General features: G+C 40.5%; 73 protein-coding genes (1 of these 73 only partly in view). 36 read left to right on the top strand and 37 right to left on the bottom strand.

Annotated features, from left to right (window positions below; all coding sequences use genetic code 11):
• Window positions 1-891: DUF5675 family protein (locus ACO1XM_RS08125; protein ID WP_486227704.1), on the top strand; the 891-nt coding region annotated here is incomplete at its 5' end.
• A complete protein-coding gene (locus ACO1XM_RS08120) occupies window positions 888-1598 on the top strand; it encodes a hypothetical protein (protein ID WP_486227702.1) in 711 nt (236 codons plus the stop codon). The genes ACO1XM_RS08125 and ACO1XM_RS08120, both read left to right, overlap by 4 nt.
• A 276-nt stretch (window positions 1599-1874) precedes the next feature.
• Here ACO1XM_RS08120 and ACO1XM_RS08115 read toward each other — a convergent pair whose 3' ends face one another.
• The 3 genes from ACO1XM_RS08115 to folK form a co-directional block, all read right to left on the bottom strand.
• Window positions 1875-2147 (bottom strand): hypothetical protein, encoded by a 273-nt coding sequence (locus ACO1XM_RS08115; protein WP_486227700.1) that lies wholly within the window; start codon window positions 2145-2147, stop codon window positions 1875-1877.
• A 334-nt stretch (window positions 2148-2481) separates the two neighbouring features.
• A complete protein-coding gene (locus tag ACO1XM_RS08110; RefSeq protein ID WP_486227698.1) occupies window positions 2482-3387 on the bottom strand; it encodes a hypothetical protein in 906 nt (301 codons plus the stop codon).
• Between the two features lie 513 nt (window positions 3388-3900).
• On the bottom strand, window positions 3901-4395 hold the full coding sequence (gene folK, locus ACO1XM_RS08105; protein WP_486227696.1) for a 2-amino-4-hydroxy-6-hydroxymethyldihydropteridine diphosphokinase: 495 nt from the start codon (window positions 4393-4395) through the stop codon (window positions 3901-3903).
• 78 nt (window positions 4396-4473) lie between these two features.
• On the opposite strand from folK, the gene sppA reads away from it, so the two are divergent.
• Entirely contained in the window at window positions 4474-6225 is a 1752-nt protein-coding gene (gene sppA, locus ACO1XM_RS08100; RefSeq protein WP_486227694.1) for a signal peptide peptidase SppA, read from the top strand.
• A gap of 10 nt (window positions 6226-6235) precedes the next feature.
• The gene (bioB, locus tag ACO1XM_RS08095) at window positions 6236-7222 is read left to right on the top strand and encodes a biotin synthase BioB (RefSeq protein ID WP_486227692.1); all 987 of its coding nucleotides are present in this window, start codon (window positions 6236-6238) and stop codon (window positions 7220-7222) included.
• A 482-nt stretch (window positions 7223-7704) separates the two neighbouring features.
• On the opposite strand, the gene ACO1XM_RS08090 is transcribed toward bioB, so the two are convergent.
• On the bottom strand, window positions 7705-7854 hold the full coding sequence (locus ACO1XM_RS08090; protein ID WP_486227690.1) for a hypothetical protein: 150 nt from the start codon (window positions 7852-7854) through the stop codon (window positions 7705-7707).
• A 21-nt stretch (window positions 7855-7875) separates the two neighbouring features.
• Window positions 7876-8004 (bottom strand): hypothetical protein, encoded by a 129-nt coding sequence (locus tag ACO1XM_RS08085; RefSeq protein WP_486227688.1) that lies wholly within the window; start codon window positions 8002-8004, stop codon window positions 7876-7878.
• A gap of 112 nt (window positions 8005-8116) precedes the next feature.
• Between ACO1XM_RS08085 and ACO1XM_RS08080 the strand changes: the two genes are divergently transcribed.
• Window positions 8117-10207 (top strand): ATP-binding protein, encoded by a 2091-nt coding sequence (locus ACO1XM_RS08080; RefSeq protein ID WP_486227686.1) that lies wholly within the window; start codon window positions 8117-8119, stop codon window positions 10205-10207.
• A gap of 607 nt (window positions 10208-10814) precedes the next feature.
• Window positions 10815-12914: a methionine--tRNA ligase gene (gene metG / locus ACO1XM_RS08075; RefSeq protein ID WP_486227684.1), complete on the top strand. Its 2100-nt coding sequence runs from the start codon at window positions 10815-10817 to the stop codon at window positions 12912-12914.
• 269 nt (window positions 12915-13183) lie between these two features.
• Here the strand turns inward: metG and ACO1XM_RS08070 are convergent, their stop codons facing one another.
• The 5 genes from ACO1XM_RS08070 to ACO1XM_RS08050 form a co-directional block, all read right to left on the bottom strand.
• Entirely contained in the window at window positions 13184-13573 is a 390-nt protein-coding gene (locus ACO1XM_RS08070; RefSeq protein ID WP_486227682.1) for a DUF1801 domain-containing protein, read from the bottom strand.
• Window positions 13574-13591: 18 nt separating this feature from the next.
• Window positions 13592-14119: a DUF4199 domain-containing protein gene (locus tag ACO1XM_RS08065; RefSeq protein ID WP_486227680.1), complete on the bottom strand. Its 528-nt coding sequence runs from the start codon at window positions 14117-14119 to the stop codon at window positions 13592-13594.
• Window positions 14120-14229: 110 nt separating this feature from the next.
• The gene (locus ACO1XM_RS08060; protein ID WP_486227678.1) at window positions 14230-14739 is read right to left on the bottom strand and encodes a response regulator transcription factor; all 510 of its coding nucleotides are present in this window, start codon (window positions 14737-14739) and stop codon (window positions 14230-14232) included.
• Between the two features lie 123 nt (window positions 14740-14862).
• Complete coding sequence (locus ACO1XM_RS08055; protein WP_486227676.1) at window positions 14863-16857, bottom strand: KUP/HAK/KT family potassium transporter; 1995 nt, start codon at window positions 16855-16857, stop codon at window positions 14863-14865.
• Complete coding sequence (locus tag ACO1XM_RS08050; protein ID WP_486227674.1) at window positions 16858-18174, bottom strand: NAD(P)/FAD-dependent oxidoreductase; 1317 nt, start codon at window positions 18172-18174, stop codon at window positions 16858-16860. It lies immediately after the preceding gene.
• A gap of 197 nt (window positions 18175-18371) precedes the next feature.
• On the opposite strand from ACO1XM_RS08050, the gene ACO1XM_RS08045 reads away from it, so the two are divergent.
• From ACO1XM_RS08045 to ACO1XM_RS08015, 7 genes are all read left to right on the top strand, one after another.
• Window positions 18372-19115, top strand: coding sequence for a hypothetical protein (locus ACO1XM_RS08045; RefSeq protein ID WP_486227672.1), 744 nt, complete (start codon window positions 18372-18374; stop codon window positions 19113-19115).
• A 109-nt stretch (window positions 19116-19224) separates the two neighbouring features.
• Window positions 19225-20514, top strand: a complete 1290-nt coding sequence (locus tag ACO1XM_RS08040; RefSeq protein WP_486227670.1) for a hemolysin family protein — start codon at window positions 19225-19227, stop codon at window positions 20512-20514.
• Between the two features lie 167 nt (window positions 20515-20681).
• Entirely contained in the window at window positions 20682-21950 is a 1269-nt protein-coding gene (locus ACO1XM_RS08035) for a dihydroorotase (RefSeq protein WP_486227668.1), read from the top strand.
• Window positions 21940-22470 (top strand): DUF4199 domain-containing protein, encoded by a 531-nt coding sequence (locus ACO1XM_RS08030; RefSeq protein WP_486227666.1) that lies wholly within the window; start codon window positions 21940-21942, stop codon window positions 22468-22470. The genes ACO1XM_RS08035 and ACO1XM_RS08030 overlap by 11 nt, the downstream gene beginning before the upstream one ends.
• Before the next feature lie 6 nt (window positions 22471-22476).
• On the top strand, window positions 22477-23028 hold the full coding sequence (locus tag ACO1XM_RS08025; protein WP_486227665.1) for a DUF4199 domain-containing protein: 552 nt from the start codon (window positions 22477-22479) through the stop codon (window positions 23026-23028).
• Window positions 23029-24024: a glycosyltransferase family 2 protein gene (locus tag ACO1XM_RS08020; RefSeq protein WP_486227663.1), complete on the top strand. Its 996-nt coding sequence runs from the start codon at window positions 23029-23031 to the stop codon at window positions 24022-24024.
• Window positions 24025-24290: 266 nt separating this feature from the next.
• Window positions 24291-24452 carry a hypothetical protein gene (locus ACO1XM_RS08015; RefSeq protein WP_160118713.1) on the top strand — a complete coding sequence of 54 codons (162 nt, stop codon included), beginning with the start codon at window positions 24291-24293 and terminating at the stop codon, window positions 24450-24452.
• 169 nt (window positions 24453-24621) lie between these two features.
• Here the strand turns inward: ACO1XM_RS08015 and ACO1XM_RS08010 are convergent, their stop codons facing one another.
• From ACO1XM_RS08010 to ACO1XM_RS08000, 3 genes are all read right to left on the bottom strand, one after another.
• Complete coding sequence (locus tag ACO1XM_RS08010) at window positions 24622-25164, bottom strand: NUDIX hydrolase (RefSeq protein ID WP_486227660.1); 543 nt, start codon at window positions 25162-25164, stop codon at window positions 24622-24624.
• The gene (locus ACO1XM_RS08005) at window positions 25165-25497 is read right to left on the bottom strand and encodes a hypothetical protein (RefSeq protein WP_486227658.1); all 333 of its coding nucleotides are present in this window, start codon (window positions 25495-25497) and stop codon (window positions 25165-25167) included.
• A 108-nt stretch (window positions 25498-25605) separates the two neighbouring features.
• Window positions 25606-30813 carry a T9SS type B sorting domain-containing protein gene (locus tag ACO1XM_RS08000; RefSeq protein ID WP_486227656.1) on the bottom strand — a complete coding sequence of 1736 codons (5208 nt, stop codon included), beginning with the start codon at window positions 30811-30813 and terminating at the stop codon, window positions 25606-25608.
• A 173-nt stretch (window positions 30814-30986) separates the two neighbouring features.
• Between ACO1XM_RS08000 and ACO1XM_RS07995 the strand changes: the two genes are divergently transcribed.
• Together ACO1XM_RS07995 and ACO1XM_RS07990 are read left to right on the top strand one after the other, a co-directional pair.
• Entirely contained in the window at window positions 30987-32057 is a 1071-nt protein-coding gene (locus ACO1XM_RS07995; protein WP_486227653.1) for a PorP/SprF family type IX secretion system membrane protein, read from the top strand.
• A gap of 3 nt (window positions 32058-32060) precedes the next feature.
• Window positions 32061-32474, top strand: coding sequence for a hypothetical protein (locus ACO1XM_RS07990; protein ID WP_486227651.1), 414 nt, complete (start codon window positions 32061-32063; stop codon window positions 32472-32474).
• On the opposite strand, the gene ACO1XM_RS07985 is transcribed toward ACO1XM_RS07990, so the two are convergent.
• The 4 genes from ACO1XM_RS07985 to ACO1XM_RS07970 are packed head-to-tail and all read right to left on the bottom strand — an operon-like array spanning window position 32471 to window position 36941.
• Window positions 32471-32875, bottom strand: coding sequence for a DUF2721 domain-containing protein (locus ACO1XM_RS07985; protein ID WP_486227649.1), 405 nt, complete (start codon window positions 32873-32875; stop codon window positions 32471-32473). The genes ACO1XM_RS07990 and ACO1XM_RS07985 overlap by 4 nt on opposite strands.
• A gap of 1 nt (window position 32876) precedes the next feature.
• Entirely contained in the window at window positions 32877-33365 is a 489-nt protein-coding gene (locus ACO1XM_RS07980) for a hypothetical protein (RefSeq protein ID WP_486227647.1), read from the bottom strand.
• Window positions 33362-34498, bottom strand: coding sequence for a galactokinase (gene galK / locus ACO1XM_RS07975; protein WP_486227645.1), 1137 nt, complete (start codon window positions 34496-34498; stop codon window positions 33362-33364). Before galK ends, ACO1XM_RS07980 begins: the two co-directional genes overlap by 4 nt.
• Before the next feature lie 4 nt (window positions 34499-34502).
• A complete protein-coding gene (locus ACO1XM_RS07970; RefSeq protein WP_486227643.1) occupies window positions 34503-36941 on the bottom strand; it encodes a YfhO family protein in 2439 nt (812 codons plus the stop codon).
• A gap of 151 nt (window positions 36942-37092) precedes the next feature.
• On the opposite strand from ACO1XM_RS07970, the gene ACO1XM_RS07965 reads away from it, so the two are divergent.
• The 4 genes from ACO1XM_RS07965 to mreB all read left to right on the top strand — a co-directional run bounded on the left by ACO1XM_RS07965 (window position 37093) and on the right by mreB (window position 42628).
• On the top strand, window positions 37093-38805 hold the full coding sequence (locus tag ACO1XM_RS07965; protein ID WP_486227641.1) for an amidohydrolase family protein: 1713 nt from the start codon (window positions 37093-37095) through the stop codon (window positions 38803-38805).
• An 18-nt stretch (window positions 38806-38823) separates the two neighbouring features.
• Window positions 38824-40197 carry an amidohydrolase gene (locus ACO1XM_RS07960; RefSeq protein ID WP_486227639.1) on the top strand — a complete coding sequence of 458 codons (1374 nt, stop codon included), beginning with the start codon at window positions 38824-38826 and terminating at the stop codon, window positions 40195-40197.
• 7 nt (window positions 40198-40204) lie between these two features.
• Window positions 40205-41509 (top strand): amidohydrolase family protein, encoded by a 1305-nt coding sequence (locus ACO1XM_RS07955; protein ID WP_486227637.1) that lies wholly within the window; start codon window positions 40205-40207, stop codon window positions 41507-41509.
• Window positions 41510-41599: 90 nt separating this feature from the next.
• On the top strand, window positions 41600-42628 hold the full coding sequence (gene mreB, locus ACO1XM_RS07950; protein WP_486227635.1) for a rod shape-determining protein MreB: 1029 nt from the start codon (window positions 41600-41602) through the stop codon (window positions 42626-42628).
• A 314-nt stretch (window positions 42629-42942) separates the two neighbouring features.
• On the opposite strand, the gene ACO1XM_RS07945 is transcribed toward mreB, so the two are convergent.
• The gene (locus ACO1XM_RS07945) at window positions 42943-43227 is read right to left on the bottom strand and encodes a DUF6958 family protein (RefSeq protein ID WP_486227633.1); all 285 of its coding nucleotides are present in this window, start codon (window positions 43225-43227) and stop codon (window positions 42943-42945) included.
• Window positions 43228-43655: 428 nt separating this feature from the next.
• Here ACO1XM_RS07945 and ACO1XM_RS07940 point away from each other — a divergent pair, with 428 nt between their 5' ends.
• From ACO1XM_RS07940 to ACO1XM_RS07925, 4 genes are all read left to right on the top strand, one after another.
• Window positions 43656-44078: an OsmC family protein gene (locus ACO1XM_RS07940; RefSeq protein ID WP_486227631.1), complete on the top strand. Its 423-nt coding sequence runs from the start codon at window positions 43656-43658 to the stop codon at window positions 44076-44078.
• Entirely contained in the window at window positions 44075-45259 is a 1185-nt protein-coding gene (locus ACO1XM_RS07935; protein WP_486227629.1) for a trans-sulfuration enzyme family protein, read from the top strand. Before ACO1XM_RS07940 ends, ACO1XM_RS07935 begins: the two co-directional genes overlap by 4 nt.
• 594 nt (window positions 45260-45853) lie before the next feature.
• Window positions 45854-47245, top strand: a complete 1392-nt coding sequence (locus tag ACO1XM_RS07930; RefSeq protein ID WP_486227627.1) for a peptidase associated/transthyretin-like domain-containing protein — start codon at window positions 45854-45856, stop codon at window positions 47243-47245.
• A 50-nt stretch (window positions 47246-47295) separates the two neighbouring features.
• Entirely contained in the window at window positions 47296-48204 is a 909-nt protein-coding gene (locus tag ACO1XM_RS07925) for a YitT family protein (RefSeq protein WP_486227625.1), read from the top strand.
• A gap of 18 nt (window positions 48205-48222) precedes the next feature.
• On the opposite strand, the gene ACO1XM_RS07920 is transcribed toward ACO1XM_RS07925, so the two are convergent.
• Complete coding sequence (locus ACO1XM_RS07920; RefSeq protein WP_486227624.1) at window positions 48223-48369, bottom strand: hypothetical protein; 147 nt, start codon at window positions 48367-48369, stop codon at window positions 48223-48225.
• 69 nt (window positions 48370-48438) lie between these two features.
• Between ACO1XM_RS07920 and pepE the strand changes: the two genes are divergently transcribed.
• Window positions 48439-49149, top strand: a complete 711-nt coding sequence (pepE, locus tag ACO1XM_RS07915) for a dipeptidase PepE (RefSeq protein ID WP_486227622.1) — start codon at window positions 48439-48441, stop codon at window positions 49147-49149.
• Window positions 49150-49317: 168 nt separating this feature from the next.
• On the opposite strand, the gene ACO1XM_RS07910 is transcribed toward pepE, so the two are convergent.
• Window positions 49318-49857, bottom strand: coding sequence for an HD domain-containing protein (locus ACO1XM_RS07910; RefSeq protein ID WP_486227620.1), 540 nt, complete (start codon window positions 49855-49857; stop codon window positions 49318-49320).
• 80 nt (window positions 49858-49937) lie between these two features.
• Here ACO1XM_RS07910 and ACO1XM_RS07905 point away from each other — a divergent pair, with 80 nt between their 5' ends.
• Window positions 49938-51077: a CaiB/BaiF CoA transferase family protein gene (locus tag ACO1XM_RS07905; protein WP_486227618.1), complete on the top strand. Its 1140-nt coding sequence runs from the start codon at window positions 49938-49940 to the stop codon at window positions 51075-51077.
• Here the strand turns inward: ACO1XM_RS07905 and ACO1XM_RS07900 are convergent.
• Together ACO1XM_RS07900 and ACO1XM_RS07895 are read right to left on the bottom strand one after the other, a co-directional pair.
• A complete protein-coding gene (locus tag ACO1XM_RS07900) occupies window positions 51071-52489 on the bottom strand; it encodes a glycogen-binding domain-containing protein (protein ID WP_486227616.1) in 1419 nt (472 codons plus the stop codon). The two genes, ACO1XM_RS07905 and ACO1XM_RS07900, sit on opposite strands and share 7 nt — an antisense overlap.
• Entirely contained in the window at window positions 52486-53469 is a 984-nt protein-coding gene (locus ACO1XM_RS07895; RefSeq protein ID WP_486227614.1) for an aspartyl protease family protein, read from the bottom strand. The genes ACO1XM_RS07900 and ACO1XM_RS07895 overlap by 4 nt, the downstream gene beginning before the upstream one ends.
• A gap of 188 nt (window positions 53470-53657) precedes the next feature.
• Here ACO1XM_RS07895 and ACO1XM_RS07890 point away from each other — a divergent pair, with 188 nt between their 5' ends.
• The 3 genes from ACO1XM_RS07890 (at window position 53658) to ACO1XM_RS07880 (ending at window position 61274) form a co-directional block, all read left to right on the top strand.
• Window positions 53658-56900: a S41 family peptidase gene (locus ACO1XM_RS07890; protein ID WP_486227612.1), complete on the top strand. Its 3243-nt coding sequence runs from the start codon at window positions 53658-53660 to the stop codon at window positions 56898-56900.
• 403 nt (window positions 56901-57303) lie between these two features.
• Entirely contained in the window at window positions 57304-58506 is a 1203-nt protein-coding gene (locus ACO1XM_RS07885) for a hypothetical protein (protein ID WP_486227610.1), read from the top strand.
• 329 nt (window positions 58507-58835) lie between these two features.
• Entirely contained in the window at window positions 58836-61274 is a 2439-nt protein-coding gene (locus tag ACO1XM_RS07880) for an ABC transporter permease (protein WP_486227608.1), read from the top strand.
• Window positions 61275-61344: 70 nt separating this feature from the next.
• Here ACO1XM_RS07880 and ACO1XM_RS07875 read toward each other — a convergent pair whose 3' ends face one another.
• The 9 genes from ACO1XM_RS07875 to ACO1XM_RS07835 form a co-directional block, all read right to left on the bottom strand.
• On the bottom strand, window positions 61345-61725 hold the full coding sequence (locus tag ACO1XM_RS07875) for a response regulator transcription factor (protein WP_486227606.1): 381 nt from the start codon (window positions 61723-61725) through the stop codon (window positions 61345-61347).
• Window positions 61703-62062, bottom strand: a complete 360-nt coding sequence (locus ACO1XM_RS07870) for a hypothetical protein (RefSeq protein WP_486227604.1) — start codon at window positions 62060-62062, stop codon at window positions 61703-61705. Before ACO1XM_RS07870 ends, ACO1XM_RS07875 begins: the two co-directional genes overlap by 23 nt.
• Entirely contained in the window at window positions 62059-63732 is a 1674-nt protein-coding gene (locus ACO1XM_RS07865; protein WP_486227602.1) for a response regulator, read from the bottom strand. Before ACO1XM_RS07865 ends, ACO1XM_RS07870 begins: the two co-directional genes overlap by 4 nt.
• 4 nt (window positions 63733-63736) lie before the next feature.
• A complete protein-coding gene (locus tag ACO1XM_RS07860) occupies window positions 63737-64303 on the bottom strand; it encodes a hypothetical protein (protein WP_486227600.1) in 567 nt (188 codons plus the stop codon).
• Window positions 64300-64743: a hypothetical protein gene (locus ACO1XM_RS07855; protein WP_486227598.1), complete on the bottom strand. Its 444-nt coding sequence runs from the start codon at window positions 64741-64743 to the stop codon at window positions 64300-64302. Before ACO1XM_RS07855 ends, ACO1XM_RS07860 begins: the two co-directional genes overlap by 4 nt.
• Window positions 64744-64747: 4 nt before the next feature.
• Window positions 64748-65416, bottom strand: a complete 669-nt coding sequence (locus ACO1XM_RS07850) for a sensor histidine kinase (protein ID WP_486227596.1) — start codon at window positions 65414-65416, stop codon at window positions 64748-64750.
• Window positions 65417-65435: 19 nt separating this feature from the next.
• Window positions 65436-66146, bottom strand: coding sequence for a hypothetical protein (locus ACO1XM_RS07845; protein WP_486227594.1), 711 nt, complete (start codon window positions 66144-66146; stop codon window positions 65436-65438).
• Between the two features lie 261 nt (window positions 66147-66407).
• Window positions 66408-67064 (bottom strand): response regulator transcription factor, encoded by a 657-nt coding sequence (locus ACO1XM_RS07840; RefSeq protein ID WP_486227592.1) that lies wholly within the window; start codon window positions 67062-67064, stop codon window positions 66408-66410.
• Window positions 67065-67069: 5 nt separating this feature from the next.
• Entirely contained in the window at window positions 67070-67444 is a 375-nt protein-coding gene (locus ACO1XM_RS07835; RefSeq protein WP_486227590.1) for a response regulator transcription factor, read from the bottom strand.
• Window positions 67445-67645: 201 nt separating this feature from the next.
• Between ACO1XM_RS07835 and ACO1XM_RS07830 the strand changes: the two genes are divergently transcribed.
• From ACO1XM_RS07830 to ACO1XM_RS07820, 3 genes are read left to right on the top strand one after another with little or no spacing between them, the layout of a single operon-like run.
• Window positions 67646-71005, top strand: a complete 3360-nt coding sequence (locus ACO1XM_RS07830; protein WP_486227588.1) for a PAS domain S-box protein — start codon at window positions 67646-67648, stop codon at window positions 71003-71005.
• Between the two features lie 3 nt (window positions 71006-71008).
• Window positions 71009-71500 carry a sensor histidine kinase gene (locus ACO1XM_RS07825; protein ID WP_486227586.1) on the top strand — a complete coding sequence of 164 codons (492 nt, stop codon included), beginning with the start codon at window positions 71009-71011 and terminating at the stop codon, window positions 71498-71500.
• Window positions 71501-71533: 33 nt separating this feature from the next.
• Window positions 71534-71968: a response regulator gene (locus ACO1XM_RS07820; protein ID WP_486227584.1), complete on the top strand. Its 435-nt coding sequence runs from the start codon at window positions 71534-71536 to the stop codon at window positions 71966-71968.
• A gap of 2 nt (window positions 71969-71970) precedes the next feature.
• Here the strand turns inward: ACO1XM_RS07820 and ACO1XM_RS07815 are convergent, their stop codons facing one another.
• From ACO1XM_RS07815 to ACO1XM_RS07790, 6 genes are all read right to left on the bottom strand, one after another.
• On the bottom strand, window positions 71971-72138 hold the full coding sequence (locus tag ACO1XM_RS07815; protein WP_486227582.1) for a hypothetical protein: 168 nt from the start codon (window positions 72136-72138) through the stop codon (window positions 71971-71973).
• Window positions 72139-72237: 99 nt separating this feature from the next.
• Window positions 72238-73422 carry a sensor histidine kinase gene (locus ACO1XM_RS07810; protein ID WP_486227580.1) on the bottom strand — a complete coding sequence of 395 codons (1185 nt, stop codon included), beginning with the start codon at window positions 73420-73422 and terminating at the stop codon, window positions 72238-72240.
• A 12-nt stretch (window positions 73423-73434) separates the two neighbouring features.
• The gene (locus ACO1XM_RS07805; RefSeq protein WP_486227578.1) at window positions 73435-73860 is read right to left on the bottom strand and encodes a response regulator; all 426 of its coding nucleotides are present in this window, start codon (window positions 73858-73860) and stop codon (window positions 73435-73437) included.
• Between the two features lie 140 nt (window positions 73861-74000).
• Entirely contained in the window at window positions 74001-75941 is a 1941-nt protein-coding gene (locus ACO1XM_RS07800; protein ID WP_486227576.1) for a sensor histidine kinase, read from the bottom strand.
• Between the two features lies 1 nt (window position 75942).
• Window positions 75943-77148 carry a sensor histidine kinase gene (locus ACO1XM_RS07795; RefSeq protein ID WP_486227574.1) on the bottom strand — a complete coding sequence of 402 codons (1206 nt, stop codon included), beginning with the start codon at window positions 77146-77148 and terminating at the stop codon, window positions 75943-75945.
• Window positions 77145-80234, bottom strand: a complete 3090-nt coding sequence (locus ACO1XM_RS07790; RefSeq protein ID WP_486227572.1) for a PAS domain S-box protein — start codon at window positions 80232-80234, stop codon at window positions 77145-77147. The genes ACO1XM_RS07795 and ACO1XM_RS07790 overlap by 4 nt, the downstream gene beginning before the upstream one ends.
• Before the next feature lie 293 nt (window positions 80235-80527).
• On the opposite strand from ACO1XM_RS07790, the gene ACO1XM_RS07785 reads away from it, so the two are divergent.
• From ACO1XM_RS07785 to ACO1XM_RS07765, 5 genes are all read left to right on the top strand, one after another.
• Entirely contained in the window at window positions 80528-81187 is a 660-nt protein-coding gene (locus ACO1XM_RS07785) for a hypothetical protein (RefSeq protein WP_486227570.1), read from the top strand.
• Window positions 81188-81557: 370 nt separating this feature from the next.
• Window positions 81558-82142: an RNA polymerase sigma-70 factor gene (locus ACO1XM_RS07780; RefSeq protein WP_486227568.1), complete on the top strand. Its 585-nt coding sequence runs from the start codon at window positions 81558-81560 to the stop codon at window positions 82140-82142.
• A gap of 52 nt (window positions 82143-82194) precedes the next feature.
• Window positions 82195-83274, top strand: a complete 1080-nt coding sequence (locus ACO1XM_RS07775; protein WP_486227566.1) for a FecR family protein — start codon at window positions 82195-82197, stop codon at window positions 83272-83274.
• Between the two features lie 260 nt (window positions 83275-83534).
• Complete coding sequence (locus ACO1XM_RS07770) at window positions 83535-85490, top strand: DUF8202 domain-containing protein (protein ID WP_486227564.1); 1956 nt, start codon at window positions 83535-83537, stop codon at window positions 85488-85490.
• 67 nt (window positions 85491-85557) lie between these two features.
• On the top strand, window positions 85558-88091 hold the beginning of the coding sequence (locus ACO1XM_RS07765; RefSeq protein ID WP_486227562.1) for a SpvB/TcaC N-terminal domain-containing protein. The gene runs 7006 nt beyond the window's last position; only the first 2534 of its 9540 coding nucleotides appear in the window; it begins with the start codon at window positions 85558-85560; its stop codon lies off the right edge, out of view.

Raw genomic sequence — 88091 nt, 5'->3', positions numbered from 1 at the left:
GGAAACATAGATCGATTCGATCAACTGATTGAGAATAGTTTTAACCATGCAATAGATAGCATTAAGCGAAACATTGAAACAGAGAACTTTAATCTGCTGGCCATTGTAAATGCCAAGTACGATACTGCTTTAGCAGACGGATTAAAAACTGTATCTTTTAGAGAGAAATTTTATCCGGTTAGTGGCTTGCAATCAGCGTGTACAAAAGCTGTGAATGATTACCTGCTGAGCAGTACTAAAAAAACATTTGTTAATGGATTAGATGCAGCGCTGAAAGAAAGGGCTGATGTCTTGTACGAAAACCTGAAGAACTGTGAAATTATAGTCCCTGAAGAGATTGTGATACACTATAAGCGTAAAGGACGAAATCAATATCGAACGTGGGGTGAGTTCACAATTGTGGGAACTGATTATAAAGGGTATATTTTGGAGAGGCAAAAGGGGGATAAGCCTACAACATTTCAAACCGACAAACGTGTTCCAGCAGGTACGTACACTTTAAGCTACTCTGAGTATTCTGGTGGAAGTAAGAAATTCGATTATGTTACTTTGTACCTTGTAGATCATAGTGGTTATAAGCTGCACTGTGGTAATCGGGTAGATCAATCTAATGGATGCTTCTTGATTAATTACAATAGTCCACAGTTTGATAAGTACCCTGATGCATATGAAGATGATGATTTACGACCTAACATTAAAAAAGCAACGGTTGCAAATAGGTATCCATGTGATGGACAATGCGAAGAACCACACTCTGATCCATTAAATGCTGCTTTGAAACTACGGAACAAAGTTAAAGAAATGCAAGATCAAATTGAAGCGGCATTTAAAGTATCAACTGTTAGAAAAATCCTAATAATTGATGAGTCAGAAGAAATCGAAGAATTATGAAATACTTATTTACTGTCATTCTTTTTGTTTCATGCATTAATATAAATGCTCAAAAAAAAGAAGATTTTACTGAATACTTTAAAAAAAATTATACTCGTTTAGATTTAGAGTATTTTATCTTTTATGAAACCGAGTTGATAAATTGCATGATCGATACTTCTTTTCAGAAGAGATTTTCTCGTGATATGGAAAACCAAATGAGAAAAGTACAAACATCTTTAAGCTCACAGGCTAATGAAAGAAGGGTTTTTCTTAACATCTTATATGAACGAATTAATAAGACAGTGATTCAAAATAAAGAACAAATGCATGCTAAGGCGTTTCTTTTAAATCAACTTTCAGAATTTAAGAACCTGGATTTTGTCGTTGACTTTGATCTATTGGAAAAAAGACTTGATCCAAAGAAAAGAGGTATGCCTTTTGGAGATGAAGAATGCAGTTATGATTTCAGCTTATTTATTTTTTTTATCTACGATCCTGAATTGTGTGTAAAAGTTACAACTGAAAGCGCTATAGTTAGCTCTATTAGTAAAAAAGTGTTGTTCCCAACAAAATGTTTCTTTGAAGAGCTGAGCCCTCTATCAATGGGAGTTAAGAAAAACACACAACAAGAACTGCTAACTATTTTGAACAAATATAATGGATCAAAATACGATTCAATTCGAAATAGGATTCTCAATGCTGATTTGAATGCAAAGTTTGATTAACTGGTAAATTCTCTCACCTAGTAATTCAACAAATAAATTAAAAAAAATACACCGAATCCATCGCTGGTCGTAGGGGCTCCCCACGGCCTAACAAGAAAAATACAGTTAGTCTTAGCGAGACGTTAAGACCAGTTGGGGAACATCTAGTAGACTAGTCCGTCCCCAATGTTTGAATGGAAAACTCAAAGTTGCCAGCTTTTAATAGACTGCCTATTGCCATAGCTGCATGCATTCTTAGTTCTTTGGTTTGTTTGTGATGTCTGTCAATTTCAATACTCAAAAAGACCTTCCCCTGAATCTAATTATAGCTTTATCAAAAGCTTGATCCCAACTAATTTCCCCATTTAAGAATTCAGTATCAGAAACAACCTCATCGCTCCTAAAGTCGTCATAAAGTCTTATCTCCAAATCTTCATAGGAAATATCAAATCCTTCTCCATAGTTAACACTGTCGATTTCCTTAACGACATTTAGTTTTGGAAGCTTCAATAATGTCGGTAATAATTCTTTAACTCTTATATCTGTTAACACCTTCATTAATATGGCCATACACAAGTAACTAAATTTTTAATTTGTCTCACTATTTGAGATGTTAGCTCAGCTATTCCGAACTACCAATAATACCTAATTTTAAATCATCTCTTCCGAATTTGTAATTCGGAAGCCCTATCAAAGGATTTTAAATCCGGTTTAAGCGAACTTATGCATAGTAGAACACGGCACAAGTCTCGCGCTTGCTTTCGCACAGTTCCGAAGACTTGCGCCAGTTGGGTAGGAGTAATCTAAATGTTTATCCGTTTCTTTAAGTATTCTAAAATACAAGCTAGATGAAATTATTGCAGTTTAAACCAACTCTTTTGATCGCCTATATGAACCAGTAATTCTAGTTATCTCCGGGGTTTGCAAGTCTTTTAATTTTTGATTCTACGCCTATTAGTTTAGTGGTATCTGGAAATAGGTTAGATACATTCTCCGGTGCAACAAGTGCTGGATGTATTTCTGCACCTTTTCCGATCAGGTCTGCAAAAGTTGTAATTGAATTCTTTATTCTCTCAATATTTTCTGGAGTATTTTGTCGAAAGTGTTCAGACGATATATATTCTGCTTCTGCTTGTATCATTAAATCAGTCTCGGCCTTTTGTGCTTTAAGAATGTCCTCTAAGCTGTCGTTTCTAACCTTAAGTCCTCTAACTTGTTCAGCTAATAATTTCCCTTCTAAGATTTTCTTAAAAATTACTGCTGATGCCCAAACTAAACTTGCTATTACAGTTACAGCTGATGCCCCAACAAAAACATTGAACCAAATTGAACCATTTTCAACACTTATAATTTTAGTTTGGCCATTTATATCATCGTTGTAAATTACTTGTGTCAAGCCTAAATGAATCTCTCTAGAAACTTTTGATAATTCGTCAAAATCGTTTACTGGCGGAAGCTTAATATTGATTGAGTTAATATCCTCTTCTGGAACTGTTGTCAGAAGTACATTTAAGAAATTAGTAGTAAGTGTTTTTAGTAAAGTTAAATTTGCAACTATGTCACGTCCTTCTTGAAATTGAATGGTCATTTGGTCGCTTGCAGTAGTATATATAACTGATTTGCTCAATGACTCCACAATACCGTTAAAAAGATTTAAGCTTTTTATATCATTGATAACAGTTCTGATATTGTTAAGACCAGTTAACTTTAAATTAGTTGCTTGACCAGAGGCTACATTTTCCGCACTCCATTCAAGTCGTTTAAGAATGTTTTGAAGTTGTTGCTTAATTAATTTTAAAGACGCGTTCATATATTTATTGTTTCAAATTTTAATATTTAATTTGTAGTCATAGTATTTGCGCTAACTCATTTCTAACCTATTAAAACCTTCACTAATATTACACTTATGCTTATCAAAGGTTACATCCGCTTTCCTAAACTGCATCTAATTTAGTTTCTCGAGCTTTTTTGAATCTATACCTAACTAAGAATTAACTAGATGCATTTAGTATTTTCAATAGCGCACAAAATTTATAGAGATGCACACTTATTCTATCGGAGCCCATTCAACTGCATCGCTTACCCAATATCGCAATATTTTCCCCAACCCTCCAAATACTCATCACGCTATTTTACTAACGTACTGCCTACTCAATTTTACCATTTACTCCTCTGCCGCAGCAGGGATAGCATCGGAAATCCTTTTTGCTGAAGGGCAGGAGCACAGGTCAAAAAGATTGAAGCCACGCGCTTCGTGTGGCCCGCCCGAGGCACGAGGGGCTGCCACGATAAAATTGTTTTAAGAAAACAGTGGTGATAAAATTTACCGCAAGCTTTTCACTCGCTTCACTGGCAGGGCATCGATGCAGCTGCTTAACAAGGCGCGATTACTTTTTAATAACACAGGATGAATAAAGTCCGGGGCTATTTCTGTTAAGGGCTCCAGTACAAAACGCCTTAACTGTATACCAGGATGGGGTACTTGCAAGTGCGGTGTGTTGACGATGCTTTGGTTAACATACAGGATGTCGATATCGATAAGGCGCTCGCCCCACTTTTCTTTGCGCACACGCCCCATGGTTTGCTCGATGGCCAACACCTGTGTTAATAAACTTTCGGCTGTATGCCTTGTTTCAATCTGCAGTACCTGGTTGAGAAAATCGTTTTGGTCTTGTTTACCCCAGGCTGCTGTCTGGTATAGCGAGGAGCGCTGAACAATGGCACCGCAGTGCTGCGCAATAAGTGTTGCGGCTGTGGCGAGATTGGCCTCCAGGTCGCCTAAATTGCTGCCAGTCAATAAAAAAACTCCTTCTATCATGTAATTATAGAGGCTGCAAACATACTTTTTAAAAACATAAGGGCATTCCTTATTTTTGGAACTTAAATAATTGTGAATATGGGTTTTTGGAAGAGTTTTTTCGCGACAATGCTCGCTCTTTTTGTTTTCTCCTTCATTTCTTTCTTTTTAATGATCGGCTTCATTGGCGCCCTTTCTTCTGAGACAGAGGTAGTTGTGGCTGAAAATTCGGTATTGCACCTGAATTTGGACGCACAGATTACGGAACAACAAGTGGATAACCCTTTTGAGGGCCTGCCGGTGTTGGGTGGTGAAGTGGCATCAGTTGGATTAATTGAATTAAAAGAGGCCTTGCGCAAGGCCAAAGACGATACTAAGATTAAAGGCATTTACCTGACGGTGAGCTACCCGATGACGGGCTTTGCCACGCTGGAGGAAATACGTATGTCCTTGCTGGATTTTAAAAGCAGTGGCAAATGGGTGGTGGCCTATGGCGACATGATGTCGGAAGCGGCTTATTACCTGGCTTCTGCGGCTGATAAAGTATACTTGAATCCACAGGGTGATGTGGAGTGGAATGGTTTGGCGATTGAGGTGAGCTTTTTTAAGCGCATGTTCGAAAAGCTGGAGATTAAGCCGGAGGTTTTCAGGGTAGGGGAGTTTAAAAGTGCTGTTGAGCCTTTTATGCTCGATAAGATGAGCAACGAAAACAGACTGCAGCTGACAGAAACGATTAACTCTATCTACGATTATGTGGTAACACAAGTAGCGACAGCGCGTGGTATTGATAAAGCAAAGCTGCGTGAGATGTCGGACAAGATGTTGGTGCGCAATGCCAAGCAGGCAGTTGAATATGGTTTGGTGGATTCGTTGTTATACGATGATCAGCTAACGGCCGAACTGAAGAGCCGCCTGGTGCTTGCGAATGACGATGACATTACGTTTATCAAGTTGAACAGGTATCGTAAGAGCTATTCAACCTATAAATCGTCTAAAAATGAAATAGCAGTAATTGTTGGTGATGGTGAAATTATGCCGGGCAAAGGCAGCGATGGCATTATTGGTGGCGACAAGTTTGCCGAGCAGGTACGCAAGGCACGCGAAAATGATAAGGTGAAAGCGATTGTGATTCGCGTGAACTCACCAGGTGGAAGTTTTCAGGCTTCGGATATCATGTGGCGCGAGATTACCCTGGCAAGGCAGGCAAAACCTGTAATAGCTTCTATGGGCGACTATGCTGCATCGGGTGGTTACTACATGGCCATGGGTTGCGATACCATTGTAGCACAACCACATACCATTACAGGCTCTATCGGTATTTTCAGTGTGTTGTTTGATGCCAGCGATTTAATGTCGAACAAACTTGGCATTACTACTGAGCAAGTGAAGACAGGTGAGTTTGGTGAAATGATTACCATTAGCCGTGCCCTTACTGAAAATGAAAAAGCAGTATGGCAACGCAAAACAGAAGAAGGCTACGAAGTATTTACCAGCAAAGCGGCTGAAGGCAGAAACATGGATGTAGCGGAATTGAAGAAGGTTGCCTCTGGTCGTGTGTGGACGGGTGCACAAGCTCAAGAACGTGGCCTTGTAGATGTGCTGGGCGGCTTTGATGATGCTATTAACCTGGCCGCCACTGCTGCCGGCCTGGGCGATGACTATAAAGTAAAATTCTATCCACAGAAGCAGCCTTTCTTTCAGGAGCTGATGCTGCAGCTGGAAGAAAATTCAAAAGTAAATGCCTTGCAGAAAGAATTGGGTATCTACTATCCGTTCTACTTGCAGATGCAGCGCGTGCAACACTACCATGGTACGCAAGCACGTTTGCCTTTCGAACTTTCTATACACTAAACCCCAAAGCATGACTTCAATACGCAATAACTGGACTAAGCAGGAAATAGAAGCTATTTATAATAAACCCGTGCTGGAGCTGATTTACGATGCAGCCACGGTACACCGTCAATTTCACGAAGCCAGCGAAGTGCAGGTGTGTACACTCTTGTCGGTAAAAACAGGTGGATGCCCTGAGGACTGTGCCTACTGCCCGCAAGCGGCACGCTACCACACCGAGGTGAAAGTGCAGAAGCTGATGGAGGTAGAAGAAGTAATTGGCAAGGCATTAGAAGCGAAGGAAGCAGGCAGCACACGTTTTTGTATGGGCGCTGCTTGGCGCGAAGTGCGCGACAACCGCGACTTTGATAAAGTGTTGGAGATGGTGAAGGGCGTTAGCACCATGGGCATGGAGGTATGCTGTACCCTGGGCATGTTAAGCCCGGAGCAGGCGCAGAAACTGAAAGATGCAGGCTTATATGCTTACAACCACAACCTGGATACAAGCGAAGAATTTTATAACGACATTATCACTACACGCAATTACGGAGATCGTTTAGAGACACTTGAAAATGTACGCTCAGCAAAAATATCAGTTTGCTCAGGTGGTATTATTGGTATGGGCGAGAAGGAGGGAGACCGCATAGGTATGTTGCATACATTGGCTACACTGCCGGAACATCCGGAGTCGGTGCCAGTAAATGCCTTGGTGCCTGTTGAAGGCACACCTTTGGAAGATCAGGAGAAGGTATCGGTGTGGGAGATGGTGCGCATGATTGCCACCGCCAGAATTATTATGCCGAAGGCGATGGTGCGTTTATCGGCCGGCCGTGTGCGCATGACGCTAGAAGAGCAGGCCTTGTGTTTTATGGCGGGTGCGAACAGCATTTTTGCAGGGGATAAACTGTTGACAACACCTAACCCAGGCTATGTGCAAGACAAGGAAATGTTCCAGATTTTACAACTGAGCCCGCGACCTAGCCACAAAGAAAATTTGGCAAAAATACCCGTTTTGTGACGTAACGTACCGTTGCAAATTTTAATGAAATAATCTTAAAGCGCCACTTTCACCAAGCCTCTTACATAGGCTTGGGTGGTGGTTCGAAGAAGTTTAAAGCCTTTCATCAAGAATGTGGAAGGCTTTTTTCATGACTTCCGTTTAAGTGCTGCCTTTAGCTGATGAGTAGAGAGGGACTGCATCAGTTAATCCCTGATTCTTTTCTTTTCTGACTGCTGTGAAATCGCGTAAGAATTAATCAGGCTTCTCCTGATATAGTTGTGATGAGCTCGCTTAACATTTCAGAAAGACAAGAGCAGCTAAAGCAACTATTGTGCATAACAGAAAAGTAATGGAGGTTCTATTGAAAGAATATTTTTCTCGCAACAAATTTTATGCAACTGCGCACTTTAACGTACACGGCTACATAAAATTTGCTTGAGTAAGCAAGGGCTTGGGCTCCCGTACTTAAGTATAAATCTTTGTTTTTCAGAGGGGAAAAATCAGAAAGTGCCTTCTGATACAAACCCACCGATTGGCTCTTGGTTATTCGCAGCCTGCTTGGCAGACTGAGTATTTTGTTTGTTAACAAAAGTGAATGATAAAGTTGCCACAGCAACAATAGCCAATAGGATTAATGTCTTGGTTTTCATACGCTCGTTGATTAAAATTTTTTAGAAACCTTTAACGCTGCCTTGTCCGCCTTCATTACCAGTCGTTGGCTTTACTTCTTCTTCAGTGCAGGCAGAGAAAGTAAGGGCAACAACGAAAACAAGAGCCAGGATTGTAAAGAACTTTTTCATAATAGTTTTGGGGTTAGGTTTTATATTAGGTTTAAATCATTTAAATTGACGATGCAAATATTGGTTGGCTCTCTTAATTTGTATTATCGATCGTAATTCCTATCATACATTCATGCTGAAGATGAGAGCATTTCAGGTTTTTCTTTTCACACTATTGCCTATATTTTGCTTCAGCCAGAATTTAGATTCACTCAAGAATGTAGTCGAGCGCAGTCCGCAGGACCAGCAGTTTGAAGTTATCTTATCTTACATGCGCTCATTACTGGGTGAAAGTGTTGAGCAGTCTTACAACGTATCTGAGTATGCTGTTGAATATGCAGAAAAAAGAGCTGACAGCTTATTAATAACGAGGGCCCTATACGCGCAAAGTTTTTTATTGAGAAGGTTGGCTAAGGAGAATCAGGCGGTAACGAACTTGAAAAGAATTTACGGCATTGCCAAGAGAAACAATTATATCGAGGAATTAAGTAGAATACTTAACCTATTAGCCGTATCGTATACATTCACCGCCAATTATGATGAAGCCTTAAAGGCAAATTTTGAAGCCCTTACGGTAAATGAAAAACGAAATAGCCTGGAAGATATCAGCATATCCTGCAACAACATTGGTCTTGTTTACTTCAAACTGAGTAATTACGATGAGTCTATCAAGTTTTATCAGAGATCATTGATGGCCAAGAGAAAATCCGGATCTACTTTTGATCTTGATCGACTTCACATCAATATGGCTTTGTGTTATAACCAGCTCAAATCCTTTAGTGAAGCTGAGCAGAGTATTCAGGAAGCTTTAAAAGCCTGTGGCAATAATTGTTCGGATGAAATTGTGATGGAAGCGGAATTGGCACTCGGTGTTTCACTACACAATAGCAAAAGATCAGCGGAAGCCATTGAGCATTTTAATAAATCGTTGGCGCTTTCCAGAAAATTAAAAAGCACACGTTTTGAAATGGAAATATTGTCTCTGCTGGCCAGTACTTATCTTGAACAGGGAAATGATGAGAAGGCTTTAGAGATTTTAAGAACTGCTGAAAATATTTCAAACTCCACTGTATACCTTCAGTCCCTGCTCTATCTGTACGAAAAATTCTCCGACTTTTATGCGGAGACAAGCGATTACCAGAACGCTGCTTACTATAGCAGGAAGTATAGTGGTTTAAGAGATAGTGTGTTTAGTGAAAGTCTGATCAAGAACCTGGCAGATGTTCAATCAAAATTTGCGGAACGCGAAAATCTGGCGACTATTTCCATTAAGGACCAAATCATTAAGCAGCAGCGGTACATCAGCTCACTGATTGCACTTACTTTTATTCTTTCTGGTTTGCTCATCCTGTTTATCATGCGCTCTAATAGAATTGCGCGTAAACTCAATTCCAAATTGTCGGAAGAGGTACAGCGCCAAACAGCGGAACTCACGGTAGCGAAATCTAAGCTGGAGAAATCGAATAAATCTTTAATGTATGTGAATGCTGAGTTAGATAACCTCATTTACAAAACATCCCATGACCTGAAAGGCCCGCTCACCACACTAAAAGGCATTTGTAACCTGGCGCTGATGGATGTAAAAGATCCCACCGCCCTCGATTACTTTGCTAAAATTGATCAGACCACGGCCAAACTCAGCAAGGTGCTAGACAGGCTGTCTGTCATCAGTGTAATCATGAGCACGGAGCATCAGGTGATAAATATTGATCTGCCGGGTGTGATTAATGAAATTGTTCAGCACGAAAAACGGATCGCCAAACAGAAGGATATCAAGATTGATTTATTCCTGAAAGATATTCCTGACTTTGCTACGGACCCTAAGTTGCTGCGCTATGCCCTCGAGAGTGTGATCAGCAATGCATTTAAGTACCACAACGACTCACCCCGTGTTGATTCCTACATCAGTATTACTGTTAAGTCAAAAAGGGATAAGGTAATCATCAGCATTATCGACAACGGTATCGGTATGGGTGTTGATGACAAGGCCGATGTTTTCCGTCTCTTTTTCCGTGCTTCTGAGCGCTCAGAGACAGGCGGCACAGGTTTGTTCATTGCCAAACTTGCTACCGAAAAATTAGCGGGCGATATAGAATTCTATAAACTGCCCAATGAAACGGAGTTCCGCATTACCCTGCCCAAGGTTTTTCAAATGACGCAGGAGCTTTATGATGAAATTGAGTTGAACAAGCACGTGATGGCGCCTAAGATTAAAGCACCTTAGCCTCATCCAACTTCTCAGAAGGAGACGAGTTCAAGGAACTTTGTAACCCCAAAGATCGCTGAGCTTCGCAGAGAATCAGCTTTGCACACTTTGCGCCTCTGTGATTAGATTTTTTCACACCGCAAAGATCGCGGAGGTTTGCAGAGAATCAGCTTTGCATACTTTGCGCCTCTGCGGTTAGATTTTTTTACACCGCAAAGATCGTGGAGGTTCGCGGAGAATCAGGTTTAAGCACTTTGTGCCTCTGTGATTAGATTTTTCGCACCGCAAAAATCGCTGAGGTTCTCAGAGAATCAGCTTTGCGCACTTTGCGCCTCTGCGGTTTTTTTTTACCGCAAAGGCCGCGGAGGTTCGCAGAGGATTTTTCCGCTGTTAGCGTAGCGCATCTCGAACTACAAATAATACCGGATTTAAAATCAGGTACATGAAAAATTCCAGATGCCCTTCGGAACTCTGGAATAGCAAGATTCAGCTTCCAGCTTCGAGCCGCTAAGCCCAAAGTTCGAGACATCTCCACAGCACATTTCACACCTCAAAACACCTAGATTACATACCTTATACGTTTTTCTTAGTGCTCCATCTTTAGCATCTTTACGTTTTATTTATCATGAGCAAAAAAGATTTTAAACGATATACCGTTACCGCGGCCTTGCCTTATGCTAACGGCCCCCTTCATATAGGGCATATTGCTGGTGCCTACCTGCCTGCCGATACTTATGTGCGCTATTTGCGCCTTAAAGGCGAGGATGTAGCCTTTGTCTGCGGATCGGATGAGCACGGGGTAGCCATTACCATTGGCGCTAAAAAAGAAGGCATAACACCCAAAGCCTTCGTTGACAAATACCATGAGCTGATGAAAAAGGCTTTTGCCGATTTTGGTATTTCTTTCGATATCTATTCACGCACGTCTAACCAAATCCATTACGAAACAGCACAGGATTTCTTTAAGAAAATCGATGCACAAAACATTTTCCTGGAAGAAACTTCTGATCAATATTACGATGAGCAGGAAGGTATCTTCCTGGCCGACCGTTACATAGCAGGTACGTGCCCTAACTGTGGTCACACAAACGCTTATGGCGATCAGTGCGAAAAGTGCGGTACGAGTTTAAGTCCGAAGCAACTGATCAACCCAAGGTCTACAGTATCGGGTAATACACCCGTGCTGCGTCCGACCAAGCATTGGTATTTTCCTTTGGATAAATATGAGAACTGGTTACGCGAGTGGTTGCTGGACGGCCACAAGAGCGATTGGAAGACCAATGTATACGGTCAGTGTCGCTCCTGGATTGAACAAGGCCTGCAGCCCCGCTCCATCACCCGCGATTTAGACTGGGGCATACCTGTGCCGCGCGAAGATGGCAAGGGCAAAGTTTTATACGTTTGGTTCGATGCACCCATTGGTTATATCTCGGCTACCAAAGAACTGAAAGGCGCTGACTGGGAGAAATACTGGAAGGATAAGAATACCAGACTCATCCATTTCATTGGAAAGGACAACATTGTATTCCATTGCATTATTTTCCCTTCTATGTTAAAGGCGGAAGGCAGCTTTATTGTGCCAGACAATGTGCCTGCTAACGAGTTTTTAAATCTAGAAGGCGATAAGCTTTCAACCTCGCGCAACCATGCCGTGTGGTTGCACGAATACCTGGAAGATTTTCCGGGCAGAAGAGATGAGTTGCGTTATGTGCTCACCTCCATTTCGCCTGAAACAAAAGATGCAGACTTTACCTGGAAAGATTATCAGCAAAAAGTAAACAGTGAGCTGGTAGCCATACTCGGTAATTTTGTAAACCGTGTGATGGTGCTTACCTGGAAATTCTTTGAAGGTAAAGTGCCCTCAGCCCATGAGTTGCCGAACACCAACGAGAAGCGCAAGCGCATTCTTGATTTATACAACCAGGCACATACTGATTTGAATAAATCAGCAGGCGACATGATTACTTCACTGGATGAATTCCGTTTCCGTGAAGCACAATTTCATATGCTGAACATGGCCCGTATTGGTAATAAGTTTTTAGCTGACACAGAGCCCTGGAAGCTTGCCAAGGAAGACATGGAAGCCGTAGGGTGTATTTTAAATTATGCGCTCACAGTAGTAGGTAATATTGCCATTACCTGCGAACCGTTCTTGCCAGACACAGCAAAGAATATTGCTACGCAATTGAATGTTGATCTGAAAGAGGCAGCCAGAAAATTCTGGAAGACAAAAATGTTGGTAGAGCCTGTACCGGCAGGTCATCAGCTGGCACCAGCGGCTTTGTTGTTTAAGAATGTAGAGGACAGCGACATCGAAGTTCAAGTTGAAAAGCTAAGAAAAAACAAACCTACCGTGACACAGGAACCCAGTGCTGAAAAACCATTAACACCTTTAAAGCCCATTATCACTTTTGATGATTTCGCTAAACTGGATATTCGCATAGGTACTGTTACCGGTGCGGAAAAAATGGAGAAGTCAGACAAGCTGTTGAAGTTAACCGTGAACAGTGGTTTGGATGTACGCACAATTTTAAGTGGTATCGCCAAGCATTATAAGGCGGAAGAGATGGTGGGTAAGCAGGTTACTTTCATTGCTAACCTGGCGCCTCGTAAAATGATGGGCATCGAGTCGCAGGGTATGATTTTAATGGCCGAAGACAACGAAGGTAAGTTACGACTGATAGAACCTAACGAAGAAGTTAATCCAGGCTCAACAGTGAGTTGATGTGCTGATTAGGTGATTCGGTGATGTGCTGATGTGCTGATGAGTTGATTTGGTAATATGTTGATGTGCTTATTGCTTTATTGGTAATGTGCTGATTCGTTAATTAAAGAATTAAATAAAATATACGCGTCATTGCGAGGAATTGGGATAGAATGTGTGCTGAGCTGACGTAGCAATTTAAACTGATGTGTTGATGTTGCTAATTCGTTGATTTAGTCAAATTTTCTACGCTTCATCACATTATGCCCAGACAAGGCATTTAAAAGAGACTACTTCAATCGCTCGAGTTTTCCTTTTCGCTTCACAATATTTTTATAATCCCACTGAATGTCGCGCGATTTCTTAACCCAGCGCGCTAAATCTTTTATATTAACCTGATCAAGCGATGTGTATCGCATTTCAGCTGCTTTAAAACTTCCTTCGTTCTGTAATCCATCCTCCTCAAAAGTTTGTCCACTCCAAAATAGCAAACGAACACAATCTTTCAATTTGCTATAACCCGCAACAGGATTACCATCCAAAAACCAGACTGGGTGCCGATGCCAGATCTTACTTTCCGCTTCAGGTAATCCTTTGTCAATTTCCTTCGCTAAAAGATTACAGATAGCTTTGTCGCCAGCGGCTTGTGCATTATTATATGCCTGAATGTCGGTGTTCATAGCAGTTGTAATGAGTGGTCAATCAATTTTATTGATAACAGATTTCTTTTTCAAAACGAGCGAACTGATCAGTGCTACAATGAGTCCTACAGGCAATACTTCTGAATAGGTTATGAGGATAACAAAGAGTGGATTTTTGTACATCTCTTTAAAGTCGGCCATCTCTTTTGTTTTAGCCTGAAGTGCTACGGCATCCTGCGGGTTTACTTCTTTTAAAACATGGGGTATGTAGGCATCAAGAAAATCGGGTACAAACAAGTAGTAGTATACTAACCACACCACTACATAGGTAGTAGCACCTGTCAGGGCAATCAGCGCACCGGTTTTAAAAGCTTTTCCAAATGAAATTATACCGGCAAGTTCTTTATTTCTGTAATTACGTATGCCAAAAAACACCATGGAGAAGATGACCACCATGGCTGCATAACCGATTACATCATTGCCCTTAAAATCCGGATTGGTGTAACACTGCCTTACCATGTAAAACATATTGCCACACAGGATTACACCAAGTACAAGTCCAAAAATCAAAATATTTTTTCTCATAATTAATCTGGTTGATTTGATGCAAACCTATCCAGCACAGAGAAATCCAGTCTCATACTAAAGTACCGATTTTAACCACCTGACACTTTCGTACTAAAGTATGAGTTTGGCTAGGCGATGATTCTCAGTCGCTTAGCTTTATCAATGGCTTGGGTTCTGCTTTTCACATCCAGCTTAACAAAAAGGTTAGAGGCATGTGTTTTAATGGTGCTGAGTGACAGAAAGAGCTTCTCGGCAATTTCTGCATTACTATGCCCCTTGGCCAGCAGATCCAACACCTCATATTCACGATTACTCAGCCCTGCTTTTTTGAGGGCTTCCTCATCTACTGCAAAAGTATTATGCAGATTGACGACCACCTCTTTTTCAACAGTGAGGGTTTGCAATTTTAGCGTGGCCATTTGTGTTGCTACCCACACACCCAACACGGTAAAGAAGATGGCTATCAGCCCTATGTAAATTTCAAGGGAGTTATCTACAATCAGGAATTTCCATTGGAGCCATTTCAGCAGAAAGACTAAAATGGCCATGAGCAAGCCATAAAGCAGAATATGGCGTGTCCTGCTAAAAAGATTTTGTAAGAAAATCATGATGCCTAACTGTGTATATTGTAATGCCACACTGATTTAAATTCATTGAGCACTTGCGCGATGAACTAAATTAATGTATTGTGCCGATTTGGCAAAATAAGTACGGACAGATTTCAAATTTCAAATTTGAAATAGTCGACAACGAACAACTAATTACTTCTTCCCGTGCGCAGCATAGCGCTCTTCTTTTTCGCGCTCTACATCTTCTTTTTCGCGTTTGATCTTCGCTTTCGCCTGCGGACCAACTGAAATAGGTGCACGTTCTGTCTCGATATTGGCAGCCTCCAGACCGTATAATTCTGCGGTACCTAAACTGAACTTCTTAATGAGTCGGTAACCCTGAATAACAATTCTGTCGAAGTTAGAAATCTCACTATCGGACGAAGCCCACGAATTCAGAATAATAAATTTGAAGTCAGCAGTCATGCTGTGCTTGTGCAGCGCAGGGTAGGGGCTTACTAAATCTACCTCACCACACTCAGCCATCTCATGTACAATTTTATTGAACAAGAGATTGATACGATGTGGTGTTTTAAAACCGAGTTTCATGCGCACAAAGAAACACTTGCGCGGAATAATGGTATCGATAGAGTACTTGCTGGTAAAGGGTGAGTCAACCGTATCCACATGCAGGAACCAATAGACGTCAGCGCGTTTCGGTCGTTTCTTGAAAAGAGAATAGATAATATTTGAATCGATATAGCGCTTGCTGTCTGCTACCGCGAGGTACACAAGGTTAGTGGCTTCCTTGGGAATACTCTGATCGTTCTGCACATCCTGCATCAATTCTACATAATGCTTTACGTCTACAAACTCAGTATGCCTGTCGCGAAGCTTGCGCGCGCGTACCAATACAAACATCATGAAGAAGAAGCCCGAAGCAATCAGGAATGTAAACCAACCACCATGACCGAATTTACTCAGATTGGAAACCAGAAAGGCTCCTTCGATAGAGAAGAACAACAGCGCCATCGCCATTGCCCGGATGGTAGATTTTTTTGATAATGAAAAATAATAAACGAGTAGTGAGGTGGTCATCAACATATCAAAGGTGATGGCCAAACCATAGGCACCTTCCATAGAAGACGACTCGCGGAAAATTAATACCACCGCAATACAGCCGATCATCAGAATCCAATTGATGGAAGGAATATAAATCTGTCCCTTCACTTCGCTTGGATAACGCAAGCGGGTTGCTGGCCATAATTTTAGTTTCATGGCCTCATTCACCAAAGTAAAGGTTCCTGAAATCAAAGCCTGGCTGGCAATAACAGCCGCCATGGTAGCGATGATGATACCAAAGATGAGTAAGGGCTCAGGAATGATGGCATAGAAAGGAATGATATCGCCCAATCTGCTGTCCACTTGTGTCATCAGCCAGGCAGCCTGACCGAAGTAGTTGAGTAACAAGGCAACTTTTACAAAGCCCCAGCCCACGCGAATGTTTTTCTTACCGCAATGACCTAAGTCAGAGTACAAGGCTTCAGCTCCTGTTGTACATAAGAAGACAGCACCTAAAATCCAGAAGCCACCCGGGTATTTAATCAACAAGTTGATTGCATACATCGGGTTTAAGGCTTTTAATACTTCTGGATTTTTTACCAACTGAAGCAAGCCCATGGTTCCGATAAAAGTGAACCAGATGAGCATGATAGGCCCAAAAGTTTTGCCCACCACACTGGTACCGAATTGTTGAAAAACAAAAATGGCAATGATGATGGTAATAACGATGGGAACTGTTGGAATATCAGGATTTAAAATACGGAGACCTTCCACGGCAGATGATACAGAGATGGCAGGTGTAATAAAACCATCGGAGATCAAGGTGGCGCAACCAATAATGGCAGGAAAAATTACCCAACCTGCTCTGTACTTTCTTACGAGTGCATACAGGGCAAAAATTCCACCTTCACCTTTGTTGTCTGCGTTCAGCGCCAGGTAAACATATTTGATGGTAGTTACCAGTGTGAGTGTCCAGATCACCAATGACAAACCGCCAAAGACCAGCTCTTCAGTGATATCACGTTGACCAATAATGGCTTTAAATACATAAAGCGGTGATGTACCTATGTCGCCATAGATAATGCCCAACGACACCAGCACACCGGCTGCCGTGAGGGTCTGAATTTTTGAATGACCGTTTTCCATCTATGATACACCGTCTTTAGGACGGGCTATGATAACGCGATTGCTCTTGTCGTAAGAGAAGTAATTAGATAACCAGTTAATTAGTACCAATACCCTGTTACGGGCTCCCACCAACGACATGAGGTGTACAAACATCCAGATAAACCAGGCAATGGTTCCCTGTGTTTTTACTTTGAAAGGTACTTTGAGATCAACCACGGCTCTGTTTCTTCCAACAGTGGCCATGCTGCCTTGATCTTTGTAACGAAAAGGTTTTAATTTTTTCTTGGTGATAATGCGTTTAATGTTTTCGGCTACAAGCCTTCCTTGCTGCATGGCTGGTGGCGCTACTTGCGGATGACCATTGGCAAAATCTTTGTCGACACCTTCCATAATAGCGGCATCGCCAATGGCGAAAATATTTTCAAAACCAAGCACACGGTTAAACTCATCTACTTTAATTCGTCCTGCACGACCAATGGTTTCATCTGGTAAACCTTTAACGGCATTAGCCCTTACACCCGCAGCCCAGATAAGGGTGCGTGTCATCAGTTTATTGCCATTATTAAAATTTACTTCGTGTCCGTCATAAGATTTTACGGCTGTATTCAAGTGTACTTTTACACCCATGTGCTGAAGATACTCCAGGGCTTTTTCACCTGCTTTATCCGACATGCCGTTTAACAATCGTCCGGTTGCTTCGACCAGGTGAATGTCCATGTGGCTCAACTGTAGTTCGGGATAATCGCGGGGAAATACATGCGACTTTAATTCAGCCAGCGCCCCCGCCATTTCCACGCCTGTAGGTCCTCCACCTACAATAACGAAATCCATCAAGCTGTTCATCAACTCTGCATCATCCGTAAGCAATGCAAGCTCAAAATTCTGGATAATGCGATTGCGGAGCTTAATGGAGTCGATAATATTTTTTAGCGGCATGGCATGTTCTTCAACATCCTTCATGCCATAGTAGTTGGTAGACGCACCGTTGGCCAAAACCAAATAATCGTACTTCACACCACCTATTGAAGTTTCTATGTAATTCTCCTCAGGTTTAATGGCTGTAACTTCTCCCAACCTGAAGAAAAAATCTTTTTGCGTGCCAAATCTCCTTCTGAAAGGAAAAACGATAGAGCTGGTATCGAGTCCGGAAGAGGCCACCTGGTATAAAAGTGGCTGAAAGCAATGGTGGTTGTATTTGTCGAATAAAACGGTTTGAGCCTTAAAACCGGCTAAACCCTTGGCAACCTCTAATCCGCCAAAGCCACCTCCGATAACAACTATCCGAGGCTTGCCCAGGTCTGCAATACGCGTACGCGTGGTAATTAATTTGGGCATTTTAGTTGAGAGTTTTTAAAAAAACGTGGCAAAGTTAAGTGCCTTTCAGCAATAGCAAAGCAAAAAGGAGATTATGTTGCTGCCATCGATTTCGGCTTACGGTAATATTTTGAAGCTTATGCTTTTTTGATAATTTTAATCTGCGATCCAAAGCTTAGACAAACCAATTACATTTGTATACCAATTATTAAATCTTTATGAAAAATCTTCTCCTTATCCTTCCCATTGTAGCAATATTGGCTGCTTGTGGAAGTAAAGAATCGGCACAACTCCAATCGCAGGTAGATTCTCTACGTTCTGTACTGGAAACCAATCAACGTGTGGCCCAAACACTACAAGAAGTGGGCGTACTCATGGATTCTATTGATGCCAGCCGACAATTACTGCGCGTAAACATGGTTGAAGGTACAACCTACGATAATTATACTTCTCGTATGGAAGATCTTAACAACTATGTAAAGGATACGGAAGATAAGATTGCAGACCTTGAGAAGGCCTTGAAAAAGTCTAAAGGAACAGCCAATACCTATGCAGCGACTATCAAAAAGCTAAAGGAAGACCTGCAAAATAAGAACAACGAAATTGCCGACTTACAAGCACAGGTAGAGAAGTACAGAAATGAAAATCAGAATTTGATTCAAACAGTGGGTTTGCAGGAGGCAGAAATTGCTGACAAAGATGAGCAACTGGCCGCCAAGCGATCAGAGCTTGCCTTGATCGAAGCCCGCATTCAGGAAATTATGTTGCAGTCTAAAATGAGCGAAGCCGATGCGTATTATGCGAGAGCCGTAGCTGTTGAGGAAGCGGCCAACCGTACCAAGCTGGCTCCCCGCAAGAAAAAAGAAACCTATCAAGAGGCCTTAGAACTTTATAAAAAGGCTCAATCGCTGGGTAGTAAGGATGCGGCAGCCAAAATAGCCGAACTGGAAAAGAAAATATAACTGATTAACAGGCACTTAGAAAGGCTTCAGCTTAAGGTTGAAGCCTTTCTTTTTTGGTGAAAATGAAGTCCCGCGTCATTCTCTTTATTTCTGTATCTTTACGATTCTTATGGCCTTAGAAATTTTTATCACCATATTTTTGGTGTTTTTAAATGGTTTTTTCGTTGCAGCTGAATTCGCCATTGTAAAAGTTCGGTCTTCACAAATCGCATTGCAGGCTGGCACTACTTCCAAGCGTGCAGCTCAAATCATCATTGATAACTTAGATGGCTTTTTAGCCGCTACCCAACTAGGTATTACCCTGGCCAGTCTTGGTTTGGGTTGGATTGGCGAGGATGTGGTTTCGCAACTTATTCTCAACCTTATGCATGCCCTGGGTTTTGAAATGAGTGCTGAACTGGCCCACAGCATAGCCTTACCTATTGCCTTTGCTATTTTAACGATACTGCACATTGTTTTTGGAGAGCTGGCACCCAAGACGGTTGCCATCCGCTACCCGACAGCCACTACCTTATCGATATCGATACCCCTGCGTGTTTTCTATTTCATCTTTAAGCCTTTCATTTCTGTGCTGAACGGATTTGCAGGTTTAATCTTAAAAATGTTTGGTATAAAACCTGTTCACGAAAGTGAAGACATTCACTCTGAGGAAGAACTTAAGTTAATCATTGCTGAAAGTGAAGAAGGTGGAGCTATTGAAAGCAGTGAGCGAGAATTGATTCAGAATGTATTTGATTTTGATAATCGCATTGTGAAGCAAGTGATGGTACCGCGCTTCAAGATCAGTGGCATTCCTGCTACCACCACCATGGAAGAAACCATGCAACTCGTGTTGCGCGAAGGTTATTCGCGTTACCCGGTATATGATAAAAGCCTGGATGAAGTCGTGGGCATTATCCTTACCAAGGATATTGTTAAGCATTACATCGAGAAATCAGGTAAGACGGTTGCGGAGATCATGCACAAAGCTTACTACGTAACCGAGAACAAAGCCATTGATGAATTGCTGCGCGAATTTCAGAAAAAGAAGGCGCAGATGGCCATTGTGGTAAGCGAGTATGGAGGCACCATGGGTATTGTTACCCTGGAAGATATTTTGGAAGAATTGGTAGGGGAGATACAAGATGAGCACGATCAGGAAGTGCAGGTTGTTACCCGTGTTGGCAACACGTATCATGTCATTGCCACATCGCCCCTGCACGACATCAATAAAATTTTGGACGAGCCATTTGAGGAGTCAGATGAGTATGAAACCCTGGCTGGTTTACTGCTGCACCACAAACCTTTTGATTTAAAAGAAGGTGAAGAATTTACCCTGAATCAGTATAAGGTTAAAATAATTAAGATGAGCCGCACCCTGCCTGAGTTGGTAGAGTTGAAGATTATTACACCTCAATAATAATGATCAATGGTCAATTGACCATTGATCATTATTACTCAGTACGCCAGTCATCAGACAAATTACATTTTCATCGCAGCATATCGGGATATTTCTTTTCTTTGTATTGCTTAAGAAATGCCACCAGAGGCATTCAGGCATGTGGCGCCTAAAAACATAATGAACACATGAAGATACTACTCCAATCGCCCCGGATCCTGCAAAAGGGTTCGCCTTTTCATAACAAGGAGAAAAACGTATTAATACAAAACGGGCGCATACAGGAAATAGGAGATAAAAATTACAGTGCTGATCGTGTTATCAAAGCCGAAGGCATGTTGCTTTCTGCGGGTTGGGTTGATTTGGGTACTTTTGTTGGCGATCCTGGGTTGGAGCACAAAGAAGATCTGGAGAGTCTTAACAAAACAGCCATTGCCGGAGGTTTTACTACCCTGGCTCTGCTACCCAACACACAACCGGTAGTACAAAGCAAAAACGAAATCAGTTACATTACACGCAATAACGACAGCCGTCTGGTGCAGTTTCATGCCATGGCAGCTGTTACAAAAAATACGAAAGGCGAAGAGCTTACTGAAATGATAGACCTGCACGAAGCAGGTGCGATTGCATTTACCGATGGTTTAAAACCGATCTGGCATACGGACGTTTTTTATAAGGCACTTCAATATTTACAAAAATTTGACGGACTGTTGGTTGATCATGCCGAAGACCAATGGCTGAACATGTTTGGCCAGATGCATGAAGGTTTGCAAAGTACCTTGCTAGGCATGAAAGGTATGCCGCGCATTGCCGAAGAGATTGCCATCAGCAGAAACCTGGAGTTACTGGCCTATGCAGGCGGCCGCTTACATTTCTCAAAAGTTTCGACAGGTAAATCAATAGACATGCTGCGTAATGCAAAAAAGAAATTGCAACTCTCCTGCGACATTGCTTCCTATCAGGCCCTGTTAACTGACGAACAATTAAAAGGCTTCGATACCCATTACAAAGTAAATCCTCCTTTGCGCGAACGCGCAGATAACGAGGCTTTGCTTAAAGGTTTGAAGGACGGCACCATCGATGTAATTTGTTCAGGCCACCTGCCACAAGATGAAGAAAGCAAACAGCTTGAATTTGATCTGGCAGATTTCGGTATCATCAGCTTGCAAACAACAGGAAGTAACTTAACTACCTTAGCAGAAGAGGTAGCGTGGGAGCATTTGATTGAAAAAATCACAACCACACCACGCAGATTATTGAATTTAGAACAGCCTTTGATTGAACCTGAAGCCAAAGCTAACCTTACCCTATTCGATCCGGAAAGAAGCTGGGTGTTGGATGACAAAACAAATCAATCAAAAGCAAAAAACTCACCTTGGTTTAATTCCAAACTAAAGGGTAAGGCCGTAGCCGTTTTTAATAATAATAAATCCTGGATAGACAAGGATGAAGATTAATACCCCCCTGACAAAGGTTCCATTACGCTATGGAGTAATAGCCTCAATTATTGCTTTTGCGCTTGTCGTAGTATTATTTTATGTGGGCAAGCACCCTTTTTTAATTCCGATGTATGCTGATTTCCGCATCTTCCTTTTTGGATTATTTATCTTTTTCTCATTAAAGGAGTACCGGGATCAATACCAGCAGGGGACCTTGTATTTCTTTCAGGGAATGATTGCCAGTTATGTGTTTTTATTGTCGTTTGCTGTGCTCAGCGCCTTATTTATTTGGCTTTTGGCAACGGCCAAAGGCTCTTTTATTACTGAATTTGTCAGTCTTTTTATCGAGCAAGCCCGCACCATACCGACCGAAGATATAGAACGTGTAGGAAAAGATAATTTTGAACGTAATTTAGAGGAGGTTTCGCATACTAATGCGTTCGGAATGGCCAAGCTATATTTCAGACAGAGTCTGTTGATTGGCTTTTTCATTAGTCTTATCATTACAATTATTTTAAGAAAACAACCTAAACAGTAAACCCCTATGGAAAACGAAAATGCAACCTCATCTTTCATGAATCATGCTGGTAAACATGCAATTATTCTTGGTGTTATCAGTGTGGTGTTAACCCTGGCAGCGTATGCCATTGACTACACTTTGCTGGCTTCTATGTCTTTTGGCTTTTTGTCAATGGCCATTTATCTAGGCTACGGTATTTATGCAGGTATCAACTACCGCAATGAAATTGGTGGCTACCTAAGCTTTGGTAAGGCTTTCCAGCATGGTTTTGTTGTTTTTGCAGTTTCTGCCTTGATTTCTACCATCTTCAACATTCTTTTATATACTGTTATCGATCCTGAATTGCCTGCAAAAATTACAGCAGTAGCTGTTGAGAATGCAGAAAAAATGATGGAAGGATTCGGTATGACTGGAGATCAATTAGACGAAGCCATGGCGAAAACACAGGAAGACACAGCTAAGCGTTATACCGTAGGTGGTTTAGCGATGGGTTATGGTTTTGCTTTAATCGGATGTGCTATCTTTGCATTAATTAGCGGTGCTATCGCGAAGAAAAAGGAGCCCGAAACATTCTAAATGACGAATCTGCAGATATCTGTAATTATTCCGGCAAAAGACGAAGAAGAGTCTATACCCGAATTATGTTCCTGGATAAGCCGTGTGATGCAAACACACGGCTTTTCTTATGAAGTTTTTTTAATTGACGATGGCAGCAGCGATGGTACCTGGGACCAGATTGTGGCGGCCAATAAAATTAACAGCAGCATTAAAGGCATACGCTTTAACAGAAACTTTGGCAAGTCTGCTGCCTTACAAACAGGCTTTAGATTAGCACAAGGTGAGGTGGTGATTACCATGGATGCTGACTTGCAGGACAGCCCGGATGAAATACCGGATTTGTACCGCATGATTAAGGAACAAAAATTTCACCTGGTTTCTGGCTGGAAGAAAAAGCGGAACGATCCCCTTTCTAAAACCATTCCATCAAAGTTCTTTAATGGTGTAACCAGTCGTATATCAGGTATTAAGCTGCACGATTTTAACTGTGGTTTAAAAGCGTATGATAAAACGGTTGTAAAAAATATAAGTGTATACGGTGAAATGCACCGCTACATTCCGGTTATTGCTAAATGGGCTGGCTTTACTCGCATTACTGAAAAAGTAGTAGAGCACAGGGCACGTAAATACGGTTATACTAAATTTGGACTAGAGCGTTTTATCAACGGCTTTCTTGATTTACTCTCCATTACTTTTGTGAGTAAATTCAGGCAGAAGCCCATGCACTTTTTCGGAACCTGGGGAACGGTTTCTTTTCTCATAGGTTTTGTTTTGACCGTTAAAATTTTCTGGGATAAGATGTATTCATTGTACATCGCTAAAATGCCCATGAAGCGTGACATCGCAGATCAACCTATTTTCTATCTGGCCTTAGTGGCAGTGATCATTGGCGTTCAATTATTTGTTACCGGATTTTTGGCAGAAATGTTTACTATGCAATCACAATCCAAACGTGATTATCTGGTGATTGAAAAAGTAGGCATAGAACAAGAAAGAGAGAAGACTGTTGCATGACAAGAGAATGTGAAGGCTTGAAGGTGCGCTTGAGTTAAGAAGCAATCTAAAATTGATGTGCTGATGTGTCGATGTGCTGATTCGTTGATGGGATGATTGATTTGAGAATTTGAAGATTTGAAAATTAAGAAGTTCGTCATGCCAGGGAGGTAGGAGAGAAGCAATCTAAATTTTTGCAGCTTGTTTCTTTTTGTTTGTAACGATCAAATCGTATAAGATTCTAAATTGATATACAGATTTTTTATCTTTACTAAAAGTTTAATACCATGAGTAATAAAACAAGATCTGTACTTAAAGCCATTGCTGTAATATTTGTATTGCTGGCTGTTGTAATGAAGCTGGGTTATGTCAGCATACCTGCACTGAGTGCTTATACTTTCTGGATGGTAGTGATCGCTTTTTCTACTGTGCTGATCGCTTCGAAATAATTTATTCTTCTTTTAGAATTTCAAATTTCAAATTCGAGTTCCATCATTGCGAGGAATTAGGCTTGGGTGTGTTGGCATGACGAAGCAATCTGATTGATTAGCTGATGAGCTGATTCGTTGATGTGCGGATTAATTTGAAATTTTAAATGTGAAATTTGAAATTATTCTATTAGCCATTAAACCTCACCTTCTCGACCATGCGTTGCAGGGAAGCACTGTCGTTATACTTCGACAGGTCTTTTAGCGGCACCCATGCCAAATCATGCGACTCTTCTGTAATAACCAAGACATCCTTCATATCAGCCTCCAATAAAAAACGCACATCGTAATGATCGTGTGCGCCAAAATCTTTTCTGGCAGGAATTGGGTGGATGTCGATATCGAAAATACGGGGCTGCAATAATTTAAAATGCTTTACACCTGTTTCTTCTTCTGCCTCGCGCAAAGCAACATTCAGTACATGCTCATCACCATCCGCATGACCACCCGGTTGCAGCCACTTGTTTAGTTTGGCGTGGTGTGTTAACAACACAAACTCACGGTTGCTGTCCACAATCCAGGCAGAGCCCGTTATGTGCCCAGGTAAGTGGGTGCGCTGATAAGCATCCTCATGTTCGAGTAGAAAAAGAAAGGAAGAGACGAATTCCATCTCTTCCTTATAACTTGTCTGATACTGTTCTAGTGCATGTATCAGCGATTTTCGGTCTGTCATCTATTGGATGATAATATTTACTTTGTTGATTCGGTTGGCAACCAGGGCTCCTGTTTTTTCACCGCCACCAAAATTATTCGCATCTCCTTTCTTGGCGAGTACAAAATATTCCTGGGCATTAAGTTCCTTAAATTTCACAATACCCTTTTCATCGGTAGTACCGCTTTGTACAGGGTTTTGTTCTTTTTCATAATCCACTTCGTTGGCATACAAAGTTACACTAACACCAGCTTCAGTATTACCCAGTTCGTTACGAACGGTAATATGCATTTGTGTTTTTACAATTTGCGAACCACCAAGTAAAAATGCGAGGAGTAGTAAGGTCGTTTTCATAATCTGTCTGTTTATTCTATATTCAATCAGTTTAGCTCTTATATTTTGCTTCTGGTTTCCAGCATCTAACATCTAGCCTCGTGCCTCGAGATTCGAGCATCGAATCTTCTACCGCACCAACACCACACCGCCTCTTTGTTCACGAGTGCCATCTTCCGGTCTGAAACTACTCTTGTATTTTACCACATAGGTATAGGTTCCGGCCGGTAAGGTTGCGCCATTTTTATAACCACCATTCCAGCGGAAATTCAGGTCGGTAGATTGATAGACCATCTCACCCCAACGGTTAAAAATAAATACCTGAAAGCCTTCTTCAGCAATAAAGAATGGGAAGACGTAAAAGTTATTAGTCTGATCATTACTGCTGCCTGGTCTGAAAGCTGTAGGTGCTACAATTCTGGGTTCACATTCAAATACAATGGTGGTTCTGTCTGAGCTTGGGCATCCGAAATTATTGATAAGATCAACAGAATAAATTCCAGGTTCAGTGGCGGTATACGTTGGATCAAAAACATTAAGAGATACGCCATCTTTAAACCATTCTAATGAACTAAACCCATTGCCTGGATTCAATAAAACTGTACTGGTTTCAGGGTCGCCATTAGCCGGGTCGTTGCAAATCAAAGCAAGATCAAGCAAGAGCCCAGCGGTGGTGGGTGCATTCTCAATGGCAATAGATTCTTCAGCGCTACAAACATCACGGTTTACAGTTACTTCGTACAAACCATCGCGTGTGTCTTGCAGGGTTGCATTAGATGCTCCGGTAATGGTACTGCCATTGAATGTCCAGCTGAAACCATCTGCTACTTGTGTAGTTGCTGCAGACAAAGTAAATGGCGTGCCTTCGCAAGGAGGCGTTGATGAAAGCGTAACGCTAAATTCACCCACAACATTGACTTGTAGCGGTGCCGAAGTATTGGTACAACCTGAAATGGTGCTTCTTACGGTTACACCATACGTTGCATTATCATCAGCCGTTGTTAAGGGAAGACTTTGTCCACCCACAGGATCAGGTGCTGGTGTTCGTGTCCATAGGTAAGTAAAATTGCCGACAGGGCTTGCGTTTAGATTTACCTGATTGAGACAAGGATCGGTTTGCGCCAAGGTAGCTGTAAAAGGTGCAACAGCAGTAGCAGTAAAAGGACCACTTACCGGGCACAGCGTTGCATTGTCTACTTCAACCACAAGGTTCCAGGTACCAGGATTGAGCGTTACGCTTGCTGTATTGTTAGCACCATTAATACTTCCTGCATCAGAGGCACTCCAATCAAAAGTGAGCGGTCCGGCATCTGAGGAACTCACCGTTACAATTGTTTGACCGGTTGGTCCACAGCTAGTAGTGAAACCATCAATAGTAACCTGGGGATTTTGATTAACCACGATGGGTGCAGAGGTGCTCACGCAATTATCAATTGTTCTGGTAATTTCAACAACATACGTATCATTGCCTGGAACAGCAGCGCTGGTAAAAGGCGTAGCGCGAATCTGATCTGATCCTGTATCAACATTGGTATTGGCGGCATTAACAATGCGATAGGTAAATGAGGTAACTACGTTATGCGTAATGTCCAGAAAGATATCAGGATCACAAGTACCATTTTGTGTTGCAGTAACCGTGATGGCCGCATTAGCAATGCCGACTATAGTAGTTGCCTGGCAACCAGACAAATCATCTATTACGGTTACACCATAACTACCTGCCGCTATGCCTGTAATGTTTTGATTGATTGGTCCCGGCTGATTTACTGCCTGAAAGGGTGGAGGGCCTGTGAAGAATACTGAGTAGCTGCCACCAGCTGCTGCGAGGCTAATGGCTACTTCACCATCAGCGGTTGCACAGCCTGTAGCATTCGTTGGTGTTGCTGTAAACACAGGTGTTGCATTAATCGTAAAAGTAACACTGTCTTCAACAGTACAAGTGGTAATCGGATCAAGCACCACTACCTTATATTCGAATACACCTGGCGTTGTAGTGTCTACACTCCTTGTTTGAAGGGTGCTTGCGTTGCCATTATTTACTGTCCAATTGTATGATGTGCCAGGATTTTGTGCATCCAGCGGAGCGATGGGTGTGTCTTCACAAATGGTAAGGTCAGGCCCAAGTTCTAACTGTGGCCTGTTGTCGGCTACCAATAGACTACCGTTGGAGGTACAACCGTTAATATCGCTGATGGTGACACCAACAATACTTTGCTGGCTAACGGTAATGGTACGGGTAGTTTCACCGGTTGTCCATAAGAAAGTAAGGTTAGCCAGGTTAGGATTGCTTGCCGGTGTGGCCTCCAGATCAATTGAACCTGTACACAATACAGGTACTTGTCCGGGTTGTAAAAAGCTTGGACTTGCCGGTGGCGCCACAATGGTAATCTGTTCAGTAAGTGTTGAATCCAAACCGCAGCGGTTAGTAATGCGCAATGAAATTAAATAGTCGCCTGCAGTAGTAAAGGTAAAGGATGTACTATCGCCAGTACCCGTACCTACTAAAGTGTTGGAGGGTAATTGTAAGAAGCGCCAGCTGAATTCATCAATATTATCAGTACCAGTACCTAAGAAAACGGTTGGTGCTCCGAGACACACACCTGTCGCTGTAATGCTCGGTTGTTGTGCCGGAGTAGATACATTTTGCGCGAAGTTGGGTAGGCCTAAGCGACTGTTGGTTCCACCCAGCAAGGCAAAACTGTTTAAAACAAAACCAGAAACCTGTGTTGTGTCTTCATTAGGGGAAATGGTGCCTAAAAAGTTTTGGCCTTCCACCGCTACATAAATTTGTCCGTCTGGCCCGGTTTGAATGGCACCCAATCGATTAGGTACAGTTGGAAAAGCATTTTTTAGATATGGATTGCCGAGGGAATCAATCGAAAACTCAAAGAGCTGTGAAGGAACACCACTAAGCGTTGCGTATAATTTGTTACCCCCTGGTGAAAACTCTACACCGTACACCTGGCCAGCCGTGGTATTCAGATTGGCGGTTCTGAAGTTGCTGACAATACCGGTGGCATTATCAAAATCAAATAGCTCCACCACATTAGATACACCCGGTGTAGAAAGTGCAACCGCCAGATGCGCACCCAGTTTCATGTAACCTTCTCCGTTGGCCTGTAGGGTCAGGTTGTGATCGGAACCAATGCTTGAGATTACCGGAGAACCAATGCCTTGCGGGCTGATGTTATAAGCGCGAAAAGAGTTATTACCATATTCATGTGCAATTAACCAGTTGTCGTTACCAGTTATACGCTCGGTACTCTTTGCAAACAATAAAATATTTTGTTGTACTAAATCGCCTGAGCCATTGTTGGCTTTTAAGTCATAAAGAGAATAGCGCAACTCAAAAGTAGAAGTACCAAAAATGTTTTGAGTAGTAAAAATATAATAAAGGGTTTCATCGCCTGCTACAGGCATAATAAAAGCCGATTGCGTAGCGGCCTGATCACCACCGATACCCGTAGCCAGTTCGTTAAAGTCTCGATCCCACACGGAAACACCATCGGTAAAGAAAATGGTCTGACCGTTTTGATCACAAACAATGGCGCAACCCTCTGGTGCATTCATCACGGTGTTGGAGATAGGAACAGCACCATCATTAAAATCAATACCTGCCCGATTTCCGAAGTACCAGATGTTAGCGCGTTGATCTTGTTGCCCATATTCCTTTATGCTTACTCCGGCATGTGCAGCACATCCGCTCGCATCGGTCACTACAACATAATAGTAACCAGCCGAGTCTGGTCGAAGCGTTGAGGTAGTTTGTCCCGTGAGAATTCCCCCCGGACCAAACCATTGCGTTGAGGTTGGCGAACCACCTTGTACCTGCACTTCTACCGAGAAGTCATCACTGGTATCATCAGGGCACGAACCTTCTCCATTGTTAATGGGTAATTCACATTCGCAGGCAGTAGTGTCTTGCACCAGCGTAAGTGTTAAGTCAAACTGTGTAATAGAAATATCTTTTAGGAAGGATGCAGTATCGCCTTTCAAAAAAGCACGTACCCGTACAGGAAAAGTTCCGCCAGCGGTGTAGGTATGAACAGGACTCCATTGATTTGAAAAATTACCATCACCAAAATCCCACACGAGGCTGTCGGCACCGGGTATAACCGTAGGGAAGAAGGTAGTGTTGCTGTTAGAACATAAACCATCCTCGATAAAACTGACTGTTAGTGTAATACGCGCTTTCGGAGCAAAGGCTGGAAATTGTTTTGCAGCAAAATCAATATTGCCAAATGCATTTGGAAGGTAAGTAGTGGCTGTAGCAACGGAGTCGGTATCTGATAAACGTCCCACCAAGAAAGGTCCACCGGCACTGGCCTGATATAAGTGATAGATTGAACTGTCGGGTGCCATTTGTATACCCCAGCTTCTGAATAAACCCGCGGGTAATGTGGTGATGGTATCAACTGTATTAGATGGATTTGTCAGGTCATATTGAAGTAAGTTTGCCTCAATGCCCGTATCACCTGTTCTTGATATGTAGAGAAACTGTCCATTAAAACTAAACTCTGTGTCGTATGCAGCAGCCTCAGTTGTTGCCGCAGCTGAAGTGTTAAACAAAAAACGTTCGAAGGTCAGTGCACCAGTCTCATTGTCAAACAAAAGTGTAATGATATTTAAGGTAGGGTCTTGTGGTGCGACTGCCAATCGGCCACTGGCTGCGTGATAAGAGAAACTGGCGGGGTTGCTATCAAAACCTAAACCACCGAAAGTGGTATTGGTAATAACACCTGTACTGTTAATCTCGCTTACCGTATAGTTTGAAGTTGCCGCCTCATGTGTAATTAACCAATAGGCAGTATCGAGGGGGCTTGAGACCAACAACATCGCTTCAGAACGATTGGCTAACCCAGTGCCTACGGGTTGATTGCGTGTCACCACATCGCCAGTCGCTGGAGCAGGAAACAGTGAGTTGCCAAACTGAGTCATGTCCACTGTACTCATGGTCACAGTGCCGCCACCATCTCGGGTAAAAACAAAAAACTGATTTGCCTGACCGGGTACCGGGCATAAAGCTACGGGCTGGTTGGTAACGGAGGCTCCTCCAAGGCTTGCACCATTGGGCATAACCTCACCCTTGGCATCATAAATATTGGCACCATCTGTATAAAACAAGAGGTTGCGATTAGTGTGATCTGTAGCCACACCCGCACCACCAATACCGAATGGCTGATTTAGATTTTTATTAATCAGCTCGGCAGCATTGCTTGATCTGTCGAAACGGATGGCGCGCGTACTATTACCAAAATACCAGTTATGCCGGGACAACTCCTGAGCATAGGTAAAAGAGGTTAAAAGCAGAAAAAAAGCAAAAAGTAGTTTACGCATACAGTCAAATCTTACCCAACTTAGGGGAGTAGCACTAAATCATCAACACTAAAACGCCCGAAGCCAACGAAAGTATACAATTTGACCAAAAATTGCGTTAAGTGAGGGACAAAAGAGTTGTTTTAACTCGCCCACAGTTTTTTAAACCGTGTTAATCCTTTTACTTTGCTTCAATGAGCTGGATTCAAATCATCCAAAAGCCGATAGCTAAGGCAATTTTAGTGTCAGTCTATATGCTGATTACTAGCCTGCAAGTAACTGCGCAAGATCCGCAGTTCTCGCAATTTTATGCGGCACCATTATACCTGAACCCTGCCCTGGCCGGTGCAACCGGACAAGCACGTGTAGGACTTAATTATCGAAATCAATGGCCATCGCTTGAAGCGAATTTTACCACCATGTCTGTGTATGGTGACTATTTTATCGAAGACAAGAAAAGCGGTGTTGGGTTTCTGATTTCGCGTGATGTGGAGGGTTTGGCGGGACTTCGCTCCCTACAAGTTGCTGCACAATATTCTTACGAAATGAAGATCAGTAAAAACCTGGGCTTTCGTCCTGGTTTTCAGGTAGCGATGTTTCAGCGTGATATCAATTTTGACAAGCTGACTTTCGGTGATCAGTTCGATCCGACAACCGGAGCCATCATCAGCCCGACAACAGCGGAACAGTTTAATACGAACTTTAGTAAATTTTTTGTTGACCTGGGTGCTGGCGGTGTATTTTTTACAAGAAAAGCATGGCTTGGTGTTGCCGCACATCATTTAAATAGACCCAATCAGTCTATCATAGATGAAGAAAGCAAGCTTCCTATTAAATATTCAGTACATGGTGGTTTAAAATTTAAGTTAAAGTCGGGAGTGCAAGGCAGTGGCGTATACATGCGCAATACTGAGCGAAGTATCTCACCGGCAGTTCAATACCGTCATCAGGGACAATTCGATCAACTTGACTTGGGATTATATTTTACCTTAGAGCCTTTAGTGCTTGGTACCTGGTACAGGGGTATACCTTTTAAAGCAGTAAATGGTTTTGTGAATAATGAATCTATTGTATTGCTATTAGGATTTACGCAGTTGGGCGCCAAGGATGCGATTAACATTGGTTACAGCTTTGACTATACCATTTCCCGGTTGGGTATAGGCAGTGGCGGTGCGCATGAATTTAGTTTAGTGTATACGTTCCCCCTCCGCAATCCACGCAAACCACCGGCCGATAAACTGGTTATTCCTTGTCCTGATTTTTAAGACATGAAGAATTTATTGCTTTGGACAGCGATGGCTGTTCTCTTTTCATCATTCGAATGCATGGAGCGTTGTCATGAAAATGCACCACCTCCTTTTGTGGAAAGTCATTTTATTTTTGAAGATGCTGATAATGTTAACCTGCTGACTTCAAATCAACTGACACTCGCATCAATAGAAATAAGAAATGCTGAATCAGGCGAGTTATTGTCTTTTGGAGAATACAATGGTGGTATTCTTGTAAACTTTATGGAAGGCGAACATGATTTTACTTTAACAACCCCGTTGAAAGAATTTGAATTTTCAGTTGATGTAGATAGTTTTCAGGGTGAGTGTAACAGGGCTTATAAGATATCCTCATTTACTATCGATGGTCGCAGCATCACTTTTACGCAGCCTGTATTCACGTTCAGGTTTTAGGATTTTTCCTCCTCCATATTTTTCAACTCAATTTCTAAAGCACGCGTACTGATAGAAATTTCGCGCAGTGATAAAGCAAGAGAAAGTAATAAGGAAAATAAGCTGCCGCCAAAAGTAAACACTGCCCAATTGCTATGCTGGAAGTAAATAAACAACATACTTAGTACGCATAACAGAAAGCTAAAGATACTTGAGCTTTGCATATAGCGTATCAGGTTCAGTCTTTCCTTTAGATTTTTAATTTGCTCTCGAATAATATCGCGCTCTTCCTGTATTTGTTTGTATTTGGTGTGCAGGTTTCTGATTAAAGTAGCCAGCGCCAAAAAGCGATTGGTGTAGGCCAGCATCAATAAAGTAATGGCAGGAAAAAGTAGGGCAGGTGTATTGAGCGAGATTTCCATGTTACTTTTTAAAGTCTTTATTCCAGGTTAGCGTGTCCTCAACTTGTGCAATCCGATAAACAGGACCTATTAACACTATCTTATCTTCTTCTATTTTCATTTCTATACGTTCGGCATTAAGCCAATACGAGAATAGCTTTTTAAATCTTGATGTTGGATAGAAAACTAAGCTACCATCCGCTAAAGTTTGATGACTCACTTTGAATTTATCAATGCGCGCCAATAGCTTTGTGTTGAAGTCAGTAATATCTTGAAATGCTGTGATTGTTAATTTAGATTGACCAAAGTTGTTAATCATTAATGACGAGAGCAATGCAGGGTATAAGAAAACCCAATACACCCTGTTCCAGTACCAAACAACATCTTTTGGTTTTTCAGGATTAAAATAAGAAAGCGTTCCATATATGGAGCCGAATAGGAATACACTAATCCCCATAATAAGCAGAAATGCTTTCCAGTTAAATGCTCCTCTTTCTGATTTTATACTCATGGATTTACTATTTCATGAACACCATCCTTAATGGAAACCTGGTAAAAGGCAGGCGTAACTTTGAATGCATCTTGATAAATCTCTTGCACAGCTTTTTTAAAGGCTTCTACTTTATTTATCTCGATTAAATTGATGGTGCAACCACCAAAGCCTCCTCCCATCATGCGGGCGCCCGTCACCTCCTGTTGTTTGGCAATGCCAACCAACAGATCCAACTCAGCACAACTTACTTCATATACTTTACTGAGCCCTTCGTGCGTTTGATACATGCAGGCACCAAAGGCTTTTAAGTTATTTTGTTGTAGAAGAGCGGCTGCGCTTTGAGTTCGTTCAATTTCACCGACTATAAAGGAACTTCTTTGATATGATTCAACTGGAATTTTTTGCTGATAACTTTTCAGTAATTCCTGATCTACATAACGAAGACTCTTGACTTCTGGATGGTCTTGTTGCATGATATGAACAGCCTCTTCACAAGAGGCACGTCTTTTATTGTAAGCCGAAGATGCTAGCGAATGTTTCACTTTACTATCGACCAAGAGCAGGGTATGATCTTTTAGTGTAAGCGGAAAATACTGATGTGTTAACGAACGACAATCCAACAGTATTACTGATGCATTTTTGCCAAACAAACTGGCATATTGATCCATGATGCCACATTTTACGCCTGCAAAATTATGTTCAGCCTGTTGTGCAATTTTTGCGAGTTGTAACTTATCTAAGTCAAAATTAAAAAGTTTATTAATCGCGAAAGCAAAACCACTGCTCAGTGCAGCAGAAGAGGATAAGCCTGCCCCAATGGGTATGTCGCTACTGAAAATTGCATCGAAACCTTGTGGCTTACAATTCAGTTGCTGGAATCCATCAATGACACCTTTAATATAAGTAGACCAATCATTGCTGGGTTTCAGCTCTTGTACCGAAAATGATATCTCTATGGACTGATCATGGGCGATAATGTTACAGGTATTAGTAGCATTAGGAGCAATGAAGAGCGTAACAGCCTTATCAATAGCGGCAGGTAAAACAAAGCCATCATTATAATCAGTATGCTCACCAATTAAATTGATTCTACCAGGTGCTTGAAAAGCACGGGGTGCCTTCTGGAAACGTTCTTCGAATACTTTCTTCAAAGCATTAATCATTTTTACGAAGACTCATACCAATAGTGCCCAGCAAAATCAAAATAGTAAGCCATGAAGATGCTGTAGTAATTTTGTTACCTGTGTAGTAGGCCGCAGGCTTAAATTCAAACTTAATCACATGCTTTCCTGCAGGAATAGCCAATGCACGCAGTACATAATTAACGCGCAGTATCTTCACCTCCTGATTATCGATGTAAGCCTTCCAGCCCTTTGCATAATAGATTTCAGAAAATACAGCTAATCCATTTACCGTATTATTGCTTTCGTAAATCAGTTCGTTAGGCTTGTAACTCGTCATGCTTATGCTTGCCATTGAATCAGCCGCAATAGCTGGTGCTTTAAATTTGGAAATATCCAGTACCGCTTCATTTTTTGTGTTAGTATTTTTAAGTGCAGCCAATTCTTCTGTGGGTGAATTAACTTGTTTTATAGCTTGCACAAACCAGGCCGGGCCGTTGGCTGCAGGGTTTGGTATAATATTGTTGCGCTGATCACCATACGTAACATACTTCACATTGAGCATATTCATCACCTGATAGTTTTCGTATCGCGGATTACCACTCTGCAAATCATTAATGAAAACATTGGTTTCATCAAACAATGCAGAGTCGTATAAATCCTGATAGCGTCTCATCTTAGCACCATGGTAGCCCCCAATCGACTGGTGGAAATAAGAAGTACGGGCTTCGCTAAAGGTACCTTGTAAATTATAAACCCTGTAGTTGGATTTGTCTTTCAGGATTTCACTATCTGCTTCAGTGGGTGCAAAGAAAGAGTTGTCTCTTTTTCTAACATACTTTTCCTTTGATAGATAACGTGCATCTACACCAACCATATCAATCATTACAAGTAAGACTAGGCCAACCGGCAGGAAATAAGGCTTAATGTATTTGTTTAAAGTTGCCCATACGAGTGCACTAAAAATAGCGATAAACCAGAATGAACGCATGGCATCTCCTCTGAGTAATGAAGTTCTGTCATCCTGCAAAGCCTTGATAAACCAGGCGGGCAATTGACTTTCGCCTTCAGCCAGAAATGATCCGAAGCCGCCTGTAATACCCAGCAGTAAACAGATACCAGCAACAATACCTACAGGCCAGAGTATTTTCTTTTGGGCTTCTTTCCAGGTAAGTGTTAATAATTTTTCCAGCCCGAGTAAACCTAATAATGGCATAGCGAATAATATCAGCAGTAAGGCAAAAGTTACTGAACGGAATTTATTATAAGCTGGCAGGTAATCAAAAATGAAATAGTTAAAGCTTTCAACACTACTTCCCCAGCTGAGCATAACACCCAATATGCTGATGGGGACTAACCAGGCAACGTAGTGTCTATCCGCAAATGCAATACCGATGGCAAAAAGTAGGCAGATAATAGCACCAGCATAATAAGGAGCTGTATTGGGTTGTGGCCCCCAATAGGCGCGCGAATAGGAGGCGAGTTGGTTAGCCATTTGTTCATTACCAGAACTCATCAAGGCCTTATAGGTTTTGCTCTCAGGGTCTTGTACCAGAAAATCGGCTGTGCCACCACCGTAAAAATTGGGAATAAGCAGGGTAAAAGGTTCCAGAATACCGTTGCTGTATTGAAAGGCATAGGCCTTATCCAATCCATCGGTGTTGCCAGCCTTCTGTTGTTTACTCACAAGTTCAGATTTGCCCCGAATGGAGTAAGCAGAATATTCCTGCACAGCCCAGAGTGGCCCGAAATATGTGCCAAGAGCAATAAGAGCAGTAGGAATAAGTATGGCAACATTCGTAAAAAGTGCAGGCACTTTTTTGTCGCGGATAGCAATGATCAATTGCATGATACCGTAGCCCAATACAATCAGGAGCAGGTAATAAGTTATCTGAACGTGATTTTCACGCAAGTGCAAAGCCATGCCAGCAGTGGTTAAGCCAAAACCGAGCATTCGCCTGTTGGTGAAAACTAAATGTATACCTGCCATGACTAAAGGCATAAAGGCAATAGCACCGATGCGCGCATTGTGCCCTGCACCAAGACCAATAATCATATAAGAGGAGAGGCCGAAAGCTAAGGCACCGGCTATGGCCAGATAAGGCCTTACCCTGAAGGCCAACAATAAAATATAGTAGCTGATGAAGGCTGCGAATATATTATTGACTGCATGCGGTAAACTTAAAGTAACAATTCTTTTCAGATAGGCGATTGCTTCAGTACCCCACTGAACAGAAACAAGGTAAGCAGGCATGCCACTAAACATGCGGTTGGTCCATAAGGCTTCCTCGCCAGTACGGGCTCTGTATTCAATTATTTCCTGAGCACTTCCCTTAAATTGCTGAATATCATCCTGCTGCAGGGTTTTGCCATCAAAAAAGATGGGATTAAAGAAAAAGATGCTGACCACAAGAAAAGTAAGTATGGCCAAGCCGTGCGGGAGTACGTGTTCCGCGAATCTAATTTTTTTCATGGATGCAAAATAGATAAAAACTGAGCTTGTATTGTAACCTTTTCTTTAACCTTTCCTAGCCATTAAGCACCGCTCCTGTACTGAGTTTGCAATAAAAACTTCTTTCCCCCATATTTCCTTTTTACCTGATGTTTTACCTTAACCTTTACTCATGAAACAATCCAATTTTTCGTGTTTTGGAAGGCTGTTTTTGTTTTTCGCACTTGCCCTACCGCTTTGGGTATTTGCACAAGACGATCAACCGCTGGCCCCTGTATCGCGAACCTATGCCATCACTAACGTAAATATTATTCAGGCGCCTGGTCGTAAAATTGATATGGGCACCATATTAGTGAAAGACGGAATCATAAAAGCCGTTGGCAAAACTGTTTCAGTTCCGCCGGAAGCCATTGTCATTAAAGCAGACAGCATGTATGTGTATGCAGGCTTTATCGATGGTCTCTCAAGGGTTGGTGTAATTAAACCGAAAGAAGAAACAAACCGTGAAAGACCCAAAGATCCAGGTAATCCTACGAACGAACGTGCCGGTATCACACCTCAAAACGATGTGCGCAATGAGCTTAATCCTACCGATAAATCAATAGAGGAATTAAGAAGTGTCGGTTTCACTACGGCACATGTAGTTCCATACGGAGGCATGCTACCAGGTAATGGTTCTATTATTTTACTAGGCGGATCTTCTGCAGATAATATGGTAGTAGCAAGCAAAACTGCTTTTTATTCAGAACTCACTTCTGCGCAGCGTGTGTATCCATCTACCGTTATTGGTGTAATGGCTAAATGGCGTGAGTTATACAGACAAGCCAGTTTGAGCAAAAATTATGAAAGCTTGTACGCATCAAACCGTGCTGGTTTAGAAAGACCTACAACGGATCGTGTACTGGAAGCTTTTTACCCTGTAATTGATAAAAGACAACCCGTATTGTTTAAATCTGAAAAAGTATTGGATATACAACGCGTATTGACCTTACAAGGCGACTTTGGTTTTTCATTAATGTTAGCCGATGTAAAAGAAGGCTGGGATGTAATCAATAAAATTAAAGCGTCTAATGCTAAAACCTTCTTAAGTCTTGATCTTCCAGAAGCTAAGAAAGAAGTAAAAGAGGGCGACAAGAAAGAAGCTGAGAAAAAAGACGATAAGAAAGCCAAGTCCCTGGTAGATCTTGAAAAAGAAGCGCTGGAAAAACGCAAGGAAGAATTTACAGTCAAGTACACAGCACAACCAGCGGTATTTCAGAAAGCAGGTATTGCTTTTGGTTTTTCCAGCCTAAGCGCTAAACCTAAAGATATTCCTGCCAACCTTAGAAGGATGATCGAGGCAGGTCTTACTGAAGACCAGGCCTTGGCAGCATTGACAACAACACCTGCACAATTGTTGGGATTAAGCGACCGTATGGGTTCAGTTGACAATGGTAAAATGGCGAACCTCGTTATCAGCGACAAACCATACTTTAATGAGAAAGCTAAAGTGCGCTATGTATTTGTTGACGGACAGCCTTATAAACTTGAAGTAAAAGAAGAGAAAAAAGGCGACAAGAACGGAGCTAAGGCAAGCGTACAAGGCAATTGGTCTTACTCTACTGAAACACCGCAAGGCACTAACACGGGTAAAATAAAGTTGAAGAGTACCGATGGTACTTATTCTGGCAGCATCACCAGCAACATGTCTGATAAAGAAACTGAAATCAAGAATGTTACTGTAGATGGAAACAAATTGTCTTTCACTTTTGATTTCCAAATGGGCAGCAACACCATGGCCATAGAAGTGAATCTTACAATAGATGGAACTTCTTTTGATGGTTCAATGAATGTCGGTTCTTACGGAAGCTTCCCGATGAAAGGCACAAAAGATCCAGGTCTTTAATTTTAAATGAGATTGACGATGAAAAAGATATTGAGTTTATTTTTTGCCTGCGCTTTACTCACCACGGCTACGGCACAGGTGCAGCGCGGCAACATGTTGATTAAGAACGGCACCGTTCTCACCATTACCAAAGGGAATCTGGAAAATACAGATGTACTGATTAAAGATGGTAAGATCAGTCAGATTGGTAAAAACCTGGTGGCTCCGGCAGGTTATCAGACAATAGATGCCACCGGTATGCACGTAATGCCAGGTATTATTGATGCGCACTCCCACATTGCCTTAACAGCTATTAACGAAGCAACGCAGCCCAATACAGCACAAGTCTGGACAGGCGATGCGGTTGATCCTTTTGATGTTTCTATCTACCGCGCCCTGGCAGGAGGTTGTACTACCTCACATGCCATGCATGGTTCTGCCAATGCCATTGGTGGTCAGTGTGAAACGATCAAACACCGCTATGGTACAACAGATCCGGAAGTGTTGAAGATGGAGGGGGCACCGCGCACCATTAAGTTTGCCCTGGGTGAAAACCCAACACGTGTACACGGTGAAGGCAATGGCATTGTGCCACGCTCTCGCATGGGTGTGGAGTTTGTTATACGCGAAGCTTTCAGTGAAGCCAAAGAATACATGGCTGCGTGGGATGCTTACAATGCAGCCAAGAATCAGAAAGGTTTCAGAGGAACACCTCCGGCTTACGACTTGAAGAAAGAAACGATTGCCGATATTTTAAAAGGCAACATTATCATCCATTGCCACTCCTACAGAGCAGATGAAATTTACATGTTGCTACGTGTATGCAAAGATTTTGGTATTAAGAAGCTTGTATTCCAGCACGTGAACGAAGGCTTCAAAGTAGCGCCTGAGTTAGCGGAGTACGGTGCGATGGCGTCTGTATTTGCAGACTGGTGGGCTTATAAATTCGAAGTATATTATTCAACCGCGTATAACGCAGCCATCTTAACTAAAAATGGAGTGACAACTTCCATCAATTCAGATTCAGAAGAATTAATTCGTCACCTCTATCATGAAGCTGCCAAAACACAAAAGTATGGCGGACTTACTGATGAAGAAGCATTGGCTTTAATTACGATCAATCCAGCCAAGCAATTAGGTATTGAAACAAGAGTAGGTTCACTGGAGGTTGGTAAAGAAGCAGACATCGCCATTTTCAAAGGTCATCCGCTCTCATCGTACGCTGTGCCTATGGTTACGGTAGTAGATGGCGTGGTGCGTTTTGATCGTGAGAAAGATGCAGACGACCAGCGAATTTATGTAGATCCCAAGGCTGTTGTTGATAATGCAACATTCCATAACTACAGTCATAACCATGACAACTGTTTGGAAGGTGCCGAATTAAACATGGTAAAATTGTTTGGCCTTAACTAATACAGCGATGAAGAAGATCAATTATATAATAAGCTTGTTATTGGTTTGTGTTGTATTGACAATACAGGCGCAGAGCCCAAAGGGTAAAACAGGAACTTTCGCATTAACCAATGCCACCATTCAAACAGTTACGAAGGGTGTTATTCAAAATGGCACTGTTGTTATCAGCAATGGTAAGATTGAAGCAGTGGGTGCTAATGTTACCGTACCACAGGGTGCAGAAGTAATTGACTGCAAAGGTCAGTGGATTTATCCGGGAATGATTGATGCGGGAACTAGCCTTGGTCTTATCGAGATTAGTGCTGTACCCAGAACGGTTGATAACTCAGAAGTGGGCGATGTTGTACCCCAGATGAAAGCCTTGACAGCAGTGAATCCTAACTCTGCACTGATTCCGGTAACCCGTGTGAGTGGTGTTACAACGGTAATTGCTGCACCAGATGGTGGTTTAATACCAGGTACTGCTGCCCTTATTAATCTGCATGGCTACACGCCTGATCAGATGTATGCCGGTTTTGAAGGCATCGTCATTAACTTCCCAAGCACTGGTCGCAGAGGTTTCTTCGACAGAAGATCTGACGAGGATATTAAGAAAGCCAACGAAAAGGCTATTGGTAAAATCAACGAAGCCTGGGATAAGGCTATCCAATACCATAAGATAGATTCTGCAACTAAGGGTAAGGGAGTAGGCTATTATCCTGAATTAGCTGCCCTTATGCCAGTAGTACGTGGCGAACAAATGCTGATGATTGAAGTAAATGCTTCAAAAGATATCCAGGCTGCATTGAAGTGGATTAAGGAAAAGAAAGTGAAGAAAGTAGTGCTGACGGGTGTTCAAGAAGGCTGGCGTGTAGCAGATGAAATTGCTAAAGCCGGTATTCCAGTAATTACAGGACCCGTTCAGGCTGTGCCTTCCCGTGAATATGATCGCTATGACCGTGCTTATGCCAACCCAGGTTTGATGAAAAAAGCAGGTGTAACCGTGGCCATCAGAACTAACAATGCTGAAAACGTGCGCAACCTGCCTTACCATGCGGCCTATGCAGCTGCTTATGGTATGGGTAAGGAAGAGGCATTGAGAGCAGTAACAATTGTACCTGCACAGATATTGGGTGTGGCAGACAAATTAGGCTCTATTGAAGTTGGTAAAAGTGCCAATTTGTTTATCTGTGATGGCGATCCCTTTGAAACCAAGACAAATATCATACAGGTTTTTATTGATGGCTGGCAGATACCAATGGTAAGCCGTCATACACAATTGTATGATGAGTTCCTCAAGCGCGATCCGGGCGTGAGCAAGACACATAAGTAAAAACCTGTCAAGCGACATAAAATCCGCCCGCATCCCATGGTGATCGCGGGCGGATTTTTTTTTAATGCATTCATTTTACACCTTTGTTATATGCTCCCATTTGGTCTACATAGCGCTAAGAGTTTTGCCATTGATTTGGGAAACACCAATACTTTACTGACAGATAAGGACAAGATTCTGTTGTCGGAACCATCTTATATAGTTTTTAACGAAAACCATTCGATAAAAGCAGTAGGAGAGGAGGCGTATTGCATTTTTGAGAAGAGCCATCAAGCTTTGCATCCAGTTAAGCCTTTACGAGGCGGTGTTATTGCCGATTACCAGTCAGTCGGTAAGATGATACGTACCCTTGTAGACAAAGTATATGGTAAGAATTTTTTAAGCAGAGGTTTTGATACCATTATAACAGGTGTTCCTTTTCACACTACCATGGTGGAGCGCAGGGCTTTTAAAGATGCGCTTGATCAATTCAATCCGAGAAAGACGAATTTACTGTTTGAACCTTTGGCTGCGGCTATTGGTATGGACATGAATATTCGCGAGCCGGAAGGTAAGTTCATTGTTGATATCGGTGGAGGTATTACAGAGATGGTGGTGATATCCTTATCAGGTGTTGCTGCATTTCAATCCATTAAAATAGCGGGTGATACTTTTGATGAAGCCATTCGTGATTATTTCAGAAAAGAATATAACCTATTAATTGGTATACGCACTGCTGAATTAGTGAAAAAAAGTATAGGAGGTGTTTACGCAGATGTTGGCATGGTGCCACCTTCAATTTTGGTAAAAGGAAAATCATTGGCCGAAGGTATACCGATGAGTGTTGAGGTGACATACCATGAATTGGTACGTGTACTCGATAAGCCATTTGCTGAAATAGAAAATGGTATCATTCATACACTACAACATTGTCCACCTGAATTAGCGTCTGATATTTATGAGACCGGCATTCACGTTACCGGTGGCTCTGCATTATTGAAAGGCTTGAAGCAGCGCTTGGAGAAAAACATTTCACTTCCCGTGCATATAGATGTCAATCCGCTAACGTCAGTAAGTATAGGTATTTCAAAAGCCTTGCGTAACCCCAAGCAATATCAAAGCGTGTTGATAGAAGCTTAAGTTGATTCGTTGATGTGTTGATGAGGTAATTCGTTGATTTGAAAATTTGATAATTTAATGATGAAGTGCCGTCATTGCTATGAACGAAAGACGGAATGTGTGTCGGGGTGAGGAGGCAATTTGATCCCTACTCCCTGGTCTGTATCCCCGCAGACCAGCATTAAAACTGTATCATATCAATACTCCCGCTCAGAGTTTCCCGAAGGAAACCCTGAGGCTACTTTACATGGTTTAATCTTAGTTCTAAGCGTCCTTACGTTCATGCCTACCCACTTCCCAAGAGATTCTGAGGAGGAATAATTTTGTATAAACTTTTATTTTTTCAGTCTTAGTCTGTGTGGACTGGTTTTGGGGACTCGCTCGATAAGACCCCGTGCTTCAAGATCTAACTTAACAGTTACAAGATACCACAATACCTTACCATCAAAAGTTTCACTAAGATCATCTACAGCCAGATCACAAAGCTCATCAAAACTTACCTCCTTCCTTTTTTTAATAATATCAAGGATATACTTTTTTAAAGGGTCGTACCTTCGTTTAAGGATATTAACACCCCGTTTCCCTTGTGGATGAAGTGTCAGGATTTTTTCTTCTTTCATACAAATAGTGCCAAGTATGTTGTAGTGATGAACTTGAACAGAGTCTTTTCCTCATTTTACGCATCGTCTCCTTAGGGACGAGCCGTACCATTACCTATTTAATTTCTGTCAAAGGCCTGACTTTTCAAAATCCATCCCTATACATTAATTGTATGGGTCTTTTTTTTAACTCTACTGGTCATCTCCACTCCCTGGACTGTGTCCCCACAGACCAGTATCAAAACTGTATAAATCAATTAAGAATCTTATTCATTGCCTTGTTTCCGAAGCTACGGTGAGCTATTACAATTTTTAATCATTTTATTTCGGTCTGTGGGGACACAGACCGAGGAAGAGGGAGGAGAAAATGTTGAAGATGATTAAGTTCCCATTTTAGCTGTTTTATTATTCCTCATCCTTCACCACCTTTGTTTTTTTAACGAAGAGTTATGGTTAAAATAGAACTTGAACGCCTGGACAATGATTTTCTTATGCAGGCAAAAAATGATCGGGGTAATCTTGTTCAGTTAGATGCCTCGCCACAAGATGGCGGGCAAGGCAAGGGTTTTGGCCCTATGCAGGTTTTATTGGCGGGCATGGGTGGTTGCAGTGCTATAGATGTGGTGAAGATTTTGCGTAAACAGCGCGAACCACTAGACGATATAAAAATTACTATTGAAGGTGAGCGCGAACCTGGGGCAGTGCCATCTCTTTACCAGACGGTACACGCACATTTCAAATTGTACGGAAACTTAAATGCTGATAAAGTGCAGAAAGCCGTGGCGCTTTCTGTTGAAAAGTATTGTTCAGTAGCCAAAACATTAGAGAAGTCAGCGAAGATTACTTACAGCTTTGAAATTATCATACCATGAGCGAGCAAAAAGAAAATTTTGAAACCAAAGCCATCAGAACACAAACGGAACGAAGTCAGCATCATGAGCACTCTGTTCCGCTCTACCTTACCTCGAGTTTTGTATTTGATGATGCTGAACATGCGCGTGCACTTTTCGCTGATGAAGTAAGTGGCAATATTTATACACGTTATTCAAATCCGAATAACAACGAATTTATTGAGAAGCTTTGCTTATTAGAAGGTGCTGAAGATGGTATAGCCACCGCCTCGGGTATGGCAGCTATGTTTTGCAGTATGGCAGCATTGTTAAAAGCAGGAGACCATGTGTTGGCTTCTCGATCCGTGTTTGGGTCAACGCATCAGATACTCAATACGCTGTTCCCACGCTTTGGTATAGAACACACCTATGCAGACATAGACGACACCGCTTCATGGGAATCGAAAATAAAGCCTAACACAAAAATGATTTTTGTGGAGACACCTTCCAATCCGGCCCTTGATCTGCTAGACTTGCAATGGTTGGGTGACCTGGCCAGAAAGCATAACCTGATTTTAAATGTCGACAATTGTTTTGCCACACCCTATTTGCAAAACCCGATAAAGTGGGGGGCACACATAGTGACACACTCAGCCACCAAGTATATTGATGGGCAAGGACGCGTGATTGCCGGTGCCATTGTAGGGAAGAAAGAATTGATTAAAGAGATTCGTTTTTTTGCAAGACACACTGGACCTTCGTTGTCACCTTTTAATGGCTGGATCTTGTCGAAGAGTTTGGAAACCTTGGCGGTACGCATGGACAGGCATTGCCATAATGCTTTGCAACTGGCGACTTTTCTGGAAACACAAAAACAGGTGTTAAAAGTAAAGTATCCTTTTTTGCCTAGTCATCCGCAGCATGCGTTGGCTAAAAAGCAAATGCGCTTAGGTGGTGGGATCGTTACCTTTGAAATTGCAGGGGGTATAGACAAAGGGAGAAGGTTTTTGAATGCTTTAAAAATGATATCACATTCTGCTAACCTCGGTGATACTCGTAGTATAGCTACACATCCCGCTTCAACAACACACTCTAAACTGAGTGATGCAGAAAGACTCGCAGTAGGTATCAGTCCAGGTTTAATCAGGATTTCGGTTGGGCTTGAAAATATTGAAGATATCATTGCAGACGTTAAGCAGGCAATTGAAGCAAGCATGGATTAGCAAGAATTTTTTTTATTGGTTAGGCAACATGAATCTACTCGTGATTTAGTTCACTTGTCTTAATAAAACTTTTCTTGAGTTAATTATTTAGCTAATAACTTTTCTCGAGAAGTGTATTTTCCTCACCTTAATTTTAAGGTTTTAATTGTTTGCTTTTGGATTTAATTTCTGAGAATCAAAAAATATCTTCACCTTATTTTTAAGGTAGTATCATACTACCATTTGCTAAGAGCAATTATGAGCTTTATATTCAATTAAGGTTTTCTGCGCAGAAGCTGAGTTCATACATAAACCTAAAATTTTATCTTTATGACAGTTTACGATTTAGTTATGTTCTTCTGGGATATGACCCCGGAAGGTGGTGCCTCTTACTGGGTTAACCTTGGTGATGGTTGGTGGGGTGGTATCATCTATCAGCTTTAGAATAATTTTAAAAGGTCACCTGATTATATGGTGACCTTTTATTTATGTTTTATTAAGTATTATCACACTTTTAATTCTCTGCTAAAATGGCTAATCTGGTAGTCATTAATATGGTAATTGTATGTCGTATAATTTTCAGATAATTCCATAGTGGTAAACTTAATTTGACTCATGTTCAGAATATTTTTTTTCTTAATAGTTCTTTTAATTTCACATACGATTTACAGCCAACCGTTAAAGAGTATTTCAGCACAATTATTAGATGCTGAAAGTAAGACGCCTGTAGCATTTGCTCATATTCAAGTATCGGGTAAGGTGGTTGTTACAAATCAGTCTGGTAAATTTGTCATTAATTACAATGAAAACACACTTGATGCTAAAGTTGAAATCAGCTGTGTTGGCTACCGTAACATATTAACCTCAATTGGTGCCATTGCTTCAGAAAATATTTTACTAATTAACCCTGATGATAAAGTATTGCCAGAATTAGTAGTTGCTGAATTGAGTGCAAAAAAAATATTTAAAAAGGTAGAAAATAAAGGTTTTAAAAATTATAGAACGAGGCCTTATCTTGCTAAGTACGCAACTGAGCAGTTGGTTTATTATGACAATGACACATCTATACTAGCAGTTGCACGCGATTCAGGTGAATTTATTAATCAAGGTCTTGATACGCTTGGTGTATTTCCAAAGTATCATATCCTTTCAAGAACTTTTAGCAATGACTTTTTATTATACGATACCTTGCCAACTATACTTTCGGGTATCTCAAATAAGCGTAATCATATTTCTTTCGAAACACTTTACTCATTTGATCCTATCAATATTGGCTTGCTGAAAAAAAACCATGCATTGCCAACCATGTTTTCAGAAGGATTTTATAATAATACAGATCAAAGAATTATTGCTATTGTACCCATAACCGGTGTTGATCACTATTTGATAGCAGTTTATCCTAAGGTATTGAAAGGATCCGATAATCTGAAGTTGAAAAACGAGATCGATACCCAAACACTAAGAATGCACCGTGAAAAATTGAAGGAACTATCGAAGATGACTGGTAAGAACTTTACGGATCATGCCATAGACAGTATGATTACCAATAACTTAATAAAAAATAAATCTGTTTCTGCCGTGTTAGGTTTTTTCTTGATTAACGCAGAAGATTTCTCGATAAGTCATGCTGTAATAAAGGTTAATACCTTCGATGCCGCAGGTAAGCCTTACAGTAAACTTCACGTGTCAGCATCATATGAATGCATTAATAAAAAGTATTATTTAAAAAACTTGGATGTGATTGTTAAGAGAACATCCCCGGCATCACTTTCAGGCGAAAGACTGCTCTATTATTATTTTTCACTGATGGTTTCTGATATTGACATGGTGAAGGGTAAGCCTGTATTACCTTCTGAGATAGATGCTAATAGAATGAATAACAGTAGATTAGCGGATGATGAGTGGCACCTTCCGCAATTGATCAGAAACAACTACTTTTTACAGCCCATTATGAATTGTGGTACATGCCCCATTAATCCTATTACTTATTTGAACGGAACTTTTTAGTTGCCTGATTCCTCATTCTAAAAGCGGTTCTTTATTGTTATCTTGGTAGCATGTCATCTTCCCAACGGCTTCAGGAACTCAAACAGACAAGAAATCGCAAAATTGAATTTCAACGTGCGGTTAAAGATGTGCTATTTATTACAACCGGTATTTTTTCAGCGGCTTTGGGCTTAAAGGGTTTTTTGTTACCCAACAATTTTTTGGATGGTGGTGTAATGGGTATCTCCTTACTAATCCAATTATTAACAGGCATTAATCTATCGGTACTGGTGGTGATTATTAACCTCCCTTTTATCATCATTGCATACACACAGGTTTCGAAAAAATTTGCATTAAAAACATTGGTGGCCATTGCAGGCTTGGCACTTGTCATCGCAGTGATTGAATTCCCTATTATCACTTCTGATAAATTACTAATAGCAATATTTGGTGGGTTCTTTTTGGGCGCAGGTATTGGTTTATCTATTCGTGGTGGTAGTGTTATTGATGGAACAGAAGTGCTGGCCATTTATTCTAGTAAGAAAACTACACTTTCTGTAGGCGACATTATTCTCATGCTGAACATCATCATTTTTTCAGTAGCTGCATACCTGATTAACATAGAGACAGCACTGTATGCTATTCTTACTTATCTGGTTGCCTCTAAAACGGTGGATTTTGTCGTGCACGGTATTGAAGAGTATATCAGTGTGATGATTGTTTCCCACAAAAGCAGGGAAATTCAGGAGGCCATCATAAACAATATGGGCAGAGGGGTAACCGTGGTAAAGGGTAAAGGCGGCTATGGCAAACGCGGACATCAGCAGGAATATGATGTAACCTATACCTTTATAACGAGATTGGAGTTACAAAAACTGAAAACGGAAATCGCCAAGATTGATGATGACGCCTTTGTAGTAGAGCACAGCGTAGGCGATATTAAGGGCGGAATGATTAAGAAGCGTGCCTTGGGTGACTAGTGGCAGAAGAAAAAGATTTTAGTCCTTTTTCTCCTGCTTTTTAGTCTTTAAGAAATCGATATAACCAATAGCAGTAGCAAATCCTACCAACACGGCTACAATCGCAATAAAGATACTCACTCCGTCACCTGTGTATTGTGTAAACATGGCTTTTTGTTTGATCATACAAATTTAGACTTTTGCAGCGAAACCCTACGATGATTTTTCTGTTAAAATTTCTTAAATTCTCTCATCATGTCTAAGCTCTTGTTACTCAGCAACTCCACCATGCCTGGCACACCCTTTTTTACCTGGCCTAAACCACACGTTTCCAGGTTTTTGGCTGGAATTGATGGAAAAGGTCTGTTTATTCCTTATGCTGCCGTTACTTTTTCCTTTGATGAATACGAGCAACTCGTGAAGGATGCCTTTGCCGGAATGGGCTTTGAATTGAGTAGTTTCCACCAGTTGAAAGACAAGCAAAAGGCTGTTGAGGAGGCAAGCTTTATTGCTGTGGGTGGTGGCAATTCTTTTGCTTTGCTGTCGCGGATGTATGAGTTTGACCTACTGGAACTGGTAAGACAAAAAGTTGAAAGAGGCACACCCTATCTGGGCTGGAGTGCCGGGGCGAACTTATCCTGCCCAACCATCAAGACGACCAACGATATGCCTATTGTACAGCCAAGGTCTTTGAATGCATTGAACCTGGTGCCCTTCCAGATTAATCCACATTACCATGAACTGAAGTTTGAAGGCCAGGGTGGAGAAACCCGCAGAGACAGGTTAGAAGAGTTTTTAGTGTTAAATGCTGACAAGCGAGTAGTGGGGCTGCCGGAAGGTATGCTCTTAGAACGCCAGGACAATAAGCTGACTTTAAAGGGAAGTGGAGAAGCTAAAATTTATGAAGCGAACAAGACAATACAGGCTATTAAAGCTGAAGCCGATGTTTCTTTTTTATTAGCTTAAGGTAGATTATTGTGTTAACACAAAGTTTTAGATCCGCTAATCCCTTTGTACACCTCAAGTTTTAAAGGCAATAAAAATTTCACAAAAGAGACCATCCGTCAGACCGCTGAAAGCGGAAGTAAACAGCGGTCAGATGGATTTTGAGTAAAGACAGGACTAGCAGTTTTTTTAGATACCCAGGGCTATTCTTTCTTTCTTTAACACTTCAATAATAAAGCCTATGTGTTCGTTCAAGTCAACGCCAAACAATGTCGCCCCTGTGTAAACTTCATCTCTTTCGACTTTAGCGGCAAAACTTTTGTCTTTCAACTTCTTTACTACTGATTTAACTTCCAATGTGGCAATGCCTTCAGGTCTTACTTGCGCACAAGCCACAATAAAACCTGTTAATTCATCGCAGGCTAAGAGAGCTTTATCTAATAACGAATTATAGGGTATATTCCATTTTGTATAATGCGCTGAGATAGCATGTGCAATACTCTCTTCACCTGCTTCACGTAATTTGGCTACTATAATATTCGGATGTTGTTCCGGCCAGGCTTCATAATCAGCGTCATGCAATAATCCGGCTATGGCCCACTCTTCTTTATCTTCACCTAATTTTTCAGCATAGGCCTCCATTACCAGTTCAATGGTACGCATATGTCTTAAAAGACTGGCATTTTTGGTCATGGAGCTGAGTAGTTCGCGAGCTTCAGTACGGTTCATAGCATCCAAAATAACAAACCTGCCCTCAGAAGACAAATGCAAAATTGTAATTCGTCAATCGTAATTCGTAATTTTTCGACATGTTTCAAGAGATTAAGGTGTTAGAATTGGCTTCAGTACTTGCCGGCCCCAGTGTCGGACAGTTTTTTGCAGAGTTGGGGGCTACTGTTATTAAAGTAGAAAATAGTAAAACGGGTGGTGATGTTACCAGAAGCTGGAAAAGTGCAGGCGAACAGACCGATGATCGCTCTGCTTATTTTTGTTCGGTGAATTGGGGAAAAAAATCAATTGCACTCGACTTAACTTCTACAGAAGGAAAGAAAATTGTTCAGCAGCTGGCGGCAAAATCAGATGTAGTAATTGCCAGTTATAAACCAGGCGATGCAGAGAAACTAGGTGTAGCCTATGAACAACTAATAACTAACAACAAAAAACTAATTTACGGACAAATAACCGGTTATGGTTCCCATGATGCGCGCGTGGGATATGATGCGGTAATACAAGCAGAGTCAGGTTTTATGTTTATGAATGGTGAACCCAAGGGCGCATCTTTAAAAATGCCCGTAGCACTTATCGACATCCTGGCTGGGCATCAGTTAAAGGAAGCTTTATTAATAGCTTTGCTAAGACGAGAGAAAACAGGAGAGGGCTGTCTGGCAGAAGTTTCATTGATACAAACAGCCATAGCCTCTTTGGCAAATCAGGCAACTAATTTTTTAGTGGCCGGCAAGGTTCCGCAAAAGCAGGGTTCAATACATCCGAACATTGCGCCTTATGGTGAAGTCTTTAAAACCAGCGATGGCAAAGAATTATTGCTGGCCGTTGGTAATGATAAGCAGTTTAGAGATTTATGTTTGGTGTTGGGTAAACCCTTATTAGCAGAAGATATTTTGTACGCATCCAATTATACAAGAGTACTCAATCGCCTTTCATTGGATAAAGAACTTAAAGTATTAATCGGTGAGCAGGCATCAACGCATTTACTACCTCAGCTTCAGCAACTCAAAATCCCTGCTGGTATTATACAAGATGTAGCACAGGCATTAACTATGAAGCAGGCGGAAGAATTAATGATATTTGAAAATGGTTTGACAGGAATCAGAACTTTTGTTGGTAATTTGACAAATGATAATAAAGTAAAGTCAACAGATAAATTATTAGCACCGCCCCACCTTGGCGAGCATACAGATCAAATACTTAGCCAGATAGAAACTTATTGATTTGAACTTACCCAGAGCACTGAATTTCCGTTATGAAATTCGTTATCCTCCCACTGATCGTTGCCAGGATCCAGAATCCAATTACCATCAACAACAAATTTATACAGGCACTTACCAGGTGGCACGTAGACATCCAACTTCCAGCGATCATTTACCTTTGTCATAGTGATACTGTTCCAGCCATTAAAATTGCCAGCCACTTTTACCTCTGCAAATTTTTTGTCTATTGCCTTAAATGTAAAAGTGTGGTTGGCATTAAAAGCTAGAAATGAATTGCCACTTTCAGTATTCATATTTGGATTGCCCGGGTCGGCAATCCACTTTCCATCGACAATACACTTATACTCATAATTGCCTGAGGCGAGTGTAATGGGTAATTCCCAACCGGTAGCAGTTTGCTTCATTCTTAATTCTTTATCCCGCCAATCGTTAAAGCTTCCTGCAATGAAAACATTTTTAGCAGTCGAAAAACCTTTTAAGGAAATGGTGTAGGTTTCTCCTAATTCTATTACTGAATTTATATTTCCAAAACCATCATCGCGTTGTTTAAGATTAGCAGGATCCGTTATCCATTGGCCATCAACAATGAATTTATAGTAGTGCGAACCCTCTTTTAAAAACATGGGGAGCGACCAGCCATCGCGGGTTCTTGTCATTTTTAATTTTTTCTCATTCCACTCATTAAAGCTGCCGGCAACAATTACTTCCTTGGCTTGTAGATATCCTTTCAGTACAAAGGTATGGTTGTAGGTAAAGTAGATGGAATTATAACCGTGGTAGCCATCATCCTCTTGCTGTTTGTTCTGGCTATCATGAAACCAGTAACCATCGGCAATGAATTTATAACAATGCTTACCAGGATTTAAGGCAACATCCGCAATCCAACCGCTATCCACCCGTGTCATAGGTGTGAGCATTGTACTCCATTCGTTAAAAGTTCCTGATAAATAGATGCTGCGCGCCTCTTGTTTTCCATCTACATAGAAACGCGTTTTACCATTGGGCAAAGTTTTGATTACTTGTTTTTTGAAGTTATTGGTTCCGAAAGTAGCTCTTGTTTGCTCAGCGATCAGGTTCGTCATTTCGTTGGGCATATAAGCCCCAACACCCTTCAGCACTTTTCCAGACAACTCACTTACAGGTTTACATATAGAAATATTGCCCTTGCTATTCTGTTGAATTTTCCAGCCTTCGGCAGACCATTTACCCAGACTTCCGAATCGCCAGAGCGAATCGATCGATAAACCAGTTAAGCCAAAGTTGTTAATAATCGCCTCCTGCTCTTGTAAGGGCAGCTTTGCACTAAGAGTAAGCACGATTGTATTGCCGACAATACGGATACCCACAGGCTGCGCAAACGCTGTTTGCCATGCAATGATGATAACAGATAATATTGTAGCGTACCTAATCATTCATTCAAGTTCTCAAAAGCATAAACAGTTAATTCTTTCTTTTTGAAGTTTATGCAAATTATACCCTTATTCAAGAATTCAAACCCGACCATACCATCAATTTGCTGTTCTGAAGCTTCACCAAATTCCTCCAGATTACTGATAACAGTTGGGAGATTACTCAGGTTCATGCTACCAATGGAAAAATCATCCAATCGGCCCACTAACACTTCTACTTTTGCCCCACCCGTACCGAGTAACACCGATCTTCGTGCCAAAGTAAATTTTTTAAGCACTTTATCTGATACTTTACCGTTAATCACATTGGTTTCTGCGCCACTGTCTAAGCAGAGATTTAGTTTTTTTCCAGCTACCACACCCTGTAACATAATGGTACTATTCACGATTTTAATAGGGATTTTCATCATTTTAGCCGTAAACGGATTCTCCTGATTACTGAGCTCGTTTCCTTTTTTGTCGAGTTTTTTTAGTACGAGAATATTTTTTTGAAGATCAATGGTCATTGAAAACTCCTTAAAAATGTCAACCCCCAACAAACCGAGAATTTTTACACTGCTTCGGTTTTCAATATGACTTAGTTCTGTAAGCTTTGCCTTAATCCGCTCAAAGCGCAGTTCTCTGATTTCAAGCTGATCGATCCAGGTATTTCTAGCGGGGCCGGAGGGAATACCACCAACATTGCTGGCGATGGCATCTGAACTTACCCAGTATTTTCTGAAGTAGGTATGATTGAGAATAAGATCGGGTGCCCCAGTATCAATAATAAAATTACCCTGCATGGTATCAATACGTGCTTCAATCAAAAGAAGCCTGTCTATTCGTTTTATGGGGATAATCAGTGTTTCAAAATTTCCTTTTGGCTTAACACCAATTAAATGGAGGTCTAAAATGAGTGAGTTGCCTGAAATGGGATTTTTAGTATTTGCTTTGCCTGTAAAGCATAATAGTAGTGAGAGTAATATGCAGGCAATGAGTTTCAAAGAGGTGGACTTGAAATGATAAATACGATAGCTTATAAAAATAGTTTTTGTTTTATGCTTAAACAATTTTTTTCAGTCAAGACTTACACGATAGGCCACATTTGGGCGCTAAAACTCCAGTAATTTATTTTTTCGGTAGTTATAATTGAAAACGGGGGCTTATCTTCCAATATTAAATTCCTTCTATTATGAAAAAACCTTATAAAGTAACACTGACCTTAGCCTTAGCCATCTTGGCCTGCTTTAGTGCAATGGCGCAGGGCACCATGTTATTACGGCAACCCACCATCAGTAACGACAACATTGTTTTTGTTTATGCCAACGACCTCTGGATTGTTGGAAAAGATGGAGGTGATGCGAAAAGATTAACCAGTAACGAAGGGCAGGAGAGTCAGCCACACTTTTCGCCTGACGGTAAATTAATTGCCTTTACAGCTCAATACGATGGTAATACCGATGTATACCTGATTCCGGTAGAAGGTGGGCAACCACAACGTCTTACCTGGCACCCCGGTGTTGATAATGTAACCGGATGGACACCTGACGGAACATCCATTTTATTTGCTTCAGCACGAGAATCAGTACCAACAAAAGAATCAAAAATTTTTAAGATTAATAAAAATGGTGGTATGGAGGAGGCCTTACCCATTCCAAGAGCAGTAGCGGGAGAAATATCGGAGGATGGCAAATACATGGCCTATCAGCAAATTGGATTTTGGGATCCGGAATGGCGCAACTACAGAGGAGGACAGGCAAAACCAATCTGGATTGCGGACATGAAAACATTTGAATTGATGCAAACCCCACAAACTGATAATGAACGCCACACAGATCCTGTTTGGTTAAATAATATTGTTTACTTTTTAAGTGAGCGCGATTATGCAAACAACGTGTGGTCATTTAATCCGGCCACAAAAGAATTAAAGCAGTTAACGTTTCATGCTGATTTTGATGTAAAAAGTTTAGATGCGAATAGCGGTAACGTTGTCTATGAGCAGGGCGGATATTTACACGTATTAAATGTAGCCAATGCTACCAGTAAGAAATTAACCATTCAGGTGAAGGGCGATTTTCACTGGGCACGCGAACGTTGGGAAGATGTTGCGGCAGCGACTTTACAAAATGCATCCTTATCTCCAACCGGGCAGCGTGCTTTGTTTGAATACCGGGGAGAAATTTTTACAGCACCCAAAGAAAAAGGTGATTGGAGAAACATCACCAACAATTCCGCTTCAGCAGATCGCTTTCCGGTTTGGTCGCCCGATGGAAAGAAGATTGCTTGGTTTAGTGATGCCAGCGGTGAGTATCAACTCATGATTGGTGATCAGGAAGGTCTGGAAAAGCCAAAAGCGATTTCAATTCCTAACCCAACATTTTTCTTCAGGCCTGCATGGTCACCAGACGGAAAGTACTTATCGTTTACAGATACTGATTATAATTTATGGAGTGTGGAGGTAAACACTGCCGCTATTAAAAAAGTAGATACGGAAAGATATGCCCATCCAAACCGTTCATTAAATCCTGTGTGGTCGCCCGATAGTAAATGGATTGCTTATGCACGTTTGCTAGACAATCATTTTAAAGTAATTAAGGTATACAATGTTGAGACAAATCAAAGCTTACAGTTAACAGATGGTTTAGCTGATGCAATCTCTCCAGTGTGGGATGCTACGGGCAAGTATTTGTATTTTCTGGCCAGCACCAATTATGGTTTGAATACTGGTTGGCTCGACATGAGTTCGTATGAGAGACCGATAACGAGGGCACTCTACCTGATTGTATTAAATAAAGATGACGCCTCGCCTTTAGCACCGCGCAGCGATGAAGAAAAGGCTAAAGAAGAGAAGAAGGATGCAGCTGCAACGCCCCTTGTTAAAATTGATATGAATGGTTTAAGTAATCGCATATTGGCAGTGAATGTTCCTATGCGCAATTACACAGCTTTATTACCTGGGCCTGACGGTTATGTATTTTATGCAGAAGCAGTGCCGAACCAACAAGGTGTTACTTTGCATCGTTATAACTTTAAAGATTTAAAATCAGAAACTTTCTTATCAGGATTAAATGATATGTCGGTTTCTAATGATCGAAAATCTATTTTGTACAGAAGTAATAGTGTTTGGGGGATTTTAGGAACCAGTGATTCAAATAAAAAAACAGGTGATGGCAAGTTAGAATCCATCGCTTCAATGAAAGTGAAAGTAAATCCTTTAGATGAATGGAAACAGATTTTTCGTGAAGGCTGGAGATACCAAAGAGATTTCTTGTACGTAAACAATACACATGGAGCACCTTGGAATGATGTATACAAATGGTATAGCCCCTGGGTAGAACATGTGAGACATCGCACTGATTTAAATTATATTGTTGATATACTGGGCGGAGAAATAGCGGTGGGTCACTCGTATACCAGTGGTGGAGATTTTCCTGATGTTAAAACAGTTCCAGTAGGCTTATTAGGTGCCGATTATGAAGTTGACAACAAATACTATCGTTTTAGGAAAACTTATTTAGGTGAAAACTGGAATCCTGATTTAAAAGCACCACTGAGAGAACCAGGCGTAAACATTAATCCTGGAGATTATTTATTAGAGGTAAATGGTCAGACTATTTCAACATCAGATAATTTATATAAATATTTTGAAGCAACAGCTAATCGTCAAATCAAAATCCGTGTAAACAGCAAGCCCTCAATGGAAGGTTCCAGGGTTGTAACCGTTGTGCCTGTCGAAAATGAGAATCAGTTGAGAAATGTAGAGTGGGTTGAGAGTAATAGAAGAAAGGTTGATGAGTTGTCGAAAGGACAATTGGCCTATGTGTACGTGCCTAATACAGGCAATCCAGGGTACACTTCTTTTAACCGATACTATTTTGCACAACAGGATAAGAAGGGTGCCATTATTGATGAACGTAATAATGGAGGAGGTTCTGCTGCTGATTATATGGTTGATATTATGGCCAGACAATTACATGGTTATTTCAACAGCAAGGCGAGTGATCATCGTCCTTTTTTAACACCCAATGCGGGGATATTTGGTCCGAAAGTGATGTTGATTAATGAACGCGCAGGTTCTGGCGGTGATTTACTTCCATACCTTTTTAATAAAATGAAAATTGGTCCATTGGTAGGAACAAAAACCTGGGGCGGTTTAGTAGGCACCTGGGATACTCCCTTATTTGTAGATGGTGGACGTATGGTGGCACCACGGGGAGGTTTCTATGATGCTAATGGCGAGTGGGCAGTAGAGGGTGTTGGTATATCGCCAGATATTGAAGTACAACAAAGTCCTGCTGATGTAATTAAAGGTCGCGATCCTCAATTAGAACGTGCTGTAGAAGAGGCTTTGAAATTGATGAAGACTCAGGCAGTTGAAATTAAACCAGAGCCAGCACCACCAGTGAAGTATAAGAGACCTGTAAAGAAGAATTGATACGAGTAGAAAATTTATTTTGGAGACTGTCTCAGGTTTTGAGACAGTCTTTTTTTTCTTTAATACGAACGCAAAACTATCCAATGCTAGTTTTAGCGCCTACAGTGCATGAGAATTCTTATAATGGGCGTAAGATACATCTACCAGATAGAAGAATAGACTGAACTTAAGTACTATAGATTATAGCGTGCCCAATAAGTTACTTGCAACTGTAAAAAATATTATACAGATGACTATTCGATTGTTAAGTATCTTATCATGTATCTTCTTAATGCTCTCCTGTGATGATGAGCAAAGTGAGATTAAAAAATTCGGGAAAGCAAAGCTATCCATCAACACCATGGGCAATGCAAACACAGGCCGAACTAATTCAAACAATCTCGATAAAATAAAGAATATTGTAGTGAGTATAGAAACAGCAGGAGGTACATCCGTGCATGACATGCAAACATTTGAGTTGATTCGTTTCAATGATAGTTTTGTAAGTCAGGAGCTTGAACTAGAGGCAGGGGCTTATAATGTTACCAAATTTTTTGTTACAGATGCTGATCAAAATGTGTTATATGCCACACCTTTGGAAAATTCTCCTCTAGCATCATTAGTAACGAATCCCCTCCCTGTATCGTTTGTAGTTAATGCCGATGGCGCCACTACAGAAGTGTTTATGGAAGCTGTAAATGTGGCCGAGACCTCACCTGAAGATTTTGGTTATGCTACCTTTTTACTGGGACTTATTGATTACAAGTCATTTGAGGTAAATGCGACAGTGGCCGATGAAGATTATACAGGCTCAGTGAACGGTCTCTTTGAAGCCTTTGCAAAAAATGCTCAAGGGCAGATTGTTTGGAGTAAATCTTGGAACATAGCGGAGAAGATAGACATAGCAGTTCCAATTGCTGAACGTTATAGTTTCAAATTAACCAAGGCGGGGCACATTCCACACGAGCAACATTATAAATTTGAAATGCTTAAACAAGCGACCAAGTTAAGTTTTGAATTAATTCCTGAGGATAGTGATGACTTTATTGTCAAGCAGTTTCCTGGAAAAGCAACAGTTTATTTCCCAGCTGATAAAGGAAAATTGTATACGCGAATTGACTTATTAGAAGATTATGCTCTGAAAGTTGATGTTATAGATTTGGATCGTCATGTCAATAATTTGACGGGGGAACATCCTGCTGGATATTTTTACGCATTAGTAACATTTGTTAACAATCCATTAGAAGGAGAAAATAATTCAAGCTTGTTCGTGGATCGTGCAGTAAACTTACTCGGTAATAAGCCCTTTGTTGATGCATATGACCTTCGTAACATTCCTCTCTCATCTAGTGAATCCTATTTCTTTGAAGAATTTGACAGGGATGCCAAAGTAGATAGTGTAATTATGATGTACGAACTTACTAACAATAAGAATGAAGGTCATTATCAGGTTTGGCCATTTAAGCCTGATTTTTTATCGTATTGGTGCTCAAAAGTATCATCCAATCAATGCGCTAGTTTGACAAACAAAGTTAATCAATTCAATTTCTATTATAATAATCAAGAAACATTAGCTGATCAAAACAGCCGTAGAATAGGCACACAACATCATCGTGTGGCATATTAACTTAAAATAGGTTGTAAACATGGACGATGGGTTAGTGAAATGGATTCACTAACCCATCTTTTTTTATTGAGTGCCACTGGCGTTTGAAGTTTTATCTTCTCATAAAATGACCTGTTCTTGTTGTTTTAGATTAGGACGCTTATTGTACGATTTTGAACAATAGCTATGATTACTTTTCTTAAAGGTATGTAACAGCGTAAGAAAAAATACGCCATTTTGGGTTACCCAAATTGAGGTTTCGAGGTCTAATCGGTACAAATACTTTTTACGCATGATTTTTGTAACCAACACGTTTTTGCAGAGTTCTTAATCACATAGACCCACCACGTATGTTGACAAACTACATCAAAGTAGCCCTCCGCTCTATCTTCCGAAATAAACTGACAGCCTTTATTAACATTGCCGGTTTAGCATTAGCTCTCCTTTGCGCCTTGATGATATACGTATATGTAGATGATGAATTACAGTATGATCGATACAATACGAAGGCAGACAGAATCTATAGGATGACGCGCAACTTCCTGTCACCGGATGGATCTGTCAATCTTCATCTGGGTCATGTGGCACCGCCTTTCGGGCCTTTATTAAAGAATGATTTCGGTGATTTTGAAGAAGTGGTAAGAACACTGCAAACACGTGCACTATTAGCGTATCGGACGGAAGGTGAAGAAGTAAAATCGTTTAATGAAGAGAGGCTTTTTTATGTAGAGCCTGAATTATTTAAGGTATTCGACATACAAGTAAGTGATGGTAATCCTGATAAATTATTACACGATCCCTTCACCGCGATGCTTTCGAAAGCAACAGCAAAAAAATATTTTGGTGAAGAACCTGCAGTAGGCAAGACTTTACGATTGAGTAATAATTATGATCTAGCGATAACGGGTGTATTCGATGATCTACCGCGACAGGCACATTGGCATCCTGAAATTTTAATTTCTTTCTCCACATTAAATGATAGCACAATTTATGGAAGAAGGAGATTGGAGACCAATTGGGGTAATAATTCTTTTGGTACTTATGTTTTGGTAAAAGAGGGATTCGATCAGAAAGTGACAGAGGCGCAGTTCCCAGATTTTTTGGATAAACACATGGGGCCGCTGTTAGCTGCCAATAACGGACCGCTTCCTTCTACATTCACTAAGATTTTCATGCAAAAAGTTACCGATATTCATTTGCACTCACATCTGGATTCGGAAATTGAAACAAACGGTAACATCACCAATGTTTATATGATGTCGGTGATTGGAATTTTCATCATACTCATTGCCTGTTTTAACTTCGTTAATTTATCCACAGCGAGAGCAACCAAACGCGCCAAGGAAGTGGGTATGCGTAAAGTATCCGGAGCGTTAAAGCAACAATTGATTACACAATACCTGAGTGAATCTGTACTGATAGCCTTGTTTGCATTAATTATCGCTCTTGGCTTTTCCTGGTTCGCCATGCAATGGTTAAATGATTTCACAGGAAAGTCCATTACGCTGAATTTTCTAACTGATCTACCACTGACAGGAAGTGTATTTTTATTTACAATAGTGATCGGCATCATTGCCGGTATTTATCCTGCTTTTATTATTTCGGGTTTTCAACCTGTGCAGATATTAAAAGGGCAGAAGGGATCAGCAGCAGGAAAAGGAGGTATTCGCAAAACACTTGTGGTGGTTCAGTTTACAATATCTATCGTGCTGATGATTGCTACTGCCATTACTTTTCAACAACTTAATTACCTGAATAACAGAGATCTTGGGTATGCCAAAGATCAGGTACTGACTTTGCGATACTTTACAGATTTATCAGATAACTATGATGCTTTTTATAATGAGGTATTGAAGCACTCTTCTATAAAAAATGTTTCCCGATCTAGCAGAATACCGACTGGACGTCTACTTGACTCACAAGGGGCAGCACAAATACAGCAAGGTGATTCCATGAGCACAGCGAATGTAATTTTAAAGAACATTCGGATAGACCATGAGTTTTTTGATACATATAAAATACCTATTGTGGCAGGCAGGAATTTTTCAAGAGAAATACTCACTGACGATTCCCTCGGTTTCATATTAAATGAATCGGCTGTAAAAATGCTTGGCCTCAGCAGCAATGATATACTAACTCGTGATTTTCAGTACGGAGGAGTAAGGGGTCGTGTAATTGGCGTAGTGCGTGATTTTCATTTTGAATCATTGCATGAAGAAATTATTCCTATGGTCTTTCAGGCGTCTTCGTTTTACAACAGAATTTCAGTGAAGATTTCCGGTAACGATATGCAGACTGCAATTGCTCACTTGGAAAGTGTTTGGAAAAGTTTTATTCCTCATCGCCCTTTTGAATATGACTTTCTAAGTATGCAATACAGACAACTGTATGAGGCAGAACAGAAACAAGGCCAATTGTTCACAACCTTCTCTATACTGGCTATTGTTATTGCCTGTCTGGGTTTGTTTGGTCTGGCCACTTTTAATACCATGCAGCGCGTGAAGGAGATTGGTATTCGCAAGGTACTGGGTGCCTCTACGGCTCATATCGTTGGTATTCTTTCTAAAGAGATTATTATGCTGGTTATTATAGCCAATTTAATATCATGGCCGCTGGCCTGGTATTTTATGGACAAATGGCTGGACGGTTTTGCTTACAAAGTGAGTTTAAACCTTGGCATTTTTGCTTTGGCTACTTTTGCAGCATTGTTGGTAGCTTTATTAACAGTGAGCTCTCAAACTATAAAAGCTGCGCTGACTAATCCAAGTAAGACGCTCCGTTATGAGTGATTAGTTTTGAACAGCGGCTGATTATTAATTGTCCATTGCCTATTGTCAACTTTTGATATCCCATTGTCTATTACTTACTCCCTCCTGACTCCCTCCCCAACAGTCGCTTGACCCGCACAGTCAACTCTGGCAAGCTAAAGGGTTTTACCATGTAATCGTCAGCACCGAGTTCAAAAGCCTTTAGTACATTATCTTCCAGTCCTTCGGCAGAGAGTACCAGGATTGGGGTTTTAAAGCGTTGATCTTTTCGTACAAACGAGATAATCTCTAACCCAGAATGAAAGGGCATCTGAATATCAGTAATGATTAGCTTAATATTGTTGAGTTTTATATGCGCTAGGGCTTCTCGTCCATCAACAGCCACGATAACTTCTCCGAGCCCTTCTCGCTGCAGTTTAAATCGTATGATATTGATTACGACAGGATCATCATCGCACACTAAGATCTTCATAGGCAGTAGTATAGTGTATTAGTTGTTTTTGTAATTCATATATAGAGCTAGTGCACAAGCGACATAAATGATTTTGGAGTCGTATGTCCACCGCAGCAATACCTTCCCTTTTAATTAATTCAGCTATCAGCTCACACTGCTCCTTAAGTTTTGCATTGCCCGCATACCCCAGGGTTGTTTTTATTTTATGATAGGCTTCCTTGTATTGCTTTTCTTCCTGTGCTTTTACTGCAAGCAGAAAATCTTGTCTGAAGCTTGCTAGGTTTTCTATGAAGGAGCCTAATAAGGCCTGCGCAAATGCTGAATCGCTTTCCAGGTAGCTTGATAATTCTCTCATTTGTTTATTTTGTTTGGTAAGTGTCTTTTTAATTTGGTATAAAGCTCAGCGGGGTTGAAAGGTTTTGTAATAAAGTCATTCATACCCACGTCCAATGCCTGATTTTTTTCTGAGAGCATGGCAGATGCTGTGAGTGCAATGATGGGAACTTCATCTATCTCATAACCAATTTCTCTTATTTTTTTCGTGGCTTCATACCCGTCCATGATGGGCATTTGTAAGTCCATTAAAATAATATCTATACTTTGCCTCTGTAATAAAGCAATCGCCTCCAATCCGTTTTGCGCATGATGCACAATCACGCCCCAGTTTTTCATGATCTTTTTAGCGATCAGTATGTTTACCTGGTTGTCTTCTGCTATTAAAATGGAGATTCCTTGTAAGGCTTGAAAGTTTTCAATAGGAATATCACTTTTCAACCGTGATTCATTGTTTAATTCTTGTTCACACTTTACAAAGCCAAGTATGAAACTAAATTCTGAACCGACATTAACTTCACTGTTAACATGAATTGCACTGTTTTGCAATTCAAGTAAACGTTTGGTAATGGCTAGCCCTAAACCAGTGCCGCCAAACCTTCGGGTAATGGTTGCATCTACCTGACTGAATTCTTTGAAGAGATGATTTTGCTTTTCAAGCGGAATACCGATGCCAGTATCTTTTACCAGGAATTTTATATAAACCTCTTTATCCAGAATACTTTCCACCTGTACATCGATGGTAACTTCACCACTATGCGTGAACTTAATGGCATTGCTTACAAGATTATTAAGAATTTGCGCTAATCGTACCGGATCACCATTAACCATTTCGGGCATATCGTCATCCCGTTTCAGTTTTAATTTTATTTGCTTATCCTGAGCTTTCAGGTAGTTGGCGTTTTTTATTTCTGAGAGTAGGGTAATCAGGTTGAAGGGTACTTGTTCGATGGTTATTTTACCTGCTTCAATTTTACTGAAGTCCAGGATATCATTTACAATGGACATTAGATTACTTGCGCTAAATTTTAAAGTTTTAATATATTCTATCTGATGGGGTGCAGGATCCTCTTCCATAAGTAAATGAGCGATTCCTGCTATACCATTTAAAGGTGTTCTTATTTCGTGGCTCATGGTTGACAAAAAATCAGCTTTTGCTTTACTGGCTTCTTCAGCTTTTTGTTTCTCAGCAAGCAGTAATTTTTGTTGTTTTCTATTTTCTATTAAGCTGATAACGGAATGACTTAAAGTAGTCAGTGCTTCGCGTTGCGCTGCGGTGAGTAAGCCAGGCTTCTGGTCGATAACACATAGCGAACCTATCTCATATCCTTCTGCTGTAATTAAAGGCGCTCCCGCGTAAAACCGAATATGAGGGTCGCCAAGCACAAAAGGATTGTTGCAGAACTCAGGATCAAGACTGGCATCTGTTATTTCTAAAATCTTTTTGCTTTGTATTGTTCTGTTACAAAAAGCAGTATCTCTATCAGTGCATGAAATTTCTAAGCCAATACTTGATTTTATCCATTGTTTATCCGCGTCAATAAAAGTGATATTGGCAATCGGTTTGTCGCAAATGATGGCAGCTAAGCGAGTAAGTTCGTCAAATTCTTTTTCAGGAAGCTGATATTTGATAGCAAAGCTTTTCAGTGCTGCTAATCTTTCTTTTTCGAATTGAGAGTCGGTTATCAGCATGGTATTAGTAGATCATTTTAATGGATAAATGCATGTCGTGAGGAGCAGGCAATGTTCCGCCAAAGTATGGCCATAACATGTAATACACGCCTTTATTGCAATCGGCACTTCGTGCGATGCTTACTGATTCCTGATTGTTCAGCTTGAAGAGATAGGCATCCGGGGTTAACGCTATTTCGTATCGGTTTTCTTTTTCAAGTTCCACCACACCTATAAATTTTTCAACACGTTCACCATTTACATAACAGTAGGCATATATCTCCATTTGATTGTTAAACCATTGCCAGGTAAATCGGGCACTATTTTCATGATGCATGCAGTTGCAGTCAGAAAATCCCAGAAGCTTATTCTTTGAATCCTGGTAGCCACTTTCTTCAAAGATGTATCGGCACGAATTATCGAACTTTGCGTAAAAGGCAAGTCTTGAACTTTGCAAGCTCTCTACCAGCCTTGGTGTTGCATAGTGTTCACCTTCTTTCAAATGAAAATTCCGATAAAGGTCTGCTTCTGGTTCGCATGCTATAAATAATAAGCCTGCCAATAGGAATAATGTGATGATGCATGTCTTCATAAAGTTGTCTGGTTAAAAAGACTGATTTGTGTTTTAATTGAAAAGGCAGGATAACCTTGTCTGTAGCTGCTAGCTACACCCACAGCTAACCACTTGGATACTTTAATTTTTGTTTCAAGCGAAGGCACGATGACCACAAATTGTTCATCCATTAAACCAGCTCTCAGCATGGCATAAAAACATATTTTTTCAGATTTAGCGATTGATAGGGTTGTAAATGCACCGTACCAATATGACTGCTCACGATTATTTTCATTGATAAACTTATTGAGACTGTTTTGGTAAAAGGGACCAATAGCCCATTGTTTTTTACTTTGGTAGCCCATCATAAATTGTGATTCAGTATCAGCCACTGTTTTCTCTATACCGGTGCTTAACACAAGTGTCTGCGCCTGAACAGCAGTGGAAGCAAAGAGTAAAATGATGAGTAGTGTTTTCATAAAATTAAGCTGGAATAGCTATGCTAAATGTTGAACCTTCGTTTTCTTTAGAAATCAAAAAAAGCTGACTATCTGATTTTTCTACCAGGCGACTGAGTTGAAAAAGACCCATACCTAAACCAGTTGAATGTTCGCTGCCTCTATAAAATGGTTTGAATATGTTCGGTTGGATGGTAGCAGGTATTCCTATGCCGTTATCACTTACCTGGAGTAGCATAAAATGATCCTGAACGTCTATGTTTAGTTTTATTTGTTTCTTTTTCTTGCGTTTATCCTGAAACATCACTGCGTTGTTAAGCAAGTGTGTAAGCATTAATGGGAATGTATAGGGGTCTATATTTTGTTCTGTTGCTTTTATGTTTTTTTTCAATGTTATGGATTTCTGATCGAGCATTCCTTCAAAACTTTTCAGCACATGATTGGTCATCTCTTCGCAGTCGCCAGCTACTTTTTCAGTAATGTGATGGTTGGTTATTAAGAACTCTTCTAACGACTTTAAAAGCTTTTCCATTTTATCTGTTGTGCTGTTGATACGTTCAAGGCACTCATGTATTTCTGCTGTATGCGGTTGTAGTTCAGCCACCTGTACAAGCCCCTTAATCGATGTAATGGGTGATCGCAGATCATGTGCGCAGCTTGTAATAAAACGATCGATCAATTGATTAGCATCCATAACTATAGACGTTTTGATATTAATAGCCTTTTAAGCGATTTGCGCCAAAACTTACACCCAGGTTAAAACTCCATTGACCTGAAGTTTGTGTTTGCCTGAAATCGTTAGAGGCGATTGTACTGAAAGGTTTATTGTACTGCGTAGCGGCAAAGAGCTTTACGAAATCATAGTTGTTCATTATGTTGATAGCAATGCCGGCACCTACTGAGGCATTGTATACATCAAGCTTGCCGAGGTAGGGCTCTCTGGAAACACTGTAGTTTACCTGTGCATTTTCTTCTTTTGTATAGTAACCATAAAGTTTGTAGTAATTTTTAGTTACGCCTGCTGAGAAATATGGATTAATTCTTGAATCTCCCTTTGTAATGGCACGAAGCGGGTAGAATTGAGAACTCGCTTCCATCTCAATCAAATCGATGGTATGTTTTACACGCGCAGCTGAGTAATAGTAACCAATAACAAGTTTTGTTTCGAATGCACGGCTGCCCCATACTAAACCCGCTGAACCACCCTCTTCTAAAGCCTGCATACCATCAATAGCAGTATAGTTACTGGATAATGTGGATGAGCGTACCCCGAAGGATACCGTGAATCCAAGGTGATCTTTTTTAACAGATGCTACATCGCGATTATTACTGCGTAATAATTGACCCTGCGCTATTGAGGCTATAAATAAGGAGCTAAGAACTACTATCCCTTTTAATGCTGAAAGACTTGCCGTTGTTTTCATATGTCTTACCATTTATTCGTTTTGGTAAGACAAAGGTGCAGGCTTGCTAAAGCTGATCCGACAGGGGATTCCTGATTTGCAAGAAATCAGGAATCCCAGCAAAAAGCCTTAAAACAATGGGATTCTTGTGTTTGCCTTGCCTAAAGTGCTTTGTAGATCATAAAAACAACGATGTGTCTAGGGGAATCCCTGATCAACATCTGTCAGGAATAATGAATTGACTTCAGTAAAGCTTAGATTATTATTGTGCTGGAAAGATGATTAATCAATAGAGATGATATTATTTTTGATTGCATACTTAATCAACTCTGTATTGTTTTTGAGTCCGAGTTTGTCGAGTATATGCGTTTTGTGGGTCTCCACAGTTTTTACACTAATAAATAGGCGCTCTCCAATTTCTTTATTTCCAATACCCTCAGCCACGAGTTGTAATATTTCACTTTCGCGCTTGGTCAAGCCCTCAGTAATTTTCCTTTCGCGCTTCTTGCCACTCTTCTCATGTTCGTAAAAATCTTCAAAGATGAGTTTGGTAATGGCTTCTGTAAAATAACGTTCACCTGCCTGAACAGTTCGAATAGCCAGCAGCAGAATATCTTCTGATGCATCTTTAGGTATATAGCCGTCAATACCTGATTTAATACCGGCAGCTACAAATTCTTTTTTTACTTCTGTTGAAAGTAAAATTACTTTTATTTTATTGTCTTGTTCTTTAATCCATCGTGTTGCTTCTATACCAGTCATACCTTTCATCACGATATCCATTAGGATAATATCAGGTGATAGTGTTCGTGCCAATCCAATGGCTTCCTCACCGGTTGAGCAGAAACCACAAACTGCAATATCATCCACATTACTTAAGAGCGATCGTATGCCTTCTCTCACTAAAGTATGATCGTCTACTATTAAAATATTTATCATAATTTTTACTTCTCCCGATTAAGTAACAGATGAACCGTTTCAGTCAGTTCCGTGCTTCTGCAAGGTTTCTTCAAGTATGCGCTTGCTCCGGCATCCATTCCTTTTTGATGATCTTCGGGCGTAGCCTTTGCTGAAAGTATAATAATAGGAAGATTTTCGCCACCGGCCGTATTCCTGATCTTGCTGATTAAGTCCAGCCCGTTCAGATGTGGCATAACAATATCGCTGATAATCAGATCTGGTCTTTGTTGTTTAAAAGCACCCAAACCGGCCAGGCCATCACGCTCCCACTGTACATTATAACCCTCCATGATGAGAATATCCCTGATGTTCTCTCCCAGGTCTTCAGTATCTTCAACAAGTAGGATGTGCTGGGGCATGGGTCGACTATATCAGCTTAAATGATTTTTTGCATAAGCAAATTACACAATTTGTTAACAAAGCCCCATGTTAGGAAGTGAATTTTCTACGCATACGTTGTTTAATTGTTTTAGTCAATTTTTTTCACGACCTTTTATAGGTTAGACTATCTTTTTTGTCTTTACGTATTGATAAAATACACTTTGCTTCCCCCAATGCACATGAAAGATAACAGCTATTTTTTGGCGGCATTCAAAAACAACCCTATCCCTACAATAATCATTGAGTTTTACCAATCAGTTTTTAGTGTTGTCTCTGCTAATGAGGCATATTGTTTATTAGCAGATTTAGGAGAGGATCAAATTGTAAATGCTAATCCATTTGACTTACTGAAGCTGAGCCGATTTGAATTTTCAGCTACAGACTACTTGCTTATCGAGGAATCTATCCTGAATTCACTCAAGAGTAAAAAGACAGATAAGCTTATACTACAAGTCAAAACGAAGCAAGGCACTGCTGCCCAGCTTGAAATCTTGAATAATGCTATTGAATCCAGTGGCAGTACGCATCAACTAATTGTACAGACATTACGCGCAGATTATTCTTCAACAAGAACGGAGTACGATGCTTACAGTTTAACTAAGTACAAAGTCATCATTGATAATTCGCCCAGTGCCATTTTTTTATCAAAGCCGGATGGTACCATACTTGAGGCGAATAAGGCAGCGTGCGAATTGTTTGGCTATACAGAGCAAGAACTTAGGCAAATTGGCCGATTGGGTATCATTGACCATAGCGATCATATTGCACAAGAAAAATTAAAAGAACGAAAAGAGAAGGGTAGAGCCAGGGGAGAGGTTATTGGAATAAAAAAGGATGGATCACGCTTCCCGGTGGAGTTCTCATCAGTCATTTTTACGGATGATGATGGTGAACAGATAGCCTCTACCACCATGCAAGAAATAAGCGAACGAAAAAATATTGAAGAACAATTAAAAAAGAGCGAGCAACGTTTTAAGAGCCTTGTTCAGGATGGATCAGACCTGATAGGTATCCTGGATTTATCCGGAAATTATTCCTATGTAAGTCCAACCTCATTATCTGTGTTGGGTATGATGCCTGAAGAGTTTGTTGGTAAGAATGTATTCACATTTATTCATGAAGCTGATTTACCATCTATACTATCAAACTTTAACAGAGTAAGTAGTGAAAAGCGTATTACGATCGGCCCCTTTCGCTTTAAGCATAAAGATGGTACGTGGCGATGGATAGAGACTACCTTGGTTAATTTGTCAGATGATCCGGCAGTAAATGGATTGGTTGCTAATTCACGGGACGTAACAGAAAAAATTGAAGCTTTTAAATCGCTTCATGAAAGTAACGAGCGGTATCGTTTTGTGACCAAGGCAACCTTAGACGCCATCTGGGACTGGGATCTGGTAACGGATACAATTTTCTGGGGTGAAGGATTTCAAACCATGTTTGGTTTTAATCTGAAGAAACTGGGAAGTGATAGTACCACCTGGACAGACCACATTCATCCAGAAGATTTCAAACGTGTTGTAGGAAGTATTAACACACTGATACAGGGGAAGAGTAGTAAATGGAGTGCTGAATACCGTTACAGAAATGCCAAGGGTGCATATGTTTTTGTTTTTGATCGTGGCACTGTGCTACGCGATGGAGATGGTAAAGCCATACGCATGGTCGGATCGATGCGCGATATTTCTCAGCACAAAAGTGAAGATATTCAAAAGGCACTGTTGGCAGAAATAGGTCATTTATTTGGTAACCAGGAGAACGATCTTTATCACATCTGTAAGCAGGTGGCAGAGACCATCAGAAAATTCACCAATGATCAGCTTGTTGAGATTTGGCTCCTTAGTCCTGACAAAAAGAAAATTTCATTATTTGCCATGGTAAGTGATGATCCGACATTACAACAATTTTATGATGAGACCCGCAATATTAAAACCTTTGTGAAAGGCGAAGGCTTACCAGGTGTAGTTTGGGAAAAAGGTATCGTTCAAAAGTGGGAGAGTGGTCCTAAACATGAAAAATTTGTTCGTGGCCATGCAGCACAACTTGTCGGACTTAAAGAAGTGGTAGGGGTACCGTTAATTTATGGTACTGAATTTATTGGTGTTTTAGTTTTGGGTTCAATTAAAAGTGTGGTTGAAGAAAGAATTGTTCAACCTGTTTTTTACGGATTTGCTGACCGCCTGGGTGCTGAAATAAGAAGAAAGCAATTAGAAAATGAGTTGAGTCAGATTTTTAATACTTGTCCGGATATCATGTGCATTACCGGACCGGATGGTTATTTTACTAAAGTTAATCCCGCTTTTTGTAAGCTGCTGGACTATACCGCTGAGGAACTCATATCGAGACCTTTTTCTGAATTTATTTACGAAGAAGATTTAGTTCAGACAACAACTGAGTACACCGAAACAATTGATGGTTCGCGAAACGCAAATAATTTTATTAACAGGTATGTCAGTAAATCCGGAAAACTGAAATGGATTTCATGGAGTTCTTCCCCTTTTCTAGGTGAAGGTCATTACCTATTTGGATACGGCAGAGATGTTACTGCTACCAAAGAGCTTCAGGATTTATTAGATGAGGCAAACAGATTAGCCAGGATTGGTGGGTGGGAAGCAAATCTTGAAACAAATACTGTTGTGTTTTCAGATATGACCAGAGAGATACATGAAGTTGGAAAAGACCATGTACCCACACTTGAAAACGGCATTCAGTTTTACAGGGAAGATGTAAGACACCTTGTTGAAAGCTATGTAGATGTAGCTATAAAAAAAGGAGAACCCTGGAATTTTGAACTTCCTATTATTACTGCCAAAGGCAACGAACGCTGGATCAGAAGTATAGGCAAAGCGGAGTATAAGGATGGGAAATGTATTAGGTTGTATGGAAGTTTTCAGGACATACACGCGCAGAAATCAGCAGAAGAGAATTCTTTGAAAGCCCTCAGAGAAAAAAATGCTATCCTCGAAAGTATTAGTGATGCTTTTATTGCGGTAGATAATCATTGGGTTATTACTTATTGGAATAAGGAAGCGGAGGTAATTTTAGGTATGACCAAGTCCGCAGTACTGGGTAAAAATTTATGGGATGTATTTGCCGATGCTATTGACAGTATCTTTTATCATCAGTACCACACAGCCATGAAAGAAGGTGTTGCTGTACATTTCGAAGCCAGGTATGAAACACTTGATATGTGGGTGGAGATCAGTGCATATCCTTCAGCCAATGGATTGTCTGTGTATTTTAAAAACGTAACAGACAGAAAAAAAACAGAGCAGCAGGTGCAAAAGATGTATAATGAACTGACTGCACAGGCCAAGCAGTTGGCCCTATCTAATGCAGAGTTAGAACAGTTTGCCTATGTAGCATCCCATGATCTGCAAGAACCCTTGCGCATGGTCAGTAGTTTTCTTACACAATTAGAAAAGAACTACAAAGAGCAATTGGATGACCGTGCTAAGCAATACATCCATTTTGCCGTTGACGGAGCACAAAGGATGAGACAGATTATCCTGGACTTATTGGAATACTCACGAATATGAAGATTGAAGCAAAACAAAGAAAGCATAGACCTCAATGACATTGTAAAAGAGTTACTCTCTTTATATAGAACACAGATCAACGAGATCCCGGCAGAAGTAGTTGTGCAAAATTTACCACAACTTTATGCGAGTAAAGCACCTATACGACAGGTATTTCATAATATTTTCAGCAATGCGCTTAAATACCACAATAAGGCAGTAAAAACAATTATTAAAATTGAAGTAAAAGAAATGGAAAAAGAGTGGCTTTTCTCTATTTCAGATAACGGTATAGGCATTAAAGAAGATTACTATGATAAGATATTTGTCATTTTCCAACGACTTCATACCAGAAACGAATACCCAGGAACGGGTATGGGCTTAACAATTTGTAAGAAAATAATTGAAAACATGGGTGGAAAAATTTGGGTTAAGTCTGAAGAGGGGCAAGGAAGCACCTTTTATTTCACCCTTCATAAGAATACAGATAATGAACGCTTACTATCAGGATTTTAGTTACTTTTGGTTATTAAGTTGGCGCGGCAATCTATGGCTACAGATAAGCATATTTTAATGATCGAAGATAATGAAGGAGATGTGTTGCTTACCAAAGAAGCATTGAACAACAGCAAAACTTCTATCAGAATCAGTGTAGCCAGAGATGGTGCAGCAGGTATTGATTTTCTGGAAAATCAAATGCGTAATCCACGCCCGGAATTGCCTGACCTTATTTTATTGGATATTAATCTTCCCAAGAAAAGTGGTCATGAAGTACTGGAATTTATTAAAACACATGCTTCATTCAAGCAGATACCCGTTGTGATGCTGAGTACTTCATCCTTACCCGATGATATTGCCAGTTCTTATGCGAACCATGCCAATTCATTTGTTACAAAACCAATCGATTTAGATAGCTTCCTGCACGTAATTGCACAAGTAGAATACTATTGGCTAAGTGTAGCCAGGCTGCCGGGCAACTTATAGAACTAAGCCAGCAGGAAGTAGAGGGAAACGCCTATTGTCAGGATTACACCAATGCCCATCGAGATAACGCATTTACCCATACTGGCTAAATCTTCCTCACAGGCTTCTGTTTCGTCCTCCCATTCTAAATGCTCCTGACCAGACCTATCGATTAATTCAGCGGATTTCATACCATTTTTTATATAACAAAATTGGGGATTGCTATACTAAAAAACATCAGAGATGCTATGATTTATGGTATCAGGGATTCCCTGATTTTTACTGAAGACTTAATTTTCTATCGGTAAAAGCACGCGTATAGAAGTGCCCTCATTAATTTTAGAGTGAATAGTGATCTCTCCCTGTAAAAGGTCAACAGCTTTTTTTACAATGGATAAACCGAGTCCAGTTCCTGATATACTTGTGGTGTTGCTACCCCTGTGAAAGGCCTCATAAAGTTTGGGCATGTCTTCCTCGCTAATGCCGATTCCCCTGTCACTTACCTCAATCATCAGGTTGTTACCTTCACTGACAAGCTTGAAACCTACACTCTCTTTTCCGGGCGAAAATTTTATGGCATTGGTTAAGAGGTTGATCAGGATATTACGTAAAAGTTTTTCATCCGTCTGAATTGCCTCTTTTTCACAGGCATATATTAATTCGATTCTATGCGAGTTTTTGGTAGAGTATTGTACTTCCTCCTGTATCTTATCAATTAACGATTTGAGCTTAATAGTAGATTTCACTACCGGAATTTTGTTCAATTCCGTTCTCCCCGCCATGATTACATCTTCCAACAGTGCCGCCATGTGCACAACCTGCTTTTCTATTTTCTTGAGTTTACTCTTGATTTCATCTTTATCTAATCTCTCCAGGTAGTCATGCAGATAATCAGCAGCAAAGCGAATGGTTGAAAGAGGGGTTCTGAATTCGTGAGAAGCGATCGCCACAAATTGATTTTTTAGATCCACTAATTGTTTCTCTTTCTTGATGGCTTCTTCCAGTTCTTTTGTTCTTTCCTTTACAAGTGCTTCCAGCTTATTTCTGGTTATTTCTTCTGCTTTAATAATCAGTTCCTGATTGTGCTTTCGCTCAATGGCATAGCGAATGGTTTTTTCTAGTAGTTTTTCATCATACTCGCCTTTTACCAGGTAGTCTTGTGCGCCCTGTTGAAGCGTGTTTGCGGTAACTTCTTCATTGACTAAACCCGTGAGTACGATAACAGGTGTATGCGCTGATAGCGGAAATATTTTCTTAAATGTATTTATGCCCTCACTATCAGGAAGGAATAAGTCCATCAATATAAGTTTGAAGTCCTGCTCCTTAAGCAGCACCTCTGCATCTGATATTTTTTCCGCATGAAAAATTTGATAGCGAGGCAGGGCCGTCCGTTTCAGAAATTCCTTGATCAGAAAAAAATCACCAGGATTGTCTTCAATGATTAATATTTTTTGTTCATCAAGGTTCTGTGACATGCAGTGGGTAAGTCAGTGTTTAGGTAATCTTACAATACTGATCCAATAGTCTTGATTGGCACTCACAATATGTAAGAACTTATCCAGATCAACTGGTTTAGTAATATAGCAATTTGCGTGGTTTTTATAAGCGGCATCAATATCTTTTTCTGACGATGAGGTGGTGAGCATCACTACAGGTATGGATTTAAGATCAGGATCAGCCTTAATTTCAGTGAGCACCTCGATACCATCAATCTTTGGCAGGTTTATATCTAGAAGGATGAGGTCGGGTTTTTGGGCATTCGTAAATTTTCCTTCTTTCCGAAGGAAGTGGATCGCCTCTTCTCCATCTCTGACTACTGATATATGATTCTTGATTTTTCCAGTAGTTAGTGCCTCACGGGTGAGTACAATGTCGCCTTCGTTATCTTCTACTAACAGTATATGAATTTCCATATTTTGCACATGAGATGCTGAACCAATTAAGTAATTTTAGTGGGGAAAATGTATTTAGACTTAATATGCTTGAATTGCTGCTTTCCCTATTGTTAACTAAAGCTAACATTCTTAGGTCAGTTTTCAAATTTGGAGTTGAATCAGGCAATAGAATGATCGGTAATGTTCTTTTTAAGGGTAAAATGGAAGTTGCTGCCCTCTCCAGGAATTGACTCCACCCAGATATTACCACCATGCATTTCAACAATCTTCTGGCAAACGGCTAAACCAATACCGCTTCCGTTGTAATTTTTTGATGTATGTAGTCTTTTAAATATTTTAAAAATATCCCGATAATGCTCTGAAGCAATGCCAATGCCATTGTCTTTCACCGAAAAGTAAATATGATCATTAAACTCCTTTGCGGTTATCTCAATTTCCGGTATTGCGCTACTTCTATATTTTATTGCGTTAGCAATCAGGTTTTGAAACAAGCGTATAAGTTGAGACGCGCTACCAAGTAACTGCGGCATATTTTCGCCAATATGGATAATGGTATCTGTTTCTTTAATGAGTGGGTGCAAGTTAGTCATGGCCTCTTTCAAGATGGTTTTGAGATCACAAAATGAAAAATACTCACCCACACTTCCCGTTCTTGAAAATTCTAAAAGGTCTTTAATCATGATATTCATACGCTGAGCACCCCCACTTGCATAGTCCATGTATTGCTTTGTCTCATCATCTAATTTATCCTCAATGCGCATACGGGTGAGTTGTAAGAAACTGCTCACCATGCGTAAGGGCTCGTTCAGGTCGTGGGATAGCGCATAAACAAACTCCTCCATTTCTGTATTCTTAACAACCAGTTGCTGATTAATGGTTTCAATCTTTTGTTGGGAAGCTTTTAACTCCCGTATATCCCGCATGATGGATGAGTAGTAAGTATTTTCTTTTGCGCTGGCTTTGTGGTAGAGAATTACATGAGAAACTGGGAATTCTTTTCCATCTGAATAAACGATAGTGGATTCACCTTTCCAAAAACCACTTTCCCGTGCCAGTTTCAAGGCAGTATTTTGGATAAAGTCATACGATTGTTTGGTGAAAAAATTTGTCATCGCGAGATGATCAGGAATACCTCCCTGAGTAAGCCCCAGGATATCGTAAACCGCTTTGTTGAGATAAAGTGGTTTTCCGTTATCATTAAAAATAATAACAAGGTCTGTGGTTACCTCAATAATAGAGCGTAGCCGACTTTTTTCCGATTCAGCTTTGTCTATTTGTTCACTGATAATTCTGGATAGATAAATAGTGACAAAGGTTACCAATATCATCGAAGCGATGGCCACCAGTGAAATGACAAGTGCTTCATTAGGGAAGTACCTGTCTCGTACATAAGTTTGAAAAGCACCACTGGCCAGAATGAGGAATGCCGTTAAGGGTAGAAAGGCTCTTAGTAAACGCGCATAGGTTTTCTGTCCGTAAAAGAGTAACAAAGGAAAGGCCTCATATCCATTGCAGATAAACAGTGTGATGCTTGTAAGCAAAAAGCATAAGCCTGTAGGAAGTGCAATGGGAATTGTAGTGTCCCCATATAGAATGGGCGTATCATACAAGTACCCCACCAATACAACCAGGGTTGTAAAAAAGGATAATACTGAAAAAGTACCAGAAACAATGCTGGCATATTTTTTGGAACTTTGTAAAAAGAAAAGTGATAAGGAACTTAATATAAAAAGCCACGCAGTAATGGGCGACATCCGGCCTATCGGCACCAGACCAAACATAACATCATCACTTACCAGTTTATCTTCAATGGCAAAACCAGGTACACCGGCCACAGCCAATAATGCGTTGGCAGAGAGTATAATTAATATAATGATGAATACGAGTACAAACCAGCGAAACTTGTTTGTACTATACTGCAAACTAATGGCAGTGCTTAAAAATAGAAAAGAAGTGGCTGTCATGGGTGCCATGGGTATGTAGGCCGTAGAAAGACTGGCGAGTATTAACTCATCATTAATCCAACCTATCCATGCCAATAATGACATGATCACAGTCAAAGCAATACAGATCGTGAAAAGCCAACGCGATAATTTCATACTATTTAGACAGCGTAAAATGAAATACGGATCCTTCCCCCAATTTAGAAGTTACCCAGATTTCTCCGCCATGATGCAGAACAATTTTTTCACAAATAGCCAGTCCCAATCCCGTCCCTGAGATTTCTGACTTTCTATGCAGACGGCTAAACATGCCAAATATTTTTTTGTAATTATTCTCCTCAATGCCTATACCATTATCGGCAATGGTGAAGTACCAATAGCGCGATTTTGCCTGGCATGAAATGGTAACAACAGGCAATTTTCCTTGTGCCTTAAATTTAATGGCGTTACTGATCAGGTTTTGAAAAAGACTTATTATTTCTGTTTTAGATACACTAATTGTTGGTAGCTCCCCGACTACCTTAATGGTGGCATTTGTTTCAGCCACTTGATTGCTAAGATTTTGCTTAACCTCTTCAAGAAGTTTATTAAGATCGATTGATTCTTTGATAGTGCCTTCTTTGCCAAGAGATGAGTGATCTAGTATATCCACTATCAATTGGTTCATTCTTTTACTGCCATCTAAGGCTATGTCAATATATTTCCTTCCATCCTCATCCAGGGCTGCAGCATAGTCTCTCTTCAGTAAACCCATAAAACCTGAAATCATTCTCAGGGGCTCTCTTAAGTCATGGGAAGCAAGATGATTGAGTTGTATAAGTTCATCATTGCTCTTCTCAAGTTTTCTTTGTGTTTCCTGTAGCGTTCTGTTGGACTTTCGCAGTTCGAAAAGTTTAACTACCTGGTTGGCCAAAACTTTAAGTGAATGCAGTTGCGTAGTATTAAGTACTTTGGGCTTATTGTCAATTACACACAGTGTTCCTAATGCGTAGCCTTGCGGGCTTACCAGTGGTACACCTGTGTAAAAAACAATATTAGGATCATTTTTGACAAGCGGGTTATCAGCAAATCGTTTATCCAGCCGCGCGTCATGTACCTCTAAAATTGTATTGGGATTATTAATGGCATGGGCACAAAAGGCTTGTTGTCTTGGGGTTTCTGTTTGGTTGAGACCGTGCCGGGATTTAAACCACTGCCTGTCCGGATCCAGCAAGGTAATGAGTGAAATAGGTGTTTCACAAATCTCCGTTGCAAGTTGCGTAATCTCATCAAAGTTTTCTTCGGGTTCTGTATCCAGTATCTGGTAATCCTCGAGTACCAGTAATCGTTCTGCCTCATTCTTGGGTATTTCCGGAATTATCATTTTATCTGCTTTGCTAGTGAGAAACTAAATATACTTCCTTTTCCTACTTCAGATTTTACACTGATGGTACCGCCATGCCGTTCAACTATTTTTTTGCAGATGGCCAGACCTATACCTGTTCCAGCATAATTGCTTCGGGTATGTAAACGCTGAAAAACAATGAATATTTTTTCATAGAATCGTTGGTCGATGCCAATACCATTGTCTTCCACTGTGAAATGCCAATGTGTTTCATCCTCATGCGCTTTGATCGTAATAAAGGGTGTCTCTTCTCTTCTGTACTTGATTGCGTTGGATATCAGATTTTGAAATACCTGTGTCATTTGTGATGAAACAGCAACCACTACAGGTAGTTTCTCTACAATAATCCGGGCATTATTATCACTGGCATAGGGATTTAAGAGCTGAATAATTTGTCTGACAGTATTGTTTAGATCTACACTTTCATATCGTTTGGCTTGCGTGTCAATGCGTGAATAAGCTAACAAATCCAGAATGAGTTGCTTCATGCGATCGGCACCATCCACTGCATAATTGATGTATTCTTCACCTTGCGCATCTACCACCGATTGATACTTCTTTTTAAGTAGTTGCAGAAAACTGCTGACCATCCTCAGGGGTTCTTGTAAATCATGCGATGCTACATAAGCAAAACGCTCTAACTCCTGATTTGAGATCGATAATTCCTGCGTTTGTTTTTTAAGTTCTTCGTTCAACTGCTTTAATTCATCAGCATTGCGCTTTAATGAAGTAATGTCTTGCATATAACCGTACCAGACTACGGTATTTTCATCTTTGCGCTCTGGTCTTGAGCTGCCTTGTATCCACCTGTCTGAATCTGTACGAAATTCTATATTCCACTCTGTTAAATGTTGATAAGATTCAATAATGGAATTATTGAAAGCAAGCCGGTCGTCTTCGTGCACAATACTGAATTCTGCAAGCGTCTGTTGCATCATGGTATCTGCATTCAACGAAGGCCAGATTGTTTCAATGCCTTTGCTTACAAAAGGCAAACGCATGTTGCCCTTATTATCCATTTCAAATTGATAGATTACGGCAGGTACTTTATTGGTCAACTTGATTAGCTTCTCATGATTTTCCTGTATTTTTTGATCAGCCAGTACCCGTGCTGTAATATCTCTTGAGTTGGTAACAATACCCCTTATGGTCGGATCATCGTTTAGATTTGTAGCGACTGTCTCAATCCATTTCCACTCACCAGTGTAATCCTTAAACCTGAAGGGCGAAATTTTAATATTAGTAATTGTTGCTATCTGAGCAAATTCACTTTTTACGCGATCAACATCTTCGGGGTGGATTAAATCAAAAGCATTTTTATTCTCAAAATAGTTTTCCGGATAACTAAGCAGAGGGCTGAAGGTGGGACTAACATAACTATAGTCACCTCTCAAATTGATGATAGCAATTAAATCTCCACCTGATTGAACCAGTGAACGAAAACGCTGTTCATTATTAATCAGTTTAAGATTGGCTATGCGCTGTTCGGTAATGTCATGACAAGCTACGATCATTGACTTGTGTGCTTCAAAATCAAGTCGATGCCCTGTGAGGGCTACATCAATAATCTGCTTGTCCTTTTTCTGATGTTTCCATTCCCCAAGCTGTATACTTTTGAGTGATTCAGCGATTATTTCAGGTTTAGTAAGATAGTTTACATTCGAATCCACATGTAAGTCTTTAACAGACATCTGCATAAATTCTTCTCTTGTATAGCCGTAATGATTTATTGCAGACTGATTTACCTCGAGGATTTGTAATGTTTCTAAATCATAGATTAGTTTGGGTAAAGGACTTTTATCAAATAGGATTTTATATTTCTCTTCTGATAGTTTTAGCGCGAACTCTGCTTTTTTACTTTCTGTTACATCTCTGAAATATACAGTTAAGCCATCCAGTGATGGATAAACATGACTTTCAAACCATTTGTCGTACAGGGTATGATATTCTTCAAACTGTGTATACTCCTGCTTTACCATGGCTTGCTGATAGAGGGTATAAGACTTCTGATAAATACTATCAGGAAATTCAGTCCAGATGTGCTTACCAATGAGATCATCATTTTTGTAACGAAATATTTCGCAAGCCCGCTTGTTCAGGTAAGTAAACCGCAAGTTTGTATCCAAGGAAATGAAGGCGTCACTGACACGCTCCAAAGCTGATTTGTAATTTTGTTGGGTAACCATTAGCTCTTGTGCCTTGGTTTCAACAAGCTCTTTTAATTTAAGCGGCTTTGCTGATAATGAATAAGTATAGGCGCCAGCGAGTACAGAGGCAAAAAGGCCTACAATAGAAAAGAGGATAAGCCCAAGCGTTACTGATTGTTGTTTTTGATTACCAACATAAAGTGTCCAATCTCCTTCTGCAATACGAACACTTACAAACTGACTGCTTTCATGAATATTAATACCTTCAATAAAAAATTCTTCCTCTTTTGAATCGGGATTTATTTTTGAGAACTGATATACAAAATTCGCTCCCGGTGAAGAGTTGATGTTAGCAGCGAAAAGCAGGGTATTTAATTTAACAATAGTGGTAGCAAAACCATAGAATTCATTTTCAATAAAAATGGGCAAACGACCAACAATGCCAACACCACCTTGTTTTAATTTGAGCGGACCTGCAAAAAAGAGTGCTTTCTCTTCAAGGGCTCTAAAGGCCTCCTTATTTCTCGAAGAGTCTGCAAGAATATTGTAACCAATAGCCGCTTCGTTGCCTTTTAAGGGATAGACGTGAGTTATAACGCCTTTCTGCGTGAGTTGCAAAGCATCTACAAACTGGTTGGCTCCCAGAATATTTTGTGCAATCCTGTCAAAATCCTCAGGCGCGCCATATGCTTTAATAATAAATGATAGTGTTTGTGTAGCAGATGCGCTATAGGCAAGCGTAGTTTGAATATTATCTTTAATTTTATTGAGCTCCGATGAAATGCGTTGCCTTTCACTTTCATGATTAATCTGATACTGTTGGTAGGTTAGCATTTGTGTTAATGCCAGGGTAAGTATAAACACTAACAGACCAAGCAAGATTGGTTTTTGTTTTAATGCATCGATTTTTAATACCATGAATGAGCCTAATAATTAAGTACATTAATATAAGCAATTATCGACTGTAAACTAAATTGTTATTCAATCAGCAGTGAATGCTCAAGTCTGCTTAAATAGACCCAACAATGCTTCAAAAGCCTAGGGGATTCCCTGATTTATTATAGATACAAAAGCCCCTGTCGGAATCAACCTGAAAAGCACTCAATTTTGAAGCGTCAAACAGTTAAGTCCTTACATGGCATCTTTAATTGTATTGATGCTGAATACCTTGCGCTTCAGCAAATAAATGGTTGGATATTAATCTATGTAGTATGAGCGGTAATACAAGTTACAGGGTGCGGGGTACCAATACCCTCATGATAATTATCCTTTTTTTGATTTTAGGTGTCTATTCGTGCGTGGCGCAGCAAAAACAGCGAATAAATGTAATAGGGAATGAAACCTCTTTTGGCATGCATCGCTTTTTTGCGGAAGGTGACGGTGCATTGATAAAGAAACTGAATGCCTTTAGCAACGGTGTATCTACAGGTATTTATGCAGGTAATAAATTGGTCAATACGCGACTGCGTATCGGTATGTACAGTACTACAGCACATGTTGAGGGTGAATTGAGAATATTGGAGAACGATTTGTTAATTGATGTTTATCCGTTTGAGTTCTTTAGAACGCATACAAATATATTGGATGTTTACCTTACAACCGGACTAAGTCACCACGCATTTTCGGAGAAGAATGCTATAAAGCCAGGTTACATAAGCACGAGAGAAGCAGGCTTGCCTTCATCCAGAACCTATCAGGTAGCCGGCATTGGTTTAATACATTTGCCACCACGCTTTAATCAGACCACTTCCTTTTTTGCAGAAGTATTGCTTTACAACGCTATTACCTTTAGTAGCAGCCCTGAGTCGAACGTTTTTATTAATGTGGGTGTAAGAAAGATCGTAGCGAGATTGAGACGTGATAGTTATTAATTATTTTAAATTTTACATTAATCTCGCTTTTTGAGATGGTAGTGAATCGCATGCTCATCTCTTTCGAATTAATAGATTTGACATCTTGACATAGTATTTTAAATATGCTTTAAAAAGATTTATGTAAGAGTAGTATACAGCATTCCTCCCGTACATCCATTTGCTCACAAAGTTTTGTGTCAGTTTAGTAAAGCCGTGTATGTTACTGATATTTGAGATAAAGGATAGCTATCTCTGGATTAGATAGATTGTTTATTTGATTTTTTAGATTTTTTATGTTTTAACAATATCTTTATTAAGATTTTGTTTCTAAGTTTTAAAGTAACTATTTTGTAGTTCCTGAACTTAGATGGGCAACTCCAATCATCAAATGGATATAGAATTTGAACGGTTGTTCAAGTCGAACTATATGGCAATGTATAGGTGCGCATTCACTATTTTAAATGATGTTGACACAGCCAAGGATATCGTTCAAGATGTATTTCTTAAATGCTGGGATAAAAGAGACACCCTTCACACAATTGAAAAACTGTCCGGCTACTTTATAGTGGCAACAACTCATACTGCCTACAATTACCTCCGTGACAACAAACGTAAAGCTAAAACAGATAGTGACTTAGATAAAGCAGAGCATATAATGGCTGCTGTAAGCGCTCAACATATAGAATATGTAGAGTTGGAGTTGGCCGCCAAAAAAGCCATTGAACGGTTACCAATGCAGTGCAAAACCATCTTCCAGCTCAGCAGACAGGAGGGATTAACTTATTTGCAAATTGCAGAGGCGTTAGAGTTATCAGTCAAAACAGTAGAAAAACAGATGGGCATAGCCTTGGTTAAGTTGAGAGAATCGCTAAAGCCATTTATGGTTATCGATTTTGTAACTTTACTGGCGACCTTTCATGGAGGCTATTTGCTTATAATAGATCTTTTTGAACCCCTGGCCTTAATGACTTAGGGGTAAAGTGGTTAATATGTGTTAATAGAGCAAAAGTTTCCATCTAGTGAGCATGAGTGACCGGACCGAACAGTATTATTGGGATTTGATAGCTGCTAAGTTATCTGGCAATATTTCTGCTGAGGATAATTCAATTTTGAGCCAATGGTTGGATGATTCAAAAGCCAATAGAAGGATTTTTGCAGAAGCAGATGAACTTTGGCAGAAGACTCACAATAAAGCACATGTTAGGGGCTATCCTGATATTCATCAAGAGTGGCTGGTATTTCAACAAAGCATACAACAACAATCAGAAAAAAGTAAGCCTAATGTCATTAAAAATATCCCCCGCTGGTATAGGACATTGGCAGTTGCTGCCAGTATTTCCATTGTCTTCGCTATGCTTATTTTTGTTTGGCAACAATCAAAAACTAACTGGACAATCTACCAGGCTCAAGATTTGGTAATGACAATCATTTTGCCAGATAGTTCAGTAGTCTGGTTAAATCAAGATAGTGAACTTAAGGTCAATAAAGATTTCACTAACAGAAAAGTGGAGCTAATGGGGGAGGCTTATTTTCAGATCAAACGAAACGAGAAATCACCCTTTGTAGTAGAAACCTGTCATGCCTTTATTAAAGTGCTGGGTACTTCTTTTAACGTTAATGTGAAGGACACCATCAGTATCGTTTCAGTAATTAGTGGAAAAGTACAAATAGAAGATTCAGATAATCACGAGCAGGATTTAATTGCATTAGAGAGGGCGACTGTAAATAGCAACTCTATTTATAAGGAAAAGTTATCGCCTACAACTTTTCTAGATTGGCGGCTTATGAATAACCCCCAGTACAGTGATGAGGTCAATAACGTGTTACGCTATCTAAGTGTGGATTATACCTGGAAGAAAAATAGTATCAATAATTCTGTGCTCGAAGGCTCTCTTCGTAACAACGCTATGCTCGCTGAATACGATTCAATTTTATTGGAGATTCAATTCAGCAGACCTAATGGAAAAGTTGTTAAGACAAGCCTATTACTTAAAGAGCATTTAAAACCCGGCAATAACCTAAACTTTAGCAGACGGTTATTTGATGTATTCTCCAAAACAGAAGACGTTAAAGTGAAAATCGTTTCGGCCTCCGTCAGGGATTAAAAATGACCTGGTTATCTCTTCTTTTTTGAATTAAAAAAGCAACAAAACTATTTTATTTCTTACCTGCCGATTATCTAAGGACTAACCCTACTTTACCTGTATTCGTATTTTTTTCAATCCCGTTCCCTTAAAACCGTTCAAATTGGTTTAAACATTACATGAGGTTCAATAAGCCTGCCTACGCATCTTTAAAAAGCGCTTAGGGGTATAGATGTGAATTTGTGTTATGCTTATAAAACTGCCTTGTGCAGCCTAAACCTATGCTCCGTTTACGATTAATATTCTCTTGTGCAGTACTATGTTTGATTTCCATTCAAGCACAAGCCCAATTTTTTGATAGTCTAAGTCGACCAGCTTTATGGATTCGTCCTGACCAAGGGGTGATTAACACAAACCAATGGACTGATGTAAGTGGTAATGGTCATCATGCGCTTTTTGTCCCCCCCCTTCCTGCTACCACAATCGCTAGCATCAATTATCACAAAACGATACAGTTAAATGGCACTGACCAATTACTGAAAGCACCTGTAAACATGGAAGAACTTGCGGAGCTTGCTATACTTTGTGTTTTTCAGAGTGCAGATACCTTGGAACGTACTATTTGGAGAACCGCAAATGCTGAAACCCGAAAAATTGATCTGAGCACCAGAAGAGCAACCGGCCCGGATTTGATAACCGACATGTATGGTAAATATGAGAATGCTGCCTATCTCAATACGATTTCTCAAAGCTGGGATAAGTCCACGCCTTCGTCATTAACGGGTAGTTTTGAAATAGGAGGTGCAGACATGGCTACTGGTAAACGCATGTTCAAAGGGTCGATTGCCGAATTGCTGATTTTTAAAAGAGCCCTCACTTTTCTTGAACGTGCACAAATAGAAACTTATCTGGCTATTAAATATGGTGTCAGTGTGCAAGGCCATAACTATGTAAGCGCTTCTCAAAAAGTATTGTGGTATACCGATAGGAATGTGGCCTACAATAGAATTGCTGGTATTGGCAGAGATGATGCCTTTTCGCTTTATCAGAAACAATCGGCTAGTGCGTATGATTCTGGAATGGTCGTGATGAGTCTTGGTAGTATGGCTGCTACTAATACCCAAAATACATCAATACTTCAAAATGAAAACTTTGTGTTGTGGGGTGATAACAGGAAGCCTCTTCGATTAACACCCGGTACAGGTAGTGATTCGGTTCTGAGTGTTACTGAAAGAAAATGGCGTGTTAGTGTAAACGGTAATGAGATTAAACAAAGAACCGTATCGGTTCATATCGATATTTCACGCTTACCACAAAGCGAATCAGGGTATTGGTTGGTGATAGACAGAAGTGGAATTGGAAATTTCAATATTGATAATCTGGAGTATGTAATTGCCAGTAATGTAGCTGGAGGTAAAGCCACTTTTAATGTAATGTGGGATAAGGATGGATCAGGTCAAGACGATTTTGCTATTGCTGGCGCTAAAACATTTTTTGCCATTGCAAGAACACTTAAAAATCCGTTGTGTACAGATGAAACAGCAGGCGAGGTATCCATTGAAGTAATTGCAGGAGAAGGGCCTTTTCAGTATACCTTGAGTAACACTAAAGATGATTTAGTAAGAGAAGGCAGGATAACAGCTAAGATTAAAGCCGAGTCAGCCTTGACTGCAGGCGATTATACTTTAGTTATGCGTGATGTAGATGGTTTGACACTTAACAGAAATTTTAATTTAATAATGCCAGATGCCTTATACATTGATGCAGGCGAGGATCAGAAATTGACAAATGCTACGGAGATAATCTTAGATGCCAGCAGTAGTGTGCCCGATACAATAGCAGTGAGCTATTTATGGCAAAATAATTTTGGATTCTCATCTGACGAAACTGCCATACGCGTTACAGAGTCGGGGATTTACAGGGTAACAGTAACTAAAGAAAGTGATGGTTGTGCATTTACAGACGAGGTAGTTATCAGTGGAGCAGAAGAACAGCGTCTGGCGGTATACCCAACAGTAGTAAGAAGCAATTCTTCTTTTACGATTAGTGCTTCCTTACCACAGGCTGGTAATGTTCAGGTGGTGATTAACAACACACAAGGGCATCCAATAATGACTTTCTCTGGCACTGATCAGTTGGAGTATCAATTTAATGCTTCAATAAACACAGCTGGTTTGTATGTAGTGGTTATTCAAACACCCATGGGCATAGAAAGCAGGAAGGTAATTGTGCAGTAGAGCACCAATGACATACTGTCAATAAATAGAAAATAGAAATTAGTATTCAAATAATATATAAGGTCGCATGACTTCACAACGCTTAAGTTTCATTGGTCTTCTTTTTATTATCGCTTTAAAGTCACTGGCAGGAGCAAAACCCACTGCTGTAGTAAAGCAACATTTTCCTTCCCAACAGCAGGAGGGTCTAATCGGGATTACTGAGGCATTGCCAATAGATAACCCTGCTGATAATATTTTTCACATTGTTCTTGATACTGAACTTTGTGCAGAGGATAAAGTTTGGCTTGTATACGAATTAGATGGTGTGCAAGATCATACCGCTGTATCACGTAGTATCAATGATCAGCTTGCCATTGGAGGGTACTTGGTGAAAAAGCGCAGAGGTTGGGCTTTGCAGCGTGAAGAATTAAATGGGGTATGGCTAAAGCAGGGTGATAATACGATAAGATTTACACTACCTGCGACTGCAAATCATAGTTACCGTGTAAAGAATTTGCGGATAGAAGTTGAGAAGGGAGCAATCAGTAATGAAGAAACTCAAATAGTCTTCAATAGACCATCTGAATTTCACTACCAGAACAAAGCCTATGTTAAAGGATTTGTAAGGGGTGACGTGGCAGCGGTGCGGATTGATGGCAAAAACATTTTATTTAAGGGAGATGTATTTGAAAGCTTAATTGACCTGAAACAAATAGAAAGCAATTGTTCAGTTGATGTGGAGGTAGTTGGTTTTGATGGTAGTTCCTATTGCCACTCAGTAGTGTTTTCAGAATTGGCGAACGCTGATTATGTTTTCACCCGCGATGGTCTATACTACGAAACAGAAGATTTCTTTACTAACAATACACAACAAAGTATTGAATTGAGAGGAGCAAGGTTAACTGCAGAGGAAGGTTCACTCCAGGCACCTTCCTTCCTTTCCATTACTACATTAAGAGATATAGACATACCAGCACTTGATGCAGGGATGGTAAACGTAACAGGCGGACACCAGGCATTTCGCTTCCTGCCCAACGGCACACAGTTTGGAAAAGAGATTAAACTGACTATCCCATTTGATACCGATCAAATACCCGATGGCTATACAGAGCAGGATATAAAGTCTTATTATTTCGATGAACAAAATCACCACTGGGTGGCAGTGCCTACTGATACGGTAATGCTAGAGAGGGGTTTGATCGTATCAAAAACCAATCACTTCACCGATTACATCAACGCCATTATTAAAGTGCCAGAATCGCCTGAAGTAGAAGCTTATAATTCTACTTCCATGAAAGGCATCAAAGCGGCTAACCCAACAGCAGCTGTTAACCTGATCAATCCACCGCAAGCAAACAATACCGGTAGTGCTTCTCTGGGTTATCCAATTAACATTCCAACTGGTCGTGCAGGCATGCAGCCACAACTGGGCATTAACTATAACAGTGGTGGCGGTAATAGTTGGATGGGCTTGGGTTGGAATTTGACTATCCCTTCTATCAGCATCGATACTCGCTGGGGTGTGCCTCGCTATGATGCTACTAAAGAAACGGAAACCTATACAATGAATGGTGAGCAATTGACCCCGCTCGCACACAGAGAAACATTAGTAGAGCGCAATGCTTCTGGTTCAAAGCGTTTTTATCCACGCGTTGAAGGGGCCTTTAATAAAATTGAGCGATTTGGTAATACGCCAGAAACATACTATTGGGTTGTCACAGATAAGAGTGGAACAAAATATTTCTATGGAGCTATAGGCGGTAATGGAAACGGCCAATTTGATAAAGATGCAGTGCTCCGAACAGATGAAGAAAATGATGGGGGTAATGTGGCGCAATGGTGCTTACGTGAAGTGCGAGATTTGAACGGAAATACAGTAAAATATTATTATTCGAAGCCTGTAGATGTTGGCGTGAATGGTGGATCCGTAAAAGGATATCAAATATATATTGAGCGTATCACCTACACGGGTATGCAGGGAAGTGATGGAGCTTATTCTGTTTTATTTGTTCGCGAAAACGGCAGGCAGGATAAAATCATTATGGCTAACCTTGGCTTTAAGCAGGTAACTGGCGATCGTCTGAAAAAGATTGCTGTCAAATTTAATAGCGATGTTATCCGTAGCTATGAATTTGATTATAGTTATGGGGCCTTCTATAAAAGTTTGCTAAAGGCAATTAAAGAATTTGATTCTGAAAATAATCTATTCACAACACACATCCTTGAATATTATGATGATGTAAATGCGAAGGAAGGTTATGTGCCATTAATGGATGAAGAAGTCTTGACAACCCATTCGGATGATGTTAACGGAGGCTTTTTAAACAAGGGCGCAGACTTTAATGATAAAGCATCTGCCTTGAGTGGTACGCAGTCGCGCACTATAGGGGGTGGCTTGTCCGTTACGGTAGGCCCAGGAGCAAACTTGTTTTCCAAAACCAACTCAGCGGGTATAAGCTACAATTACAATAACACGCGGAGTGAGGGTCGTGTACAAATGCTCGACATCAACGGTGACGGACTTCCCGACAAAGTGATTATGTTTAAAAATAATAATGACAGAAGCCTTATGTACCGTCCTCAGACCAGAGGAGCAAATGGTAGGACTACATTTGGTAC

It is taken from the genome of Chryseotalea sp., assembly GCF_057350905.1.
This window is presented reverse-complemented; position numbering and strand designations above follow the sequence as displayed.

Coding starts and splice junctions, on each gene's coding strand:
- pepE (WP_486227622.1), top strand. CDS start 48,439: ATGTCTAAGCTCTTGTTACTCAGCAACTCCACCATGCCTGGCACACCC.
- ACO1XM_RS08005 (WP_486227658.1), bottom strand. CDS start 25,497: ATGAAAACGACCTTACTACTCCTCGCATTTTTACTTGGTGGTTCGCAA.
- mreB (WP_486227635.1), top strand. CDS start 41,600: ATGCTCCCATTTGGTCTACATAGCGCTAAGAGTTTTGCCATTGATTTG.
- ACO1XM_RS08015 (WP_160118713.1), top strand. CDS start 24,291: ATGAGTAATAAAACAAGATCTGTACTTAAAGCCATTGCTGTAATATTT.
- ACO1XM_RS07875 (WP_486227606.1), bottom strand. CDS start 61,725: ATGAAGATCTTAGTGTGCGATGATGATCCTGTCGTAATCAATATCATA.
- ACO1XM_RS07995 (WP_486227653.1), top strand. CDS start 30,987: ATGAGCTGGATTCAAATCATCCAAAAGCCGATAGCTAAGGCAATTTTA.
- ACO1XM_RS07780 (WP_486227568.1), top strand. CDS start 81,558: ATGGATATAGAATTTGAACGGTTGTTCAAGTCGAACTATATGGCAATG.
- ACO1XM_RS08085 (WP_486227688.1), bottom strand. CDS start 8,004: ATGAAAAAGTTCTTTACAATCCTGGCTCTTGTTTTCGTTGTTGCCCTT.
- ACO1XM_RS08055 (WP_486227676.1), bottom strand. CDS start 16,857: ATGGAAAACGGTCATTCAAAAATTCAGACCCTCACGGCAGCCGGTGTG.
- ACO1XM_RS07860 (WP_486227600.1), bottom strand. CDS start 64,303: ATGAAGACATGCATCATCACATTATTCCTATTGGCAGGCTTATTATTT.
- ACO1XM_RS08065 (WP_486227680.1), bottom strand. CDS start 14,119: ATGAGAAAAAATATTTTGATTTTTGGACTTGTACTTGGTGTAATCCTG.
- ACO1XM_RS07980 (WP_486227647.1), bottom strand. CDS start 33,365: ATGAGTATAAAATCAGAAAGAGGAGCATTTAACTGGAAAGCATTTCTG.
- ACO1XM_RS07965 (WP_486227641.1), top strand. CDS start 37,093: ATGAAACAATCCAATTTTTCGTGTTTTGGAAGGCTGTTTTTGTTTTTC.
- ACO1XM_RS08035 (WP_486227668.1), top strand. CDS start 20,682: ATGAAGATACTACTCCAATCGCCCCGGATCCTGCAAAAGGGTTCGCCT.
- ACO1XM_RS07930 (WP_486227627.1), top strand. CDS start 45,854: ATGTTCAGAATATTTTTTTTCTTAATAGTTCTTTTAATTTCACATACG.
- ACO1XM_RS07775 (WP_486227566.1), top strand. CDS start 82,195: ATGAGTGACCGGACCGAACAGTATTATTGGGATTTGATAGCTGCTAAG.
- metG (WP_486227684.1), top strand. CDS start 10,815: ATGAGCAAAAAAGATTTTAAACGATATACCGTTACCGCGGCCTTGCCT.
- ACO1XM_RS07920 (WP_486227624.1), bottom strand. CDS start 48,369: ATGATCAAACAAAAAGCCATGTTTACACAATACACAGGTGACGGAGTG.
- ACO1XM_RS07905 (WP_486227618.1), top strand. CDS start 49,938: ATGTTTCAAGAGATTAAGGTGTTAGAATTGGCTTCAGTACTTGCCGGC.
- ACO1XM_RS07865 (WP_486227602.1), bottom strand. CDS start 63,732: ATGCTGATAACCGACTCTCAATTCGAAAAAGAAAGATTAGCAGCACTG.
- ACO1XM_RS08090 (WP_486227690.1), bottom strand. CDS start 7,854: ATGAAAACCAAGACATTAATCCTATTGGCTATTGTTGCTGTGGCAACT.
- ACO1XM_RS08050 (WP_486227674.1), bottom strand. CDS start 18,174: ATGCCCAAATTAATTACCACGCGTACGCGTATTGCAGACCTGGGCAAG.
- ACO1XM_RS08010 (WP_486227660.1), bottom strand. CDS start 25,164: ATGACAGACCGAAAATCGCTGATACATGCACTAGAACAGTATCAGACA.
- ACO1XM_RS07845 (WP_486227594.1), bottom strand. CDS start 66,146: ATGAAAACAACGGCAAGTCTTTCAGCATTAAAAGGGATAGTAGTTCTT.
- ACO1XM_RS08080 (WP_486227686.1), top strand. CDS start 8,117: ATGCTGAAGATGAGAGCATTTCAGGTTTTTCTTTTCACACTATTGCCT.
- ACO1XM_RS07835 (WP_486227590.1), bottom strand. CDS start 67,444: ATGCCCCAGCACATCCTACTTGTTGAAGATACTGAAGACCTGGGAGAG.
- ACO1XM_RS07830 (WP_486227588.1), top strand. CDS start 67,646: ATGAAAGATAACAGCTATTTTTTGGCGGCATTCAAAAACAACCCTATC.
- ACO1XM_RS07840 (WP_486227592.1), bottom strand. CDS start 67,064: ATGATAAATATTTTAATAGTAGACGATCATACTTTAGTGAGAGAAGGC.
- ACO1XM_RS08070 (WP_486227682.1), bottom strand. CDS start 13,573: ATGAACACCGACATTCAGGCATATAATAATGCACAAGCCGCTGGCGAC.
- ACO1XM_RS07795 (WP_486227574.1), bottom strand. CDS start 77,148: ATGATAATTCCGGAAATACCCAAGAATGAGGCAGAACGATTACTGGTA.
- ACO1XM_RS07855 (WP_486227598.1), bottom strand. CDS start 64,743: ATGAAAACACTACTCATCATTTTACTCTTTGCTTCCACTGCTGTTCAG.
- ACO1XM_RS07890 (WP_486227612.1), top strand. CDS start 53,658: ATGAAAAAACCTTATAAAGTAACACTGACCTTAGCCTTAGCCATCTTG.
- ACO1XM_RS07955 (WP_486227637.1), top strand. CDS start 40,205: ATGAAGAAGATCAATTATATAATAAGCTTGTTATTGGTTTGTGTTGTA.
- ACO1XM_RS07910 (WP_486227620.1), bottom strand. CDS start 49,857: ATGAACCGTACTGAAGCTCGCGAACTACTCAGCTCCATGACCAAAAAT.
- ACO1XM_RS08020 (WP_486227663.1), top strand. CDS start 23,029: ATGACGAATCTGCAGATATCTGTAATTATTCCGGCAAAAGACGAAGAA.
- ACO1XM_RS07945 (WP_486227633.1), bottom strand. CDS start 43,227: ATGAAAGAAGAAAAAATCCTGACACTTCATCCACAAGGGAAACGGGGT.
- ACO1XM_RS07940 (WP_486227631.1), top strand. CDS start 43,656: ATGGTTAAAATAGAACTTGAACGCCTGGACAATGATTTTCTTATGCAG.
- ACO1XM_RS07790 (WP_486227572.1), bottom strand. CDS start 80,234: ATGGTATTAAAAATCGATGCATTAAAACAAAAACCAATCTTGCTTGGT.
- ACO1XM_RS07880 (WP_486227608.1), top strand. CDS start 58,836: ATGTTGACAAACTACATCAAAGTAGCCCTCCGCTCTATCTTCCGAAAT.
- ACO1XM_RS08000 (WP_486227656.1), bottom strand. CDS start 30,813: ATGCGTAAACTACTTTTTGCTTTTTTTCTGCTTTTAACCTCTTTTACC.
- ACO1XM_RS08115 (WP_486227700.1), bottom strand. CDS start 2,147: ATGGCCATATTAATGAAGGTGTTAACAGATATAAGAGTTAAAGAATTA.
- ACO1XM_RS07900 (WP_486227616.1), bottom strand. CDS start 52,489: ATGATTAGGTACGCTACAATATTATCTGTTATCATCATTGCATGGCAA.
- ACO1XM_RS08040 (WP_486227670.1), top strand. CDS start 19,225: ATGGCCTTAGAAATTTTTATCACCATATTTTTGGTGTTTTTAAATGGT.
- ACO1XM_RS07960 (WP_486227639.1), top strand. CDS start 38,824: ATGAAAAAGATATTGAGTTTATTTTTTGCCTGCGCTTTACTCACCACG.
- ACO1XM_RS08030 (WP_486227666.1), top strand. CDS start 21,940: ATGAAGATTAATACCCCCCTGACAAAGGTTCCATTACGCTATGGAGTA.
- ACO1XM_RS08045 (WP_486227672.1), top strand. CDS start 18,372: ATGAAAAATCTTCTCCTTATCCTTCCCATTGTAGCAATATTGGCTGCT.
- ACO1XM_RS07935 (WP_486227629.1), top strand. CDS start 44,075: ATGAGCGAGCAAAAAGAAAATTTTGAAACCAAAGCCATCAGAACACAA.
- ACO1XM_RS07990 (WP_486227651.1), top strand. CDS start 32,061: ATGAAGAATTTATTGCTTTGGACAGCGATGGCTGTTCTCTTTTCATCA.
- sppA (WP_486227694.1), top strand. CDS start 4,474: ATGGGTTTTTGGAAGAGTTTTTTCGCGACAATGCTCGCTCTTTTTGTT.
- ACO1XM_RS07785 (WP_486227570.1), top strand. CDS start 80,528: ATGAGCGGTAATACAAGTTACAGGGTGCGGGGTACCAATACCCTCATG.
- ACO1XM_RS07815 (WP_486227582.1), bottom strand. CDS start 72,138: ATGAAATCCGCTGAATTAATCGATAGGTCTGGTCAGGAGCATTTAGAA.
- ACO1XM_RS07985 (WP_486227649.1), bottom strand. CDS start 32,875: ATGGAAATCTCGCTCAATACACCTGCCCTACTTTTTCCTGCCATTACT.
- ACO1XM_RS07805 (WP_486227578.1), bottom strand. CDS start 73,860: ATGGAAATTCATATACTGTTAGTAGAAGATAACGAAGGCGACATTGTA.
- ACO1XM_RS07770 (WP_486227564.1), top strand. CDS start 83,535: ATGCTCCGTTTACGATTAATATTCTCTTGTGCAGTACTATGTTTGATT.
- ACO1XM_RS07850 (WP_486227596.1), bottom strand. CDS start 65,416: ATGGATGCTAATCAATTGATCGATCGTTTTATTACAAGCTGCGCACAT.
- bioB (WP_486227692.1), top strand. CDS start 6,236: ATGACTTCAATACGCAATAACTGGACTAAGCAGGAAATAGAAGCTATT.
- ACO1XM_RS07870 (WP_486227604.1), bottom strand. CDS start 62,062: ATGAGAGAATTATCAAGCTACCTGGAAAGCGATTCAGCATTTGCGCAG.
- ACO1XM_RS07970 (WP_486227643.1), bottom strand. CDS start 36,941: ATGAAAAAAATTAGATTCGCGGAACACGTACTCCCGCACGGCTTGGCC.
- folK (WP_486227696.1), bottom strand. CDS start 4,395: ATGATAGAAGGAGTTTTTTTATTGACTGGCAGCAATTTAGGCGACCTG.
- ACO1XM_RS07810 (WP_486227580.1), bottom strand. CDS start 73,422: ATGTCACAGAACCTTGATGAACAAAAAATATTAATCATTGAAGACAAT.
- ACO1XM_RS07820 (WP_486227584.1), top strand. CDS start 71,534: ATGGCTACAGATAAGCATATTTTAATGATCGAAGATAATGAAGGAGAT.
- ACO1XM_RS07925 (WP_486227625.1), top strand. CDS start 47,296: ATGTCATCTTCCCAACGGCTTCAGGAACTCAAACAGACAAGAAATCGC.
- ACO1XM_RS08110 (WP_486227698.1), bottom strand. CDS start 3,387: ATGAACGCGTCTTTAAAATTAATTAAGCAACAACTTCAAAACATTCTT.
- ACO1XM_RS08025 (WP_486227665.1), top strand. CDS start 22,477: ATGGAAAACGAAAATGCAACCTCATCTTTCATGAATCATGCTGGTAAA.
- ACO1XM_RS08120 (WP_486227702.1), top strand. CDS start 888: ATGAAATACTTATTTACTGTCATTCTTTTTGTTTCATGCATTAATATA.
- ACO1XM_RS07800 (WP_486227576.1), bottom strand. CDS start 75,941: ATGAAATTATCGCGTTGGCTTTTCACGATCTGTATTGCTTTGACTGTG.